General features: G+C 52.8%; 105 protein-coding genes, 1 tRNA gene and 1 riboswitch. Of the genes, 66 read left to right on the top strand and 40 right to left on the bottom strand.

The window, feature by feature from the left end:
* Positions 1 to 37: 37 nt before the first annotated feature.
* The 17 genes from TH19_RS11945 to TH19_RS11860 all read left to right on the top strand — a co-directional run bounded on the left by TH19_RS11945 (position 38) and on the right by TH19_RS11860 (position 21,298).
* Positions 38 to 871 (top strand): 3'-5' exonuclease, encoded by an 834-nt coding sequence (locus tag TH19_RS11945; RefSeq protein WP_114102583.1) that lies wholly within the window; start codon positions 38 to 40, stop codon positions 869 to 871.
* Between the two features lie 177 nt (positions 872 to 1,048).
* Positions 1,049 to 2,065, top strand: coding sequence for a Fe(3+) ABC transporter substrate-binding protein (locus TH19_RS11940; RefSeq protein WP_114102582.1), 1,017 nt, complete (start codon positions 1,049 to 1,051; stop codon positions 2,063 to 2,065).
* Between the two features lie 258 nt (positions 2,066 to 2,323).
* Positions 2,324 to 3,349 carry a Fe(3+) ABC transporter substrate-binding protein gene (locus tag TH19_RS11930; protein ID WP_114102580.1) on the top strand — a complete coding sequence of 342 codons (1,026 nt, stop codon included), beginning with the start codon at positions 2,324 to 2,326 and terminating at the stop codon, positions 3,347 to 3,349.
* Between the two features lie 223 nt (positions 3,350 to 3,572).
* A complete protein-coding gene (locus TH19_RS11925; protein ID WP_114102728.1) occupies positions 3,573 to 5,333 on the top strand; it encodes an ABC transporter permease in 1,761 nt (586 codons plus the stop codon).
* Between the two features lie 38 nt (positions 5,334 to 5,371).
* Positions 5,372 to 6,634, top strand: a complete 1,263-nt coding sequence (locus tag TH19_RS11920) for a molybdopterin molybdotransferase MoeA (RefSeq protein WP_258547934.1) — start codon at positions 5,372 to 5,374, stop codon at positions 6,632 to 6,634.
* 86 nt (positions 6,635 to 6,720) lie between these two features.
* A complete protein-coding gene (locus tag TH19_RS11915; protein WP_114102726.1) occupies positions 6,721 to 8,295 on the top strand; it encodes an MBL fold metallo-hydrolase in 1,575 nt (524 codons plus the stop codon).
* A gap of 130 nt (positions 8,296 to 8,425) precedes the next feature.
* Entirely contained in the window at positions 8,426 to 9,628 is a 1,203-nt protein-coding gene (locus TH19_RS11910; protein WP_114102579.1) for a glycosyltransferase family protein, read from the top strand.
* 21 nt (positions 9,629 to 9,649) lie between these two features.
* Positions 9,650 to 10,936 (top strand): glycosyltransferase family 4 protein, encoded by a 1,287-nt coding sequence (locus TH19_RS11905; protein ID WP_114102578.1) that lies wholly within the window; start codon positions 9,650 to 9,652, stop codon positions 10,934 to 10,936.
* Positions 10,937 to 10,947: 11 nt separating this feature from the next.
* Complete coding sequence (locus TH19_RS11900) at positions 10,948 to 12,087, top strand: glycosyltransferase family 4 protein (protein WP_114102577.1); 1,140 nt, start codon at positions 10,948 to 10,950, stop codon at positions 12,085 to 12,087.
* A complete protein-coding gene (locus TH19_RS11895) occupies positions 12,084 to 12,695 on the top strand; it encodes a histidine phosphatase family protein (protein ID WP_114102576.1) in 612 nt (203 codons plus the stop codon). The genes TH19_RS11900 and TH19_RS11895 overlap by 4 nt, the downstream gene beginning before the upstream one ends.
* Positions 12,695 to 13,825, top strand: coding sequence for a glycosyltransferase family protein (locus TH19_RS11890; RefSeq protein ID WP_114102575.1), 1,131 nt, complete (start codon positions 12,695 to 12,697; stop codon positions 13,823 to 13,825). The genes TH19_RS11895 and TH19_RS11890 overlap by 1 nt, the downstream gene beginning before the upstream one ends.
* Entirely contained in the window at positions 13,822 to 14,580 is a 759-nt protein-coding gene (locus TH19_RS11885) for a polysaccharide deacetylase family protein (RefSeq protein ID WP_114102574.1), read from the top strand. Before TH19_RS11890 ends, TH19_RS11885 begins: the two co-directional genes overlap by 4 nt.
* Positions 14,571 to 15,203, top strand: a complete 633-nt coding sequence (locus TH19_RS11880; RefSeq protein WP_114102573.1) for a hypothetical protein — start codon at positions 14,571 to 14,573, stop codon at positions 15,201 to 15,203. Before TH19_RS11885 ends, TH19_RS11880 begins: the two co-directional genes overlap by 10 nt.
* Positions 15,200 to 17,128, top strand: a complete 1,929-nt coding sequence (locus TH19_RS11875; RefSeq protein WP_114102572.1) for an ABC transporter ATP-binding protein — start codon at positions 15,200 to 15,202, stop codon at positions 17,126 to 17,128. Before TH19_RS11880 ends, TH19_RS11875 begins: the two co-directional genes overlap by 4 nt.
* A complete protein-coding gene (locus tag TH19_RS11870; RefSeq protein ID WP_114102571.1) occupies positions 17,125 to 19,056 on the top strand; it encodes an ABC transporter substrate-binding protein in 1,932 nt (643 codons plus the stop codon). Before TH19_RS11875 ends, TH19_RS11870 begins: the two co-directional genes overlap by 4 nt.
* A gap of 77 nt (positions 19,057 to 19,133) precedes the next feature.
* Positions 19,134 to 20,132 carry an ABC transporter permease gene (locus TH19_RS11865; RefSeq protein ID WP_114102570.1) on the top strand — a complete coding sequence of 333 codons (999 nt, stop codon included), beginning with the start codon at positions 19,134 to 19,136 and terminating at the stop codon, positions 20,130 to 20,132.
* The gene (locus tag TH19_RS11860; RefSeq protein WP_114102569.1) at positions 20,129 to 21,298 is read left to right on the top strand and encodes an ABC transporter permease; all 1,170 of its coding nucleotides are present in this window, start codon (positions 20,129 to 20,131) and stop codon (positions 21,296 to 21,298) included. Before TH19_RS11865 ends, TH19_RS11860 begins: the two co-directional genes overlap by 4 nt.
* Positions 21,299 to 21,369: 71 nt before the next feature.
* Here the strand turns inward: TH19_RS11860 and TH19_RS11855 are convergent, their stop codons facing one another.
* The 4 genes from TH19_RS11855 to dusA form a co-directional block, all read right to left on the bottom strand.
* Positions 21,370 to 22,179 carry a class I SAM-dependent methyltransferase gene (locus TH19_RS11855; protein WP_258547933.1) on the bottom strand — a complete coding sequence of 270 codons (810 nt, stop codon included), beginning with the start codon at positions 22,177 to 22,179 and terminating at the stop codon, positions 21,370 to 21,372.
* A gap of 108 nt (positions 22,180 to 22,287) precedes the next feature.
* Positions 22,288 to 23,484, bottom strand: coding sequence for an MFS transporter (locus TH19_RS11850; protein ID WP_114102568.1), 1,197 nt, complete (start codon positions 23,482 to 23,484; stop codon positions 22,288 to 22,290).
* On the bottom strand, positions 23,481 to 25,529 hold the full coding sequence (gene mnmC, locus TH19_RS11845) for a bifunctional tRNA (5-methylaminomethyl-2-thiouridine)(34)-methyltransferase MnmC2/FAD-dependent 5-carboxymethylaminomethyl-2-thiouridine(34) oxidoreductase MnmC1 (protein WP_114102567.1): 2,049 nt from the start codon (positions 25,527 to 25,529) through the stop codon (positions 23,481 to 23,483). The genes TH19_RS11850 and mnmC overlap by 4 nt, the downstream gene beginning before the upstream one ends.
* Positions 25,526 to 26,521: a tRNA dihydrouridine(20/20a) synthase DusA gene (gene dusA / locus TH19_RS11840; protein ID WP_114102566.1), complete on the bottom strand. Its 996-nt coding sequence runs from the start codon at positions 26,519 to 26,521 to the stop codon at positions 25,526 to 25,528. The genes mnmC and dusA overlap by 4 nt, the downstream gene beginning before the upstream one ends.
* 143 nt (positions 26,522 to 26,664) lie before the next feature.
* Between dusA and TH19_RS11835 the strand changes: the two genes are divergently transcribed.
* On the top strand, positions 26,665 to 27,018 hold the full coding sequence (locus TH19_RS11835) for an ArsC/Spx/MgsR family protein (protein WP_114102565.1): 354 nt from the start codon (positions 26,665 to 26,667) through the stop codon (positions 27,016 to 27,018).
* An 11-nt stretch (positions 27,019 to 27,029) separates the two neighbouring features.
* Positions 27,030 to 27,704 (top strand): HAD family hydrolase, encoded by a 675-nt coding sequence (locus tag TH19_RS11830; protein ID WP_114102564.1) that lies wholly within the window; start codon positions 27,030 to 27,032, stop codon positions 27,702 to 27,704.
* Between the two features lie 67 nt (positions 27,705 to 27,771).
* Here the strand turns inward: TH19_RS11830 and ggt are convergent, their stop codons facing one another.
* On the bottom strand, positions 27,772 to 29,556 hold the full coding sequence (ggt, locus tag TH19_RS11825) for a gamma-glutamyltransferase (RefSeq protein WP_258547932.1): 1,785 nt from the start codon (positions 29,554 to 29,556) through the stop codon (positions 27,772 to 27,774).
* A gap of 96 nt (positions 29,557 to 29,652) precedes the next feature.
* Entirely contained in the window at positions 29,653 to 30,489 is an 837-nt protein-coding gene (locus TH19_RS11820; protein WP_114102563.1) for an alpha/beta hydrolase, read from the bottom strand.
* Between the two features lie 248 nt (positions 30,490 to 30,737).
* Here TH19_RS11820 and TH19_RS11815 point away from each other — a divergent pair, with 248 nt between their 5' ends.
* Both TH19_RS11815 and TH19_RS11810 read left to right on the top strand, forming a co-directional pair.
* Positions 30,738 to 31,418, top strand: a complete 681-nt coding sequence (locus TH19_RS11815) for a Crp/Fnr family transcriptional regulator (protein WP_114102562.1) — start codon at positions 30,738 to 30,740, stop codon at positions 31,416 to 31,418.
* Positions 31,419 to 31,646: 228 nt separating this feature from the next.
* On the top strand, positions 31,647 to 32,021 hold the full coding sequence (locus TH19_RS11810) for a DUF423 domain-containing protein (protein ID WP_114102561.1): 375 nt from the start codon (positions 31,647 to 31,649) through the stop codon (positions 32,019 to 32,021).
* Positions 32,022 to 32,132: 111 nt separating this feature from the next.
* Here TH19_RS11810 and rpmG read toward each other — a convergent pair whose 3' ends face one another.
* From rpmG to TH19_RS11795, 3 genes are all read right to left on the bottom strand, one after another.
* On the bottom strand, positions 32,133 to 32,300 hold the full coding sequence (gene rpmG, locus TH19_RS11805) for a 50S ribosomal protein L33 (RefSeq protein WP_008890790.1): 168 nt from the start codon (positions 32,298 to 32,300) through the stop codon (positions 32,133 to 32,135).
* 94 nt (positions 32,301 to 32,394) lie between these two features.
* Positions 32,395 to 33,987 carry a S41 family peptidase gene (locus tag TH19_RS11800; protein WP_258547931.1) on the bottom strand — a complete coding sequence of 531 codons (1,593 nt, stop codon included), beginning with the start codon at positions 33,985 to 33,987 and terminating at the stop codon, positions 32,395 to 32,397.
* A gap of 107 nt (positions 33,988 to 34,094) precedes the next feature.
* Complete coding sequence (locus TH19_RS11795; protein WP_114102560.1) at positions 34,095 to 34,499, bottom strand: DUF983 domain-containing protein; 405 nt, start codon at positions 34,497 to 34,499, stop codon at positions 34,095 to 34,097.
* A 187-nt stretch (positions 34,500 to 34,686) separates the two neighbouring features.
* Here TH19_RS11795 and TH19_RS11790 point away from each other — a divergent pair, with 187 nt between their 5' ends.
* Complete coding sequence (locus TH19_RS11790; protein WP_114102559.1) at positions 34,687 to 35,469, top strand: Hpt domain-containing protein; 783 nt, start codon at positions 34,687 to 34,689, stop codon at positions 35,467 to 35,469.
* A 94-nt stretch (positions 35,470 to 35,563) separates the two neighbouring features.
* Here TH19_RS11790 and rnr read toward each other — a convergent pair whose 3' ends face one another.
* From rnr to TH19_RS11755, 7 genes are all read right to left on the bottom strand, one after another.
* Positions 35,564 to 37,990, bottom strand: coding sequence for a ribonuclease R (gene rnr / locus TH19_RS11785; protein WP_114102558.1), 2,427 nt, complete (start codon positions 37,988 to 37,990; stop codon positions 35,564 to 35,566).
* Between the two features lie 48 nt (positions 37,991 to 38,038).
* On the bottom strand, positions 38,039 to 40,684 hold the full coding sequence (topA, locus tag TH19_RS11780) for a type I DNA topoisomerase (RefSeq protein ID WP_114102557.1): 2,646 nt from the start codon (positions 40,682 to 40,684) through the stop codon (positions 38,039 to 38,041).
* A 168-nt stretch (positions 40,685 to 40,852) separates the two neighbouring features.
* The gene (gene dprA / locus TH19_RS11775) at positions 40,853 to 42,130 is read right to left on the bottom strand and encodes a DNA-processing protein DprA (protein ID WP_258547930.1); all 1,278 of its coding nucleotides are present in this window, start codon (positions 42,128 to 42,130) and stop codon (positions 40,853 to 40,855) included.
* 57 nt (positions 42,131 to 42,187) lie between these two features.
* Positions 42,188 to 42,844, bottom strand: a complete 657-nt coding sequence (gene plsY / locus TH19_RS11770; RefSeq protein WP_114102556.1) for a glycerol-3-phosphate 1-O-acyltransferase PlsY — start codon at positions 42,842 to 42,844, stop codon at positions 42,188 to 42,190.
* Between the two features lies 1 nt (position 42,845).
* On the bottom strand, positions 42,846 to 44,168 hold the full coding sequence (locus TH19_RS11765) for a dihydroorotase (protein WP_114102555.1): 1,323 nt from the start codon (positions 44,166 to 44,168) through the stop codon (positions 42,846 to 42,848).
* Positions 44,165 to 45,124 (bottom strand): aspartate carbamoyltransferase catalytic subunit, encoded by a 960-nt coding sequence (locus TH19_RS11760; RefSeq protein ID WP_404969483.1) that lies wholly within the window; start codon positions 45,122 to 45,124, stop codon positions 44,165 to 44,167. Before TH19_RS11760 ends, TH19_RS11765 begins: the two co-directional genes overlap by 4 nt.
* Positions 45,125 to 45,297: 173 nt before the next feature.
* Positions 45,298 to 46,221 carry an AEC family transporter gene (locus TH19_RS11755; protein ID WP_114102553.1) on the bottom strand — a complete coding sequence of 308 codons (924 nt, stop codon included), beginning with the start codon at positions 46,219 to 46,221 and terminating at the stop codon, positions 45,298 to 45,300.
* A gap of 266 nt (positions 46,222 to 46,487) precedes the next feature.
* Here TH19_RS11755 and TH19_RS11750 point away from each other — a divergent pair, with 266 nt between their 5' ends.
* Positions 46,488 to 47,303: a VOC family protein gene (locus TH19_RS11750; protein ID WP_114102552.1), complete on the top strand. Its 816-nt coding sequence runs from the start codon at positions 46,488 to 46,490 to the stop codon at positions 47,301 to 47,303.
* Positions 47,304 to 47,365: 62 nt separating this feature from the next.
* Here TH19_RS11750 and ruvX read toward each other — a convergent pair whose 3' ends face one another.
* Positions 47,366 to 47,890, bottom strand: a complete 525-nt coding sequence (ruvX, locus tag TH19_RS11745; protein WP_114102721.1) for a Holliday junction resolvase RuvX — start codon at positions 47,888 to 47,890, stop codon at positions 47,366 to 47,368.
* Positions 47,891 to 48,172: 282 nt separating this feature from the next.
* On the opposite strand from ruvX, the gene gatC reads away from it, so the two are divergent.
* Genes gatC through gatB form a run of 3 tightly spaced genes read left to right on the top strand, consistent with a single transcriptional unit; the run spans position 48,173 to position 51,399 of the window.
* Positions 48,173 to 48,463, top strand: a complete 291-nt coding sequence (gene gatC, locus TH19_RS11740; protein ID WP_114097697.1) for an Asp-tRNA(Asn)/Glu-tRNA(Gln) amidotransferase subunit GatC — start codon at positions 48,173 to 48,175, stop codon at positions 48,461 to 48,463.
* Positions 48,463 to 49,941: an Asp-tRNA(Asn)/Glu-tRNA(Gln) amidotransferase subunit GatA gene (gene gatA, locus TH19_RS11735; protein ID WP_114102551.1), complete on the top strand. Its 1,479-nt coding sequence runs from the start codon at positions 48,463 to 48,465 to the stop codon at positions 49,939 to 49,941. The genes gatC and gatA overlap by 1 nt, the downstream gene beginning before the upstream one ends.
* A 3-nt stretch (positions 49,942 to 49,944) precedes the next feature.
* Positions 49,945 to 51,399 (top strand): Asp-tRNA(Asn)/Glu-tRNA(Gln) amidotransferase subunit GatB, encoded by a 1,455-nt coding sequence (gene gatB, locus TH19_RS11730; RefSeq protein WP_114102550.1) that lies wholly within the window; start codon positions 49,945 to 49,947, stop codon positions 51,397 to 51,399.
* A gap of 101 nt (positions 51,400 to 51,500) precedes the next feature.
* Here the strand turns inward: gatB and TH19_RS11725 are convergent, their stop codons facing one another.
* Entirely contained in the window at positions 51,501 to 51,698 is a 198-nt protein-coding gene (locus TH19_RS11725; RefSeq protein WP_114102549.1) for a heavy-metal-associated domain-containing protein, read from the bottom strand.
* 187 nt (positions 51,699 to 51,885) lie between these two features.
* On the opposite strand from TH19_RS11725, the gene TH19_RS11720 reads away from it, so the two are divergent.
* Complete coding sequence (locus TH19_RS11720; protein ID WP_114102548.1) at positions 51,886 to 52,464, top strand: thymidine kinase; 579 nt, start codon at positions 51,886 to 51,888, stop codon at positions 52,462 to 52,464.
* A 23-nt stretch (positions 52,465 to 52,487) separates the two neighbouring features.
* Here the strand turns inward: TH19_RS11720 and TH19_RS11715 are convergent, their stop codons facing one another.
* Entirely contained in the window at positions 52,488 to 53,114 is a 627-nt protein-coding gene (locus TH19_RS11715; protein WP_114102720.1) for a LysE/ArgO family amino acid transporter, read from the bottom strand.
* Positions 53,115 to 53,217: 103 nt separating this feature from the next.
* Here TH19_RS11715 and TH19_RS11710 point away from each other — a divergent pair, with 103 nt between their 5' ends.
* The 7 genes from TH19_RS11710 (at position 53,218) to TH19_RS11680 (ending at position 62,224) form a co-directional block, all read left to right on the top strand.
* Complete coding sequence (locus TH19_RS11710; RefSeq protein ID WP_114102547.1) at positions 53,218 to 54,117, top strand: LysR family transcriptional regulator ArgP; 900 nt, start codon at positions 53,218 to 53,220, stop codon at positions 54,115 to 54,117.
* 146 nt (positions 54,118 to 54,263) lie between these two features.
* On the top strand, positions 54,264 to 55,595 hold the full coding sequence (locus tag TH19_RS11705) for a paraquat-inducible protein A (RefSeq protein ID WP_114102546.1): 1,332 nt from the start codon (positions 54,264 to 54,266) through the stop codon (positions 55,593 to 55,595).
* On the top strand, positions 55,592 to 57,271 hold the full coding sequence (locus TH19_RS11700) for a PqiB family protein (protein WP_114102545.1): 1,680 nt from the start codon (positions 55,592 to 55,594) through the stop codon (positions 57,269 to 57,271). The genes TH19_RS11705 and TH19_RS11700 overlap by 4 nt, the downstream gene beginning before the upstream one ends.
* Positions 57,268 to 57,864 carry a PqiC family protein gene (locus TH19_RS11695; RefSeq protein WP_114102544.1) on the top strand — a complete coding sequence of 199 codons (597 nt, stop codon included), beginning with the start codon at positions 57,268 to 57,270 and terminating at the stop codon, positions 57,862 to 57,864. The genes TH19_RS11700 and TH19_RS11695 overlap by 4 nt, the downstream gene beginning before the upstream one ends.
* A gap of 265 nt (positions 57,865 to 58,129) precedes the next feature.
* Complete coding sequence (locus TH19_RS11690; protein WP_114102543.1) at positions 58,130 to 59,818, top strand: hypothetical protein; 1,689 nt, start codon at positions 58,130 to 58,132, stop codon at positions 59,816 to 59,818.
* A gap of 132 nt (positions 59,819 to 59,950) precedes the next feature.
* A complete protein-coding gene (locus TH19_RS11685) occupies positions 59,951 to 60,982 on the top strand; it encodes a GlxA family transcriptional regulator (protein WP_114102542.1) in 1,032 nt (343 codons plus the stop codon).
* Positions 60,983 to 61,042: 60 nt separating this feature from the next.
* Positions 61,043 to 62,224 (top strand): MFS transporter, encoded by a 1,182-nt coding sequence (locus TH19_RS11680; protein ID WP_114102541.1) that lies wholly within the window; start codon positions 61,043 to 61,045, stop codon positions 62,222 to 62,224.
* A 153-nt stretch (positions 62,225 to 62,377) separates the two neighbouring features.
* Here the strand turns inward: TH19_RS11680 and TH19_RS11675 are convergent, their stop codons facing one another.
* Positions 62,378 to 62,602, bottom strand: a complete 225-nt coding sequence (locus TH19_RS11675; RefSeq protein WP_114102540.1) for a hypothetical protein — start codon at positions 62,600 to 62,602, stop codon at positions 62,378 to 62,380.
* A 281-nt stretch (positions 62,603 to 62,883) separates the two neighbouring features.
* On the opposite strand from TH19_RS11675, the gene TH19_RS11670 reads away from it, so the two are divergent.
* A tRNA-Ser gene (locus tag TH19_RS11670) sits at positions 62,884 to 62,976 on the top strand.
* A 150-nt stretch (positions 62,977 to 63,126) separates the two neighbouring features.
* A complete protein-coding gene (locus TH19_RS11665) occupies positions 63,127 to 63,633 on the top strand; it encodes a hypothetical protein (RefSeq protein WP_181846398.1) in 507 nt (168 codons plus the stop codon).
* Between the two features lie 77 nt (positions 63,634 to 63,710).
* On the opposite strand, the gene TH19_RS11660 is transcribed toward TH19_RS11665, so the two are convergent.
* The 3 genes from TH19_RS11660 to TH19_RS11650 form a co-directional block, all read right to left on the bottom strand.
* Positions 63,711 to 63,953, bottom strand: coding sequence for an Lrp/AsnC ligand binding domain-containing protein (locus tag TH19_RS11660; protein ID WP_114102539.1), 243 nt, complete (start codon positions 63,951 to 63,953; stop codon positions 63,711 to 63,713).
* Positions 63,954 to 64,063: 110 nt separating this feature from the next.
* The gene (locus TH19_RS11655; RefSeq protein WP_258547929.1) at positions 64,064 to 65,017 is read right to left on the bottom strand and encodes a carbohydrate kinase family protein; all 954 of its coding nucleotides are present in this window, start codon (positions 65,015 to 65,017) and stop codon (positions 64,064 to 64,066) included.
* 192 nt (positions 65,018 to 65,209) lie between these two features.
* Positions 65,210 to 66,805, bottom strand: coding sequence for a bifunctional metallophosphatase/5'-nucleotidase (locus tag TH19_RS11650; RefSeq protein WP_114102538.1), 1,596 nt, complete (start codon positions 66,803 to 66,805; stop codon positions 65,210 to 65,212).
* 624 nt (positions 66,806 to 67,429) lie between these two features.
* Here TH19_RS11650 and TH19_RS11640 point away from each other — a divergent pair.
* The 7 genes from TH19_RS11640 to deoA all read left to right on the top strand — a co-directional run bounded on the left by TH19_RS11640 (position 67,430) and on the right by deoA (position 74,903).
* Positions 67,430 to 68,425 carry a BMP family lipoprotein gene (locus TH19_RS11640; protein WP_114102718.1) on the top strand — a complete coding sequence of 332 codons (996 nt, stop codon included), beginning with the start codon at positions 67,430 to 67,432 and terminating at the stop codon, positions 68,423 to 68,425.
* Positions 68,426 to 68,467: 42 nt separating this feature from the next.
* Entirely contained in the window at positions 68,468 to 70,051 is a 1,584-nt protein-coding gene (locus TH19_RS11635; RefSeq protein WP_114102536.1) for an ABC transporter ATP-binding protein, read from the top strand.
* Complete coding sequence (locus tag TH19_RS11630) at positions 70,048 to 71,166, top strand: ABC transporter permease (protein WP_114102535.1); 1,119 nt, start codon at positions 70,048 to 70,050, stop codon at positions 71,164 to 71,166. Before TH19_RS11635 ends, TH19_RS11630 begins: the two co-directional genes overlap by 4 nt.
* A complete protein-coding gene (locus TH19_RS11625) occupies positions 71,166 to 72,137 on the top strand; it encodes an ABC transporter permease (RefSeq protein ID WP_114102534.1) in 972 nt (323 codons plus the stop codon). Before TH19_RS11630 ends, TH19_RS11625 begins: the two co-directional genes overlap by 1 nt.
* A 148-nt stretch (positions 72,138 to 72,285) precedes the next feature.
* A complete protein-coding gene (locus tag TH19_RS11620; RefSeq protein WP_114102533.1) occupies positions 72,286 to 72,699 on the top strand; it encodes a cytidine deaminase in 414 nt (137 codons plus the stop codon).
* Positions 72,696 to 73,502 (top strand): purine-nucleoside phosphorylase, encoded by an 807-nt coding sequence (locus TH19_RS11615; protein WP_114102532.1) that lies wholly within the window; start codon positions 72,696 to 72,698, stop codon positions 73,500 to 73,502. The genes TH19_RS11620 and TH19_RS11615 overlap by 4 nt, the downstream gene beginning before the upstream one ends.
* Positions 73,503 to 73,562: 60 nt before the next feature.
* Positions 73,563 to 74,903, top strand: coding sequence for a thymidine phosphorylase (gene deoA / locus TH19_RS11610; protein ID WP_114102531.1), 1,341 nt, complete (start codon positions 73,563 to 73,565; stop codon positions 74,901 to 74,903).
* A 54-nt stretch (positions 74,904 to 74,957) separates the two neighbouring features.
* Here deoA and TH19_RS11605 read toward each other — a convergent pair whose 3' ends face one another.
* Positions 74,958 to 76,556 (bottom strand): GMC family oxidoreductase, encoded by a 1,599-nt coding sequence (locus tag TH19_RS11605; protein ID WP_114102530.1) that lies wholly within the window; start codon positions 76,554 to 76,556, stop codon positions 74,958 to 74,960.
* A 301-nt stretch (positions 76,557 to 76,857) separates the two neighbouring features.
* On the opposite strand from TH19_RS11605, the gene TH19_RS11600 reads away from it, so the two are divergent.
* Positions 76,858 to 78,420 carry an SLC13 family permease gene (locus TH19_RS11600; RefSeq protein WP_114102529.1) on the top strand — a complete coding sequence of 521 codons (1,563 nt, stop codon included), beginning with the start codon at positions 76,858 to 76,860 and terminating at the stop codon, positions 78,418 to 78,420.
* A 111-nt stretch (positions 78,421 to 78,531) separates the two neighbouring features.
* Complete coding sequence (locus TH19_RS11595; RefSeq protein WP_114102528.1) at positions 78,532 to 79,296, top strand: DeoR/GlpR family DNA-binding transcription regulator; 765 nt, start codon at positions 78,532 to 78,534, stop codon at positions 79,294 to 79,296.
* 27 nt (positions 79,297 to 79,323) lie between these two features.
* On the opposite strand, the gene TH19_RS11590 is transcribed toward TH19_RS11595, so the two are convergent.
* From TH19_RS11590 to TH19_RS11565, 6 genes are all read right to left on the bottom strand, one after another.
* Complete coding sequence (locus TH19_RS11590) at positions 79,324 to 80,142, bottom strand: ABC transporter ATP-binding protein (protein WP_114102717.1); 819 nt, start codon at positions 80,140 to 80,142, stop codon at positions 79,324 to 79,326.
* Positions 80,143 to 80,277: 135 nt separating this feature from the next.
* Positions 80,278 to 80,988, bottom strand: coding sequence for an amino acid ABC transporter ATP-binding protein (locus TH19_RS11585; RefSeq protein WP_220151732.1), 711 nt, complete (start codon positions 80,986 to 80,988; stop codon positions 80,278 to 80,280).
* 92 nt (positions 80,989 to 81,080) lie between these two features.
* A complete protein-coding gene (locus TH19_RS11580) occupies positions 81,081 to 82,184 on the bottom strand; it encodes an amino acid ABC transporter permease (RefSeq protein WP_114102526.1) in 1,104 nt (367 codons plus the stop codon).
* Position 82,185: 1 nt separating this feature from the next.
* Positions 82,186 to 83,382 (bottom strand): amino acid ABC transporter permease, encoded by a 1,197-nt coding sequence (locus TH19_RS11575; RefSeq protein ID WP_114102525.1) that lies wholly within the window; start codon positions 83,380 to 83,382, stop codon positions 82,186 to 82,188.
* 118 nt (positions 83,383 to 83,500) lie between these two features.
* Entirely contained in the window at positions 83,501 to 84,523 is a 1,023-nt protein-coding gene (locus TH19_RS11570) for an amino acid ABC transporter substrate-binding protein (RefSeq protein WP_114102524.1), read from the bottom strand.
* 496 nt (positions 84,524 to 85,019) lie between these two features.
* Positions 85,020 to 86,972: an acetoacetate--CoA ligase gene (locus tag TH19_RS11565; RefSeq protein ID WP_114102523.1), complete on the bottom strand. Its 1,953-nt coding sequence runs from the start codon at positions 86,970 to 86,972 to the stop codon at positions 85,020 to 85,022.
* Between the two features lie 418 nt (positions 86,973 to 87,390).
* Between TH19_RS11565 and moaB the strand changes: the two genes are divergently transcribed.
* The 5 genes from moaB (at position 87,391) to TH19_RS11540 (ending at position 92,076) form a co-directional block, all read left to right on the top strand.
* Positions 87,391 to 87,921 carry a molybdenum cofactor biosynthesis protein B gene (gene moaB / locus TH19_RS11560; RefSeq protein WP_114102522.1) on the top strand — a complete coding sequence of 177 codons (531 nt, stop codon included), beginning with the start codon at positions 87,391 to 87,393 and terminating at the stop codon, positions 87,919 to 87,921.
* A gap of 45 nt (positions 87,922 to 87,966) precedes the next feature.
* Positions 87,967 to 88,734 (top strand): sulfite exporter TauE/SafE family protein, encoded by a 768-nt coding sequence (locus TH19_RS11555; protein ID WP_114102521.1) that lies wholly within the window; start codon positions 87,967 to 87,969, stop codon positions 88,732 to 88,734.
* Between the two features lie 410 nt (positions 88,735 to 89,144).
* Positions 89,145 to 90,230, top strand: coding sequence for a methyl-accepting chemotaxis protein (locus TH19_RS11550; protein ID WP_114102520.1), 1,086 nt, complete (start codon positions 89,145 to 89,147; stop codon positions 90,228 to 90,230).
* Between the two features lie 262 nt (positions 90,231 to 90,492).
* Complete coding sequence (locus TH19_RS11545) at positions 90,493 to 91,245, top strand: hypothetical protein (protein WP_258547928.1); 753 nt, start codon at positions 90,493 to 90,495, stop codon at positions 91,243 to 91,245.
* 69 nt (positions 91,246 to 91,314) lie between these two features.
* Complete coding sequence (locus tag TH19_RS11540) at positions 91,315 to 92,076, top strand: IclR family transcriptional regulator (RefSeq protein ID WP_114102518.1); 762 nt, start codon at positions 91,315 to 91,317, stop codon at positions 92,074 to 92,076.
* A gap of 17 nt (positions 92,077 to 92,093) precedes the next feature.
* Here TH19_RS11540 and TH19_RS11535 read toward each other — a convergent pair whose 3' ends face one another.
* From TH19_RS11535 to TH19_RS23075, 3 genes are all read right to left on the bottom strand, one after another.
* The gene (locus tag TH19_RS11535) at positions 92,094 to 93,347 is read right to left on the bottom strand and encodes a diguanylate cyclase domain-containing protein (protein ID WP_181846397.1); all 1,254 of its coding nucleotides are present in this window, start codon (positions 93,345 to 93,347) and stop codon (positions 92,094 to 92,096) included.
* A gap of 321 nt (positions 93,348 to 93,668) precedes the next feature.
* A complete protein-coding gene (gene msrA / locus TH19_RS11530; protein ID WP_114102516.1) occupies positions 93,669 to 94,313 on the bottom strand; it encodes a peptide-methionine (S)-S-oxide reductase MsrA in 645 nt (214 codons plus the stop codon).
* Positions 94,314 to 94,326: 13 nt separating this feature from the next.
* Positions 94,327 to 94,638 carry a hypothetical protein gene (locus TH19_RS23075; protein WP_258547927.1) on the bottom strand — a complete coding sequence of 104 codons (312 nt, stop codon included), beginning with the start codon at positions 94,636 to 94,638 and terminating at the stop codon, positions 94,327 to 94,329.
* Between TH19_RS23075 and TH19_RS23250 the strand changes: the two genes are divergently transcribed.
* Positions 94,520 to 94,831 (top strand): hypothetical protein, encoded by a 312-nt coding sequence (locus TH19_RS23250; protein ID WP_367575489.1) that lies wholly within the window; start codon positions 94,520 to 94,522, stop codon positions 94,829 to 94,831. The genes TH19_RS23075 and TH19_RS23250 overlap by 119 nt on opposite strands.
* A 6-nt stretch (positions 94,832 to 94,837) precedes the next feature.
* On the opposite strand, the gene TH19_RS11520 is transcribed toward TH19_RS23250, so the two are convergent.
* From TH19_RS11520 to TH19_RS11510, 3 genes are all read right to left on the bottom strand, one after another.
* The gene (locus tag TH19_RS11520) at positions 94,838 to 95,899 is read right to left on the bottom strand and encodes an SPOR domain-containing protein (RefSeq protein WP_181846396.1); all 1,062 of its coding nucleotides are present in this window, start codon (positions 95,897 to 95,899) and stop codon (positions 94,838 to 94,840) included.
* Positions 95,900 to 96,377: 478 nt separating this feature from the next.
* On the bottom strand, positions 96,378 to 96,770 hold the full coding sequence (locus TH19_RS11515; RefSeq protein WP_114102513.1) for a hypothetical protein: 393 nt from the start codon (positions 96,768 to 96,770) through the stop codon (positions 96,378 to 96,380).
* 130 nt (positions 96,771 to 96,900) lie between these two features.
* On the bottom strand, positions 96,901 to 97,383 hold the full coding sequence (locus TH19_RS11510) for a tetratricopeptide repeat protein (RefSeq protein ID WP_258547926.1): 483 nt from the start codon (positions 97,381 to 97,383) through the stop codon (positions 96,901 to 96,903).
* Positions 97,384 to 97,495: 112 nt separating this feature from the next.
* On the opposite strand from TH19_RS11510, the gene TH19_RS11505 reads away from it, so the two are divergent.
* Positions 97,496 to 98,230, top strand: a complete 735-nt coding sequence (locus tag TH19_RS11505) for a DUF4126 domain-containing protein (protein ID WP_258547925.1) — start codon at positions 97,496 to 97,498, stop codon at positions 98,228 to 98,230.
* Positions 98,231 to 98,313: 83 nt separating this feature from the next.
* On the opposite strand, the gene thrS is transcribed toward TH19_RS11505, so the two are convergent.
* Positions 98,314 to 100,251: a threonine--tRNA ligase gene (thrS, locus tag TH19_RS11500; protein ID WP_114102512.1), complete on the bottom strand. Its 1,938-nt coding sequence runs from the start codon at positions 100,249 to 100,251 to the stop codon at positions 98,314 to 98,316.
* 388 nt (positions 100,252 to 100,639) lie between these two features.
* Between thrS and TH19_RS11495 the strand changes: the two genes are divergently transcribed.
* Positions 100,640 to 101,830: an MFS transporter gene (locus TH19_RS11495; RefSeq protein WP_114102511.1), complete on the top strand. Its 1,191-nt coding sequence runs from the start codon at positions 100,640 to 100,642 to the stop codon at positions 101,828 to 101,830.
* Between the two features lie 80 nt (positions 101,831 to 101,910).
* Here TH19_RS11495 and TH19_RS11490 read toward each other — a convergent pair whose 3' ends face one another.
* Complete coding sequence (locus tag TH19_RS11490; protein ID WP_258547924.1) at positions 101,911 to 102,600, bottom strand: DUF599 domain-containing protein; 690 nt, start codon at positions 102,598 to 102,600, stop codon at positions 101,911 to 101,913.
* 200 nt (positions 102,601 to 102,800) lie between these two features.
* Here TH19_RS11490 and TH19_RS11485 point away from each other — a divergent pair, with 200 nt between their 5' ends.
* From TH19_RS11485 to TH19_RS11475, 3 genes are all read left to right on the top strand, one after another.
* Complete coding sequence (locus TH19_RS11485; protein ID WP_114102510.1) at positions 102,801 to 103,286, top strand: hypothetical protein; 486 nt, start codon at positions 102,801 to 102,803, stop codon at positions 103,284 to 103,286.
* Between the two features lie 81 nt (positions 103,287 to 103,367).
* On the top strand, positions 103,368 to 104,162 hold the full coding sequence (locus tag TH19_RS11480) for a peptidoglycan DD-metalloendopeptidase family protein (RefSeq protein WP_258547923.1): 795 nt from the start codon (positions 103,368 to 103,370) through the stop codon (positions 104,160 to 104,162).
* Positions 104,162 to 104,512, top strand: coding sequence for a DUF1491 family protein (locus TH19_RS11475; RefSeq protein ID WP_114102508.1), 351 nt, complete (start codon positions 104,162 to 104,164; stop codon positions 104,510 to 104,512). The genes TH19_RS11480 and TH19_RS11475 overlap by 1 nt, the downstream gene beginning before the upstream one ends.
* 71 nt (positions 104,513 to 104,583) lie before the next feature.
* Here the strand turns inward: TH19_RS11475 and TH19_RS11470 are convergent, their stop codons facing one another.
* Positions 104,584 to 104,904 carry a peptidylprolyl isomerase gene (locus tag TH19_RS11470; protein WP_114102507.1) on the bottom strand — a complete coding sequence of 107 codons (321 nt, stop codon included), beginning with the start codon at positions 104,902 to 104,904 and terminating at the stop codon, positions 104,584 to 104,586.
* Positions 104,905 to 105,097: 193 nt separating this feature from the next.
* Here TH19_RS11470 and yaaA point away from each other — a divergent pair, with 193 nt between their 5' ends.
* The gene (gene yaaA, locus TH19_RS11465; protein ID WP_114102506.1) at positions 105,098 to 105,874 is read left to right on the top strand and encodes a peroxide stress protein YaaA; all 777 of its coding nucleotides are present in this window, start codon (positions 105,098 to 105,100) and stop codon (positions 105,872 to 105,874) included.
* A gap of 24 nt (positions 105,875 to 105,898) precedes the next feature.
* Complete coding sequence (locus TH19_RS11460) at positions 105,899 to 106,963, top strand: glycosyl transferase family protein (protein ID WP_114102505.1); 1,065 nt, start codon at positions 105,899 to 105,901, stop codon at positions 106,961 to 106,963.
* A 73-nt stretch (positions 106,964 to 107,036) separates the two neighbouring features.
* On the opposite strand, the gene TH19_RS11455 is transcribed toward TH19_RS11460, so the two are convergent.
* Positions 107,037 to 107,579 (bottom strand): DUF924 family protein, encoded by a 543-nt coding sequence (locus TH19_RS11455; protein ID WP_114102713.1) that lies wholly within the window; start codon positions 107,577 to 107,579, stop codon positions 107,037 to 107,039.
* Positions 107,580 to 107,730: 151 nt separating this feature from the next.
* Positions 107,731 to 107,923, top strand: a riboswitch (cobalamin riboswitch).
* 169 nt (positions 107,924 to 108,092) lie between these two features.
* Between TH19_RS11455 and TH19_RS11450 the strand changes: the two genes are divergently transcribed.
* The 8 genes from TH19_RS11450 to TH19_RS11415 all read left to right on the top strand — a co-directional run bounded on the left by TH19_RS11450 (position 108,093) and on the right by TH19_RS11415 (position 115,299).
* Positions 108,093 to 108,887 carry a DUF4198 domain-containing protein gene (locus tag TH19_RS11450; protein ID WP_114102712.1) on the top strand — a complete coding sequence of 265 codons (795 nt, stop codon included), beginning with the start codon at positions 108,093 to 108,095 and terminating at the stop codon, positions 108,885 to 108,887.
* Positions 108,888 to 108,905: 18 nt separating this feature from the next.
* Complete coding sequence (gene cbiM / locus TH19_RS11445; RefSeq protein ID WP_114102504.1) at positions 108,906 to 109,583, top strand: cobalt transporter CbiM; 678 nt, start codon at positions 108,906 to 108,908, stop codon at positions 109,581 to 109,583.
* Complete coding sequence (locus TH19_RS11440) at positions 109,576 to 110,187, top strand: cobalt ABC transporter permease (protein WP_114102503.1); 612 nt, start codon at positions 109,576 to 109,578, stop codon at positions 110,185 to 110,187. The genes cbiM and TH19_RS11440 overlap by 8 nt, the downstream gene beginning before the upstream one ends.
* Positions 110,184 to 110,981, top strand: coding sequence for a cobalt ECF transporter T component CbiQ (gene cbiQ, locus TH19_RS11435; protein ID WP_114102502.1), 798 nt, complete (start codon positions 110,184 to 110,186; stop codon positions 110,979 to 110,981). Before TH19_RS11440 ends, cbiQ begins: the two co-directional genes overlap by 4 nt.
* A complete protein-coding gene (locus TH19_RS11430) occupies positions 110,965 to 111,702 on the top strand; it encodes an energy-coupling factor ABC transporter ATP-binding protein (RefSeq protein WP_114102501.1) in 738 nt (245 codons plus the stop codon). The genes cbiQ and TH19_RS11430 overlap by 17 nt, the downstream gene beginning before the upstream one ends.
* Before the next feature lie 44 nt (positions 111,703 to 111,746).
* Positions 111,747 to 113,210, top strand: coding sequence for an MFS transporter (locus TH19_RS11425; RefSeq protein WP_114102500.1), 1,464 nt, complete (start codon positions 111,747 to 111,749; stop codon positions 113,208 to 113,210).
* A gap of 39 nt (positions 113,211 to 113,249) precedes the next feature.
* Complete coding sequence (locus TH19_RS11420) at positions 113,250 to 114,737, top strand: right-handed parallel beta-helix repeat-containing protein (RefSeq protein WP_114102499.1); 1,488 nt, start codon at positions 113,250 to 113,252, stop codon at positions 114,735 to 114,737.
* A 124-nt stretch (positions 114,738 to 114,861) separates the two neighbouring features.
* Positions 114,862 to 115,299 carry a MerR family transcriptional regulator gene (locus TH19_RS11415; protein ID WP_114102711.1) on the top strand — a complete coding sequence of 146 codons (438 nt, stop codon included), beginning with the start codon at positions 114,862 to 114,864 and terminating at the stop codon, positions 115,297 to 115,299.
* The last annotated feature ends 44 nt before the right edge of the window (positions 115,300 to 115,343 follow it).

Here is a 115,343-nt window from a genome sequence, read left to right as displayed (position 1 = left end):
TCGTTAAGTTGGGCAAAACAAATCCGTGGGGCCAGTGATGATGCATTCCAGTCTGTTCGTCTTTGATATCGAAACCGTTCCCGATATCGATGTTTTGCCGCAACTGACCGGCGAAACCGCACCAGGCCCGGAAACGGGCCGCAAGATGCTTGAAGACTATCATCTGGAAATCACCAGTGGCCGCAACGGGTTCCCGCGACAGCCGTTTCACAAGGTGGTCGCCATCAGTTTCCTGCGCGCAACGATCCAGCGTGACGGCGATCTTGAAATGTACGAGATCGAAGAACTGCGATCCGGTGGTGATTTGACATCCGAGGAAAAGGACCTTGTGAACGGGTTCTTTGCCTATTGCGGGAAACTGTATCCCCGATTGGTCAGTTTCAACGGGCGCGGATTTGATTTGCCGGTTTTAAAATACCGCGCGATGAAGCACGGGGTCACGGCCCGGTGGCTGCATCAGGCAACAAATAAATGGGAAAACTACACGTCGCGTTATGCCCCGAACTGGCATTGTGACCTTGCCGAAGTCCTTTCCGATTACGGTGCATCTGCACGTACCAAAATGAACGAGGTTTGTGCAGCCCTTGATTTGCCTGGCAAAACCGGGGTCGATGGCAGCAAGGTTTCGGACATGTATGACAATGGCGAGATTGATGGCATCCGGCGTTATTGCGAAACCGACGTCCTGAATACCTATTTGTTGTATCTGCGTCACGCGCTGCATACCGGTTTGACCGATCATGACGGCTATAATCACGCCATCAACCTGACGGTCGGGTGGCTTGAAGAACGGGCAGGGGATATTCCTGCCTATCAGGAATTCCTGGATGCCTGGCGCGCATCAAGTGGTGGATCATTTAACGTTCTCTGAGGCTCCAAGCGGTTTTATATCCCTGAGTTCGCATAAGTGATGCGCTTCACAGTCGTGGTGTGTTGGCGGCGAACCTTTATTGAAATGAAGACGGATACCCCTTAATTGCAAATGCAGTTGCAAGTGAGTTGCAACTAAGGGGTTGAAACGTCGTTACGTTCAATAGGGATCGTTCAAATGGAATTCAGAAAAGTTATCGGTGGTGCCGTATTTGGCATGACCGCGTTTGCGGCAACTCTTGCCAGCGCACAGGAAGTCAATGTCTACTCCCTGCGCCAGGAGTTTCTGGTTGCACCATTGTTTGAAAAATTCACCGAACAGACCGGTGTTAAGGTCAATGTGATCTTTGCTGAAAAAGGTTTGGTCGAGCGTATCAAACAGGAAGGCGCAAACAGCCCGGCAGATATTCTGATGACCGTTGATATCAGCCGTATTCAGCAGGCTGTTGATGCCGGCGTAACGGATTCTGTTTCCAATGGCGTCATTGATGCGAACATTCCTGCGCATCTGCGTGATCCGGAAGGTCACTGGTTCGCGCTGACCCAGCGTGGTCGCGCCATTTATGCGTCCAAAGATCGCGTGGCAGAAGGTGAGATCGCCTCCTACGAAGATTTGGCGGATCCGAAATGGGAAGGCAAGATTTGCACCCGTTCCGGCACCCACGACTATAACATTGCGCTGTTTGCTTCGATGATTGCCGTTCACGGCGAAGAGAAAGCCAAAACCTGGCTTGAAGGCCTGAAAAACAACCTTGCGCGCAAGCCGCAGGGCAATGACCGTGGCCAGGTAAAGGCGATCAAGGAAGGCGAATGCGATCTTGCCATCGGTAACACCTATTACTTCGGCAAGATGCTTGATGATGAAGAACAGCGTACCTGGGCTGAGTCAGTAAACATCGTCTTCCCGAACCAGAATGATCGTGGCATGTCGATGAATATTTCCGGCATGAGCCTGATCAAAAGTGCGCCGAACCGAGACAACGCCGTCAAATTGATGGAATTCCTGACCGGTGATGTTGCCCAGCAGATTTACGCCGAAGTGAACTATGAATACCCGGTGAAGCCGGGTGTTGAATGGGCGGAAAACGTCAAGTCCTGGGGAACCTTCAAGGCAGACGAGCTCCCGCTGGCCGAGATTGCCCGTCTGAGCCCGGATGCGATCAAGATGGTCGATCAGATCGGCTATAATGAATAATCTGTCGGTAATCCGATTGCAGATTTTCAAAGGGATGGTGTTTGCCATCCCTTTTTTTGTTCGGCTTTACGTTCTTCACGAAAGTGACAAACCAAAGGGGATAGGGGCCCTTTGGGCGGAAACCCGTTTCATTTACATTGCACCCATGTGGTTTTCGGACTTGCAAAATCATGGACCGAACCTTTAATTTCCCGGACGGCGAATACAAATCATTCCTAATTGCTGTGTGATCACACAGCGCATCCACACGAGGCATTCATGATTTTTCTGCGCAAAACGGTCTATGGTCTGGTCGCAGCGGCTATGGGGTTGTCCATGATCCAATCCGCCCAAGCAGCAGAAGAAGTCAATGTCTATTCCTTGCGGCAGCCGTTTCTGATTGAGCCTATGTTCAAACGGTTTACCGAGGAAACCGGCATTCGTGTGAATACCCTGTTCTCGCAAAGCGGCCTTGTGGAACGTATCAAGCATGAAGGCCGTAATAGTCCGGCTGACCTGCTTTTGACGGTTGATATCGGCCGTATTCAGGATGCGGTTGATGCCGACATTGCCCAGCCGCTGACAAGTGACGTACTCAGCAAAAATATTCCAGGTCAGTTCCGTGACGAAAACAATCTCTGGATCGGTCTGACCACGCGCGCGCGCGTGATTTACACGTCAATTGACCGTGTTGCTCCGGATGCAATCGCGAGTTACGAAGACCTTGCCGATCCAAAATGGAAGGGACGCATTTGTGTCCGTTCCGGGATGCATGTTTATAACATCGCCCTGATTGCCTCGATGATTGCCCATCATGGCGAAGAATATACCAAAACCTGGCTGACCGCGCTTAAGGACAACCTTGCGCGCAAGCCGCAAGGTGCGGACATCGACCAGATCGAAGCCGTATCCCAGGGCGTTTGCGATGTGGCGATTGGCAATTCCTATTATTACGGCAAGATGCTTGACGATCCGAACAAGGCACCGGCCGCAAAGCAGGCGCGTATTGTCTTCCCCAATCAGGGGGATCGCGGCACACACGTCAATATTTCCGGTGTTGCCTTGATGAAACATGCCCCGAACAAGGAAAATGCGATCAAACTGGTCGAATTCCTGTCGGGGGATGAAGCCCAGCACATGTATGCAGACATCAATTTCGAATATCCGGTCAAGCCGGGGGTGGCTTGGTCGGAAATGGTGCGTTCATGGGGCACCTTTAACCATGATGCACTGGCATTGAACGTTGTTGCGGAAAATCGCGGTGCGGCGATCCGTTTGATCGACGAAGTCGGGTTCAACGAATAAGCGTTGGAGGCAAAAATCGATTTTGCGGTTTCGGCTGATATGAACCGGAAAATTGATTGAGCTCATGGCGGGTGGAAAATCGGCGACTAATGTGCCTGAAAGCATTGTCTTTATAGGGTGATGGAGCCGGAACATTTGCCTTTGACAGTCATTGCAGGCTATCACGACATAGCAAACCGGCTTCTTGCATAATTTGCCTTCGACGATTGAGACGGAAACCGCCTTGAACAACGCATGTCACACGCAAAAGGATGACGACGGTCGTCCTGCCGCCGTTACCGAAACGCTTGATCCAATGCGCACACCGGGCGGTAATGTTGCCATGCGCTGGTTGCCGCGTGGCCAATCGTCGGTTTGGTTAATCGGTGCATTCATCATTGCGATGATGGTGGCTGCACCGATCATTGCTGTTGCCTATCTGGCATTTTTCCCGACCGAGAATATCTGGCCACATCTGGCATCGACCATGTTGCCGCGTTACGTCAAAAACACCGCGGTACTGATGTTGGGCGTCGGGATTGGTGTGACATTGCTGGGCGTTTCGGCGGCATGGGTTGTGACCATGTGCAAGCTGCCGGGCAAGCGGTTCTTTGAATGGGCGATGCTTTTGCCGATGGCGGTTCCGGCCTATATCGTTGCCTATGTTTATACCGACCTTCTGGAATATGCCGGACCGGTTCAACGTTTGTTGCGCGGTATCTTTGGCTGGTCATCGGCGGCTGATTACTGGTTCCCCGATATCCGTACCAAGGGCGGGGCGATCATGGTCCTTAGCCTGACGCTTTACCCTTATGTTTATATGCTGGCGCGCGCAGCATTTCTGGCGCAATCGATCTGTGTGATCGAGGCGGCCCGCGTTCTGGGTCGCAGTGCATGGAGTTCATTTGTCACTGTGGCACTGCCCTTGGCGCGTCCGGCAATTGTTGTTGGGGTTGTCATCGCCCTGATGGAAACGCTCAATGATTTCGGCACGATTGATTTCTTTGCGGTTCATACCCTGACGGCTGGTGTTTTCAATGTCTGGCTTGGCATGGGTAATGCCGGCGGGGCTGCTCAGATTGCGCTTACCATGCTGGCCGTTGTCATCGCACTTCTGCTGATTGAGCGTTATTCTCGCCGTCGCCAGCGCTTCCACGATACGACGAACCGCTATCAGGAACTTCCGGGGTATGATCTTGGTCCGATGGCCAAGGTCGGGGCGCTTGCGATTTGCATTCTGCCGATCGTGTTGGGCTTTGTTATTCCGTCACTTGTGCTGATTTATTATTCGGTCGGCTATTTTGATCAAAGCTGGACGGCGGATTTCTTTGAATTTGCCGGTAACAGTCTTCTGGTCTCGGGGCTTGCAACTGCACTTGCTGTCGGGTGTGCCTTGTTTATGGCCTATGCGCTGCGTTTGTTCCCGCAGCCATTCCTGAAATTCTTTGTGCGTTTGTCATCGGTTGGCTATGCGGTGCCCGGTGCTGTTCTTGCCATCGGGGTGCTGATCCCGTTTGCACGGTTTGATAACGCCCTTGATGCGGTCATGCGTGATACGTTTGGTATCTCGACCGGCCTGTTACTGAGCGGGACGGTGTTCGCACTGGTGTTTGCCTATGCCGTGCGTTTCATGGCGGTATCATATGGCTCCATCGAGGCGGCTCTTGGCAAAGTACGACCCAGCATGGATGATGCAGCCCGAACCCTTGGTGAAAGCCCTTGGGGAACGTTAAAGCGCATTCATTTCCCGATGATCCGCGGGGGCATTCTGGCAGCATCGGTCTTGGTGTTTGTTGATGGCATGAAGGAACTTCCGGCAACACTGATCCTGCGTCCCTTTAATTTTGATACACTTGCGACCCATGTTTATCAGTTCGCCAAGGACGAGATGATAGAACAGGCGGCCCTTGGGGCGCTGACAATTGTTCTGGTTGGTGTCGTGCCGGTGATTATGCTGAGCCGGGCCATTTCACGATCCCGCCCTGGCCACAGCAACGAGTCCTGAACCCATTATCCATAACATCGGGCCCATAACATCGGGCAATGACCAAGATGCAAGATATCAAACCCGGACTGACCCCGCTTTCTGAGGCACTTGAAATCGCATTTGCCGAAGTCGCCATGCGCGACGACGTTGAAGAACGCCCTTTGACCGCATGCTATGGCGCGGTGTTGCGCGAAGATGTCATTGCCAGCGTTTCGGTTCCATCTGTTGATAATTCGGCAATGGATGGATATGCGCTTCGTTTTGCCGATCTGGCGAAACTTGACGGTGCTGTGAAGGTCGCAGGCGTATCACTTGCCGGGCATCCATATGCCGAAACAATCCCGGAAGGGACCGCCATCCGCATTGCCACCGGTGCGGCCATTCCCGATGGGGCAGATTGCGTCATCATTCAGGAAAATGTCATTGCCAATGACGATGAAACCGTCATCGAAATCGCCCAAGATGTGATTGCCCGGACCAAGCTGCATCAAAACATCCGTTGGACCGGGGAAGATATCAAATCCGGTGATGTGGTTCTGAAAGCAGGCATGGTTCTGCGCCCGCAAGATATTGCCATTGCCGCCGGGCAGGGATGTGGTTTCCTGAAGGTGGCCAAGCCGCTTAAGGTTGCGGTGTTTTCGACCGGGGATGAACTGGCCAAGCCGGGTGATCCGTTGCCACCGGGTGGTATCTATGATTCCAACCGTTTTGCGATGATCGGTATGTTGCGCGATATCGGTTGCGACGTGACCGATCTTGGTTTGCTGGCCGATGATTTTGATGTGCTGCGCGATGCCATCGGGGATGCAGCGAAAAGGCATGATGTGGTAATGACATCGGGCGGGGTATCGGTCGGCAAGGCCGATCTTTTAAAACCGGTTGTTGATCATCTGGGTGAAATCACGGCGTGGAAATTGGCGATCAAACCCGGAAAACCATTGATGCGTGGCAAGATTGGCGACTGTCTGGTGATCGGTCTGCCGGGCAATCCGGTGTCGGTACTGGTGTCCGGGTTGCTCTATGTGATGCCGCTTTTGCGCCATGTGATGGGGGCAGAAAAATCACAAACGGCCCCGGTGCGCATGCCGGTGCGTGCGGGCTTTGATTTCCGTCGCGGGACCGGACGGCGAGAATGGTTGCGGGCGCGTCTAGTGCAAAATGACGATGGTGCATTTGAGGCCGTGGCTTTTTCGTCTACCAGTTCCGGCATGCTGTCATCGATGGTTTGGGCCGACGGATTGATCGAAATACCCGAAAATTGCGGCGCTGTATCAAGGGGTGATACGGTCTTGTACTTGCCGCTTCGCGGTTTGCAATAAGCCTTTTGAAAAGTGATCCATATCATTGCAATGACAGGGGAATTCCCTGATCCTTGTCGCCTTGTTTATGCATGGGAGAACCGGCAATGACCGTATCGGTGACGTTTTGTGGTGCAGCAGGTGGTGTGACCGGTTCATGCTATTGGCTGCAAACAGATCATGGAAGTTTTCTGGTCGATTGCGGCATGTTTCAGGGCAGCAAGACCGTCCGTGAATTGAACTATGGTCCGTTTCCGTTCAAGGCCGAGGAAATTTCGGCCGTTCTGTTGACCCATGCACATATCGATCATTCGGGCTTGTTGCCCAAGCTTGTCAAAGCCGGTTTTGCAAATTCGATCATGGCGACCGAGCCGACCTGCGATCTGTTGACCTATATGTTGCCCGATTCCGGCTATATCCAGGAAAGCGAAGTCGAACGGTTAAACCGCCGCAATGCGCGTCGCGGGCGCCCCGAAGTGACCCCGATCTATACCCGTAAGGATGCTGAACAAACGCTTTTGCAGCTGACACCGGTTGAATATCACAAATGGCAGGATGTGATCGAAGGTGTTCGGGCAAGGTTCTGGGATGCGGGGCATTTGTTGGGATCAGCCTCCATCGAGGTAGAGGTGGCTTCTGGCAGCAAGGATGAAAAGCCGACCCGTTTGCTGTTTTCCGGCGATATCGGAACCGGGGAGGCGGTGTTTAACGAGGCCCCCGAAGGCCCGTCCGATCTTGATTATCTGTTTGTCGAGACGACTTATGGTGATCGCAACCGCCCGGAAGTCACCGATGATGAACGCCGTGCGATGTTGGGCAAGGAAGTCCGCGAGGCATTGTTGGCGGGCGGAAACCTGGTGATCCCGAGTTTTGCTGTGGCCCGAACACAGGAACTGATGGTCGATCTGGCGCATTTGTTTAATCGCGGGCAATTGCCCGAGGCGAATGTCTTTGTCGACAGTCCGCTTGCCCGGCACGCGACCGATGTCTTTGCCCGGCACCTTAAGCCCGAAGATGCGCGTGCATTGGAACATCCGAAGTTCCATATGGTTCCCGATGTGGATGCCAGTAAACAACTGGCCCGGATCACCAGCGGCGCGATCATTATTTCAGCAAGTGGCATGTGTGATGCTGGTCGAATTCGATATCATCTGAAAAATAATCTGTGGCGGTCGAATTGCACGGTTCTGCTGGTTGGTTTTCAGGCTGCCGGATCGTTTGGCCGCGTCTTGCAGCAAGGCGCCAAACATGTCCGCATTCACGGCGAAGAAATCGAAGTTCATGCCCGCATTCGAACCCTTGATGTGTATTCCGGCCATGCGGATCAGGATATGCTCTTGCGCTGGACGCGTGACAGACTACCTGTGGCCAAGCGCGTTTTCCTGACCCATGGCGAGGAAGGGGCGCGTACAGCATTCCAGCAAGTTCTCAAGGCCACTGACATCCCGGAAGAAAAAATATCCCTGCCGATGCTTGATGACACAGTGATCCTGAAAAAAGGAACGCTGCACATCGCGCAAAACAAACCGCGACTCTCTGGCGAAGAGCTGTCGCGTGATGACTGGCACAATATGTACGCAGGCACCATTACGGCACTTTCGGACAAGTTACGGTCGATGTCGACGCCAGCAGAAAGACAGAAGCTGCTCGAAAAAGTCTTGCGCGATATCGGGTCAGTGTGAGAGCAATTAGCTTGGAAAACAATGAGCAAACCGGATCATCAGATTACGGTAATGCTTGCTAATAAAAGATATCCTGTCACCCTGTGCACGGGATGGGACAGTTTGAATAACTACGCAGACGGGCGGATATATGTCGATCGTGGGGAACTCTGGTTATCGGGTTCTAATTTATAGTCATGATACGTTTGGGCTCGGCCATCTGCGCCGTTGCCGTACGATTGCGCATGCGCTCGTTTCACGTCGTGATGATGTTTCTGTTCTGATTTTGTCGGGATCGCCAATTATTGGCAGCTTTGAATTCCGGTCACGAGTCGACTTCGTGCGTATTCCCGGCGTTATCAAGCTGTCGAATGGCGAATATACGTCGCTTAATCTCAATATTGATGTCGACCAGATTTTGGCGATGCGTGAATCGATCATTCAGCACACTGCCGATGTCTTTAACCCCGACATCTTTATCGTGGATAAAGAACCGCTTGGCCTGCGTGGCGAAGTGGAATCCACGCTTAAGATGTTGCGCCATCGCCGTACCCGTCTTGTGATGGGCTTGCGCGATGTGATGGATGATCCGGTCAATCTGCGCGAAGAATGGGACCGCAAACAGTGCGTGCCTGCTCTTGCAGATCTGTACGACGAAATCTGGGTCTATGGATTGCAGGAAATTTGCAATCCGCTTGAAGGGATTGATCTGCCGCCCGGCGTTGAAAACAAAATGGCCTATACCGGCTATTTGCCGCGGACAGCAACACGTCGCCCGACGCCGGAACATGGTGCGCTTGGTCTTGAAGAACCCTATTACCTTGTCACCACCGGCGGCGGTGGGGATGGTGTCAATCTGGTAGATTGGGTGATCAGTGCCTATGAAACCGATCCAACCATTGCCGTACCGTCGCTTGTGGTTCTTGGCCCGTTTATGGCGCCGACAGAACAAAAGGCCTTCATGGATCGCGCCGAGAAAATCGACAAGCTGTCGGTGATCACCTTTGACGCCAATGTCGAAATGCTGATGGATAAATCGGCCGGTGTGATTGCCATGGGCGGATATAATACGTTCTGTGAAATCCTGTCCTTTGACAAGCCGGCGGTGATTGTGCCGCGCACGGTGCCGCGCCTTGAACAATATGTTCGGGCTTCGGCGGCCGAAAAGCTTGGGCTGGTCAAAATGCTGACCGAAGAAGGCGGGCGCGATCCGCGTGAAATGGCCGATGCCCTGCATGGCCTGATCAATCAACCAAAACCGTCACATGTGACAGTTCCCAACCTTATGGGCGGACTTGAACGTGTGGGGGATCTTGTTGATCGCTGGCTTCCGCCGCAAATGGCTGCTGAATAACTATCACCGGGAACAGAATTGATGACACGCGACAGTCTTGCAATCGTGGTGAAGGGATATCCGCGATTGTCGGAAACCTTTATTGCGCAGGAAATTCTGGGAATTCAGCAGGCCGGTATTCCATACCGCATTGTTTCGTTGCGTCATCCGACCGATAAGAAGCGCCATCCGATCAATGACCGGATTACTGGTGATGTCGATTATCTTCCTGAATATGTTTATCAGGAACCGATGCGGGTTTTGCGGGCTTGGCTTAAGGCGCGCAAGCTTCCGGGATATCGCCGCGCAGTTAATATCTGGTGGCAGGATTATCATCGCGACCGCACGTCAAACCGTGCAAGACGCTTTGCCCAAGCATTGGTGATGGCGGCAGAACTGCCCGATGATATCACCCGGATTTATGCCCATTTCCTGCATACACCGGCATCTGTTGCGCGTTATTGCGCGATCATGCGCGGATTGCCTTGGGCCTGTTCGGCACATGCCAAGGATATCTACACCAGCGAAGATTGGGACATGCGCGAAAAGCTGCGTGATATGGATTGGCTGGTCACCTGCACCAAGGCCAATGTCGAATATCTGCGCCAACTCGCCGAGACCCCCGACAAGGTTAATCTGCTTTATCACGGGCTGGATTTTTCCCGCTTTCCCGAAGACCTTCCGCAACGCGAAATGTGCGACGGGCGTGACGGAACAAAGCCTGTGACGATCCTTTCGGTTGGTCGCCTGGTTGGCAAAAAGGGCTATGACGATTTGCTGCGCGCACTGGCAAAGCTTCCTGCTGATCTGCATTGGCGGTTTGTTCATATCGGCGGCAGCAATGATGGCAAATACAAACAATTGGCCTCAGAACTCGGTATTGCGGACAAATGCGACTGGCGTGGTCCGCGTGATCAGAAAGAAGTGATTGCTGCCTGCCAGACATCGGATTTGTTTGTTCTGGCCAGCCGCATCGAACAGGACGGGGACCGCGATGGTCTGCCGAATGTTTTGATGGAAGCCCAGCTTTGCGGGCTTGCCGCGGTATCAACATCGATTTCGGCAATCCCGGAACTGCTGGTGGACGGGGTCAATGGCAAACTGGTTCCGGAACGCAATCCTGATGAATTGGCCAAGGCGCTGGAACTTGTCATTTCCGATCCGGCATTGCGTGTCGAAATGGGTCGAAAGGGTAATGAAATCGTCCGTCGTGATTTTTCATTCTATCGCGGGATGAAGGAACTTGCCCACCGTTTTGGCGTCGAAGATCAACCCGATCAAGTCCGCGGTCGCCAGGATGGCATAATCACGCAACCCGCCGCGCAGTAGGAGCCACGCGATTGCAGGTCGCCTTTTACGCACCGCTTAAACCTGTTGATCATCCGGTGCCATCCGGTGACAGGCTAATTGCGCAGTTATTGTGTGATGCGTTGCGGTTGGCGGAAATGAATGTCGATATTGCATCACGTTTCAGAAGCCGGGTTGCCGATGGCAACGGCATGCGACAGGCACGGCTTGCCGAACTGGGTACCAAACTGGCCGGGCGTCTGATACGGCAATTTCAAGACGGGTCACGTCCGCGTCCGGATATCTGGTTTACCTATCACCTGTATTACAAGGCACCGGACTGGATTGGTCCGATTGTCGCCCATACGCTTGATATCCCATATGTCGTGGCCGAGGCATCCTTTGCCCCAAAACGGGCAGGTGGCCCTTGGCATCAAAGCCATATGGCGGTTGAAACAGCACTGCGTCACTGTGACGGGGTGTTTTCGCTGAACCGGTCGGATATGGAATGTCTTCGTGATATCTGTCCTAATGAAGTCCTGCATTTCATTCCGCCCTTTACACGAATTGATCAATGGAGTGCGCCGGCACGTCCGCAACCGGATGCAAATGCAATAAAGCTGGTGACAACCGCCATGATGCGCGACGGGGATAAGTTTGCGTCATTCAAGGCACTGGCAGATGCATTGGGCCAGCTGATCAAAAAGGGTATCACCAACTGGCATCTGACGATTATCGGGGATGGCCCGGCCCGCAACAGGGTCGAAACCCTGTTTGACGATCAGGGTATTGCAGCCAATCAGGTTTCGTTTGCAGGCCTGTGTGTGCCAACCGAAACGCGCGAAATTCTCGCGAAGTCGGATTTGTTTGTCTGGCCAGCCATCAACGAGGCATTCGGTATGGCGATGCTTGAAGCACAGGCGTCCGGACTGCCGGTTCTTGCCGGTGATGCCGGTGGGGTTTCCGGGATTGTATCAAACGGCTTGACGGGGTGGCTGGTTCCGGAAAGTGATGCTGTTGCCTTTGCTGATCGGCTTGAAAGTTGCCTGACAACGGATGTTTCAGCCCTTCGATCATTTGGGCAGGCCGGGGCATCCAAGGCATCACAGCATCATACATTGTCTGCTGCCGCAAACATTCTGGGTACGTCCCTTCGCAAAATTGCCGCCAGTTACGGAAAGGACGGATCATGAAGACCGTCCGTTTTGCGTTGCTGCGTCATGGGGTGACGGACTGGAATGCCGAGAAACGTATTCAGGGGCATTCCGATATTTCGCTACGACCCGAAAGCATTGCGTTTTACCAGAACCGTCGTTTGCCAAAGGATTGGCGGGATGTTGTTTGGTATTGCACGCCGTTGGTGCGCACCCGGGAAACGGCCGATGCCCTTTCCGTTTCGCCGATAACGCCAAATCCGGCGCTGATCGAAATGAATTGGGGCACATGGGAAGGCAGGCGGCTTCCTGAGTTGCGCGACGAGCTTGGGGACGCCATGCGGGTTAACGAAGATCGCGGATGGGATTTCCGCCCCGAAGGCGGCGAAAGCCCGCGTGATGTTCTTGCAAGGGTAGAAGGGTTCTTGCGACAATCGACTGAACCGCAATTTGGCGCGATTACCCACAAAGGCGTCATTCGTGCGGTATATGCCGCAGCAAGGCCCTGGAACATGATGGGCAAGATTCCCGACAAACTCGATTGGGAATGCCTTCATGTGTTTGAGTGGTCAGAACAGGACGGTTTGAAGGTGTCTGAGCTTAATGTGCCGCTGGTGTCTGTTGTTTCTGGGACGGAGTGCAACTGATGTCAGATGTCTTTGTCTATGTTCAACATCTTTTGGGAATAGGCCATGTCCGGCGTATGGCTTTGATCAATCAGGCCATTCGCGAGCAGGGGTTGTCGGTAACCGTGGCAAGTGGTGGTGTGCCCGACGACGGGCTGGATTTTGCCGCCGATACGGTTATTCAGCTTTCACCGTGTAAAACAGCAGACAGCAATTTCTCAAACCTTGTTGATCCCGATGGCAATTCGCTCGGCGATGACTGGAAGGAAAAACGCAAGGAAGAATTGCTTGCCGCCTTTAATGTCTCATCACCACGGCTTGTTCTGATCGAAATGTTCCCGTTCGGGCGACGGGCATTTCGGTTTGAGCTGATCCCGCTATTTGAAGCGGCAAAAGCAGCTGGCATTCCAATTATCTGTTCAGTGCGTGATCTTTTGGTGCGCAAGAACGATCCGGCGAAAACGCAATGGATGGCCGACATTGCACGTAAATATCTTGATGCTGTTCTTGTTCATGGTGACCCGCAGCTTTTCGGGTTTGATCGCAGTTTTGCCTGCGCCGAACAGATTTCTGATCTGATTACGCATACCGGATATGTTGCGCCTGTTATTGGTAAGATGCCTGATCAAACCCGGTCCGGTGTTCTGGTATCGGCAGGCGGTGGGGCGGTTGGTGCAGAGCTGATCGAACTGGCAATTGCCGCGCGGGCCTGTTCGGAAAAGTATGGTCAGGATGATTGGCATATTGTCACCGGGCCGCATTTCCCGACATCACGCTTTGACGCGATTGCCACTTCATTGCCATCGGGGATCATCCTGCACCGGTTTTTACCCGATTTCCGTGATCGAATGGCGGGGGCGGCGGTATCGGTGTCACAGGCGGGTTATAATACCCTGATGGACGTGCTTTCGACCCGGACACCGGCGGTTATGGTGCCCTTTGCCGAGGGGGGCGAAAGCGAACAAACAGAGCGCGCAGAAATTCTTTCAAAAGAAGGGGTTATTTCCCTGCTTGATCTTGATGGCCTGTCTGCGCAATCATTAGCAAAACAAATAGATTGCGTCCGTCCACCCGCAGATATTCCAATCGCGCTGGACGGGGCACAAAGAACTGCGTCAATTATCGCAGGAATGATTAAGGGACAGGTATGAGCAGTTGGGATCATTTGCGCAGCGAACTTGATCTGTGGCAGGCCGAAGGCCGGGTTGCCACGGCATGGTGGCGCGATGACGATGCTGTGACTGTTACCCCGGAACTTGAGGAAATCCTTGCCTTTGAGCAAGATTATGGCGTGCCGCTTGCACTTGCTGTTATCCCGCGTGATCTGCAAGATGACCTGGTTGAACGGTTGGTTGAAACCGTCGATACCCGGGTTTTGCAACATGGCTGGTCGCATCAAAACCATATGCCCGAAGGTCGGAAAAATCAGGAACTGGATGACGTGCGTGATATCGGCGCTGTCATTACCGACTTGCGACAGGGCTTTGCAGTTCTAGAGTCGCGGTTCGGAAGCCGTTTCTTGCCGGTCATTGTGCCGCCATGGAACCGGATTGCCGATGATGTTGCCGCTTCTTTGCAGTCACTTGGATTTAACGGGTTAAGTACCTTTAATCCGCGGGCATCAGAAGAACCCTATAAGGGGCTTCTTCAGGTCAACACCCATGTCGATGTGATTGACTGGCGTGGAACACGCGGGTTCGTTGGCGAAGATGCCGCATTGGGTGTGATGACGGCCCATCTTGCCGCACGTCGTACCGGGCAGGTGGATGGAAAGGAGCCGACAGGCATCCTGACCCATCATCTGGTTCATGACGCGGCGACAACCAAGTTTCTGGACAATCTGTTTTCGATGGAACATTCAGCATTAAGCTGGCTTAGAATTCCTGGAGTATTTCCATGGCACTAAGGCCCAAAGATCATCTTGAACCGGAACATAACGCCGGTGCGGGGACGCCTGTTGATCCGGTCAAACCGTCCGGGGTTGGTGACAGCGACGTTCAGATGATGTCTTACCCACCCAAATTGATGGCCCCCGATCTGGCGAAATCGATTGTCGGTTTGCTGATCTGCGGGGTGATTGCACTGATCCCCGATATGCTGGCAATCATTCAGTGGACGACGGCCGGTTTGGCTTTGTTGTTCGTATTTTACTTTGCCAGAACACTTATTCGGTTCCAGTCAAAGCTGTTTGTGTCCGAATATGGCATCCGTCTTTCGTCAATACGCGGGGGGACGGCTTTTGCCTGGTCTGAGCTTTCCAAGTTCCGGTTGCGCTATTTCAGTACGAAGCGTGACGGGAACAAGGGATGGTTTGAACTGACCTTGCAGGCAGGCGAAGCCAAAATTGTCGCAGAATCAACACTGGACGGATTTGACGATCTGCTTGAAATTTCACGGGATTGGGCGAAAGATAACCAAATTCTGGTAGACGACGTCACAAGAACAAACCTGATGCGTATGGATGAAGCTGAGACACTTGTTCAAGCAGCTGCCGCCGAACGCTCAAATGGTGGTGCGAAACGAACATGACTGACATTCTGCGTATCAAGGATCTGAAAGTTGAATTTGTCTTGCCGCATATGCGGGTCAAGGCGGTCGAAAATGTAAGCTTTCGCATCGGTGCGCAGGAAACCGTCGCCTTGGTCGGGGAATCCGGATCCGGCAAAAGCACCATTTCCCAAGCCATTATGGGATTGCTGCCAAAGTCGGCCCAAATCACCAAGGGATCGATCATTTTTGCCGATCCCAAAACACCGGGCACGCGCGTTGATCTTGCGATGCTTGATCGGTCCGGGACCGAAATGCGGGCCATTCGCGGTGGCCGGATTTCGATGATTTTCCAGGAACCGATGAGTTCCCTGTCACCGCTTCATACCATCGGTGATCAGATTTGCGAGGCGGTGCGCCTTCATCGTAAAGTTGGCCGGGCAGAGGCCAACGAGCTTGCAATTGAAATGCTGACGCTGATAGGTTTTCCGCAACCCAAAAGGTCGCTTAAAACCTATCCGTTCGAGCTTTCCGGTGGCCTGCGTCAACGCGCCATGATTGCCATGGCGATGGTCTGCCGTCCGGCATTGCTTGTTGCCGATGAACCGACCACTGCGCTCGATGTTACGATTCAGGCGCAAATTCTGCGCCTGATCAAGGAAGTACAAAGCGAACTGCAAATGTCGGTTCTGCTGATTACCCATGATCTGGGTGTCGTGGCCAATATGGCAGACCGCATGGTCGTGGTGTATGACGGGCGTGTTGTTGAGTCCGGCAGGACAGATGATGTTTTCATCAATCCCGGTCATGCATATACGCAATCACTTCTGGCTGCTGTTCCGCATTTCAATATGGGCCCGGATGAACGGTTGCGTCCGCTGCGCGAAATCAAACCCAAAACCGGAAGCCTTCTTGCCGAGGAACGCCCAGCCGATCCGGTGCGCGATAGTCAGGAAATCCCGCCATCACTTGCACTGCATCCGGCAATGGCAAGTGAACCGGTTTTGGCGGTCCGTCATCTCAGCAAAAGTTTTACCACCCGCAAAGGGAACTGGCTTAAATCCGAAGAAAGCCTGATCCCGGCGGTTGACGATGTGTCGCTTACGGTTAATCGTGGGGAATGTGTCGGGCTGGTTGGCGAAAGCGGGTGTGGCAAGACAACACTTTCCAAACTGATTATGCGGGCGATGGAGCCCGATGACGGATCGATCCTGTTTCGTGGTGAAAGCGGTCAGATGACCGAATTGACCGGGCTTGATGAAGATCAGCTCAATCCGTATCGCAAACGCATACAATTTGTGTTTCAGGACCCGTTCGGTTCCCTTAATCCGCGGATGACGGTTCAGGATATCATCGCCGAACCCATGATTATTCATGGGGTCGGGGATACGGCGTATCGCAAGAAAATGGTGCTGGAGCTGATGGATCTTGTCGGGCTTGATCCACGTTTTCTAAGCCGTTACCCACACAGTTTTTCGGGCGGACAGCGCCAGCGTATCGGGATTGCGCGTGCGCTTAGTCTTAAGCCGGATCTGTTGATCTTTGACGAGCCGACATCTGCACTTGATGTGTCAGTTCAGGCGCAAATATTGAATTTGTTAAAGGATTTACAGCGCGATCTTAATCTGACGTATCTGTTTATTTCCCACAATCTTGCCGTTGTGGATTACATAGCAGACCGGATTGCGGTGATGTGTGCGGGGCGCATTGTTGAGTCCGCCCCACGTGAACAGCTGTTCAAAAATCCGGTGCATCCCTACACGCAGGCTTTGCTCAATGCTGTGCCGTTTGCCGATCTGGACCATTTGCTGGACTTCGACAAGATTGTCGATGGCAAGGCGTCTGATCCGTCTCGTTGGCCGGCACCCTTTACGATTAACGCCACCAGCGCACCCAAAATGATGCAATTTGCAGAAGACCATTTTGTGCGTGCCGAACGTGCCGATTTCACGGAGATCGCGATATGACTACGCTTTATGCCAGTTCAACCGTTTCCGCGCGCCGCATGTTCGGTGGCCTGGCCTTGGGGATCGGCCTTGTCGCCGGGGCAATGATGCCCGGTTCCGCACAGGCCGAAATCCCGTATTTCGAGGATGCAATTGCCAAGGGCACTTTGCCCCCGATGCTGCAACGCCTTCCGGAACATCCAAAGGTCATTGATTTCGGTGCCGAAGGCAAATCTATCGGCAAGTATGGCGGCGAATTCGTAACCATCATGGGCCGGTCCAAAGATATCCGTATGGCGGTTGTTTACGGTTATGCGCGGTTGATCGGCTATGATCAGGATTTGAATTTGCAGCCCGATATCCTCGAGGCGCTTGATGTGAATGAAGAAGGCAATGTCTTCACATTGCATCTGCGCAAGGGCCACAAATGGTCAGATGGCGCACCATTCACCGCCGAGGATTTCCGCTATTACTGGGAAGACGTCGCCAATAATGATGAACTGTTCCCGGTTGGCCCGCCGCGTTTTCTGTTTGTTGGCGACGAGCCGGCAACGTTTGAAATTCTTGATGAATATACCGTGCGCTATAGCTGGTCGCAGCCAAACCCGTTCTTCCTGACCGAGCTTGCGGCGACCCTGCCGCCATTCATTTATCGCCCGTCGCATTATCTCAAACAGTTTCACGCAAAATACCGTGATCCGGACGAGCTCGAAGCGATGGTGCATGAACGTGGGCTTCGCAGCTGGGCGGTTTTGCATACCGACATGGACCGCCCCTACAAGCTGTCCAACATCAACCGTCCGTCGCTTGATCCTTGGCTGATCACTACAGAAGAGCCGTCTGATCGCTTCGTATTTGTCCGCAACCCGTATTATCATCGCGTTGATCCGGAAGGGAACCAGCTTCCCTATATCGACAGGATGATCTTCAATATTTCGAACTCGAAACTCGTCCCGGCAAAGGTCGGAGCGGGCGAGGTTGATCTGCAAAGCCGTATTCTGTCGCTTAAGGACTACACGTTCCTGAAACAGTCCGAGGCCAAACAGAATTATCAGGTGCGTTTGTGGGATGTCGGGGCCGGGGCATATGCTGCCCTTTATCCGAACCTGACATGCAGTGATCCGGTCTGGCGTTCGGTTCTGCGTGATGTGCGGTTCCGGCGCGCCTTGTCGCTTGCGATTAACCGGACTGAAATCAACCGGGTTCTCTTCTTTGGTCTGGCGCAGCCGACCAATAATACGGTTCTGCCCAAAAGCCCGCTTTTCAAGCCGGAATATCGTGAAAATTACATCAAGTTTGATGTGAAGGCAGCCAATGCTCTGCTTGATGAAATGGGGCTCGAGCAACGCAATGGGGATGGCATTCGATTGCTTCCTGATGGTCGGCCAATGGAAATCATTGTCGAAACCACGGGCGAAAACCCCGAACATGATGACATGCTTGAACTGATTGGTGACAGCTGGCGTCAGGTCGGCGTCAAAATGTTCGTCAAGGGCCTGCAACGCGAAGTGTTGCGCAATCGTGCCTATAGTGGCGAAACCATCATGTCGATCTTTAACGGCGTTGATAATGGTCTTGCCACACCAAACTCGGTACCGTCGGAATATGTGCCGGCCCAACAGGACAGCTTGCAATGGCCGAAATGGGGTCAGTATTACCAGACCGACGGCGAGGCCGGTGAGGCACCCGATATGCCCGCTGCCAAAGAATTGATGGACCAGTACCACAAATGGCAGACCAGCAATGAAAAAGGCCGCAAAGAAGCCTGGCAGGCGATCCTTGATATCAATTCGGAAAACATGTTCTCGATCGGGTTGATCGGGAATGTGCCGCAACCGGTTGTCGTCGATAAAGACATGCGCAACGTGCCTGAAAAAGGCATTCACAGCTGGGAGCCGGGCGCATTCTTTGGCATTTATCGTCCGGATACGTTCTGGTGGGACCGATAATCTATTGAAGTGAAAACAAGACGTTTTGTGATCCTCGAGGGATAGGAAGCAAAACGACAGGGGGAGCGATTTCGCCGATGCTGACCTATTTGGCAAGACGGCTTTTTGTAATGGTGCCGACACTGATTTTGATCAGTGTGCTGGTCTTTGTGATCATTCAGCTCCCGCCGGGAGACTTTCTGAGCACCTATCTCAATGAGCTGCAATCGCAGGGCGAGGCCGTTGACCCAGCCAAGATCGAGTTCCTGAAACAGCAATATGGTCTGGATCAGCCAATCTATATCCAATATGCCGAATGGGCATGGGGGCTATTGCACGGTGATCTTGGTTTCTCCTTTGAATATAATTTGCCGGTTTCCGATGTCGTTGGCGACCGTCTGTGGCTGTCGATGGTGCTGAATTTCAGCACCGTGATTTTCATTTATATCGTCAGTTTCCCGATCGGGATTTATTCGGCGACCCGGCAATATAGCTGGGGCGATTATGGTTTCACGCTTTTGGGATTTCTCGGGCTGGCGATGCCCAACTTCCTGTTTGCGCTGATTTTGCTGTATTACGCCAATGTCATTTTTGGCACGTCGATTGGTGGCCTGATGGACCCGGAATTCATCAATCAGGGCTGGTCATTTGCCAAGATGATGTCGGTTGCGGAACATCTTTGGGCTCCGGTCGTCGTGATTGGGACGTCTGGTACGGCATCCATGATCCGGCGTCTTCGGGCCAATTTGCTTGATGAACTGAGCAAGCAATATGTTGTCACTGCCCACGCCAAGGGGCTTTCCCCGACCAAGGTTCTGTTCAAATATCCGCTGCGCATGGCGTTGAATCCGTTTATTGCCGATATCGGTAATATCCTGCCACAGGTGGTTTCGGGCTCGGTCCTGGTGTCGGTCGTGATGTCCTTGCCGACCACGGGGCCGATGTTGCTGACCGCGCTGCAAAGTCAGGACATGTATCTGGCGGGTTCATTCCTGATGTTCCTGGCGTTGTTGACTGTTGTTGGCATGTTCATTTCCGATGTCTTGCTTGCCTGGCTTGATCCCCGCATTCGCTTGCAGGGAGGTATTTCGAAATGAGTACCGATGATACCAAGCGCAACGAGCATTTTGTCGACAAGACACCGTTTGATCCCTGGGATCGCGAAGCGCTGACACCGGAACAGGAAAAATACTATCTGGCGTCACAGTGGCAACTGATGTGGTGGCGATTGAAACGCCACCGTCTTGCATATTTCTCGCTGATCATTCTGGCGATCATGTATGCGTCGGTCTTTATTGTGGAATTCATTGCGCCCTATGCGCAGGAAACCCGCAATTCCGAATTCATTCATCATCCGCCACAGGGCATTCATCTTTTCGATGATGGTAAATTTGTCGGACCGTTTACCTATGGCACCGATTTCTCGGTTGATATGGAAACGCTTAAGCCGATCTATGTCGTTAATCCGGAACGGATTGAACCGGTGCGCTTCCTGTGTTCCGGGGATGAATATGAATTCTGGGGCATGGTCGAGTTGGATTTCCATTTCGTCTGTCCGTCTGAAAACGGGACCTTGTTCCTGTTTGGCACCGACCGGCTTGGCCGCGACATGTTTTCACGCATGATTTATGGCGCACGCGTGTCGCTTACAATCGGGCTTGTCGGTATATCGGTCAGTTTCCTGTTGGGCATCCTGATTGGTGGGGCTGCGGGCTATTACGGCGGATGGGTTGATGCAACGGCACAGCGGACCATCGAAGTGATCCGTTCCTTGCCGGAAATCCCGCTTTGGATGGCTCTATCCGCAGCCTTGCCGGTAACCTGGAGCCCGATCCTGATCTATTTCGGGATCACGATCATTCTGGGGCTGATTGACTGGACGGGGCTTGCCCGTGCCGTGCGATCAAAGCTGTTGGCGCTTCGCGAAGAAGATTACGCGCTTGCCGCCCGTTTGATGGGGGCGAAACCGAAACGGATTATTGCCCGCCATCTGTTACCGAACTTTGCAAGTCACCTGATTGCGTCTGTCACCCTGTCGATCCCCAATATGATCCTGGGTGAAACAGCACTCAGCTTCTTGGGGCTTGGGCTTAGAGCACCTGTAACCAGTTGGGGTGTGCTTTTGAATGATGCCCAGAACATCAACGCGGTTGCGGTTTATCCGTGGCTGATGATGCCAGTGATCCCGGTCGTGATTGTTGTGTTGGCGTTCAACTTCCTTGGCGACGGCCTGCGTGATGCCGCAGACCCGTACAAGAACTGATCTTGATCATCAGAATAAATGAAAAAGGGCAGCCCGTTGGCTGCCCTTTGTTTTGCTATCGGTAACGCGATTTAGCGTTTGCGCAGCCAAAGGCTCGTTTCGTGCGCGCCTTTGGGCAAGTGGATGTCCTTGGCAATAGAACGATCAACATCATTGCCAAGCCGCGTGGTCGCGTAGGCACTTGACCACAAAATTTCAAATCCGTTTCCTGCCAAAAGCGACGCAACGCCTTGTTGCTCGTTATATCCGCGCCACTGCCAGATTTCCGGATAGTCGTCGGGCAGGGTGATGTCATGGATGTGGATGATCGTGCCGCTGGGGAGGATCGGGATCACGGTGGAAAACAGCAAATCCACGTCCGTTCCGGGCATCAGGATGTGGCTTGAATCAATCGACAGAATGTCGGACGCCGCCAGTGTCGCAAAGATCGCAGGATCGGCTTTTTGCACGATTGTGCGTTCAATCGTGATCGGTAATTTGGCGATATCTGCACGCGGGGCCGGGTCAATGGCATGAAACTGTGTTTCAAGGCCGCCATCCTTGATCGCCCGGTGATAGAACCGGGTGGAATGACCTGACCCGATTTCAATAATCCGGTTTGGCTTGATTTCGCGCGTAAAGGTGTATGCCATCATCCCGTCAAGGCGCGGGAACCAGCTTTGTTGCCAGCGCGGTTCGGGCGGCGTGGCATTGTCAAAACCGGCAAAGGCATCCCGATAACGGTCAGCCTTGGTAAGCCATTCGACCATTGTTGGCGCGGCCTGATCCATCATGGCTTCGATTGCAGGGTATGAAGGGCGTCCGACGGCCTTTTGCGTTTCACTGGCATAGCGGTAAGGGATGAAATAACCCGCAGGATCACTACCAAAAAGTGTCTTCAAACCGAGTTTCCAACGGCGCATTCTGCGGGAGAACGGCATGGAGGTCATTTGGGCAATCCCTTTGGTCAAACGAGGCAAGAATGAAATGAGAATAGAAGTTGTTGGTGGCTAGTCACAAAATGTCTGGTCTTCACCACGCCAGCTTCGCATAAGCCAGAACGCAAACAGAAGCGCAATGCTCGAAAGTCCGGCCATGAAGTAATAGGCGTGCGAACCGAAATAGCCGTAAAGCGGGCCGGATGCCCAGATGCTGCTGCCAAGGAACACACCCATCGATAACGTCGCCATCAGGCTTTGAGCCGAAGTGGCAAGCTGTTGCGGGATGGCACGCGCAATGAAGCTTACAGCGGCAAGATGGGTGATCCCGAATGTCATGGCATGAAGCGGCTGAACAAGGAAGATCATCCAGACATCGTCGCTTGATCCCAATACCGTCCAGCGCAGGATGCCCGCCGTTGCGCCAAGCGCAAAAAGAATGCCCGGATGACGCCCGCGCACGAAACGACCGGCAATCGCAAACAGAACAATCTCGGCGACCACACCGGTCGACCAGAAGATGCCGATCATCTCATGGGAATAGCCAACGGTTTCCCAGTGGACAGAGGCAAAGCTGTAATAGGTGCCGTGCGATCCTTGGGCAAAGCCGATACAGCCGAGATAGATCAGAAATACCGGCTTGCGCAGCAAATAAATCAGCGATGAACCGGAACGCAATGGACGGTCGGTTTGCGGATCGGGCATGAGGGTGGTGATCGCAAAATTGACAATCCCGGCAATGAACAACATCCAGACGATCCATTCCACCGACGTTCCGTCAAGAACCCAGCCCGCGCCATAAGATGCAAGGATGAAGGCAAGAGATCCCCACAGTCGCACACGGCCGTAATCAAGCTGACGCGCCTTGCATTCGTGAACCGTGATCGTCGTGCCAAGCGGCAGAAGCGGCGAGAATGTAAATCCGATAACCACCGAAAGGGCGGCAAGCCACCAGAAGTTGCTTGATACCGGAAAAGCCAGGATCGACAGCGCGTAAATCCCGGCCAGCCACAACATGGGCGTCTTGCGGTTGCCGGTGCGATCCGCACGCTGGGCAATCAAAGGATCGGCAAAGACGCGTACCCAGTTGGGCAGGGACAATAGAATGCCGATCTCGCCCGCGGACAGTCCTTGTGCCTTTAACCAGACCGGCCAATAGGGCAGAAACACTCCCTGAACCAGAAACAGGCCGGAGAAAAACAACGCAAGAACGGTTGCCGTTTTGAAGCGGTCCGGATCTTTATCCTGTGTGGCGGCGGTCTTGATCATGCCGAGATATGCCGACGTTTAAGCCCGCGAATGATAAAGCGTGCCGGGTGCAGGGCATGCATCAGGGCTTTTTCCAAAGGCAGGGGCATGGCGCAAATCTCGCTGGCAAGGATTTCGGCGGCAAGCGGGGCACCGATCAAACCACGCGCCCCAAATCCGGTACAGATATACACGTCTTTGTGGTAGGGCGCATTGATATATCGCGCGCCTTTTTTGCCTTTGTCGATATCGTGATAGGCCGCAAGATAACGATCAAAATCCGGGGCAGGGCCGATCAGGGGTAAATGATCCGCCGTTGTGGTGCGAAGGGCCGCCCGTCCATCCAGTTTGTCCGCAGAAATATGTTCCGATATCGCTGGAAGTATTTTGGTTAACTGGTTGATATTATAGGTATGGTCATCAGTTCTGATGTCTGTCTGATCATCATCGCGGCCAAATGTCGCGCCGATTACATGGATGCCGTTTCGTTCCGGCGTAAGGTAGCCCTTATAGCTCAGAACACAGCGGATGTTAGCGCTATCATAGGCGTTCGAAATCACCTCTTGTGGGCAATAGCTGATCTGACCGCGCACCGGGTTTAACTGATCTGAAAGCCATGCGGTTTGGGCAAGCTGACTTGTTTCAAGCGCACCGGCAATGACGACGCAATCAAACGGACCAAATTCACGCCCATCGGATGCGCGCAGGATTTTCCCATCCGGCCCATCAAGGATGTCGGTAATATGTGTTGCAAGCTGGCAATCAATATCACGGGTCAGGGCATGGACCAGTGACGGCGGATGCACCCATCCCGCGGATGGATAGAAAACTCCGTCCATTGGCACGGAGAGGCCAAAAATCTCGCCTGCCTCATCACTATTCATTGCACGGACAAGGTCCGGCTTGTCATGCAAACGCGCAAGCAACCCATCAAGGCGTTCACGTTTGCGCGGACTGGTCGCAAGTTCAAGCACACCGCAGAAATCGGCTTCGACGTCGCCCCGATCCGCCAGCCGCTTCACCATCCGGTGACTGTATCGGTAACCGGCTTCGTAAAATCGTCCGGTGATCGCATGATCAACCGTCAAATAGGGTTCTAGCATCCCGATCGGGTTGCCCGATGCCATGGATGCAAGCTGATCACGTTTTTCAAATAATGTGACCGCGCAATCACGTTTGCGAAGGGCATCAGCACAGGCTGCACCAGCCATGCCGCCACCAATGACGGCAACGGATTTGTGCGCTTGGGAAGTCGGCAGGTTAAACCATGGATCTTCGGCAATTTCATAAAGACGGCTATCCGCACCATCCTTGTCGGGATGCGCGGGAAGGGCCGCGGTGATCATGTCGCGCTTATAGGCAAAGCCCTTGCGCTTGCTGACCACAAACCCGGCACTTTCCAGACCGTCCCGCGCAATGCGTGCCGCTGTAAAGGTAGCAAGTGTTGCGCCCGCCGGGTTGGATGCATTTGCCAAGGCTGCAAACAGCGACGGGTGCCACATATCGGGGTTGCGCGACGGTGCGAAACCATCCAGGAACCAGCAGTCGATATTGCCGGAATAGGCCGACCAGCAATCAATTGCGTCCCCGATCAACAGTGTAAGGCTGATCTTACCATCGCCAAGGATAAAGCGATGAACACCTGGAAGCATGGTTTCATGCGGCCAAACATCGCCAAGCTGTGTGGAAAATTCGGCAAGTTCCGGCCAGCTTTGATGAGCGCGGATCATGTCATCGCGTGAAAGCGGGTATTTCTCCACCGAGACGAAATGAAGATGTCTTGAACGGTTCGCGTCCTGTGCCCAGCATTGCCAGGCGGCAAGGAAGTTCAGGCCGGTGCCAAATCCGGTCTCGCCAATCGTAAAGCTGTCTTTCGCTTGCCAGGCGGCCGGAAGGTTGTTGCCTTCGAGAAACACATAGCGCGTTTCGGCAAGGCCATCTTTGGGATTGTAATAAACATCGCCAAAATGCGGGGAAAACGGAACATTACCATCGCGCCAGGTAATGAACCCGGCCTCAACGGTTTCCTGATCGGGTGTGCCTATCCCGTCTTCCTTGGCCGTCATGCAGACAGGGCCTCGTCATCACGTTCGGGCACCAGTGCCAGGGCTTCACGGACCACATCGGTTCCGGCCCCTTTGCGATGGGCATTCTCGCTGAGATAACGGCGCCATTGTTTCGCACCGCGCATTTGCTGGAACAGACCAAGCATATGGCGGGTCACATGACCGATCGTTGCGTTTTCTTCGGTCAGATGTTGCTCGATATAGGGCAACATGGCCTCGACCACCTGATGGCGGGTCAGGGGTGTTGTATCATCACCATAAAAACGTCGATCCACATCGGCCAGAACATACGGGTTCTGATAGGCCTCGCGCCCGATCATCACGCCATCAACCTGTTTCAGATGTTCTTCGGTTTCATCAAGTGTCTTGATGCCGCCATTGATCAGGATTTCAAGTTCCGGGAATTCTTGCTTCAGCTGATAAACCAGATCGTATTTAAGCGGCGGAACTTCACGGTTTTCTTTGGGCGACAGGCCCTTAAGCCATGCCTTGCGGGCATGTACGATGAATGTTTTGCATCCGGCATTGGCAACAGTTTCGGTAAAGCGTTTCAGGGAAGGATAATCTTCCTGATCATCAATGCCGATCCGGTTTTTGACCGTAACCGGGGCATCACTTGCCGCGATCATTGATTTAACGCAGTCGGCCACCACATCGGGCGTTCCCATCAAACAGGCCCCGAATGCACCGTTTTGCACCCGGTCAGACGGGCAACCGCAATTCAGATTGATTTCGTCATAGGCATATTGATTGGCAATTTCGCATGCACGTGCCAGATCGTCCGGATCGCTGCCGCCAAGCTGAAGCGCAATCGGATGTTCCGCATCGTGATAGCGCAAATGCCGATCCACGCCGCCATGAATGATCGCGCCGGTGGTGACCATTTCGGTATAGAGCAACGTATGACGACTGATCAGCCGTAAAAAATAGCGATCATGTCGATCCGTCCAATCCATCATCGGGGCGACGGAAATACGTCGATTAACAGTCATGTGCCTACCGTTCGTCATCAAAGCGGGTGAAGGGGGTTGCCGTTGATAATGTGTGGTCTTTATAAATGCTAGCGGATTTAGGGTCAAAACCGATTGCGTGATGCATGGCTGCATCCCGGCAATAAAAATTTACAGGATTAGATATGGTCACGATCTATGGCATCAAGAACTGCGACACTGTGCGCAAGTCCCTTAAATGGTTCGACGCAAAGGGCGTTGACAATAAACTTCATGATTTTCGTGCGGACGGGATTGATGCCAAAACCATCGAAGGATGGCTTGAAGAAGTCGGTGGTGCCGTTCTGATCAATAAACGCGGGCCGAGCTATCGCAATTTGTCCGATGCCGACAAGGCAACGCTGGAGCAGGGCGGTGCCGCCGCGGCATCCATCCTTGCCGCCAATCCGACCGTGATCAAACGTCCGGTCGTGGATTTCGGGGCGACCAGAACAGTTGCCTATGATGAAAAACGCTGGACCGAACTGGCTGGTCTGTAAGGATATCGAACATGACGAAACCGGTTGTTCGGGGCGTGATCTTTGATTGCGATGGTGTTCTGGTGGATACCGAAACACTTGCATGTCGCGTTCTGACTGAGCAGCTATGTGAATATGGCTGCGACATGACGATGAAGAAAACCCATGATCTTTTCATTGGGGGCACACTTGCGATGGTGTCGCCCAAGATGAAGGAACTGTTTGACGTCACACTGCCTGATAACTGGCTTTCGGAATGTTATGCGCGAACCTTTGAGGCGTTTCGCAATGATCTGGAACCATTCCCTGATCTGGCTCCCATTCTGGATTTGCTCGATCACCACGGTATCCCGATGGCGATTGGCAGCAACGGACCGCATGACAAGATGGAAGTCTCGTTGGGGAAAGTCGGCATCAAGGACCGCTTTGGGGACCGGATCTGTTCGGCCCATGACGTTGAAAATGCCAAGCCGCACCCGGATGTCTATCTGCTTGCGGCACAAAAGATGGGTGTACCGATCACGGAATGTATCGTTGTCGATGACAGCCAGAATGGTGTCAGGGCAGGGGTGGCATCCGGCGCAACGACGGTTGGTCTGGTCGATATCACACCAGCAGACTATTTGCGCGAAGCGGGCGCACATTTCGTCGCCAAGGATCACCGCGATCTTCATGATCTGCTGGATGGCTGGCTTTCGGAACGTTAAGTACCACTAAGCAATTAAAAGGGCAGGTCACATTCGCGTTGTGACCTGCCTTTTTTGTTGCGTGAGCTTATTCGCCGATCACGATGCCTTCGCGGCGCGGGTCTGCACCGCCGATCAGACCGTTTTCGGTAATCATGATGGCGTGAATGCCGGAATTAAGGTCCTGCACGCTGGTTTTGAATCCCATCGCTTCGAGTTCCGGTTTCAATGCCTCTGCCTTCGTACCAGCTTCGATATCGAACGTTCCAAACCGGTTGACCAGATGGGGCATGTTGATCGCGTCCTGTGGCGGCATTTTCCAGTCAATCATTGCAATAACCGACTGTGCGACATAGCCAATAATCCGTGATCCCCCGGGCGATCCGACGGCGACAAAAGGTTTGTTATCCTTCATGACGATGGTTGGTGCCATTGATGAACGCGGTCGTTTGCCCGGTTCAAGACGATTGGCAATCGGAACCCCATCCTTGTGTGTGCGGAACGAGAAATCCGTCAATTCGTTATTGAGCATGAAACCATTGACCATCAAACGCGACCCGAACCCGTTTTCGACAGTGGTGGTCATGGAAACGACGTTGCCATAACTATCGACAATCGAAAAATGACTGGTGCTGGGAAGTTCGATCGCTTCGTCATCTACCAGTCGCATCGCATGGCTAAACGACGGAAGACCTGCATCAACACTCCCAAGGGCAGTATTGCCTTTCAAAAGCTCGGCACGTTCCGCCAGATACGCTTTATCCAGCAATCCTGTAAGCGGCATCGGGACAAAATCGATATCGGCCATGTAACGTCCGCGGTCTGCAAAGGCCAGACGCGATGCATCGCCGATCAAGCGCCAGCTTTCAGCCGCATCCGGGCCAAGAGTGGCAATGTCAAAGGGCTCGATCAATCCAAGGATTTGTCCAACGGTAAGTGCCCCGGATGACGGCGGCCCCATACCGCATATTTCGTATCCACGATAGCCGCTACAGACAGGTTTGCGTTCCTTGACCTGATAACTGGCAAAATCGCGCAAGGACAGAACACCGGGATTCCAGGAAGCCCCTTGAACCTTTTCGACGATGTCCTTTGCAATGGTTCCGAAATAGAAACCCTGCGTTCCATTCTGCGCCATATCGCGCAGGGTGGTCGCATAGTCAGGATTGCGAAGAAGCGAACCCTCTGTTCGCGGTTTGCCCGCCGCATCAAAGAAATAGCTTCGCGCAACAGGATCACGCGAAAGTTTTTCCTGATCACTGGCGATCAGGGACGCAAGGCGTTCGGATATTTCAAACCCGTTTTCTGCGCGTGTGATGGCAGGTGTTAGCAATGCGGGCCATTCCAGTTGCCCCCATTTTTCATGCGCGGTCTTTAACAGGGCAGGCGTACCTGGTGTCCCGACAGATCGTCCACCAACAACAGCATCATAGAATTTCAACGGCTCGCCGTTTTCATCCTGGAACAGAGTGGGATTAGCCGCCATTGGCGCGGTTTCGCGACCGTCCATGGTTGTCAGGGACCCGGTTGTCGCATCGAAGTAAACAAGGAACGCACCGCCACCAAGGCCTGATGATTGCGGCTCTACCAGTCCAAGCATGGTTTGGATCGTAACCATGGCATCAATGGCATTGCCACCCTGACGCAAAATATCCGCACCGGCCTTTACGGCCAGCGGATTGGCCGCCGAAATCATCCAGTTTCGGGCATGAACGGACGCATTTGACTGACTGTTGCTGGTCCCGGTTTCCGGGGCAATGGCATCGGTCGCCTGTTGGGCGCTGGCGGGGAGTGCCGCAAGCGCAAGTAAACCCGACACTGCAAATGCCGAAACGATGGAAACCGATATTGAATGTTTTATCATGTGGGGCATGGTCTCAACCCTGGTTTGTGGCAAGGCTGATCATGCTCCCAGAAAAATTGCGCGAAGGGAAGTGGTCGTTATGCTGCTGCGCAGAACCGGATCGTGTCAGGCAGCGGATTTGTTGCCTTTTGTGCGCTGTTGGCTGACCAGTTTGACCTGAAGCCATTCCAGCATGGTATCGGCGACCATTTCCCAGTTTTTATCAAGCATCATCGCATGATGAATGTCGTCAACCAGGGCGTAATCCGCATGATACCGCTTTGCCGTGTGATGGATTAGTTCGCTTTGGATGATTTCGTCATCACGCGCACCGATCACCAGCATGGCGGGCACCTGATCGGCCGACAGGAAGATCGGGTTGGCACCCATCATATCCATCAATGCCCGCTGACTTTCGGTTTCAAGGCGCCCGAAATAGATCATGCCTTCATCTTCGGCGATGTCAGGGGACAGCATCGCACGTCCCAGTCGATCGCGCAGGAACGTATGCGGGCCGATCGCTTGAAGCCAGGCCATCTGGAAATAAAGATCGGGCTGTGCCATTGCCATGATGGCATTACTGGCAAGCAATCCTTCGGGCGGGACGGAGGCCATCAGAATTGCGGCCTCGGCTGTGTGGCGTTCAAGATATTTCTGGATGATATAGCCGCCCATCGAATGGCCAATCAGGACTGGTGTTTGGCCAAGGGTGTCAACGACCTCTTCAAGGTCTTCGACATAATCATCAATCGATGCAAGATTGCGGAGCTGGCGGCCGCCGCTGCCGCCATGCCCGCGCAACGAGAAGGAGACAGTTTCAAACCCCTTGTCGGCAAACCATGTCAGAAAATGTTCATTCCAGCACCAAGCACCGGTAAAGGCACCATGGACGAAAACAATAGGGTGCTTGCTTTTGGCTTTGCCTGACGGACTGCGGCGGAAAATTTCCAGTTCTGGACTCATGCGATGTCTCCTACGGGAAACAGGACCAAATATGTTGATGAAGTCTTGGTGGAAAAATCTGATCGTATGTTCGCACATGCAGCATAACATTGTCCATCACGATGTCGGCTGATCTGATACGATTGCAATAGATTGTAACGAACAATTTGTTTGCTTATGATTACAAGCGGGACAGTGAGTACAAAAGAGGGGCAGCGCAAATGTTGCCGGTTCGATAAAAATAACAGCGCAACAAAAAGCACGGTTAAATGACCAGATTATCAGTTGTCGGCATCTTTGCTGACCTTGACGAAGACGCTCTTGGGGACGTTGAACGTCATATCAATCGCAAGACATTTGCGGCTGGTGCGCAAATAATTGAACCAGAATCTGACAGTTCGGATGTTTATCTGATCCTGTCGGGACGGGTTCGTATTGTGAATTATTCTCTTTCCGGTCGGGAAATCACGCTTGAGGAATTTAGTGCAGGCGGTTGTGTCGGGCAGCTGTCGGCCATTGACGGTGAACCACGGTCTGCTGGCGTTGTTGCCGTAGAAGACACCGACGTCGGTATTTTGAGCCCGGCGAACTTTGAGAAGGTCGTTAAAAGCCATCCCTCGGTTGCCTGGAACGTTATTGGCGAGCTGGCAAGGATTGTTCGTGCCTCGACGCGCCGTATTGTCGATGTCAGTACACTTGGTGCGAACGAGCGTGTGATTGCAGAAATTTTGCGTCGTGCGCTTGAGGTCTGCGATGACGAGGGAGCAGCCACATTGTCGCCTGTGCCAGTCCATTCCGAGGTCGCAAGCCGCGTAAGTACCTCGCGCGAGACGGTTGCGCGTGTCATGGGGATTCTGAGCCGCAATGACCTCGTGATCAAGGTGGATAGTGGTTTGTATGTTCCAGATGTTCACCGACTTGAAGAATTTCTAGGTAAGGCAATCCAGTAACATCTTAAAATTTCTTCGTAATTGTGATGGCTGTCACAGAACCAGACGGGCACGCGGGGCATACTCGCCTTGTGACGGGCACTTCGATGGCCTGGCACATCTCCCCCAAGAGAGTTTACTGGCCGTACTTTTTAGTGCGGCCATTTTTTTTGCGTTATCGCATGGCCGAATTCGGATCGACTGAGTAATCTGTGCGAATTGAACGAGATAACGCAAAGGAAAGAAGACATGCGTTTGTCAGTGGTTATGGCTGGCCTGAATGGTGCGATGGGAGTTGCCATTGGTGCATTCGCAGCCCACGGCATGGCCGGAAGTGAAATGGACTATGCTAGAAGTCTGGTAGAGAAGGGCGCGCATTATCAGCTTGTTCATGCCGTGGCGCTGGCTGCTATTGCCGGGTTGGTTCATCATGTTCCGGACGAGAAGTTCTTGCGGATTGCCGCATATGCCATGCTTGTTGGCATCCTGTTCTTCTGCGGATCACTTTATGCCATCGCCTTTAGTGGAATAGCCGGATTTGGCGCCGTGGCTCCGATTGGCGGCTTTGCGTTTATTGGCGGGTGGTTGTTGCTGGCAGCAGCAGGCTATCGTCGTTTCGGATAACCAGCGGGATCTGTGTGGTTGCCCGATCCGGGGCAGGGAACAAAAAAAGACGTGACCCGAAGGTCACGTCTTTTTTTAAGTCTTCCGATAATCGGATTCCGAAGAACCAGATTACTTCATTTTCGCTTCTTTGAACACGACGTGCTTACGCACGACCGGGTCGTACTTGCGAAACTGGAATTTCTCGGTGGTATTCCGCGGGTTCTTCTTAACAACATAGAAGTAACCGGTGTCTGCGGTGCTTACCAACTTTACGAGGATCGAAGCGGGCTTCGCCATGTCTCTGCATCCTGTTTTCAGGTGTATCTCAGGCGGCGGAACATAAAGGTTATCGCCAGAGTGTCAAGCCATTTTGGTAAAAAATAATGCATTTTTAGTGCGCATCAAAAGTATCGGCGATTTCCTGTTGTCCCACAAAGGCGAGATTCTTGTAATCAGGGCTGTTTTTCAGCAATTCCAATGCTACTTCGACGTCAAATGCGTCGCTGTTGCTATGCGCCGGACAGACATCTCGCAGTTCCCGACGGCTTTTCTCATCGAGGTAGTCAAGATTGCGCCACTTGGCCATCGTTGAAGCTGTTTGTTCGCGCTTGGAAAGGGCGTTGGAAACCTTGTGAGCCGCACTGTCATCGTCATTGGACTGCGTGCAAATCGCAGGAAACAGGCCGATTCTGTCAAATGTATAACCAGACGGGGCGGTCATGCGCGACCAGGTAAAAGTCAATGTACCGTGATTGGGCAAATCATTGATGGCCTGGACCGATCCCTTGCCAAAACTGGTTGAACCAACCAGAACCGCACGATTGCGGTCCTGCAGGGCCGCTGCCACCAGTTCGGCCGAGGATGCTGTGCGTCCATCAATCAAAATGATCAGCGGTGCACCATCGGTCATATCCCCGGTCTCGGCACGGAAAACATGCCGCGCCGCTGTTACCCGTGAAAATGTATTGCCGATGGAACCGTTCGGTAAAAACAGATCGGCAACCGCCACACCCTGTTGAAGCAAGCCACCCCGGTTGCCGCGCAAATCAAGGATCACACCGCGAAGGCCGCCTTTGTAAAGCTGCGCTTTCAGGATGTTATCACTAAGCGTACTGGCCGTGGCGCTGTTGAAGCTGGTCAGTTTGGCAATCAGGATATTGTCACGAATTTCAGCGAACACTGTCCGGTCAATCACACGTTCACGCATGATTTCCATCGGAATGATAACATCGCTATCGGCGGCGTTGACCTCGATGCGGACACTGCTGCCTTCTTCGCCGTGAAGAAGTTCGGCGGTATGGGTGCTGTTCTTACCATACATATTAGCACCATTGACCGAAATTACCTGATCACCGGGATGCAGGCCTGCCTTGGCTGCGGGACTATCGGGATGGACCAGTTTGACCACAGGATAGCCATCACCGCCGATCAGACGGACGCCAATGCCGATATAGCCATCACGACGGTTGCGTGCGGTTTCGGCTTGTGCTGGGCCTTCGTAGCGGCTGTAACGATCAAGGTTGCGAATTGCGCCACTGACCAGTGCTGCCTGCACATCAAGGGTCTTGCTGGCGCGCAGCACCGGGGAATAAGCCCGGTAGGTTCCAAGGCCCTGTAAGGTTATGTCCGACCAAAGCTGACCATTTTCGGGGCCGGATTGCTCATAGCTGGTTGGGGGCAGGGCGATTGTCTGAATTGTACGCCCGTCATATTGCAAGACCAGACTATCCGGCGTGATGCCCACCCGGATATTTTCATCAAGTTCCGAAAGCCCATCAAGGGTATTGACCAGAATCTGGTCACGGCTGATCGGATCAATATAGCGCGTGGCAACAAGTTCAATCGTCTGGGAGACAAGATCGCGTGTCTGCGGGTCATCTGGTGCGGTAATGACCGAGACCTGTGACGTGCTGCATGCTGCCTGCAAAAGGCATAGACCAAGCATTGCCCCGATACGGCGCCACCGGCGGGCGCTGTGTTTCAAGGGAGGGTAACCAATCCGGTACGGGTCAAAAGAGACCAATCGCAACATCCGATAATTCTGAAAGCCTGGGTCCTATTCTAAGGGGAAATGCATGCGATAGCCAATGACTATCCTTTGATGCGCATTGCCCACTGAGTGCCAAGGACTGCACCCTTGATAAAGGGCAGGAAGCCGAGGCAAAGCAACACCGTGGTTGGCAGCCAGATTGACATCTGCATCAACAGGGACGGCTTGATCGACTGTTCCATCATCAAAACGCCCGGCACCACGATATGTCCGACGATGAAGATCGTGAAATAGGGGGGCGCGTCATCGCAACGATATTCACCGATCGGGTGGTGGCAGACATCGCATTCGGAACGCAATTTAAGATAACCGCCAAAAGCAAACCCGTGCCCGCAATTGGGGCATTTGCGACGAAAACCGCGACGCAAGCCAAGCATAAGGCGTTTTCCGCTGTCGGTCGGCCCGGAAAGGGTGTCGTCACTGTGAGGATCATGGGGTTTTGTCATGGGGCGCTTAACTCCTGTTTCTTTTTTGCCTGCACTTGATCCGCGCGGCAAAAAGGGGCATTGAAACGGTACGCCATCATCATGATGTTCAATAGCGCAAGCAAGTAAAATCGTCCCGAATTATTCACCTTATGGGCGACTTTGTGGTTGTTGGGCATAATTGAATACCTGCCATAGGAGTGACCCAGTGGGAAATGCGGATGCCATCGTTGCCAGTCTGAAACAGGACTTCATCGAGGACACAATCGAACGGATTGACCGGATTGAGACAACCATTGATCGTGTCGCTGGCGGTATGGACGCAGCACCAGCCGGAATTGCAGAATTGCGCCGTGAAGCGCACACCGTCAAAGGACTGGCTGGTTCATTCGGATTTCCGCTTGTCGGGGCCATTGCCCATCGTCTTGAAGATTACATTGCGGATCTGACCGAGATTAACGATCTTGAGGCCGCATCACTGGTCGATTTTACCAGCTGGATTCGCGAAATCATCGAAAGCGGTACAAATCCGCCTGCCGAAGAAGAAACCCGTATTTTGCGCTCCTTGCCGACGCGCAGTGCAAAGGCGGACGATGCCGATGAAAAATCCCCGGTATCCGCAGCCCAGGACAAGGAAATCCTTCTTGTCACTGCAACCGCCGTTCAGGCCCATTTTTTGCAGCGCGAATTGCGTGAAAAGGGGTTCCGGACCATTACTGCACGCACCGCAGTCGAGGCCTTCGAGACGGTTGTGCAATCCCATCCCGATGCAGTCATCACAGCCGCAGTTCTTGACGGGCTAAGCGGCATCGAATTGATCCGTGCCCTTGCTGCGATGAAAACGCTTTCGGACAGAAAGCTTGGTCTTCTGACCAGTTTTGATGCCAGCCATCCTGATCTGGAAGGATTGCCGGGCAATGTTTCAATCATCAATAACCGCGGTAAACAAACCGCAGAACATCTGGCAAAGTTCATTGAAACCATGATGTGATCTGGTCGGTGATCGGTCTTTGAAAGTTCCGAATATGTGAAAAAGGGCGGCCCGCAATCAGGCCGCCCTTTCTGTATTCAAGTTTTCACAAACCTTATTGCGGTTTGTCACCGCGTTTTGCCGCAGAACGTGCCACCCGGCTGGAGGCAACCAGTTTGCGCTGCTTCTTGGGCGTGGTCTTTTTCTTTGCGCCACCCTTTGACTTTGTCGCCGATGATCCGCCGGGGCCGTTGCCATCGCGTGGTTGCGAACGGAAACCGGGCTTGCTGCCATGACGATGGCTACGCTCGCCGGGGCTTCCGCCACGCCGTTTGCTTTGACCTTTGCGTCCACGCGGACGTTCAACCAGATCACGTGCGGTGATGTCGGCATGTTCGGCCAGACGAAGGGCCAGTGACCCGGTTGCCGCATCGGCATCCGCGATCCGCACGACCACGGTATCTCCAAGCTGGAACTTCTTGCCGCGGTTCTGCCCAACCAGCGCATGGCTGGCGGCATCGTGGATGTAATAATCATCGGGCAGGGTCGAAATTGGCACCAGCCCGTCCGCGCCGGTTTCATTTAGCGAAATGAACAGGCCAAAATGCGTCACCCCGGAAATCTTTCCTGGGAATTCCGCGCCGACCTTATCGGACATATAGGCCGCAACATACCGGTCAACCGCATCACGTTCGGCCATGGCGGCCCGGCGTTCGGTTCCGGAAATGTCTTCGCCGATCTGTTCGAACCGTTCGCCATCTTCGGGCGGCAAACCGCCTTCGCCCAGTTTCAGTCCGGCGATAAGCGCACGATGGACCAAAAGATCGGCATAACGGCGGATCGGTGATGTGAAATGCGCATATTTCTTAAGGGCAAGGCCGAAGTGCCCGATATTATCCGGGCTATACATGGCCTGTGACTGGCTTCGCAGAACGACCGTGTTGATCAGTTCTGACTCTGGCGTGTCCTTTGCCATCTCAAGAATGCGGTTAAAGTCACGCGGACGCAGAACCGATGCCTTGTTCAGCTGATAGCCAGCTCCTTCAAGGAATTCACGTAGCGCTTCAAGCTTTTCCTCGCTCGGTGCATCGTGAATACGATACATACAGGGCTGCTTGATCCGTTCCAGTTCCTCGGCTGCGCAAACGTTGGCCGCGATCATGAATTCTTCGATCAGCTTGTGACTGTCAAAGCGCGCCCGCGGGGCAATCGCAACGATCTGGCCCTTGTCATTAAGTTCAATCTTGCGTTCCGGAACATCGAGTTCCAGAACACCGCGATGTTTACGTGCCTCAAGGAACGCATGGAAGGCGCCATAAAGCGGCTTGATGATGGTATCGACCAGCGGACCGGTCGTGTCATCGGGCTGACCGTCCATGGCACGCTGAACCTGATCATAGGTCAGGCGGGCTGCGGATTTCATCATTCCGCGACAGAATTTATGGCGCAGTTTGTGACCATGCTTATCAAGCCACATTTCAACCGCCATACAGCCGCGATCTTCATGGGGGACAAGCGAACACCACCCGTTCGAAAGCTCAAAGGGCAACATTGGCACAACGCGATCCGGGAAATAGCAGCTGTTGCCGCGCTTTACCGCTTCGCGATCAAGGGCGTCTCCCGGACGCACATACCAGGACACATCGGCAATCGCGACCATGATGTGCCAGCCGCCTTCGTTGGCCGGATCCGGGTCGGCCTCGGCCCAAACAGCATCATCAAAGTCACGCGCATCAGCACCATCAATGGTGACCAGCGGAATGTCGCGAAGGTCGGTGCGTTTGCCAAGCGGTGTGGCCTTTGATTCACGTGCCTGAAGTTCGACTTCGGGCGGGAATTCAAACGGAATGCCGCGTGCATGGATCGACACAAGACTGATCGATTTCGGTTCGTTGATATTGCCAAGAACCTCGGTGATGCGCCCCTTGCGAAGACCAAAATGTTTGCCCGGTAGAATTTCGGTCAGAACCAGCGCGCCGGTTTCAAGATCGGGATGATCATCAAGCGGAACGGCGATCTCGCCGCTATCCTTGCGATCTGTGGGCACAACACGGCCTTCGCGCTCATTGGGGCGATAAAGGCCCAAGACGCGCTGTGGGCCGCTTCCAAGCACCCGCATAATGCTGGCTTCATAGGTTTGCTTGCCGGTATAGCGCAGCTTGGCCAGAATCTTGTCACCGATCCCCGGCGCACTCGGTCCGCCACGGCGGATCGATTTCACAACGATTTGCGGCGGCTCGTAATCGTTCTTCCAAACGTTGGGCTTGGCAAGAACCTCGCCATCATCGTCGATGCCGGTAATTTCAAGAACTTCGACCGGGGGCAGGCGGTCCGGTTTGTCGAACCGGCGGCGTCCCTTGACGACATCGCCGCCAATTTTAAGGTCTTTGAGGATTTTTTTGAGTTCGATCTTCGCTGCGCCCTTGATGTTGAAGGCGCGCGCAATCTCGCGCTTGCCGACCGGGGTCGGGCTCATATCGATGAATTCGATAATTTCTTCCCGCGTCGGGAAGTGCTTTTTGTCTTCTGTATCGTTCGCCAACTTTGCGGCGTCCTTTCAATCATTTACCCCTGAAAAGGAAGGCGGCGATTAATTCGCCGCCGCCTTTTTCGAGGTTGTCTTCTTTGCTGCAGGTTTCTTTGCAGCTGTTTTCTTTTTCGCGGGGGCTTTTTTCGCCGCCGCTGTCTTGGTTGCCGTTTTCTTGGTCGCGGCTTTGGTTGTTTTGCCCGACTTGGCTTCCTTTTCCTTGATGGCCTTTATCGCCATCTCAAGGGTGATATCGTCGCGTTCCACGTCGCGAATATTGGCAATGGTCTTTTTGTGCTTCACAAATGGACCCCAGCGGCCAACGGCGACAAAGATCGGTTCGTTGTCATCTGGGTGCTTGCCAATTTCCTGACCCGATTTTTCGCGTTTATCGGCAATCAGGGCAATCGCACGGTTTTCCCCGATGGTCAGAACATCATCATCGGCCTTAAGGGACGCAAAGATGCTGCCTGCCTGAACATAGGGGCCAAAGCGACCGACATTGGCTTTCATTTCCTCGCCGGTATCGGGGTAAATCCCGACAACACGCGGCAGGGTCAGCAATTCTTCGGCTTTGGTCAGGTCGACCACAGACGGTTCCAGCCCCTTGGGCAGGGAGGTCCGTTTCGGTTTGACCTTTTTCGGCTTGCCGTTCTTGCCTTCGATTTCTTCTTCTTCACCAAGCTGCACATAAACGCCATAGGGGCCTTTGCGCAGGGTGATTTCCTTGCCGGTTTCCTTGTCGATGCCCAGAACCTTGGGGCCGGCATCAAGTTCGGAATCGCCGCCATTTTCATTGGCGACCAGCGGACGGGTGAAGTTACATTCCGGATAATTCGAACATCCAAGGAATGCACCAAATTTGCCAAGCTTCAGGCTAAGGGTGCCATCCGCACATTTCGGGCATTTATGCGGATCGGTGCCGTCATCACGGGCCGGGAACAGATAGTTTTCCAGCATCACCTGAAGCGCATCAAGCACGTCGGTGATTTTCAGTTCCTTTGCCTCGTCGACATTACCTTTGAACGATTTCCAGAAATCACGCAGCACATCTTTCCAGGCCATATTGCCCATCGAGATTTCATCAAGCTGGTTTTCAAGATCAGCCGTGAAGTTGTACTGCACATAGCGTTCAAAGAACTTCGACAGGAAGGCGGTTACAAGGCGGCCGCGGTCCTGGGCGACAAAGCGACGACGTTCAAGCAACACATAGTTGCGATCCTGAAGAACCGAAATGATCGATGCATAAGTCGACGGGCGACCGATGCCGAGTTCTTCCATCTTCTTGACCAGGCTCGCCTCGGTATAGCGGGGCGGGGGCTGGGTGAAGTGCTGATCGATGCTGACTTTGCCAAGGTCGGGTTTCTGGCCTTCCTTAAGCGGCGGCAGACGACGATCATTTTCGTCCTCGGCCTCGTCATCCTTGCCTTCCTGATACAGTTTCAGGAAGCCGTCAAATTTAACGACCGAACCATTGGCACGCAGAACAACGTGATTGTCATTGGATGACAAATCAACTGCGACCTGATCGAACCGGGCATCTTCCATCTGACAGGCAACGGTACGTTTCCAGATCAGGGTGTAAAGAGCCAGCTGGTCCTTATCAAGATGGCGCGCCACCTGATCGGGGCGGCGGAACAGATCGGTCGGGCGGACAGCTTCGTGGGCTTCCTGCGCGTTCTTTGCCTTGTTTGCAAAGCTGCGCGCGCTTGGCGGAAGGTAGGCCTCGCCATAATCCTTGGAAATAAGACGACGTGCAGCTGCCAGTGCTTCCTGCGATAGGACCACGGCGTCGGTACGCATATAGGTAATCAGACCAACGGTTTCACCGCCAATATCAACACCTTCATAAAGGCGCTGGGCCAGCTGCATGGTACGCTTCGCACCAAAGCCAAGTTTGCGCGATGCTTCCTGTTGCAGGGTCGATGTGGTGAAAGGCGGCTGCGGACGGCGTTTGACGTCCTTACGCTCGACCTTGGATACCGTATAGCTTCGGCTTTCAACCTTGTCCTTGGCGATCTTGGCCGCATCTTCATTGCCAAGGGCCAGCTTATCAAGCTTCTCGCCATTAAGATGCGTCAGGCGTGCAGTGAAGTTGCCTTCAGGAACGGTAAAACCAGCTTCGAGCGACCAGTACTCATCGGGCCTGAACGCCTCGATTTCAATTTCACGTTCACAAATCAGGCGAAGTGCGACCGATTGGACACGACCGGCCGAACGCGAACCGGGAAGTTTGCGCCACAGAACCGGGGACAGGTTAAAGCCCACCAGATAATCAAGGGCACGGCGCGCCAGATAGGCGTCGACCAGTTCCTGATTAAGGGCACGCGGATTGGCAATGGCGTCGGTGACGGCCTTCTTGGTGATCTCGTGGAACACGACGCGATGAACATCGCGACCGCGGAGCAGCTTTTTCTGCTCGAGAACTTCAAGAATGTGCCAAGAAATAGCTTCTCCTTCGCGATCCGGGTCAGTCGCGAGATAGATGGTGTCAGAGTCACGGGCAGCGGATGCGATTTCGCGAATCTGCTTTTCCGAACGTCCATCCGTTTCCCAGACCATCGAAAAATCGTTGTCGGTATCAACCGAACCGTCTTTGGACGGCAGATCGCGGATATGACCGAACGAGGCCAATACCTTATAATCATCACCGAGGTATTTGTTGATCGTCTTGGCTTTGGCCGGGGATTCGACGATGACAAGATTCATTACGTTTTTCGTGTCCGGTTCTTGCGCCCGAGGGCGGTATTTATGTTGTGCTTCAATTAACCCGAATGTGAGACGCACATATATATAGTGTGTCTGTATTTCAAATCAGATTGCGCAAATTGCGGCAAATCACAACAATATTTGTCACGCCTTGGTGTGACGCGACTCTCATTTGGCGATACGCGATACCCTATTTCCGGGGTGACGTTCAACCCTTCCTGCAAGTTCAAGTTCAATCAAAATTGTTGAAACCCGGTTTGCTGACATGTTTGACGTCCTGATCAACTCGTCAATCAGAAGGGGCGATGATGACAGCAAATCAAAGATTTTGGCAGCGTCATCGACGTCGGTTTCACTGCCCCTTGAAGTTGATATTTTTACCGGTTTTTCAATGGATTGACCTTGGTCTTTGCCGCCTGAAAATTCGGCGTCGCGATCCAGTGACGAAATGATGTCGTCATAGCCCGATTGGGATACGTTCACATTGTCGGCGCGCCCATCCGTGTTGAACTGATGAAAACTTTCAAAAAGCTGCGTGTTTTTCTCAGCCTGCCTTAATGCGTCCAAAATAACGTCGACAGAGTCGCATAAAATTGCGCCATCACGGATCAGACTGTTTGGACCAGCCGCGCGCGGATCGGTTGGTGATCCCGGAACCGCAAAAACATCGCGTCCCTGATCGGCGGCAAACCGTGCGGTTATTAACGATCCCGAATTGCGTCCGGCCTCGATCACGACGGTGCCGGCAGATAATCCCGATATGATGCGGTTGCGTCTTGGAAAATGGCGTGCCTGTGGCGTCAAGCCCGGTGGCATTTCCGAAATAACAAGACCATGTTCACAAAGTTGATCGTAAAGTTCCTGATGTTCGCGGGGATAGACGATATCAACGCCGCCACCCAGCACGGCGATCGTGCCACCGCCGCGTTCATGTGCTGCATTAAGTGCGGCACTATGGGCGGCACCATCAATCCCGCGTGCCATGCCTGATGCCACAACATAACCGGCGGAAACCAGTTCGTGACTGATCTTGCGGGCAAAGCCACATCCGTTGGCCGAGGCGTTGCGCGCACCAACGATCCCGATTGCCGTTCCGGCCAAAAGTTCCAACCGACCGATGGCGTAAAAATAGGGCGGGGCATCTTCGATACGTGTCAGAAGTGACGGATATTCGGGATCACCAATGATGATCGGTTTGGCGTTGCAATCCTTGGCTCGTTCAATCTCGGCGACTGTCTCATCACGGCTTGCCAATGTGATCTTTCGGCTGATACCGGAATGGCGAGTGATATCAGGCAGAATTTCAATGGCTTCGCGCGCCGAGCCAAACCGTTCAAGGAGTTTGCGAAACGTCACTGGCCCAATATTGGTGCTTCGCGCAAGCCGCATTCGGGCAAGGCGTTCGGACTGTGCCAATCGGTTCGGTTGTTGATCGTTAAAATGCATAACGCCCGGATTGTGATCATCCGGGCGTTATGTCGTCAAGCTATTCGAAAGGACGGCTCAGTTTTCTGTGGCCGGGCTATCTTCTTCCGGTTGCTTCTTTTTCTGGCCGATCTTGGGTTCTTCACCGCGTAAAAGACGACCGATATTGGCGTGATGGGCCGCCCAGACAATGACGGCCAAAAATACGCCAAGCCACCCGGCACCCGGATCATTTGCGATAAAGAATGCGGCAAGCGGGGCGGCAATCATCGCAATCAGTGCCGACAGGGACGAGATGCGGAAAATCAGCGCCATCACAAGCCATGTCAAAGCCGCACACAGGCCCATAACCCAGTTAACAGCAGCAAGGGTGCCAAGCGTTGTTGCAACGCCCTTGCCACCCTTGAACCGCAGCCAGACCGGGAACATATGACCAATCACCGCTGCGCCACCGGCAAAGATACCCTGTTCAACACCCGAAAGATGGGTAAAGAGCAGGGCTGCAAACGCGCCTTTGCCCGCATCCCCGATCAGGGTCAGAAATGCAAGGCCCTTGCGCCCGGTGCGCAATACGTTGGTTGCACCGATATTGCCCGATCCGATTTTGCGGATGTCGCCAAGTCCTGCCATTCGGGTCAAAACCAGACCAAACGGGATGGATCCAAGCAAATAGCCGCACACGGTGGCAATTTGCAGGGACATCAGCATGGCTTTGTAGCCTTCATCAAGTTCCATGTCAGTTGCCTTCCGTGAAAACTTCGCGGCCATCAATCAGGGTACGCAGCACGCGCCCCTGGGTCATACGCCCGTCAAAGGGCGAGTTTTTGGACTTTGACGTGAACTGGTAGGGATCGATTTTCCACGGACGATCAGGATCAAAGATCACAATATCGGCCGGGGTGCCTTCGGCAATGGTTCCAGCCCCCTTGATGCGGACCAGTTCAGCCGGCACACGGGTCAGCTTGGTGATGACGTCAAGCAGCGACATGTGGCCATTATGGTAGAGTTCAAGCGAGATCGGCAAAAGCGTCTCGAACCCGACGCCGCCGGCAGCAGCCTGTGCAAAGGGCAGGCGTTTGGAATCGACGTCTTGCGGATTGTGGTCGGATGCGATGGCATCAATGGTGCCATCTGCAAGCCCGGCAACAATCGCCTGACGGTCATCCTCGGATCGCAAGGGCGGTGAAAGTTTGGCGAATGTGCGGTAATCGGAAACCGAATTTTCATTCAGCGCAAAGTAGAACGGTGCAGTGTCGCAGGTGACTTTAAGGCCGCGTTTCTTGGCCTTGCGAATGACCTCGACAGACTCGCCGGTTGAAATATGCGCGAAATGAAGGCGCCCGCCGGTCATTTCCACCAGACGCAAATCACGTTCGATCTGCATGACTTCGGCAAGCGGCGAAACCCCGGTCAGGCCAAGACGGGTGGCAAGTTCGCCACTATTCATCGAGGCACCCTTGGAAAGTTCCGGTTCTTCGGGATGCTGAACAATCATGCCGTCAAAGAAGGTCGAATAGGACAGGGCCTGACGCAGCAAGCGTGCGCTTGCAATCGTGTTTATCCCGTCACAGAAAGCCACGGCACCGGCCTGATGAAGCAGGCCCATTTCCGTGATTTCCTTGCCTTCAATGCCCTTTGATACGGCACCATAGGCAAAGACCTTGGCCAGACCAACCTTACGCGCACGTCGTGCGATGAACTCGACGCCGGCGACGTCATCAATCACCGGATCGGTGTTGGGAAGGGCGATGATGGTCGTTATGCCGCCAATGGCTGCGGATTTACCCGCGGTTTCGATGGTTTCTTGATGCTCGAAACCCGGTTCGCGAAGCTGTGCGCGCATATCAACCAGACCCGGTGCAAGGCAGGCGCCGCCAAGGTCGATGATCTCAAAACCGCCCGGAACACTTTCGCGGGTTACGGTGCTACCGGATTTTACGATGGTGGCGTCTTCGATCAGAATCCCGCCCATTTCGTCGGTTTGTGCAACCGGATCAAGCAGACGGGCATTGATGAAGGCTTTTTTGCCTGTGCCTTTGGCGCGGATGGCGGGGGTCATGCCATGCCTCCCATCTTTCTGTGGTTCTGCACAAGCAGTTCAAGTGCCGCCATACGTACCGCGACACCCATTTCGACCTGTTCGCGAATGACGGAACGTTCAACGTCATCTGCGACTTCGCTGTCGATTTCCACGCCACGGTTCATCGGGCCGGGATGCATGATCAGGGCATCGGGCTTGGCATTGGCAAGTTTGGCGCGGTCCAGTCCGTGGAAATGGAAATATTCACGGACAGAGGGGATGAAGCTTCCCTCCATGCGTTCAAGCTGAAGACGCAGCATCATGACGATGTCACAATCTTTCAGGCCTTCTTCCATGTCATGGAAAATCTCGACACCCATGCGTTCGATCTTTGACGGGATCAGGGTCGGCGGAGCGACAAGACGCACACGCGATCCCATGGTATTCAAAAGCAGGATGTTGGATCGTGCAACACGCGAATGGGCAATATCCCCACAGATCGCAACATTGAGACGATGCAGGCGTCCCTTGTGACGGCGGATGGTCAATGCATCAAGCAGCGCCTGTGTCGGGTGCTCATGCCGGCCATCACCGGCATTCAGAACCGCGCAATTGACTTTTTCGCTCAGCAACTTGACCGCGCCGCTATCGGCATGGCGCACGACAAGGGCGTCCGGGTTCATGGCATTGAGCGTCATTGCCGTATCAATCAGGGTTTCACCCTTTTTGACCGAACTGGTTCCGACTGTCATGTTGATGACAGCAGCCCCAAGGCGCTTTGCCGCAAGCTCGAACGATGTCAGCGTGCGCGTGGAGTTTTCATAGAACAGATTAACGACCGTGGCACCGGCCAGAATATTGCTGGTCTTGTCAGCAGAACGGTTCTTTTCCGCGTAATGCTGTGCCCGATCAAGAATAAGGGTGATTTCCCCGGGGGTGAGACCCTCGATACCGAGGAGGTGTGGGTGCGGATAGTCATCCGCCGCTGGTCCCATGACGCTCATGGCGTTGCACATTTCCCTTGGATGGTCTGGAAAAAATTTCGCGCGGAGCATAGCGAATTGCCGGTGTGACGAAAAGGTAAATATTCCAAAGACTGCTGTGAAATCATGCGGAACTCCTGACTGTACGGTCAGGTTTTCGGTGTGGTTGAGGACGGGACTTCGCCCTAAACCACATGCATCAGAACGGCAATGATCGGCATCGTGATGATGGCAACAAGGGTATGAACCGTAATGATACTTGCCATCATCTGCGCATCACCGCCCATCAGGCGTGCCAGAACATATGCACTGGCAGAACAGGGCAGGGCTGCATAAAACACGACTGCCGCACTTTCGATGCTTGGCAGGCCAAGCAAAAGGCATAGCCCCGCTGCGATGGCAGGGCTTATGATCAGCTTGCCAAGTGTCGAAACACCAACAGGCAGTCCCGCGTTGCGTGCCGCAGTCAAATCAAGTCCCGCGCCAACGGCCAGAAGGCCGATGGGAAGGGCCGAACGTCCAAGAACTTCCAGAAATGGACCGATGACCGGTGGTAACCCAATCCCTGCAACGTTAAACAGGCTGCCAAGAACACAGGCCATCAAAAGCGGATTTTTAGAAACATCACGGAGCAGGGAAAGCAGACCCGGGGTCCGGTCATTATCGCCCCAATGTGCGCAGGCCAGAACGGAGATAACGTTCACTGTCGGAACGACCAGGGCAACGCAAAGGGCTGTAACCGTCAGACCAGATGCCCCAAGAAGGGCTGCGGCAACCGCGAGACCGATATAGGTGTTGGGTCGAATAGCGCCTTGCACAAGCGACGAAAATGCGGCTGGTGACACCTTAAGGACCGGCTTCAAGACCATAATCAGAACGGTGCAGATTGCCACTGTGCCCAGCATGGCACTCGTGATGCCAAGCAATGGCAGACTGCCAAGGTCTGCTTTGGCTGTGTTGGAAAACAGCAAGGCCGGAAAGGTCACAAAGTAAGTCAGTTTTTCTGCGCCCGGCCAGAATGCATCAGGCAGGAATTTTTTCTGGCGCAGCACATAGCCCAAAACAATCAGAGCAAATGTCGGAAGCAGGGCTGAAAGAATTGCGATCATTTACGGGCCTTGTGGCTGGGATCGATCAGGACCATCCGCAACATGCGGTCAATCGAGCATTTCCCTATGTTTTCCGACAAAAATGTAATCACTGCAAGCGATTGGATAAGATGACTGTAATTCATCTGCTGTGCGTGCGGTTGGTGGATCTGCTTTGTAAGAGGCGGCAAATTGTGATAGTCAGCACATCTATAAGAGTTCGGTTGCGATAAACTGATGTCAAATCAATGCTGTCCGAACCGCCACCAATTCCATAAGGGGATGCCATGTCGCGTAAGATTGATCATCTTGTTTTGTGTGTGAATGATCTTAATGCGGCGATTACCGCTTATCGGCAGCTCGGCTTTACCGTGACGCCGCGCGCCAACCATCCGTTTGGAACAGGCAATGCTCTGATACAGCTCAAGGGGATGTATCTGGAACTTCTGGCTGTGGTTGATCCGGAAAAGATTGCGGAAACCGATCTGGCGGCACCATTTTCGTTCCCGATTTATAACCGTGACTATTTGCGTCATCGTCAGGGTATGTCGATGCTTGCGCTGCAATCAAATGATGCAGAACAGGATCGGGAAGAGTTTATTGCCGCCGGTGCCGCGGTGCCGCCGGTATTTCATTTTGAACGGGATGCCAAAACGCCAGATGGTGAAACGGTTGGTGTTGCCTTTTCACTGGCCTTTGCCAATCACCCGTTATTGCGTCATGCGGTGAACTTTGTTTGCCAGCATCGCCATCCGCCGCAGAATTTCTATTTTCCGCAATATCAGGATCATGCCAATGGCGCGCAGGCGCTTGGCAAAGTCATCCTGGGTCATTGGGCGGCGGATGCTGTGCGCGATTTCTACGAAGCAATTTGCGTCAATGAGTTGATTGACGCCCTGCATAGTGACGAGCTGATTGCGAAATACGGTTTTGATGATGCCGAATTCCCGACGGATGGGTTTGCCGGGTTCGAATTGATTGTTGATGACCTTGCAAAGATTTCCGATGCGGCAATTTCGCTGGGTGCCATTCAAAGCAAAGGTCATCTGATCCTGCCACCATCCAAATTCTTTGGCATCATGGTCGTGATCAAATCGGCATAAAAAAAGCTGCCTGAACAAAAACAGGCAGCTTTTAAATTCTTTGCGCGATCAGATCGCACAAATCAGTCTTCGTCACCGTCGAAATCATCTTCGTCCGGTTCGGCATTTTCGCCCGGATCGGTGTGACGGTTAAGATGGTCAAGCGCGCCCTGAAGAATATAGGCAGCAGCCGTCTTATCGACCACTTCCGCACGACGTTTACGTGTCATGTCGACTTCTTCGATCAGGATACGTTCAACCGCGTTGGTCGAAAGGCGTTCGTCCCACATCAGAACCGGAAGATCGATGTATTTTTCCATCTCGTCGACAAAGGCATAAACACGGTGGCAGGCTTTGCCGATGGAACCGTCAAGTTCACGCGGGAAGCCGATAATGATGCCACCGACATTCTGCTTGTCGACGATCGATGAAAGCTGCGCGATATCGCGGGTAAATTTCTTCCGCGAGATCAGCTCATAAGGTGAAGCGATCTGCAGCCCGACATCTGAAAGGGCCACGCCAATGGTTTTGGTGCCAAGGTCCAGCCCCAAAACGCGCGCTGCTGGTGGTAAGAACCGCAGCAATTCCTGAGTATCATTACAAATCATGGCGACCTTATAGGCGTGTTGATTGGAAAACACCAGTCGAATTGCCGGTTGAAGCACGCAATTCAGACATGCCCGATTGTAACGTCATTTCATGTTGCTTGCGGGCATTTTTATGCATGTGAAGGGGGCAAGATCGCCCTGATGACACAGGTCGCGCATTTAGGCCGTTTGCAGCCCTTGCGATAGGGGCGGCAGGGTGCTAGTTTCCGCGCTGTAATTCAAGTTCTGGCAGATGAAATGTCTGCCGGGTTTTTTGTCATTCCTTAAGAGAGACTTTCATCCATGTCGTCTTTGGATAAGGAAACAGTTCGCCGTATTGCCTATCTGTCACGTATCAACGTGTCAGAAGAAGGTCTTTCCGAACTGGCGGGGGATTTGACCCGTATCCTCGATTTCGTCGAGGAACTGCAAGAAGTTGATGTCGAGGGTTGCGACCCGCTGACCTCGGTTGCTGATTTGACCCTGCCGCTGCGCAAGGACGAAGTCACCGATGGCAACATCCAGCAAAAAGTGCTTTCGAACGCACCGATGACCGATGCTGGCTGTTTTGTTGTGCCGAAGGTGGTTGAATAATGACTGATCTGACAAATCTGACACTTGCAGAAGCCCGTGACGGGCTTGCAAAAGGTGAATATAGCTCGGTCGAACTGACCGAAGCACACCTGAAATCGATGGAAGCGCATCGCAACCTGAACGCTTACATCACCGAAACCCCGGAAAAGGCCATCGAGATGGCCAAGGCATCCGATGCCAAGCGCGCAAAGGGCGAAGCTGGCAAAATGGAAGGCCTGCCGATTGCGGTCAAGGACCTGTTCTGTACCGAAGGTGTCCAAACGACTGCGGCTTCGCACATCCTCGAAGGTTTCAAACCGGAATATGAATCCACCGTTACCCGTAATCTTTTTGATAACGGTGCAGTCATGCTCGGCAAGGCCAACCTTGACGAATTTGCCATGGGTTCTTCGAACACGTCGTCCTATTACGGCAACGTGATCAACCCTTGGAAAGACAAATCGGGCAAGGATCTGGTTCCTGGTGGTTCTTCGGGTGGTTCGGCGGCAGCAGTTGCTGCCAATATGGCGCTTGCGGCAACCGGTACCGATACCGGTGGTTCGATCCGCCAGCCGGCATCCTATTGCGGTATCGTTGGCCTGAAGCCGACCTATGGTCGTTGCTCGCGCTGGGGTATTGTTGCCTTTGCAAGCTCGCTTGATCAGGCGGGCCCGATGACCAAAACCGTTCGCGACGCGGCAATCATGCTGGGTTCGATGGCTGGTCACGACGCAAAGGACAGCACCTCGGCACCGATGGCAGTTCCTGATTTCGAAGCAGCCCTGACGGGTGACATTCGCGGCATGAAGATCGGTATTCCGAAAGAATACCGCGTTGACGGCATGCCCGAAGAAATCAGCAAGCTGTGGGACGATGGCGTTGCGATGCTGCGCGATGCGGGTGCCGAAGTGGTCGATGTATCGCTGCCGCACACCAAATACGCGCTTGGCACCTATTATATCGTTGCCCCGGCAGAAGCATCGTCGAACCTTGCACGTTACGACGGCCTGCGTTACGGCCAGCGTGTCATGGATGATGGCGACAGCCTTGATGACATGTATATGAAGTCGCGTGCTGCCGGTTTTGGCAAGGAAGTTCAGCGCCGTATCATGATCGGCACCTATGTGCTTTCGGCTGGCTATTACGATGCCTATTACAACAAGGCTCTTAAAGTCCGTCGTCGCATTTACGAAGACTTCGCCAATGCCTTTGGCACGGTTGACACCATTCTGGCACCGACGGCACCGTCGGCGGCCTTTGCAATCGGTGAGAACGAAGGCGATCCGGTCAAGATGTATCTGAACGACGTCTTTACTGTTCCGGCAAGTCTTGCGGGCCTTCCGGGCCTGTCGCTTCCGACCGGTTTGTCGTCCGAAGGACTTCCGCTTGGTTTGCAGTTGATTGGCAAGCCGTTTGATGAAGAAACCGTTCTGCGTGTTGGTGGCGTACTTGAAGGTGCAGCCAACTTCACCGCAAAACCGTCCGGGCTGGAGGGTTAATCCATGAGTTATGTGATTGAAGGCTCGACCGGCCCGTGGGAAATCGTTGTTGGTCTGGAAGTTCACTGTCAGGTGGTTTCGCAGTCCAAGCTGTTTTCCGGTGCATCGACCAAGTTCGGTAACGATCCTAACACGAATGTTAGCCTCGTTGACGCGGCAATGCCGGGCATGCTTCCGGTTGTGAACGCGGAATGTGTGCGTCAGGCGGTTAAAACCGGTCTGGGCCTTAAGGCGAAGATCAACAAGGAAAGCGTTTTTGCCCGCAAAAACTATTTCTATGCCGATCTGCCGCAGGGTTATCAGATTTCGCAGTTCGACAAGCCGATTGTTGGCGAAGGCACGATCATTCTTGATATGCCTGATGGCTCGACCAAGGCGGTTGGCATCGAACGTCTGCATCTTGAACAGGATGCAGGCAAGTCGATGCATGATCAGGACCCGAAATATTCGCATATCGACCTGAACCGTTCGGGCGTGGCGCTGATGGAAATCGTTTCCATGCCAGACATCCGCACCCCGGAAGAGGCGGGCGCATACCTGACCAAGCTGCGTGCGATTGTGCGTTACCTTGGCACGTGCGATGGCAACATGAACGAAGGTTCCATGCGTTGCGATGCCAACGTTTCGGTCCGTCGTCCGGGCGAGCCGTTCGGCACCCGTTGCGAGATCAAGAACGTCAACTCCATCCGTTTCGTGATGCAGGCGATCGAGATCGAGGCAAAACGCCAGGTCGAAGTGATCGAGGGTGGCGGCGAAATCGTTCAGGAAACCCGCCTGTATGATCAGCGTCTGGGTGAAACCCGTTCGATGCGTTCCAAGGAAATGGCCCACGATTACCGCTATTTCCCGGACCCGGATTTGCTGCCGCTTGTTTTCGATGATGCGTTCGTCTCTGAAATCGAAAAAGAGCTGCCGGAACTGCCGGACGAGAAAAAAGCCCGCTTCATGCGTGAAAACGGCCTGTCGGCATATGATGCCGGTGTTCTCGTTGCCGAAAAGGAAAAGGCTGATTACTACGAAGTCGTTGCCAATGGCCGTGATGGCAAACTGGCTGCGAACTGGGTGATCACCAACCTGTTTGGTGCGCTGAACAAGGCAGAAGTCGGTATCGCAGACAGCCCGGTTTCGGCTGAAAACCTTGGCAAGCTGATCGATCTTATTTCGGACGACACCATTTCTGGCCGTATCGCCAAGGATGTCTTTGAAATCATGATCGAAACCGGCGGTGATCCTGAAAAGATCGTCGAGGAAAAAGGTCTGAAACAGATCACCGATACCGGTGCAATCGAAACCGCCATTGACGAAGTGATTGCCGCGAACCCTGATAAGGTTCAGGAAATCCGCGATGGCAAGGATCGTATGCTGGGCTGGTTCGTTGGTCAGGTCATGAAATCCACGGGTGGTAAAGCCAACCCGGGCATGGTCAACCAGATGCTGCGCGATAAAATCCTCGGCTGATGTAATCATCAGACCAAAGAAAAAGCCGCCCGATTGGGCGGCTTTTTTTGTATGAGGATTGGTCTGCTAGGCCAAAAGACCTAGTCTCTTGCGGAAAAATCTCAGGAGATTTGAACCGCTTGATAACCGACATCGGCAATGGCCGCGATCACAGCGGCCGTATCCGTGGTTCCGGTGACGGTTACTTCACCTTTTGCCAGGTCGATATCGGCCTTGGCGCCATTTGCAGCACCTTCGACTGCTTTGGTAACCGCAGCCGCACAGTGCCCGCAGCTCATTTCGTCGACTTTAAGTTTCATAATGCCATGTACTCCGTTTGCTGGACACGATGGGGTAACTATGGGGCTTCCAGTGGCTGGAAGGTCAAGCCGTTATTTTTGTCGTCTGTTTTCAATTCGTTCGGTTCGGGGCCGTAACCGGAGCAAAGCGATATTGATCAATGCCGGTTGATCGGCTATTCCCCAATAACGATTTTCGGGGGGATCCATGGCCAATCTGTTTTTCTATTACTCGTCGATGAATGCGGGCAAGTCGACCACCTTACTTCAGGCGAGTTTCAACTATCGTGAACGCGGTATGGAAACGCTGTTGCTGACGGTGGCGTTTGACAACCGTTTTGGCGAAGGCAAGATTGCGTCGCGTATTGGTCTTGAAGCCCCGGCTTTGCTGTTTGATGCACAAACCGACATGTGTGAGTTGATCCTTGCACAGATGGAAAAGGGCAAGGTCGATTGCGTTCTGATCGACGAAGCCCAGTTCCTGAGCAAGGATCAGGTCTGGCAGCTTTCCGATATCGCGGACAAACACAATGTACCGGTTCTCTGTTACGGCATTCGCACCGATTTTCAGGGCGAATTGTTCGAAGGATCGAAATGGCTGTTGGCCTGGGCCGATAAGCTCAATGAGCTTAAAACCATCTGCCATTGTGGTCGGAAAGCAGGCATGGTTTTGCGCGTTGATGAAAATGGCAATCCGGTCCGTGAAGGGGCGCAGGTCGAGATCGGGGGCAATGACCGCTATGTTCCGGTGTGCCGCGCCCATTTCAAGGAAGCCATGGGTGACTGACCAGCCATTCAATCCCTGAATTCTCAGGAAGCGAGAAGGGTGGAAATTTCCGGCGCAAGCAGGCTATAGGCCACCAGCCACATCACGATGCAGGTGATGCCATCAACGATCTTCCATGTGATCGGGCGCGCGACATAGGGTGCAAGCCATGCCGCACCAAGTGCAATGGCAAAGAACCAGACGAAACTTGCACTCATCGCGCCAAGGGCAAAACCAAGTCGTTCGTCCGCCGGGAACTGTCCGCCAATGCCGCCCAGCATCACAACTGTATCAAGATAGACATGCGGGTTCAGAAGCGTCACGGCCAAGGTGGCCGAAAGGACGGCTTTCCAACCCTTTTGGGCGTTGCTGCTGTCAGACAGGGATTCGGTTTCAAATAACCGTTTCAGCGCACCAAACCCGTACCAGATCAGGAATGCGCCGCCGCCCCATGCGGCGATTTTGGTCAAAAGCGGATAGGCCGCAATTAGGGTACCCAGTCCGGCAACACCCGCTGCAATCAGGATTGCATCGCATAGTGCACATACCAATGCGACCATCATGGGATGATTGCGACGCAATCCTTGTCCAAGCACAAAGGCATTCTGTGCGCCAATTGCGATGATCAATCCACCGCCAAGGCCAAATCCGGTCGCGTAAGTCAGGAGCATTTCAGGCATTCCATAATTGGTTGATGCCCGATTGATAGCAATTTAATTCAATAAGAAAATCGAATTATGATAAAGTATCATTAGAAAAAATTATGGTGATGCGATGCTGGATTACAAATTTCTTCAGGCCAGTGCCGAGGTTATTCGCCACGGCAGCTTTGAAAAGGCGGCACGGGAACTGGGATTAACCCAGTCTGCTGTGTCCCAGCGCGTAAAATTGCTCGAAGAACGACTAGGGCAGCCATTGATCATCCGGGCAAAGCCGATTGCTGCGACAATGGCCGGCCAAAGGTTGCTGCAACATTATCAAAGTGTTCGCCTGTTGGAGCAGGAACTGCTTGATGAAATGCCCGATATCCAGAGTGACGGTGGATACGGGCAGGTGGCCTTGGCGGTCAATGCCGACAGTCTGGCGACATGGTTTGTTGATGTCCCCAAGCATCTGTTTGACGAACTTGGTTTGCTGGTACATCTGGCGGTCGGGGATGAATCTCTTAATCATATGGCCCTTCAGGATGGCACAGTACTTGGTGCTGTCAGTTTGCGTTCAACACCCATCCAAGGGTGCAAGGTCCGGCCATTGGGTGTGATGCGCTATGTGATGGTTGTCTCGCCGGAATTTAAGGATCGCTATTTTGCGAACGGCGTAACGGCGGATGCCTTGCGGGCCTGTCCGGCAGTGAACTTTTCCGAACATGACGAGTTGCAAAATCAGTATCTGAAACAGTATTTCGGACTTAATCCGGGCGAGTTTCCCGCCCACACAATTCCAAGTTCGCAGGGGTTTGTTACCGTGGCGGAGCAGGGCATTGCCTATGCGGTTGTGGAACAACACCAGGCCGAAGACGCCTTGCGGGCAGGGCGGTTGATCAAACCATGCGACTTTGAGATCAATCGGCCGCTTTATTGGCATCACAAAACCATCCAAAGCAAACTGCTTGATCAGGTAAATGAAATAGTGCTGACGCAAGCGCGCCGTTTTTTGCCCAAAATTACTTTGTAACAACCGATTAACCGGCATTTTCAAGGGCGATCAAACAAGTTGGTTCCGACCGTTCCGACGGTGATGCGATTTGACTTAAAGTCAAAAGTATCGCTTACTTCGAAGAGTGAGCCGGTTCTGATAACGGTTTGTTTCAAAAGGAAACCATGGCGCATCGATTGATCGCATGTGAGCATTGCGACTATCTCCATGTCGAGGAAGATATCCCGACGGGCAGTGTTGCCTGTTGTGTCCGATGTGGATTGCCGCTTTATTCATCGGAACAGAACCGCTTTGACAAGCCGTTGGCGTTTGCAATTACGGCACTTTTGCTGTTTGCGATTGCCAATATCTATCCGGTGCTGACCTTTGGCATGGAAGGCCGGGTTGAAACCAATACATTGGGCAGTGGTGTTTTAACCTTCTGGCAGGAAGGTTTTCCGTTTCTGGCCTTTATGGTCGCTGTGACATCCATTGTTGCGCCACTGCTTTTGATCGTTGCGCATATCTATGTACTGATGCCGATCTGGATGGGGGCGAAGTGGCCGGGTATGCAACAAATCTGGCGAGTGCTGTCGGTGGTTCGTCCCTGGTCGATGCTTGATGTGTTTCTGATCGGGTTGCTGGTGGCGTTGACCAAGCTGACGGATTTTGCGCAAGTAATCGCCGGGCCAGCTTTTTTTGCGATATGCTGTTTGATCCCGACAATCCTTTTGATGAATGTGACCCTTGATGCGCGTGCTGTGTGGCGTCGAATTGCGCCTTCATCCCTAAAATACCCGGATCAGGATGATTTGAAGGTGCTGTCGGACGATGTTGACGGGGCGGAAGCACGAAAACACGGCTTTCTAAGCTGCCATACCTGCGCAATGGTAGTGACGGAAAATCCGTCTGGGCATACAAGATGTCCGCGCTGCGGGGATGCCGTGCACCAACGCAAGGCGCGCAGTTTATCGCGGGCTTGGGCGTTGCTGGTTGCTGCGGTCATTCTTTATGTTCCGGCAAATGTGTTTCCGATTATGACAGTGACCTATCTTGGGCGGTCGGAGGCCGATACGATCCTTTCGGGGGTCGCAACACTTGCCGCCGCCGGGGAATGGCCCATTGCAATAGTTGTGTTTACGGCGAGTATTCTGGTGCCGATCATCAAGATTGTGCTGTTGGGGTGGGTGTATCTTGCAACCTATCTCGGGCTTCCCGGACCACTTCGGGAACGGACCTTTATTTACCGCGTTACAGAGCTTGTCGGACGTTGGTCGATGGTTGATGTGTTTATGGTGTCGATCCTCGCTGCTCTTGTGAAACTGGGAAATATTGCATCGGTCCATCCGGGGTTCGGGGCTGTTGCGTTTTGTGGTGTGGTGATTTTGACAATGTTGTCGGCCATGGCGTTTGATCCACGACTGATCTGGGATCGTGCCGGAATGAGATCGTCCGAACCTAAACCCGATACCGGTTTTGCCCGGGACCAAATGGATAGACAGGGGACACCGTCATGAGTGACGAAAATTCATCTTCATCGGATCAGCGTCCCGGTTCACCCGAGGTCCGGAAAGGATGGGGACGTTTTTCCATTGTGTGGCTTGTGCCGCTGGTGGCGCTGATTATTGGTGGATGGTTGCTGTGGCGCGATATCATGTCAAAGGGGCCGGAAATCACAGTAACCTTTGAAGCTGCCGAAGGGATCGCAGCTGGTAAAACGGCTGTTCGATATCGTGATGTCGATGTCGGGCAGGTGGTTTCCATTAATCTTGCCGAGGATCTCGATCATGTGCGTCTGACCATCCGGATGGATGCGGATCTGGCTGACTACCTAACCGACAAGACAAGGTTCTGGGTTGTGCGCCCGCGAGTAACGGTCCGCGGGATCACGGGCCTCGATACAATTGTTTCCGGGGCCTATATCGAAATCGTTCCCGACAAGTCTGGCGAAGGATTGCGCGATTTTGTCGGCGAAGAGGAACCACAGGTCATTCATGACGAAGGGGACGGCACGCGTTTTGTTCTGAATGCGGATGAACTTGGCTCTCTCGGGACAGGGACGCCGGTTTTGTTGCGCGGGATCGAGGTGGGCGAAGTTCTTGAAACCGATTTGAACGAAGATGCCAGCGGCGTAACCATTCCGATCTTTGTGCGCAAACCTTTTGATGCATTGGTCAAACGCAACACCAGGTTCTGGGATTCCAGTGGCATTGCCCTTGATCTCAACGCAGATGGTCTGTCGGTCCGCGCGCAGTCGGTACGCTCGGTGTTGGCGGGCGGGATTAACTTCTATACCCCGGACGGCAGTTTGGCGGATGAGCCCGCATCGGCCGATACAATGTATCGACTGCATCCAAGTTTGGAAAAGGCTGAGCTGCTGGCAATGGGATATAGCCAGAAATACATCCTTTATTTTGATTCCTCGGTACGCGGATTATCACGCGGCGCACCGGTCGAGTTCAATGGTATTAGGGTTGGTACGGTCGAAAGTGTTGATCTTGAATATGTTGTAGATCAGGGAACGTTCCGGGTGCCTGTCGTTGTCTCGATCGAACCGGAACGCGTGGAAATGGTCGGTGGCGCAGTTGATGAAATTGATCCCAAAGCGACGATTGAAACCCTGATCGCCAATGGTTTAAGGGCGCGCCTTAAGACCGGAAGTTTCATCACGGGGCAACTGTTTGTCGATCTGGCGATGAACCCGGTTTCACCGGCGCGTTATCTTGGTAACGGGCAGGATAAATATCCGGAATTACCGACCTTGCCGCAAAAAATTGATGAAATCGCAAACTCGCTGAGCAGTCTGCTTGAAAAGGTCGAAACCTTCCCGATTGAAGAAATTGGCATCAGGCTTCTTGGAACGGTTGAGGGTATGGAAAATATTGTCACGTCGCCGGCACTTGGTGATGCAATGACCAACCTTAGCCAGGCGACCGCCGGCATCAGCAGTCTGGTCAATAATCTTGATACGACCGTCCTTCCAGCAACGCAGACAGCACTTGATGCTGCGCGTGAGGCACTTGGTAGTGTGCGCGACGTAACATCGCCGACGTCACCGGTTCGCTACAATCTTGAACAGGCCCTTAAGGAACTGAGCGCTACGGCGCGATCCTTGCGTGATCTGACGGAATTCCTTGAACAGAACCCGAGTGCCCTGATCCTTGGGAAAAGCGGCCCGAAGGAGGATGAATGATGGAACAGGTAATGAAAATGCAGTTTCGGAAATATGCGTTGCTGTTGCTGGCGCCGATCCTTGTGGCCTGTTCGTCGCAATCCGCACCGGATCGGTACTATCTGCTGTCTTCCCAGAACCAATCGGCAGCCATTGTTTCAACCACCGCACCGGTTGTCGGTATTGGACCGGTTACCATTCCCAGTCATCTTGATCGGTCTGTTATCGTGACACGCAGCAGTGCTAACAGGCTTGAAGTCAATACTGGTCATCGCTGGGCAGAGCCGCTTGAAGAAAACGTCAATCGCGTTTTGATGGATAATCTCGACAGGGCTGGCAAGGTATCGCGCCTTGAAACCTTCCCCTGGACGTCACGTGATGGCGTCGATTTTCAGATCGTTGTCGATATCGACCGTTTCGAACGCCAGGCAGACGGAAATGCCGTTCTGGTTGCACGCTGGAAACTTGTCGATTTCCAAAGCGGGGCAATCATTCATTCTGCAAAATACAGCAAAAACAGCAAACCGGTTGATAGCACAATCGAAAATACGGTGGTCGCGATGAGCACGCTGCTGTCTGATATGAGTTCCGAAATTGCCGGCTACATTCCGTGAAACTGGTGAAATGAGATATGCACGTAAAAGATGTAATGTGGCGTAAATCTGATGGGCGAGTTTGGTCAGAAAACGCGTGCTGTTAAAGTCTTGAAGCATAAAGAAATAGGGCTTTATTACAAAAGTTATTGATCAACCTATTGTTTTCATATCCGGAATAGCCTTATAAAGGAGAGATAAATATAAAAACTTGGGACACGCGCCTGACTGTAGCACCGGCAAGCATATGCCGCCCAAACAGGAAGTTAGGGAGCCAGAGCGCGTCATGTCGGATACGACATTTGAAGTATTGGTTCAGCGGGGGGATCGCTGGATCATCCATTCGACATTTGATGTCGAAAAAGAAGCGGTTTCGGAAGCTGAAAAGGTTCTGAAAACCAAAGTGTCTGCCGTACGCGTTGTCCGGAACTGGGAACGCGGCGATGGTCGTCATATAGAAAAGGTTCTTCTGGAAAGAGAAGGGGCTGGTGACAGCGAGGAAGAAGACGTTCGCGTTTCCTCGATTGATGAAGCACCTCTGTGTGAAACCGATAACGACCTTTTGCAGAAAGAAAGCCGCGCGACCATCAACCGGTTGCTGCGCAAGTATTTCGAACAGGAAATTCTGACTCCTTGCGAGGTAATGTATAATTACCAGAACCTTCGCAAGTTGATGTTCCATGACACCTTGATGCCAACCGCCGTCGATAAGGTCGCGGGGCTGCATGCCAAGGCGACTGATGGCGACCATATCGCAGCAATGAACAATCTTCATGGCGCGATTGAACAGCTGTCTGCGCGTGCGCGGGAAGTTGAAAAAGTTGATCTTCCGGCATTCGAAGATGCCACCATCTCTGAAGTTCGAGACGAAATTCGTCGCCTTAACCTTGCCGAAGATACTGATTTCCTTACGATGGTAGCGCTAACACGCGTTTTGTCATCGACCCGGAACTGGGTCGGGAAGCTTGATCTTGCACTTAAGGTCAAGGGCGATGAAAAGGACGAAGCCGCGCGCAAGATGCTTGACGATGTGATCGCCGATATTCTCGGATCACCCGTCGCACTCAAGGAACTGCTTGGCAGTTCGCGCAGCTTTGGCGAAGCCGTGATCCTCCATATCGATCTTGCACTTGGTCGTGCGAAAGGCAACCGCGGGGCGGCTGACGATATTCTTGAGCTTCTGAACCCGCTGTTCGGCTCCGGGCTGCTGACAACCAGCCAGGAAGCGATGTTTGATTACATCGTACGCGAACTGCGCAGTGCCAATAATCTGACCCGCCATGAAAGCGATCCGGATCCACTGGTTGATATTCTGGATCGGCTGATTACCGAACGGGGTGTGGTATATGGCACCCCGATGGTTGCGGCGATTGCCGAACGTGGTGCGCGCCTGCGCAATGTCGGTGGTCCGCGCGCCTTGATCGAAGGTGTGGCGGAAATCAGTGGTCGTCTTATTCCCAACTATCGCAAGCTGACCTGGCTGATTGCCGTTGCCAATAGCGGTATCGTCGAAGACTTTGCCGACGAGCTGTTTGTAATGATGCAGGACGCGGTGAAAGATATGCGGGCCTTGCGCGCATTCTGTGATCCCGAAGCCAAGCCGCGCGACAAGATGGCAACCGTCAAGCAGATGAACGATATGCTAAGTTCCAGTCTGTTGCCGGAAGAGTATAAAACCCAGATTGGCGACAAGCTTGATGATGGTCTGGCGGAATATCTTGTGCGTGAAAAGGTGATCGAGCGCATCGATAATCCATCCCTGCATCTGCGCAAACGCGCTTACATGCTTGTTCAGTTCTGTTCGAGTGGCGTGCTGATCGAAGGTAAGTCTGCTGCGATGGCCCGAAAAAGGGTCGTCGGGTATCTGAAACAGCCAAACTTTACCGACAAGCTGGTCGATGACATCAAGGACATGACAGCCAAGGAAGGCACAATTCGCGACTTTTACGCGTTGCTGCAACGAAGCGGTTTCTGATCGTCGCTGTTTGCCTGAACTGAGGAATATTCAAAACACCCCGCGAAGCCATTTGGCAAGATTCGTGGGGTGTTTGTCATTGTTGCCAAATTTCTTTTGCGGCATGCTTGGAATGTTCCAAGGAGATGCCCAATGTCAAAGACCGAAATCCAGCAAAAACTGATTGTTTGTCATGCCTATGACCGGGTGATGAGCCTTGATGTCGTAGGTCCGCTTCAGGTTTTCGGTTCTGCCAACGACGAGCTGGTTCGCACAGGACGCAGCATTGCCTACTCCGTCATGGTCGTTGCCGATCAGGCAGGGCCGGTCAAAACATCGTGCGGTGTGCAGCTTTATGCAGATCATGGCTGGCAGGAACTTGATCTGTCACTGGTCGATACATTGCTGATCCCCGGCGGGGATGGTGTCGCCAGATTCTTTGACAATGCCGAATTTCTCAAATGGCTGCGCACTGCGGAGAAAACGGTTCCGCGTCTTGGGTCGGTGTGTTCGGGGGCAATGATCCTGGCCGAGGCCGGATTGCTTGATGGTCGTATGGCAACGACCCACTGGTCACGGTGTGATCAGATGACCCGTGATTATCCGTCCATCCATATGATGGGTGACCGGTTGCACAGTTATGACCCGACAGGCTTGGACGGTGACCCGCATGTTTTTACTTCGGCAGGTGTGACAGCAGGAATTGATCTGGCATTGGCGATTGTCGAAGCCGATCACGGGCGGGCGCTTGCCCTGTCTGTTGCGCGGCGTCTTGTGATGTTCCTGAAACGCCCTGGCGGGCAGGCGCAGTTCAGCGCCTATTTAACCCCGGACGGAACGGCAACAACGCGTCTTGCAGGGCTTTTGGAATGGTTGCCGGTAAACCTTACGGCGGATTTGTCACTTGACGTTTTGGCTGAACGGGCAGGGATGACGCCACGGACATTTTCGCGGGCCTTTTCCCGTGATCTGGGGATGAGTCCGGCACGCTATGTTGAACGGGTCAGGGTAGAGGCCGCCCGTGCACTTCTTCAAGACGAAGCCATCAGCATTTCACGTGTCGCGGATCTATGTGGATTTAAGCATCCCGAAACGCTGCGCCGGGCGTTTCAGCGTCATCTGTCGGTAAGTCCGCAGGAATATGCCGAACGGTTCGCCAGAATGTCACCGGTGGCGGCAATCTGACCGCCCTTTGGGCACCATAAGTCAGCATTTCTTTTCAGTTCAAGTTTTGGAGTTGGCAACATGTTGTTACTGACCAATGGACCATTGCGTCTGCTTTTTATGGCCCAAGCCCTTTATTGGTCCTGTTCGCTGATCGGGATTACCCTGACATCGCTTGTTGGTGCATCGATGGCACCGGCCATTGAATTGGCGACATTGCCCTTGGGGCTTTTGATGTTGGGTAACCTGGTTTCTGTCCATCCACTTGCCATGGTGATGCAGCGTCGCGGTCGTCGGTTTGGTTTGTGCCTTGGTGCAGTGTGCGGCGTTGCTGGTGGATTGCTGCTTGCATGGGGAATCTATACCGGCGTGTTTTGGCTGGTTGCTGTTGCACCGATGCTGATCGGTGCTTATCAGGCGTCCGCAATGTATTATCGCTATGCCGCGTTGGAAGCGGTTGATAGCGCCCAAAGCGGTCGTGCTGCTGCACTTGTTGTCGGTGGCGGCGTTCTGGCTGCACTCATTGCCCCCGAAATTGCCGGTGCCAGCCGGGATATGTTGCCCGTGCCGTTTGCCGGGGCATATGTTGCATTGGCTGGTTTGGCGGCCCTTGGTGCTATTTTGATGGCACTATTGCCAGATGGCGGCGTTCCGGCACGCCGCGGGTCGAGCTGGACGGTAATGGCGGAACTGCTTCGGCGCCCGGCAATCCGGGGGGCGATTGCCGTCAGTGCCGCTGGTCACGGCATCATGATTCTTGTCATGACAGCAACACCCCTTGCGATGAAATTTTGCGGGTTTGATATTGATGTGTCTGCCAATGTCATCCGTTGGCATCTGATCGGCATGTTTTTACCGGCATTCGTTGCGGGGCCGATGATTGATCGGTTTGGCGCGCGCAGGGTTGCGGCGCTCGGTGCTGCGATTCTTGTGGTCAGTGTTGCGTTCGCGGTAACCGATATTTCGGTCACGGCGTTTTTGATCAGTTCCTTCCTGCTTGGAATCGGGTGGAACATGTTGTTGCTGGCCGGAACAACGTTGCTGGGCGAGGGGCATGATAGTTCGGAGCGCGGGCACGCCCAAAGCCTGATGGAATTGGGCAACAGCATTACCGGAACACTTGCATCGGTTACGAGCGGGGCATTGATTGCCGGTGCAGGCTGGAGCCTTGTGAATTATGGCGTTGTTCCGGTACTGGGCGTGGCGATGTTCCTGATGTGGCGTGGAATGGTCGTTCGCCAAGCTGCGCTGAATGCAAAGTAACATCACCTAGATAAAAGGAACCGCCGGTCATGATGGAGACCGGCGGTGAAGTTGCGGGGCAAACGGGGAGTTTCGCCCCGGCGCGACTGAGAAATTCAATCTAACTCGGGTCTGCCTGCCAGCGGTTAATCGCAGGCAATAAAAAACCGGCCATCAGGCCGGTTGGGCTTCAAAGGATGTTGCGGCATTGCCTGCAACGAATGCCTTGATCTTTTCGAGAACAAATTCGCGAGAGCTGTTTTCACGGGTGCGGAAAAGCACTTCGCGATCCTGAATGACCAGTCCCATATAGACCGGATCGTTATGACCTTCCTTGGTCAGTTTCAGGGCGCGAAGGGTGTGACCGAAATCGTCGGTGCTTTGATAGATGGTACGCATCTTTCTCCAACCAGCTTTATGTCGGGTGACAGTGATAAACCAATCGACCAAGGCTTTATGACAGCTGTTTTTTTCCAACCGATGACAGTCCTGTGATGGTTTGAAGACAGTTTTGCCGTTCAACCAGAAAACTTCATGGTGAGCAGGGGCAAAAAGCTGCTGGTTTAATTTGCCAAGCCTGTTAAAAAGAAAACGTCATTGAGGCCGGTTTCGGGCATTGACATGCGCCATGACGGTGTTTAAGAAAGGCGTCGTTCCGCAGGGAACACCAAAGACATAAAGGGCAAATGGCCGAGTGGCTGAAGGCGCTCCCCTGCTAAGGGAGTATAGGGTGACAAGCCCTATCGAGGGTTCGAATCCCTCTTTGCCCGCCATTGATTAAAGCACCCCAAAAGGGTGCTTTTTTCTTTGTCTGGATGGCAGAAAACCTGTTTTAAAATCGTTGTCTTGTTGTGCGGGCCTCGCATTTTGGCTCGCAGTTCATATCTTTTAACAGATGAAGCGTCACAACGATTGAGGACAAGATGCCCGAAAAGCTGAACTTTTCCAGAATTGCCATGACTGCATCGATTGCCGCGAGCGCAATCATCCTGCCGGTTTCACTGGCGCAGGCGCACCCGTCAAATACTCGGCATCAGCATGAACTTGTCGAAGTGGCGCAGGGGGGCGGCATTTTTTCCGATGAAGAACGCCGAATCATCCGCGATGTGCTTGATATTGCGACCGGAAATACTAGCGGTGACAGTGATCGCGACCATGGTTCAAAAGGCGGCAAGGGCGATAAAGGTGATAAGGGCAACAAAGGGAAGGGTAACAAGGGCCTTCCGCCGGGTATTGCAATGAAGCTTGAGCGTGGTGGCACGTTGCCGCCCGGTATTGCAAAGCGTGATTTGCCGGCAAACCTGAAATCAAAGCTGCCGAACCGTACGGATGGCGCAATTCGCCAGATTATCGGCGATGATGTGGTTCTGATCGAACGGGGCACCAACCTTATTCTTGATATTATCCGTGACGTGGCACGCAACCAGTAAGTCGGCCAAGTCAGGACAAACAGAAAACGCGGCGAATGATATCGCCGCGTTTTTTCATTGAACCTTGAAAATGCCAATCAGGTAAAGGCATTGAAGGTGATGATTGTCTGGGTGTCCTTGATGTTGGGCAGCTTGTGGATTTGTTCGTTAACATAGCGCCCGATATCCTGTTCATCTTCGACATAGACTTTGACGAGAAGTTCGAACGGGCCCGAGATCGAATAGACTTCCGATACACCTTCGACTTCTTCGATCAGGTCGGCGGCCACGTCATAGGCTTTGCCAAGTTCACATTTTACAAAAATGAAGAACGGATGCATCGGAACGGCTCCAGTTTCAGTTTGAATTTCAGACAAGCTACCCGGCTTGGCCCCGGCTTGCAATCATCAAGGAAGACGATCAACAGGCCATCTTATGCGGGCGGGCAGAGTTAAAGAGACGACTTTTCAGCCAATTTCGCACGGTTATTGACGGCATCCTGCGTCAGGTTCCAGACGGTCGTGCCATCGGTTTCCGCCGTTAGGCTGGCCATGGCAAGACCGGACGCGATTGCCTGGTCAAAACTGCTGTCGGGTTTGGCATAGGCCGACAGGAAACCGGAATAGAACGCATCGCCAGCACCATTCACATCGCGCAATTTGGTCGGCAAGGGCGGCCAGAATGCGGTTCCGGTACTTGTCGAAGATGAAACAACCCCGGTTGCGCCAAGGGTGACGATCACGTCAGGGATTCCTTTGCCACGCAGCAGTTCAATCGCAATTTTTGCCTGACTTTTGTCATTGATCTCTATCCCGGTCAGGATCTGGGCTTCGGCGCGGTTGGTAATCAAAAGATCAAGTTTGCCAAGAACGTCTTTGAACCGAACAGCCTTACTTGGCGATACTGTGGCGGCACACATCTTGGTCTCGCCCTTGTTTTCGGCAAGCCAGGCTATGGTCGTTGCCGGCAAATTGGCATCAACCAGCCACCATGGCCAGGCCTTGAGATTGGCGAGCTGATCTTCAAGACGGTCAATGGTCAGAAGGTCATAAACCTCCGCATCCATCATTCCCATCGCAAGTTCGCCGGTTTCATCAAGAATGGCGGTATAGCCCGCTGTATGCTTGCCTTCGATCTTCATCATGCGACGTGTGTCGATGCCGATATCGGCAAGAGCCGAGATCACATGTTCCCCGTCACCATCATCGCCAACCGCACCCAGCATCGCGACATTATTGCCCAGCAAACGCAAATGCACCGCAATGTTGCGGGCAACGCCACCGGGTTTGCGGTGAAGTGTCCGAACCGGGTTCGATGCAGCGGGAATGTAATGTCCGGTGCATTGCAGGGTGCGGTCAAAATGTGCAGCGCCAAAGCAAAGGATATTGGCAGAAGGAGTGATCACGGTATGTCGCTCTTTGTCGTGGAAAGCCGTCACGCGGACCGGCCATGTTCATTTAGCGACTGTCATAAGCCGCGACGCCGCGCAAAGGCAAGAAAAACAAAAAAAGGCAGAAGGGGCTATTACACCTTCTGCCTCTTGGATTTCAGGACGGCTTGTACAAGCCATCCTGTGATAGGTGGTCTGAAGTACAGGTTACTTCATGATGATGCGGCCGTTGGCCATCGGGGTCATCGGCGAGTTGGCTCCGATATAGTCGGCAACGGCCTGTTCAAGGTTCGGGCCGAAGTCATAAACATCGGTGGCATTGTCGCGGAACAGGGTATATCCATCGCCGCCATTACGCATGAAGTCGTTGGAAACGACGCCATACATCTTGCCCATGTCAATCGGAGCAAAACCGTCACCCTCGGCAACCATGACGTTGGAGACGCGCGATCCAACCGTTTTTGCCAGATCAAGATCGAAGGTCAGGCCGGAAACCTGCGGGAACTGGCCTTTGTCTTCATCGACTTTGGATACGCCATGTTCAAGCGAGGCGACAATATCCGCACCCGACAGCTTGAAGGTGGCAAGTGCGTTCTGGAACGGAAGAACCGTCAGAACTTCGCCCATGGTCACAGTGCCTTCATCGATGCTGGCACGAACGCCACCACCGTTCTGAATAGCAATCTGATAGCCTTCGCCTGCTTTCCAAAGCATGGCATCCGCAATCAGCGATCCCATCGAGCATTCCATATGACGGCAGGTTTCGCGTGATCCGTCTGCGGCATCGGTAAAGCTGCCGACTTCGATATTGCGGACCGCGTCAACAGCACCGCTTGCCTCTGCGATAAATGCAAGGACGTCCTCTGCCGGTTTGACACTGGCATCAAGCGTGATTGGCTCACCCGACCATGCCTTGGCAACGCCTTCATCATCAAAGGTAACGTTCAGTTCGCCGAGATAGCGGCTATAGGCATATGCCTGAACGACAAGAACCGGCTTGCCATCCGGGGCCTTTTCAACAACCGGGTAGGGGTAATTGGCTTTTTCATTGGTGTTGGAGAACAACTGGTTGTCATGGCCGCCGACAATGACGTCGATGCCGCTTACGGTGCGGGCCAATTCAAAATCCTTGTAGGAGCCCGAATGGCTCATCACGATGATTTTGTTAACGCCTTTAAGGCGAAGGCGCGCAACAGAATAGCGCAGTGCCATTTCGGAATCAGTAATCGCGACCTTGTCACCCGGGCTTGAAATATCGGGGGTTTCTTCGGTGGTGATGCCGATCAGACCGATTTTCTCGCCACCAAGTTCGACAATCGTGTCTGGCTTGATTTTGCCCTTAAGGTTCGATGCCGCATTCGGATGGACGTTCGCGGAAAGAACCGGGATTTTGCTTGCCTTGATGAATGCTTCAAGCACTTCCGGGCCGTCATCGAATTCGTGGTTGCCGATGGTCATGGCATCGTAACCGGCCATCGCCATCAGATCGGCAGTCATTTTGCCTTTGTAGGTGGAATAGTACAGAGAGCCCTGGAACTGGTCACCACCATCAAGTGCCAGAACGTTGCCGCCCTCGGCCTTGGCATCGCGGATTGCAGTTGCAAGACGGGCATAACCACCAAAGCATTTGCCTTCGGCATCGTCTTCGGCCTTGCAGGTGTTGTTATATTTTGTAACCGATTCAACGCGATCATGGACATCGTTCGTGTGAAGGATGCGCAAGTCATAATCGGCCAACGCACTTCCGGCACCGAGGGGCAGCATGGTACAAGCTGACAGCAACCCTGCAATTTTATGTTTCATTACTATTCTCCAACAAAAACAAAAAGGCACTTGCCTGTCCCTCACAGGGTCAAGGGCCTATACCAGTCAAAGATTTCGGGAGTTAAGTATTCCCCAACACGGCATGGTAGCATCAAATTTATGCAGACGGTATGCGTGGTTGATGACCGGGCTGTGAAAATTTGATTTTCGTATGATGACAAAACCCGGATGGAAACCTGCGATTAGAATCGGATTCAGGCAGAAGACAGATTTTTCACCCCGCATTTGCGAACAAAATGGCGGCTGGATTATTAAGTCCGGCAAGAAAATATTTTTTACCAATCGTCATCAATGAACGGATCGGGGAGAACGCAAAACTAAGGGAAACCCCGCAGAAAAAGGGTGTCGCGCCGGTTTTGCCAAGGGGGGTCTTTGACCAAACGGACAGGTTTTGTCTTCCCCTTGCATGGTCTGCTATTTACAGGGCACTATATTTTGTAGTTACCATAAGCATTCACACCACGAATAAGCGGAGAGCCAAGGTTGAGGGACCGTAGCCCCGCGAGAATGGTAGTGGATCATATGTTTTCGATGAGGGAGTTCCCCCGGTTAAGGGCACTGGCGGGAAGAATAAACAGAATTCAAGCAATGAAGGGCATCGGAATGAAAAAGCTTCTGACCTCCGTGGTCGCGGCTGTTGCCTGCTATGCAGGTGTTGCGTCGGCCGCAGAAATCAAACCGGCAGTGGTCTATGACCTTGGTGGCCGTTTTGACCGTTCGTTTAACCAGGGCGCATATAACGGCGCGGAAAAATACAAGGCAGACACCGGTACCGAGTATCGCGACTTCGAGATCCAGAACGATTCTCAGCGCGAACAGGCTATGCGTAACTTTGCCCGTCGCGGCATGAACCCGATCGTTGCAATCGGCTTCTCGCAGGCATCTGCACTTGAAAAAGTCGCAAAAGAATTCCCGGAGACCAAGTTTACCATCGTTGACATGGTTGTTGATCTTCCGAACGTTCAGTCGGTTGTTTTCAAAGAACACGAAGGTTCGTTCCTGGTTGGTGTTCTTGCCGCAATGGCGTCCAAAACCGAGAAAGTCGGTTTTGTCGGCGGTATGGACATTCCGCTGATCCGCAAATTCGCATGTGGCTACGTTCAGGGCGTTAAATACGCCGATCCGAATGCCGAAGTATTCCAGAACATGACCGGCACCACCGGTGCTGCCTGGAACGACCCGGTGAAGGGTGGTGAACTTGCCAAGTCGCAGTTTGACCGTGGTGCAGACGTTGTCTATCACGCAGCGGGTGGTACTGGCGTTGGTGTTCTGCAGGCAGCTGCCGATGCGGGCAAGCTCGGCATTGGTGTTGACTCCAACCAGAACGCACTGCATCCGGGCTCTGTCCTGACCTCGATGCTCAAGCGTGTTGATGTTGCTGTTTACGAAGCATTCGGCGCAGCAGCTGGTGACAGCTGGAAACCTGGCCTGACCATTCTGGGTCTGGCTGAAGGTGGTGTTGACTGGGCTCTTGATGAAAACAACGAGAAGCTCATCACCCCTGAAATGAAAGATGCCGTTGCAAAGGCCAAGGAAGCAATCACTTCCGGCAGCCTCGCAGTTCATGATTACATGAGCGACAGCGCCTGCCCGATGTAAGGCAGTCTTGAAGCAAACCGGGGATTTGTAGTGTCGGATACGATGCATCAAATGCACGGCACCGGGGAAACCGGTGCCGTGCAACCCGCTATTGAACTGCGTGGCATTGACAAGCGGTTCGGGGCGGTACACGCGAACAAGGAAATCGATCTTAAGGTCGATAAGGGAACTATCCACGGTATCGTGGGTGAAAATGGTGCAGGGAAGTCAACCCTGATGAGCATCCTGTACGGCTTTTATCAAGCCGATGCCGGAACCATCCATGTTGACGGAAAACTGTGCGAAATCAAAGGTTCCGAAGATGCCATTTCAGCCGGTATCGGCATGGTTCATCAGCATTTCATGCTGGTGGAAACATTTTCGGTTCTTGAAAACGTCATTCTCGGAGTTGAAGGTGGTGCAGTTCTGCGCGACGGTGTTGACCGGGCACGCGAAGAACTTCGACGTCTTGAGCGGGAATATTCGCTCGACATTGACCCGGATGCCATCGTTGGTGATCTGTCGGTCGGTCTTCAGCAACGTGTCGAAATTCTTAAGGCACTTTTCCGTGGTGCCGAGATCCTGATTCTGGATGAACCAACCGGTGTTCTGACCCCGCAAGAGGCAGACCATCTATTCCGTATTCTTGAAACCCTGAAAGAGCAGGGCAAGACGGTGGTTCTGATTACGCACAAATTGCGTGAAATCATGGCTGCTACCGACAATGTTTCGGTGATGCGCCAAGGCGCAATGGTCGCCCATCGCAAGACGGCGGAAACCAGCCCGGAAGAACTTTCTGAATTAATGGTCGGCCGTAAGGTGTTGTTACGCCTCGAAAAGGGTGATGCCAATCCGGCCGCCACCGTATTGAACGTTGAAAACCTTTGTGTCGATAACGCGCAGGGTGTTCGCAAGGTTAAGAACGCGACATTCAATGTCCGTGCAGGCGAGATTGTTGGCATTGCCGGCGTGTCGGGCAATGGTCAAAGTGAACTGCTTGAAGTTCTTGGCGGTATTCGTTCCGCGACCGAGGGTTCTGTTGAACTGAACGGTCAGGATATCACGCCGGGCAAGGGCATTGATGCGGCCGAATTACGCCGTCGTGGCGTCGCCCATGTGCCCGAAGACCGCCATCGCATGGCGATGGTTACGGCGTTTTCTGCCAAGGAAGCAGCCATTCTGGGGTATCAGGATGATCCGGCCTATCAAAAGAGTGTGTTCCTTGATTGGCCAGCTATTTCAAAGGCGACAGCCAATATGATGGCAGAGTTTGATGTTCGCCCGGACAATCCCGATTTGAAGGCTGCCAATTTCTCGGGCGGGAACCAGCAGAAACTGGTACTGGCACGCGAGATCATGCGTGACCCGGAATTGCTTTTGGTCGGGCAGCCGACCCGTGGTGTCGATATCGGGGCCATCGAGTTTATTCACAAACGAATTGTCGCCATGCGGGACGCTGGCAAAGCCGTTCTGTTGGTGTCCGTGGAGCTTGACGAAATCATGTCGCTTGCCGACCGAATTCTGGTGATGTGCGATGGTGCGATCATTGGTGAAGTAGCTGCGTCAGAAGCAAATGAGCGCGTTCTGGGCCTGATGATGGCCGGTGTCGATCCGAATGAAGCCAAGGCAGTGGAGGGGCAGGCATGAGTACGACTGTCCAGTTGCCGCGTTGGATTGACGTCGGAGCATTGCCACTTTTGAATCTGTTGCTTGCGCTTGCCGTATCGGGGCTTGTTGTTCTTGCGATTGGTGAAAATCCGGTCGAAGTGGTTGAAATCCTTCTTTATGGCGCATTCGGTTATGAAGAAGCTTGGGGGTATACCCTTTATTACACGACGAACTTTGTCTTCACCGGTTTGGCCTTTGCCGTCGCGTTCCATTGCGGTTTGTTTAACATCGGGGCCGAGGGGCAGGCATATGTTGGCGGTCTTGGTGTAACACTTGCCGCCCTTTATCTCGATTTCTTGCCGTTCCCGATCATGCTTGTAATCGGCATGCTTGCGGCAATGGTTTTTGGGGCGGCCTGGGCCTATATCCCGGCTTATCTTCAGGCGCGCCGTGGTTCGCATGTCGTTATCACGACCATCATGTTCAACTTTATTGCGTCATCACTAATGGTTTATCTGTTGGTGAATGTGTTGCGGCCAGATGGCTCCATGACACCGGAAAGTGAACAGATCGCCGAAAATCTGCGTTTGCCGTTCATTCACGATATGGCCGCGGCATTGGGCATCGAGATGGCATCAAGCCCGCTTAACCTGTCCTTTGTGTATGCGATTGTTGCCAGTGTTATGGTGTGGCTGTTTATCTGGCATACGCGTTGGGGCTATGCGATCAGGACGGTTGGTTCGAACGCAGTTGCCGCGACCTATGCCGGGCTGGAACCGGGACGCTATATCATTATCGCAATGATGATTTCGGGCGCACTTGCATCCTTTATGGCGCTGAACGAGGTCATGGGGGTTCAACACCGCCTGTTGATCGATTTCACGGCCGGTTATGGTTTCGTCGGGATTGCGGTTGCGCTGATGGGGCGTAACCATCCGTTCGGCATCTTCCTTGCCGCGTTGCTGTTCGGGATGCTCTATCAGGGCGGGGCAGAGCTTTCATTTGAAATTCCGACCATTTCCAATGACATGGTGGTGGTAATTCAGGGGCTTGTGATCCTGTTTACCGGTGCAATGGAACATATGTTCCGTCCGCGTGTAACCAAGATTTATACGGCATGGCGTTTGCGCCGCGATGCGCAGGAGGCAGCGTGATGGAAAATTTTGAACTCGTCATTCTGTTGCTTGATGCGACCCTTCGGACGTCAACACCACTGATCCTTGCTGCTCTTGCCGGGATGTTTTCCGAACGATCCGGGACCATCAACCTTGCCCTTGAAGGCATGATGCTGGGTGGAGCGTTTTCGGCGGCTGCCGTTGCCTTTTATATGGATGATCCTTGGATTGGACTTCTGGCGGCAATTGCAACGACCATTGCCTTGTCTTTGTTGCACGGCTTTGCCTGCATCACCCACAAGGGCAATCAGGTTGTGTCGGGTATGGCCATCAATATTCTGATGTCTGGACTGACGGCACTTGTTGGGATTGCCCTGTTTGCGCAAGGTGGCAAAACGCCGGCCCTTGATAAGGCTGCCCGTTTTCAGCCGATCACATTGCCCGGTGCCGAGGCCGTCAAGGATGTGCCGATTATCGGTCCGATCTATTTCGAGCTTCTGAGCGGCCATAATATCCTTGTCTATATCGCGTTCCTTGCCGTCCCTGCCGCTTGGTGGGTGATGTATCGCACCCGGTTTGGATTGCGTTTGCGCGCAGTTGGTGAAAACCCGGGGGCGGTTGATACTGCCGGTATCGGTGTGGTTGCCATGCGCTATCGTGCGGTAATTTGCAGTGGTGTGCTTGTCGGGATGTCCGGGGCATACCTTTCGACTGCACAGGGCGCGTCATTCTTGCAGGATATGACCGCGGGCAAGGGCTATATCGCCTTGGCCGCGATGGTGTTTGGGAAATGGCGCCCGTTCCCGGCTCTGGCCGCATGCCTGTTGTTTGGCTTCCTTGATGCCGCTGCAACCCGTTTGCAGGGTGTGATCCTGCCCGGTATTGGCGAAGTGCCGGTCCAACTGGTTCAGGCGTTGCCCTATGTCCTGACGGTTATTCTGCTGGCCGGATTTATCGGGCGTGCCATTCCGCCAAAGGCCCTTGGCCGTCCATATGTAAAAGAACGCTAAGTCATATCACGTCCGGCCAGATTGGCCTTGCCTTGGCCGGACGTTTTTTCTTGCTATGCATGACGGCAAAGTTCCGTCGCATTACCACATGTCAAAAGACGAACCCGCCCGAGAAAGGGCAGGTGCTTTATCAAACAGGATTTCCCAGATGGCCGATATCAGACAGGCTCCGCGCGATTTGATTGATGCAGCACTGGCTGCGCGCGACAAGGCCTATGCGCCATATTCCAAATTCCATGTCGGTGCGGCACTGCGTACGGAGCAGGGCAATGTGATTGCCGGCTGTAACGTCGAGAATGCGGCATATCCCGAAGGCGTTTGCGCCGAGGCAGGGGCGATTTCCGCGATGGTGTTGTCGGGCGAAACCAAATTCGATGAAATCGTCGTGGTTGGCCTTGGTGATGTCGCCTGCACGCCGTGCGGAGGGTGTCGTCAGAAAATCCGGGAGTTCACCGGCTCGGATGCGACCATTTTCATCATCAATGATGCAGGTGAAACGCTTTTGACCCTGTCACGTGAACAGCTTATTCCGCATTCCTTTGGCCCGGAGAACCTGAAATGAGCAATGTAAAATCCGCTTTGGACGTCATTGCGGCGAAGGCCCCCGGTTTCAAGGCCGATGTTGCCCTTGTTCTTGGAAGCGGACTTGGCGGTGTTGTCGATGCCGTAAGTGAAGCCATTGCCATATCTTATGAAGACTTGCCGGGCTTCCCGCGTCCGACCGTTGTCGGGCATGGCGGGCAGCTGGTGCTTGGTCGTATTGGCGGTGTTTCTGTTGCCGTGATGCAGGGGCGGGCGCATTATTATGAGCATGGCCGTTCCAATCTAATGGCAGAGCCGCTGGAAACCTTGCGAGCGTTGGGGGCGGATCGCCTTATTCTGACCAATGCTGCCGGTTCGTTGCTGCCAGAAGCAGTACCGGGCAGTCTGATGCTGATTACCGATCATATCAGCCTGTTTGGTCCAAACCCGTTGATCGGTTATCACGGGGATGATCGCTTTGTCGGGATGGATATTCCTTATGACCCGGCAATTGGGTCCGGGCTTCATGATGCAGCAGCCAAACTTGGCATCAAACTGTTTGAGGGCACCTATTGCTGGTGTACCGGGCCAAGCTTTGAAACACCGGCGGAAATACGGGCGCTTAAGGTTCTTGGGGCAGATGCCGTTGGCATGTCAACCGTCCCGGAAAATATTCTGGCCCGTCGCCTTGGTTTCAAGGTCGCAGCAGTTTCAAACATCACAAACCTTGCAGCGGGCATGAGCGCAACACCGCTTAGCCACGAGCAGACCCTTGAGATGTCGAAAACCGGATCATCCAATCTTATCAAAATCTTACTTCAGTATTTTTCAGGTTCTGCATAAGGCAGAGCGTGACCGAAATCTGACGTGAATTCACTCTGACAAGCGCGCAGGAGACAGCAAATGCTGCCGCAGGAAATCATTCGCCGCAAACGTGAAGGCGAAGTTCTGACAGACGCCGAAATCGCCTTTTTTGTTAAAGGCATCACAGATGACAGCATCAGCGAGGGCCAGGTTGCTGCCCTTGCCATGGCCGTATTCTTCAACGGCATGACCATGGACGAACGTGCCGCACTGACGCGCAACATGCGTGACAGTGGTACGGTCCTTGACTGGAAGGCGCTTGGTCTGGACGGACCGGTGGTCGATAAACATTCGACCGGTGGTGTCGGGGACAAAGTCAGTTTGATGCTGGGGCCGATTGTCGGTGCATGTGGTGCATTCGTTCCGATGATTTCGGGGCGCGGACTTGGCCATACCGGCGGAACCCTTGATAAATTCGATTCCATTCCGGGGTATCGCACGACCCCGACGCTGGAAGAATTTGCCAAGGTCACCCGCGAAGTGGGCTGCGCGATTATCGGACAAACATCTGATCTGGCACCGGCGGACAAGCGGTTTTACGGGATCCGCGACGTGACCGCTACGGTCGAAAGCATTCCGCTGATCACGGCATCAATCCTTTCGAAAAAGCTGGCCGCTGGGCTTGATTCACTGGTCATGGACGTCAAGTTCGGTTCCGGTGCCTTCATGAATGAATATGATCGTGCCCGTGAACTTGCCCAAAGCATTACCGAAGTCGCAACCCGCAACGGCGTTCCAACAGTCGCCCTTCTGACCGATATGGAGCAGGTTCTGGGCGATACGGTCGGCAACGCCCTTGAAATGCAGGAAGCGATTGATTTCCTGACCGGCAAGCATCAGGAACAGCGCGTTTATGATGTGACCATGGCGCTGGCGGCAGAAATGCTGGCGGTAAGTGGTGTCGCAAGCGACGTTGCCGACGGATTGCGACAGGCAACCTATGCGCTTGAAAGTGGCAAGGCAGCCGAGGTATTCGGTAAAATGGTGGCAAGCCTTGGTGGACCGTCCGACTTCGTTGAAAAGAATGCGAACTATCTGGAAGCTGCGCCCATGATCAATGCGGTCACGGCGGCCAAAACCGGTCGTGTTCTTTCGATGGATGCACGAAAGGTCGGCTTGGCGCTTGTCGCGTTGAAAGGCGGCAGAACACGCGCAGATCAAAAGATCGACTTCGCAGTTGGCTTTACCGACTTCATCAAGGTTGGGCAGGCGGTTTCGGCAGAAACGCCGCTTTGTATTGCCCATACCCGCGATCAGGCCCAGCTTGACCAGGCGACCGAACTTCTGCGTGAGGCCATCGTAATCGGTGATGGTGACATTGCAGAAACCGGAAGTGCACCAGCCGTTCGGGAACGGATTGTTGCCGGTGTAAAGGGCTAGTCAGTCCGTAAACGTTTGAAATGACAAAGGCCGGGAATTTCCCGGCCTTTGTTCTTAGGCATTGGCAGATGCCTTGATCATGGCCGCAGCCTTTTCGGCAATCATGATTGTTGGCGAGTTGGTGTTTCCCGATACGATGGTGGGCATTATCGACGCATCGGCTATGCGCAATCCTGAAAGCCCGCGCAGACGCAGTTCAGGATCGACTACAGAAGCAGGGTCTGCCCCCATTCGGCACGTGCCGACCGGATGGAAAATGGTTGTTCCGATATCACCAGCCGCACGGACCAAATCCTCTTCGCTGTCATAGGACGGGCCGGGTTTGAATTCTGTCGGTGCATAGGCCGCCAAGGCCGGTTGGCTAGCGATTTTGCGGGTCAGCCGAATGGAATCGGCTGCAACCTTTTTATCGGCATCTGCCGACAGATAATTGGGTGCGATGGCCGGTTGCTGTCTGTAATCCGGGCTTGTGATATGGATACTGCCCCGGCTTTGTGGGCGAAGGTTACAGACACTTGCCGTGAAAGCCGGGAAAGGATGGACAGGTTCCCCGAACTTTTCAAGCGACAGCGGTTGAACATGATATTGCAGGTTGGGCGTTTCAAACGATGCGTCTGAACGGGTGAAAATACCCAACTGGCTTGGTGCCATCGACATCGGGCCGGATTGGTTAAACAGATATTCAAGTGCGATGCTGGCTTTGCCAAACAGGCTGCTGGCTTTTTCATTGAGGGTACGAATACCCTGAACCTTGAAGGCGCAGCGAAGTTGCAGGTGATCTTGAAGGTTTTCACCGACTTGCGGGCTATCAAGGGTCTGTTCGATGCCATATTGCTGCAAAATATCGCCGCGACCAATCCCGGAAAGTTCCAGGATTTGCGGCGATCCAACCGATCCGGCTGAAAGCACCGTTTCACGGTTGGCATAAACGGTTTCAATATTGCCTGCGCGTTCATATTCAACGCCGGTTACGCGGCCTTCGGAAATGATCAGGCGGCGGACATGGGCATTGGTACGGACTTCAAGATTTTTGCGGTCAAGGGCAGGGCGAAGGAATGCCTTTGACGTGTTCCAGCGAATGCCGCGTTTCTGGTTCACATCAAAATAGGATGATCCTTCGTTGGTGCCGCGGTTAAAATCAGCTACCTTCGGGATGCCTGCCTGTTCGGCTGCGTCCTGAAATGCTTCAAGTATTTCCCAGCGCACGCGCGCCTGTTCGACACGCCATTCACCGCCCGAACCATGAAGGTCGTCGGAGCCGCGATAATAATCTTCGGACTTCTTGAAAAAGGGCAGGACATCATCCCATCCCCAATTCACGCACCCCGACTGGCGCCATTGATCATAATCATTGGCCTGGCCCCGCATATAGATCATGCCATTTATCGATGAACAGCCGCCCAGAACCTTGCCACGCGGATAGCCCAGTGATCGGCCATTCAAGCCCGGTTCGCGAACCGTGTTGAAACACCAGTCAACATTGGGGTTGCCGATGCAGTAAAGATATCCGACCGGGATATGAATCCAGGGATTGCGATCCTTGCCACCGGCTTCAAGCAGAAGAATTTTGGCATCTTCCATTTCGGAAAGACGGTTTGCCAGTGTGCAACCGGCCGATCCTGCGCCGATGATGATGTAATCAAAGCGGTCCATATGCATTCCCCTGAACAAGGTGGCGACAGGACCGACTTTCCGGGAGGCGAATGGTTTTCACAGATGTTTCCTCTCTGATTGGCAGTCCTGAAATCTTTTTAGGTTTTTATGGTGTGACGCTACCATTGAATTACCGGTCTGCAAACATCGACAAAGGGTGTTGATGTTCCGCGATGCGGAAAAGCAAGAATGAAGTTAAGGATTGGAATAATTTCAGTAAAATCAATTTAATAGCGTCTATTTAAAAGGTGAGAATTCGATTATTTTTACCTCCTCCGTCTATTGCCAGCGAGATAAAGTGATGATCCGTTTTCGATTGCTTGAACGTTTGCCTATATCCGCAACCGGGGCAAATCCGGCATCACCACGTCGTCCCGGTGCGCTTCGTCGTCAAATCGGATTCTGGTGCGGGATTATTCTTGCCGCTGTGATGATATTGGGCAGCCCGCCTGACGGCATGTCACATGCAGCATGGCATGCGGCCGCGATTGCAGCCCTGATGGCGATCTGGTGGCTTAGTGAAGCCATTCCCATCGCCGCAACCGCATTGATCCCGATTGCAGTGGCACCCATTCTATCGGTGACGACCATCAATGACGTCACAGTGCATTACTCGAACCCGTTGCTGTTTCTGTTTTTGGGCGGGTTTGTGATCGCAATTGCGATGGAACGGTGGAATTTGCATCGGCGCGTGGCGCTTTTGATCCTGAAACAGGTTGGCTTTAAGCCATCATCACTGGTCGGCGGGGTTATTGCAGCAACGGCGTTGCTATCAATGTGGGTTAGCAATACGGCAACCGCGACGATGATGTTGCCGATTGCATTGTCTCTGGTGAACTTGCTGCGTGAACATGAAGGCAACCCGGATGGTACAACCGCGGCAACGTCAGAAACAGGGGATGACCCGGTTCAACTGACGCCATCTGTGCGTAATTTCGCCCTTTCGATGCTTTTTGGAATTGCATTTGGCGCAAGTATTGGCGGAATTGGTACGCTGATTGGGACGCCACCAAACGCATTGCTTGCCGCCTATCTTGGCAGCAATTTTGATGTTTCGATCGGGTTCGGACAATGGATGCTGGTTGGGGTGCCATTCGCAGGGATTATGTTGCTTTTGTGCTGGTTGGTGCTGACCCGGTACGTTTATCGGTTGAACGCAACTTTGCCGGAACCTGTTTGTCAGGCGCTTCAACGGGATATGGACGCACTTGGGCCCATGTCACGCGGCGAGAAATACGTTGCCATTGTCTTTGTGATCACCGCGATGCTTTGGCTGTTACGTCCCGTGATCACGGGACTGTTCCCGTCTTTGTTGATCAGTGACGCGTCTATTGCGGTGCTGGCGGCGATTGCATTGTTCGCAATCCCGATAAATGCACGCGAAAATCAATATGTCCTGAATTGGAAGGCAGCACTTGCATTACCATGGGGTGTTTTGCTTTTGGTCGGTGGCGGATTGGCACTTGGTGCCCTGATCAATGATACCGGTCTGGCGGCCTGGGTTGCAGGTAGGGCCGGGGCGTTGCCGCATTTACCGGTTGTTGTTCAAATTGGTCTGATTTCCCTGATTGTGATTCTTATCAGCCACCTGACGTCAAATACTGCAACTGTTGCAACCTTCCTTCCACTGGTTGCTACATACGCCTTGTCCGAAGGGATGGACCCGGTTCTTTTGTCTGTTCCTGTCGCATTGGCCGCAAGCTGCGCCTTTATGTCACCGGTGGCAACCCCGCCAAATGCAATCGTGTTTGCAAGCGGCTATCTGACCATCGGCGATATGGTGCGTGCCGGTGCCGTCATGAATATAATTGCACTTTTGATGATTGTGCTTTTTGCCGTGATTGTGGTGCCGTTTGCCTTCTAATTATCGGAAATTACGGACAACTCTTGCCAAATCGTTCAATAAAACGCATTTTGATCGGTAACGAAAATTTACCGTTGAATATGAAAATTAGAAAAGTCAGGAGAGAACGGCATGGGCAAACTGGATCGGCGTCGTCGCGAAATACTTGAACTTGTGGCGTCCAACAGCTTTATGACCATTGATTCCCTTGCCGATCATTTCTCTGTGACCCCGCAAACCATCCGGCGCGATATCAACGAGATGGCCGAAGAAGGCCTGATTGCCCGCTATCACGGCGGCGCGGCCAGTGTTTCAACTACCGAAAACACCGCTTATCAGGACCGTCAGGTCCTTAACCTTGGCAGCAAGCGCGAAATCGCCAAACTGGTTGCTGAACATATTCCTGAAGGCGCATCGTTATTCATCAATATCGGGACAACCAACGAGGAAGTGGCTCACGCGCTTTTGGGGCATAAAAGCCTTAAGATCATCACGAACAACCTTCATGTTGCCGAGATTTGCGCAGCCAATCAGGGGTTTGAGGTGATCATTGCCGGTGGTGTCGTCCGTCAGCGGGACTTTGGTGTGATTGGTGAAGCAACCATCGATTTCATCAACCAGTTCAAGGTTGATTACGCCATTATCGGTATTTCGGGCGTTGATGAAGATGGCAGTTTGATGGACTTTGATTACCGTGAAGTCCGGGTGGCGCGTGCAATCATATCAAATGCCCGCCAGACCTTTCTGTGTACCGATGCGTCCAAGTTCGGACGTCGTGCGATGGTAAGGCTTGGACATCTTTCTGAAATTGATGCCCTGTTTACAGACCGTCATCCCGGACCGGTTTGGTCAGATGTTATCCGCGAGGCGGACGTTTCGGTTTATACGGCAAACTAGGGCTAAAAATAGCAGGGGTGCGGGCGGTCAGGCGTATACACCGTCTTCGCGCTTGCCCGTGCGCATCGTGATAGGCCCTTGCGATGAACCATCAAGCATCTGGGTCAGATGTGCGTTATGGGCGTCGTCAATCTCGCTGGTTTTGCCGGACCAATATACTTTACCGTCATACATCATCGTCAGGTTCTGATAACGGGTGCGTGCAATATGCATGTCATTTGTGATCGAAATGACAGTGGTTCCGCGCTTTTCGGCAATCTTGGCGATCATCAGTTCGATATGGTTTGATAATACCGGGTCGAGACCAGCTGTCGGGTTATCAAGCAGCAGGATCTCCGGATCACTTGAAATAGCACGTGCGATGCCAACGCGTTTCTGCATGCCGCCGGAAAGATCACTGGGTTTAAGGTCCGCACTTTCAGGAGCCAGTCCAACAAGACCAAGCAGCTCAATCGCGCGATCCCTGGCGTCCTTACGATTTAATGTGCCGAGCTCAATCTGGCGGAAGCAGATATTTTCCCAAACCGAAAGGCTGTCAAACAGGGCATTTTGCTGAAACAGCATCCCGATTTTTTCTGCCCAGTCAGGGCGTGTGGGGGCGTTGCTGTTGGTGACATCATCGCCATTTAGATGAATGGTCCCCTTATCTGCACCGTAAATCCCGACCAGACATTTCATCAGAACGCTTTTCCCGGCCGCAGACGGACCGATGATTGCCATGGTTTCACCTTTGGCAAGCATCAGATCAACCTCGTTGACTGCAACTTTTTGACCGAACTTTTTGGTCAGTTTGTTGATGGCAACGAAGGCGGAAGCGTCAGGTGAAGAAGATGCGGGCTGGGTCATTTTTGTTCCGGTATCGGTCAGGTTCGGGCAGAGTTTCGGCAATTGGCGGGCAGGGGGCAAGTCCCAATTTCACAAAAATGAAAACGGCCCCCGAAGGGGCCGTTTTGCAGAAGATAATGAATTTTCGAAATCTGCTTAGTGCGAAAGAATCTGGCTGAGGAACAGCTTGGTACGATCGCTTTTTGGATTGTCGAAGAATTCCTGCGGTCCCGCCATTTCAACGATCTGGCCGGCATCCATGAAGATCACACGGTCGGCGACTTCCTTGGCGAAGCCCATTTCGTGGGTTACGCAGAGCATGGTCATGCCTTCTTTGGCCAGTTCGACCATGACGTCTAGAACTTCCTTGACCATTTCCGGGTCAAGTGCCGATGTCGGTTCATCGAACAGCATGATTTTCGGCTGCATGCAAAGCGAACGGGCAATTGCCACACGCTGTTGCTGACCGCCCGAAAGCTGGCCCGGATATTTATGGGCCTGTTCGGCAATCCGGACACGCTGCAGATAGTGCATGGCCAGATCGTTGGCTTCTTTCTTGGGCATCTTGCGAACCCAGATCGGTGCCAGTGTCAGGTTTTCAAGCACAGTCATGTGCGGGAACAGATTGAAGTGCTGGAACACCATGCAGACTTCACGACGCACGGCTTCGATATTTTTGACATCGTCGCCGAGAAGGATGCCGTCCACATGAATTTCACCGCTTTGATAGGTTTCAAGGCGGTTCATTGTGCGGATCAGCGTCGATTTACCCGAGCCCGACGGGCCGCAGATAACGATGCGCTCTCCCTTGCGAACAGACAGGTCAATGTCCTTGAGAACATGGAAATTGCCATACCATTTGTTCATCTTGGAGACGGTGATGACATCCTCCTTGGACGGAGAAGGCACAGCGCCGGTAGTGGTTTCAGTTGCTACAGTCATTGTTTTCTCCTCAGTCCTTACCTGCGCTCGCCTTTGCGAAGCTCTTTTTCAAGATAGGCCGAATATTTGGCCATCGAGAAGCAGATCAGGAAGAATATTGCCGCGGCAAAGGCATAGCCTTCGACATAGTATTTGGTCCATGCAGGATCGCTGCGCAGGGCAAGCTTCACCGTGCCAAGGAAATCAAACAGGCCGATAATCACGACCAGCGTGGTGTCCTTGAACATCGAGATAAAGCTGTTCACGGTTGGCGGAATCACCAAACGCAATGCCTGTGGCAAAATGATCAGGCGCATGGACTGCCAGTATGACAGAGACAGACTGTCGGCAGCTTCGAACTGGCCACGCGGTACAGCCTGAAGACCACCACGGAATACCTCGGCAAGATAGGCTGCGGTGAACAGAATGATACCAATCTGTGCGCGCAGCAACTTGTCGATGGTAACCCCGGCCGGCAAGAACAGCGGGAACATCACCGATGCCATGAACAAGACCGTAATCAGCGGAACACCGCGAATAACTTCGATATAGACGACTGATACGGTTTTGATTGCTGGCATGTTGGACTGGCGGCCAAGTGCAAGCAGCAGGCCCAAAGGAAAGGCGAAGATCACGCCAATTGCTGACAGGATCATGGTCAGTGGCAGGCCACCCCAGAAGCTGTTCTGAACATAGGTGAGACCGAATACGCCCCCCCACATCAGGATGCCAATCACCGGAACGCCGATGACCCACATCGGGATGATCCATTTGCGCAGGCCCGGGAATTTAACGGCTGCCAAGCTGCCGCAAATGATCCCGACAAGGACGATCATAGCAAGAACAGGTCGCCATTGTTCGTCATACGGATAGGTGCCAAACAGGATCAGTCGCAAATTTGCATTCACGAAGCCCCAGCACGCTCCGGTAACTTCGGCGCAGCCTTCAATAGTCGGGGTCAGTGTCGCATTGACGACTGCCCAGTTGAAGATTGGCGGAATCAACCAGATGATGAAGGCGATGGCACCGAGCGTAAGCAGGGTGTTGAACCAGCCATCAAACAGGTTCTTTCTAGACCATGTAACCGCACGTTCCCCAAAAGTCCCGGTTGGCAGAGGAGGCATTTTTGCGTTTTCTGACATATTACCTCTCCACCAGTGCCATTTTCTTGTTGAACCAGTTCATAAAGAGCGAGGTCAACAAGGACAAACCGAGATAGATCAGCATGAAGATCGAGATCGCTTCAATCGCCTGACCGGTCTGGTTCATGGTTGTGTTGGAAACTGACACCAGATCCGGATATCCGACCGCAACAGCAAGCGAGCTGTTTTTGGTCAGGTTGAGATACTGGTTGGTGAGCGGCGGAATGGCGACGCGCATGGATTGCGGCAGAATGACCTTACGCAATGCAACGGAACGTTTGATGCCAAGACTGTCTGCAGCTTCCCACTGACCGTTCGGAACCGCCTGGATACCAGAACGTACGACTTCGGCAACATAGGTTGACGTATAAACGGTCAAGCCGATGAGCAGGGCAAGAAATTCTGGCGAGATGTTATATCCGCCGCGAATGTTGAAGCCTTTGAGTGTCGGCATATCAATTTCGGTTGGTGCACCACCCAGAAGATAGGCAATGAATACCAGTCCAAAGAAAATGCCAAATCCGGCTGCTGTCATCGGGAATGGTTCGCCTGTCGCATCCTGACGCTTTTTGGCCCACTTCTTGACAAAGTAGATGGCAACCAGCGCAAGAATTGCGGCAATACCCATCAGCGTATAGGCCGTATCGGCAATTGGCACGGGCAAGTACAGCCCGCGCGATGTCAACAAGACACCGGGCAGGGGTTCAAGCGCGTCACGCGGATGCGGGAACGAGTTTGGAATCAGCGCGTACCAGAAAAACAGCTGAAGCAGTACCGGGATGTTCCGGAACGTTTCGACATAGACCGTTGCAAGTTTGCGAACGATCCAGTTCGAAGAAAGCCGGGCAACACCGAAGATGATACCGATGATGGTACAGAGAATGATGCCCAGAAAGGCAACCTTGATTGTATTGAGGAGACCGACAAGCAGAGCCGTTGCATAGGTGCTTTTGGCGCTGTAATCGATCATGCTCTCACTGATCTCGAAGGATGCTTCAAGATCAAGGAAACTGTAACCGGTAGAGATGTTTTGTTGTTCCAAGTTGTCCAGGGTGTTGGACACCAGATACCAGCTGGTCAGAATGATGAGGCCGATGGCGACAACCTGATACAGGACTGCGCGGACATTCTCGTCATTCAGATAGTCGGTCAGGCTTTTGGAACGGACATCTCCCGGGGCATGGTGAGGCTTACTCATATGACCCTCAGGTGTAGATTTTATCCAATGGACGATAAACCTAACGAAAAGCTCCGCCCATGCGTTCAGGCAGTGGGGCGGAGCTTCTTAGGTTTTAGTGAGCGGTAAAGCTAACGAATTAGCGAACCGGCCATGCGTACATCAGACCGCCATCGGTCCACAGTGCGTTCAGACCACGCTCAAGGCCAAGCATCTTCTTGATGGTGGCATCATAGCTTTCGCCATAGTTACCAACCTGTTTGATGATGTTGTAAGCCCATGCTTCATCAAGACCAAGAGCTTCGCCCATGCCCGGCGATACGCCCAGAAGACGCTGTACACCCGGGTTGGTGGAGTTGGCTTTCATGTCGTCAACATTGGCCATGGTGACGCCCAGCTCTTCGGCTTCGATCATCGCGTTGAGAACCCAGCGACCAATATCAGCAAGCTGATCGTCACCCTGGGCAACAAGCGGGCCCAGCGGTTCTTTGGAGATGATTTCCGGCAGGATCATGTAATCGTCCGGGTTCGGAGCCATGGTGTTACGGATCGAAGCAAGACCCGAAGCATCGGTGGTGTAAACGTCACAACGGCCTGCGAAGAATGCAGCAGTTGTTTCGTTGATGTTTTCGATAACAACCGGCTCGAAGCTCATGCCTTTGGCGCGGAAGTAATCAGCAAGGTTGAGCTCGGTGGTCGTGCCCGGCTCTACGCAGACGGTTGCGCCGTCAAGTTCGGTCGCGCTGGACACACCCAGTGCGGTCGGAACAAGGAAGCCCTGGCCGTCATAGTAGTTGATACCAAGGAACGTCAGGCCCAGCTTGGCGTCACGGGTCAGAGTTGCGGTCGTATTACGAGCCAAAACGTCGATTTCACCCGACTGCAGCGCGGTGAAACGTGCGGCTGCGGTCAGAGGGGTATACTGGACTTTGTTTGAATCGCCGAGAATTGCAGCAGCAAGACCACGGCAGAAATCAACGTCCTGACCTTCCCATTTGCCTTCTGCGTTTGCAGCAGCAACGCCCGGAAGACCAGTGTTCACCCCACACTGAACGAAACCTTTGGCCTTGATGCCGTCAAGAACCGCACCAGCCTGCGCATTGTGCGCGGCAACGGCTGCAACAGTCATTGCACCCGCGGCAAGGATCGTTTTGATTTTCATAAATTAGCTCCCTTATTAGCAAAGCATTGTTTTTAGCTTTTGTGCCACCCTGGATACGCAATACAGCATATCCATCTATCCAATTTGATTGGACAGCCAAATTAAGAAATTTTAGGCCGCTATGTGTCAAGTGTGAAAAATTTTCGACTGGTCGGGCCAAGCTGAAAATGGCGGAAAAATCGATGGTTTCGTTTGGCTGAGCAGGGAGAGGTTCCGTTTTGTTCTGTGACGGAACGATTAGATAATTTGGTGTTATATCAGTATTTTAACTGACCTGATGGTTGGGTGTTCTGCGTGTTTTGAAGAATGCACGAACTTTTTTCGCCCAATGTGAACAACTGTTCAAAAAAAGTTCAATATTTTTGCCTGTTCAAAATATGCGCACTTCGCAGTGCGGAATCGACTTCACGGTGACTCCGTCTTGCGCAGGAAGGAAAATGTCAGCCCGCAGATACAAAAACACCCCCTGAGGCAAGCTGCAGGGGGTGTGATGTTGTTACTTCTTGAGATCACTCAAATTTGAAAAAAGCTCCAGGGCTGTTGGATTTGCAAGGGCTTCCTGGTTTTTGACAGGCCTTCCGTGAACGACGTCGCGCACAGCAAGTTCGGTGATTTTACCAGACTTGGTCCGCGGAATATCGGCAACGGCAATCACTTTTGCCGGGACGTGACGCGGGGTGCAATTGTTGCGAATTTGCTTTTTGATCTTGTCGATCAGCGCGGTATCCAGCTCGTAATTTTCGCGCAGCACAACAAACAGGATGACCCTGACATCGTTGTCCCAGTCCTGTCCTATGACAATCGATTCCTGAATCTCGGGAAGTTTTTCAACCTGGCGATAGATTTCAGCCGTGCCGATACGCACGCCGCCGGGATTAAGGGTCGCATCCGAGCGGCCATAAATAACCATGCCGCCCTCGTCATCGAGTTCGACATAGTCGCCGTGGCACCAGATGTTATCGAACCGGTCAAAATAGGCCGCGTGGTAGCGCGATCCGTCCGGGTCGTTCCAGAAGCCGACCGGCATGGACGGGAAGGGCTTGGTGCAGACCAGTTCGCCTTTCTCGTTTCGGACCGGCTTTCCATCATCATTAAAAACGTCGACAGCAACGCCAAGTGCACGTGTCTGGATCACGCCACGCTTGACCGGCAGTACCGGAGAGGCAAGGACGAAACAGCCAAGAATATCTGTGCCGCCTGAAATCGATGCCAGATGGATATCTTCCTTGATGTCGCGATAGACGTAATCAAAGCTTTCCGGGGCCAATGGTGACCCGGTCGACGTCATCGCGCGGACTGTCGAAAGGTCATGGGTTTCACGTGGTTTAAGCTCGGCCTTTGCCAGGGCATCGATATATTTGGCTGACGTGCCAAACAGCGTCATGCCTTCGGCGTCTGCATAATCAAACAGAATGTTGCCACTCGGATAGAACGGGGAACCATCATAAAGCAGCAAGGTTGCCCCGGCGGCCAAGCCTGCCATCAACCAGTTCCACATCATCCAGCCGCAAGTCGTGAAATAAAATACGCGGTCACCCGGTGCCACATCGCAATGCAGAACATGTTCTGACACCTGCTTTAACAGCGTGCCACCGGTTCCATGGACAATGCATTTGGGCTTTCCGGTCGTGCCTGAAGAAAACATTACATATAGAGGATGGTTAAACTCCACCTGCTCGAACGTAATCTTTTCGCCTTCAAACGGTGAGAGAAATGCCTCATAGCCGATTGCATTGCGAATGCCGGTGGTGTCTGAGCCATCAAAGGCATAGGCAACAATGACCACTTTCCTGAGGCTGTCGATGCGCTCAACAACATCACGAACCTTTTCACGAATGTCGTGCTGTTTACCATTATAATGATAGCCATCAACCGTGATCATAACGGTTGGCTCAATCTGGCCAAATCGGTCGACAACACCCTGAACGCCAAAGTCAGGGGAGGCCGAAGACCAGGTGGCGCCGATTGCAGCCGTCGCCAACATCGCGATGACCGTTTCCGACATGTTGGGCATATAGCCGCAAACACGGTCACCTTTTTTCACGCCCTCAGCACGAAGTGCCTGTGAAAAGCGTGATACTGCGATGTTCAGTTCTGCCCAGGACAGGCGTGATTTCACCTTGTCTTCACCCCAGAAAACAAGAGCATCGGTATTGTCATCGCGAACCAGAAGGTTCTGCGCAAAGTTAAGGCGGGCATCGGGGAAGAACTGTGCGCCGGGCATTTTGTCGCCGTCAATCAGAACACGTTCGCCCCATGTCTCGGCCTTAAGATTGCAGAACTCGATAATAGCAGGCCAAAATTGCTCGATTTCGGCGACCGACCAGTCGTACAGCGCTGTAAAATCCAAAAGATTCAGACTGTATTTATCGTTCACCCAGCGACGGAAGCTGGTGACGTTTGCATTCTCAACACGTTCTTTTGCCGGTTGCCAAAGCAAGTCGCTCATGATGGGTCCTCTGTTTCCTGCCGGTTCGTATCTCTGCGTCCGAGCGCCGTGGTGGAGGCGCTAATTTGGTATCCCTATACCGCTTTCTACGGGGAAAAATGTTGGTCGGCAAGCAAAGTAACAGAGATGTCTCTTATTGGTAATACCAATTATGGGTTATTTGTTAGCGTTATGGTAGAATAGTGATGGTCAGTGAATTGAATTAATTGAAAAATTTACTTAGATGTTCATTCGTAAAATTCTTTCAAGAGCAGTCATTGAAGACGATCGTTTGATAATAAAATGACAAAAATCGCATCAAAATTATTTGATCATGATTCGGGAGGTATCCTGAATGGATCAAATTCAATGAAAAGGCTTGCACCTGAAATGCGCCGTACTAGTTTGATCTGGCAATAGAAAAGGCGGGAGGTCCAACTTGGCCGGAATTGACGAGAGCAAACCGTTCGTGTCCATTAATATCGCTGTATTGACGGTGAGTGACACGCGTACAGCAGAGAATGACACGTCGGGAGATGTGCTGGTTGGCCGTATCGAAGCCAATGGGCATCATGTACATAGCCGACTGATTCTGCGAGATGATCAAGAGCAGTTGCGCTCACAACTTGCGAAATGGTGCGACGATCCGGAAATTGACGTGATCATTACGACCGGCGGAACCGGTGTAACCGGACGCGACGTTACGGTTGAAGCCCATCGCGCCTTGTATGAAAAGGAAATCCCCGGGTTCGGCGAACTGTTCCGCTGGATATCATTCCAGAAAATCGGAACTTCGACCGTACAGTCGCGAGCAACGGCAGGTGTATGTAACGGCACTTACATGTTTGCACTGCCCGGATCGACAGGGGCATGCAAGGATGCGTGGGATGAAATCCTGACATATCAACTTGATATCCGCCATCGGCCTTGTAATTTCGTCGAATTGATGCCGCGTCTTCTGGAACGCTGAACTGGTGCCGGGGCAGGCACGGTATGATTATTCAAGGGAAGTTTTATGGAATTTATCACTGACCCGTTCTTTTTTGCGGTCGCAATTCCGGCTGTTTTGATCGCTGGCGTTTCGAAAAGCGGATTTGGGGGCGGGCTTGGGGTAATTGCCGTTCCTTTGATGGCGCTTGCTGTGTCGCCACAAGCCGCGGCTGCTATCATGCTTCCGATCCTGTGTCTTATGGATCTTGCAAATGTGTGGGCCTATCGCAAGCGATGGGATCGCCGCAATATGCTTATCCTGGTGCCAGCGGCCCTTATCGGGATTTTAATCGGGGTACTGACATTCAGCTATCTTAGCGTGGCAGTCGTTAAACTGATTATCGCGACAATTGCCATCGTCTTCACCCTTGACCACTGGTTGCGTGGCAAGAAGGCGGGGGACAGTCCGAAATCGGCAACTTGGGGAAAAGGATCGGTGCTTGGAAGTCTTGCGGGCTTCACAAGTTTCGTCGCCCATGCAGGTGGCCCGCCGGTTTCGGTGTTCTTGCTTCCTCAAAGACTGGATAAATCAATTTTCGTCGGCACGACCGTGATGTTTTTCATCGTCGTGAACTACGTAAAGCTGGTCCCGTATTGGTTTCTGGGACAGTTCAGCAGCGCAAATTTGGGTACGTCGGCCGTTCTCGTGCCGGTTGCTTTGTTTGGAACCTGGCTTGGTCTTTGGGCTCATGACAAAGTGAATGTCATCCTTTTTTACCGGGTTTGCTATTGCCTGCTTTTCTTTACCGGCCTGAAGTTGCTTTGGGACGCAGTTGTATTGATGTCTGCATGAGATCAGGTTGTGCAGATCTGGGATTGTGAAATTTCCTTCGTTAAAGGCGGGTGAAAACAGGATATTCGAGAGCGCAGGGCGCATCTGAATAATCCGAATCGAATTTTATGCTGTTTTGCGGCGATATAGCCCGAGAAAATATAAGAAACCCGGTTCGCCCCTTTATGCCTTCAGACTGAAATCGACCGATCAAGTTTAATGTGAACTATATGGTTGTATTGGGTGGTTTTGGGTATCTGATTTGTTCCTATGTGTCACAAAACCTTCATTGATAAGGAATGTTGATCTAGAAGTCTGAAAGTAAAGGATATTTAATCCACAACGCGATTTGTGTGATTTAGAAAAACCTGATGATCAAAAGCGGTTAGACCCGCAGGATTGGTGAAACCACAAAAATAAGGGGAAGCCATATGCCTGAGAGAATTCTGAACGCCGCGACGAATATGTCGGAACTAACGACTGCCAAAGTGAACGAAATTCAGAATGTAACCAAGACTGCCAAGATGCTTGCGATGAATGCTTTGATCGAAGCTTCTCGCGCCGGGGACGCCGGAAGAGGATTTGCCGTCGTTGCCAACGAAGTCAGCGCAATTTCCCAAAAAATCACATCCATTGCCAATGAGTTGCAGGAACTGTTCGTCGAAGAGGCGGCAGAGCTGCGTAAAACCGCCCAGATCGTCCGCGGATCGCGGCTTTCTGATTTGGCGCTTTATGTTATCGAATTAATTGACCGCAACCTTTATGAGCGCAGCTGTGACGTCCGCTGGTGGGCAACCGATAGCGCGGTCGTGCAGGGTTGTGATGCCAATGCCGACGAGGCAACCCGCAAATTTGCCTGCAAGCGCCTTGGTGTGATCCTTGATTCCTATACCGTCTATCTTGATTTGTGGGTGGGAGACAAGAACGGGCGGGTGATCGCAAACGGTCGTCCGGATCGCTATAATGTTATTGGTACAGACGTCAGTGACAAAGCATGGTTCCGCCAGGCAATGGCAACACAGAATGGCGGCGAATATGCTGTTGCCGATATCGAGAATGTTGATGTTCTTGGTGGAAAATCAGTGGCAACCTATGCAACCGCAGTTCGGGCCGGTGGTGAAGAGGATGGTCAGATTGTCGGCGCGATGGGCATCTTTTTCGACTGGGAGGTGCAGGCGGAATCTGTGGTCAACTCGATCAACCTTCCTGATGAAGAACGCGAACGGACAACAATCATGATCGTGGATCGTGATTGTAAAATTATTGCGTCTTCCGATCCGATGATGCGACTTGGCGAATATATGGCGCTGCGCCATAACAAGGAAGACAAGGGAGCTTATCTGATTGAAGATCAGACGATTGTCGCCCAGGCATTGACGCCCGGATACGAAACCTATGTCGGTCTGGGGTGGCGCGGGGTGATTGTTCAGAAACCGGCGTCGAAAAGCCAGTATGTTGCTTATTCAAATGTAAAACGGGCAGAGGATCTTGTTCAGCGTCAGAAAATGGCGGTGTAGATATCAGGCGTTTATCCTGCCGGTACAGGATGAGTCAGCAAATGTAAATCAAAGGCGGGCACCCTAGGCGGTCCCGCCTTTTTGCATTGTGGACCATTGCAAAGTGGTTCGGGCTTGCCCGTCCGACACAAACCATATAGCGATAAAGTCAATTTGTTGATAAATTGTCATTGATTGACCTGTGCGTGCGAGGTGACGGGACGTGGAACTTATATTGGCCAAGCTAAGTGTTTCAGTCGGAATGGTTCTTGGACTGTCATTTTTGGCCGAGCGTGCCGGGCCACGTGTAGCGGGTATCCTTTCGGGTTATCCGTTGGGAACCGCAATCCTGCTGTATTTCATAGCAGTAGAGCAGGGTATTACATTTGCCAGTGAAAGTGCCGTCTATGCGATGCCCGGACTTATTGCGACGCTGGCGTTTCTGTATGGATATTTTCATGCATCGCGACGTTTGGTGAGCTTGCCGGTTATTCCCCAGATTGTGCTGAGTTCACTTTCGGCATTCATTGTGTATTTTGCAGTTTCGTGGCTGTTCCAACTGACATCTATGACCTTGACGCAGGCCGCAATTATTCTGCTGGGGGCTATTTTTGTCGCTTTGGTTCTGTTTAGAAAGATCGAGAACGTCAAAATCCTGAACCGTGTCCGTGTGACCAAACGGGTGGTCTTTTTCCGTGCTGGTCTTGCGTCGATTATTGTCCTGATCATCAGTGGGCTTGCTGCTTTGATCGGGCCGCGATGGTCGGGGATTTTGTCAGGTTTTCCGGTCGCGTTGTATCCAACAATGATCATATTGCATTTCAGCTATGGTGCAGCGCCCGTACATACGCTTGTTCGGAACTTCCCGCGAGGGATGGGCGCGCTTTGGACATACATCCTTGCAGTATCACTTACCTATCCTGTTCTGGGGCTGAATATCGGGACGTTGATTTCGTTTGCCGCAGCGACAGTTTATCTGGTTGTCTATTCCACTTTCGTTTGGATGAAGCAAAAGTCCGTGCGTACAGCAGAATGATCCCATAATATTCACGTAATAGTGAAATTGCGGCCCGCATAACGGGCCAATTCAGGGAGACGTATCTGCATGCAGCAGGTTCAATCACTGGTCAGGGCGTTAAGCATTCTCAATGCGCTTGCAGAAAGCGATGATGGCATGACGCTGACCGAAATTGCCCAACAGGTAAAACTGCCGCCATCGACGGCACATCGATTGCTGACCACAATGCAGCATGAACGCTATGTTTCGTTTGATGGCGAGCGGACACTTTGGTTTGTCGGCGTGCAGGCCTTCAGTGTTGGCAATGCATTTACCAAGAACCGCAATCTGAGCCAGATTGCGCGTCCTTACATGCGGGCTTTGATGGAAGACAGTGGGGAAACGGTAAACCTTGCTGTGGCGGATGGGGGCGAGGTCATTTTCCTGTCCCAGGTCGAATGTCGCAAGATGATGCGCGCCCTCGTGACGCCGGGCCGTCGGGCCCTGATGCATTGTTCCGGTGTAGGCAAGGCCCTGTTGGCATTCCTTCCGGAAGCAGAGCTGAAGTCCGTTGTTGCCAAACATGGCTTGCCCAAGATCACGGAACGGACCTTGGTGTCTGAAGGGGCGCTGGAGAAGGATCTGGAGCGTTCCCGCAAGCGCGGCTACGCCCTTGATGACGAAGAACACGCCGTTGGATTGCGGTGTGTTGCCGGTGTTGTGCGTGACGAGACAGGAAGCCCGATAGCAGCACTTTCGCTTTCTGGTCCGGCAGCGCGCATTCCAAATGATCATATTGAGCAACTGGGCCTGAAGGTCCGGCGCGTTTGTGCCGATCTCAGCCGTGAATATGGTGGAATGCCGGTCTAGGAGAGGAAGGTGCTCCGTCAGCGCGTTCGCGAGCAGTTAGCCGAAGCAAAGCGGAAGGTGTTCCTTCCGCTTTTTTTTGCAGCGTACATTGCGTCATCTGCTGCGGATAGCAGTTCATCCTCTGTTTCACCGTGATCCGGATAAAGTGCAATCCCGATGGATGCCGAGATGTAGAATGGTGACAGGTCGCCACCGAGGTTGATCGGTGTGTCGGAAAGTGCTGAATGAAGTTTGCGGGCAACCTGTTCTGCATCTTCTGGTGTTTCGGTGCCTGGCAAAATGACCGTAAACTCGTCGCCCCCAATACGTGCAACGGTATCTACGGTGCGTAATGTTCCGGTCAAACGCCGGGCTATTTCGCTCAGAACCTTGTCCCCGGTCGAATGACCGCCACTGTCATTCAAGGATTTGAATTCATCAATATCGATGAACATTAGTGCAAAGCATTCCCGCCGGCGCTGAGACAGTTTTATGGCAAAGCTGAGACGGTCCATGAACAGATAGCGGTTAGGCAGGGATGTCAGCGCATCGTGGTTGGCTTGGAACCGTATTTGTTCCTCTGTCAGCTTTCTGTCGGAAATGTTGGTAAAGCTGGTAAGGCGCAGCACCTTGCCGTCAATTGAAACATTCCGACCGTTTATTTCGCATGGGAACTCGCTACCATCCTTGCGTTTGGCGATGGCTTCGTATGGCTTGTCATATCCGGATCGGATATTTGCCATGACCATTGGCAAGGTCTCACTGGCGATGATATCGACAGCGCTCAGGTCGAGAAGTTCATTGCGGGAATAGCCAAACATCCGTTCCGAAGCATTGTTTGTATCAATGCATTTTCCACCATCGTGCAGGAACAGAGCTTCATTGCTGAGTGCTTCGAGAATTTTCAGTCGTTCTTCGCTTTCGCGGCGACGGTCGCGTTCCTCAAGCAATTCGGTGATATCCCAGATGATACAGTCAATTTGGCAATCACTGGTGAATGGCGGCAAAGCACGCATCTGAATGCGAACGCCGCGTTGCTCTCCGTGATTGGTTTTCACAGACATTTCAATGGTCTGTATTTCGCCTTTGGCTTCAATGGCCTTGTGCCGGAGGGGCAGGAGGGTTTCCGGGTCAAAAATCTGATTGTGCAGATTGTCCGAATCTGTTGCTCCAAACCATTCAAGACCGTGTTTGGAGGCGAAACCTATTTTACCAGCCTCATCAATCCGGAAAACAAGTCCCGGAAGACGGGCGAAAAAGCGTTCGCGTGAACGCGCATTGCGCCGAACCATGATGTGGAGCAACACCAACGCGATGGCAACGGAGCAAAAGAAAACAAATGAAGTTGAAAGAGACGGATGGTTTACGTCGTTGTTGGTCAAGGCAAGGGCATATTCAACGCCGCCACACAGCCACATCCCGAGCAACAGCCAAGAGATGTGAAGTGCTATAAAATATCGGTCATTCAGAAACGGGCCCGGCATATCTTTTGGTATGTCCTTTGCCATATGTATAGATCAGAGAATATACCTATGGCAAAATATGACAAGCATCTGATTTGTATCAGTTTGATGTCATTCGGACCGTTTCTGACAACCTGTCAAACCTGTTGATTACATTCCGGGGCAGGAAACGCCCGTGCCGCCCAGCCCGCAATATCCGTCAGGGTTCTTGTGCAAATACTGCTGATGGAAATCTTCGGCGTAATAGAAGGTCGGTGCTTCAGCCACATCGGTCGTAATATTGCCTTGGCCCGCGGAATTCAACGCGCCGTGATAGGCATCACGTAACGCCGTTGCTGCCAAATTCTGCTCAGGGCTGGTGACATAGATAACCGAGCGATATTGCGTACCGATGTCATTTCCCTGACGCATCCCCTGGGTCGGATCGTGGTTTTCCCAGAACAGCTTTAAAAGCTGCTGATAGGAAATGACGGCCGGATCAAATACCACCAGAACGACTTCGGCGTGACCTGTCATGCCGCTGCAAACTTCGCGGTATGTCGGATTGTGTGTATATCCGCCCGCGTAACCGACGGCGGTACTCCAGACGCCTTGCGCCTTCCAGAAAAGACGTTCAGCACCCCAGAAACATCCCATACCAAACACGGCGACTTCCAGATTGTCAGGGAAGGGGCCAACCATCGGGTTTCCGGTGATAACGTTGCGTTCAGCAACAGCAATGGCTTCGTCGCGCCCGGGCAAGGCGTTATCAGCAGTGGGCATTTGTGCTTTGTCGGATTTTAGGGCGGAAAGCATGTCTTTCACCTGATCAAATTGGATGTTTGTGATGCAATGTAACCCAGCGCACGACAATAGCAATTCCCCTGTTGATCAAATGTCTTTGAACATTCTTTTTGTGTGCCCAAATGCCCGGTTGATAATGCGCGCGCGGGATACCGGCGATAAAATCACAAGGTTTTGTTTTGGGAAAAAGACCACGTTTGAAATCAATGGCTTTGATGGTGACTGGGGCGCTAAGTTTGCTAGTCGGCCTGATATTTCTGCCTTTGCCGCCACCGTTTTTTGGGATGGTATTTATTGCTATTGGTTTACCAATGTTGGCCGCGGGATCAAAACGCACGCGACGTTTGATCCAGTATCTTCGATGGCGATACTATCGACATAATGAAAAGGTGGAGTATCTGCTTGAAAGGCTGCCCGGATTCTTGCGTCGTCACGGGGATAAGACGAGGCCGGATGTTCTCGTTCGAATGCGTAAGCACTCTGCCTTATCCAAAGACGCGGTTGTTGAAGTCGTGAAACGTGAAAATTAATAATAATCAGGGTGTTACGCGACGAATTAAACAGTCGACACCAACCGACTTCAGCTGCCCACATGCGGTTGTTGCCTCGGACTTTGCGGCATACTGCCCGGTCAGCAGACGGAAGAACAATCCTTTGCCTTCAATCGCGATGCTAATGACTTCGTGCGGGGCATTGTTCAGAACCCCGCGTGAAGATGCCCGGAATGTCGTCCATGCTGTTTCCGCGCGCTCGCGCGAACGATATGCCGCCAACTGCACCGCATAGTAGGGACCATTCACAGCACTGGGTTGTTTTGGTGCAATATTGGCAGATTTTACTGGCGTGGTCGGGGGCTGAGTACGCTGTGCAACCGATTGTGTGGAAGATTTTGACGCCATTGGCAACTCTATCATCGAAGCGGCTGGCGCTTCTTCCCGATCTGCGATTTCCAGTTGGCCTTGTTCTGTCGGGCGCGAATTGCTTGCGACGACCGCGCCTTCATGTTCAACAGTCGCGCTTGCGCCGGAAATTGTCGGTGCGCTTACAACTGGTGCAGAAACAGGTGTCATGGATGGTTGTTCTGCAGGCGCAGCAGTGCTTGCAATAACAACGGGCGTCATTTGCTGTTGTGGTGTTGCGGGCTGCATTGCAACAGTCGATACCGTCGACGCAGCGGGAACCGGTTCTACCGGATTGCGGCGTTCAACCATGGTGAGTTTGGCCGTGTTGTCACTGACCTCCATCTCCATACGTTCGATTGGTTTTGTGCTGTCTTCGGGTTCAGCTACGACAACGCCACCGGTTTCATAAAAACGACGATCACGTTCAACATGCGGAGGGTCCGGAAGATCAGGGCCGGGGGCAACCGTGGCCGCAGCAACGACCGTTTCGATTTCAGAGGAACGGGCAAATTGCGGCGCCGTTGTATCCAGCGCGACAAGCCGACGCTGCGCAAGTGCGTTAACGTTGCCAGACAATTTAACGCCCTGACCGCAATCGAGATTGATTTTGTTCTCGGGCGGTGAGGCGGTCAGCCAAACATAGAGCTTCCGGGCACTTTCATATTGGCCATCAATATCAAACGCAATGGCCTGCATCAGGTTTTCCTGAGGCGTGCGATCAAGAGAAATTTCTGTATTGGTGGCCTGTTTAATTTCTGTCGTGTTTGCCTGCCCGAAAAACACTCCGCATGCCGCATGATTGAATGCGGCGTCCATTTTTACAGTGCTATTGCTGCCGGACACCTTTGGGGCGGCCATACTTGCAGTTTGTTCGGTAGATGTTCCGAACAAAGACGAGCCGAAATCATCGGTGCTACAAGCTGACAGAAGCGGCAAGAGTGCTGCGGCTGTAAAACATACCCTGCGGAGCGGGAAGTCTTTATTTGTTATCGCAGCTTTTGTTTTCACGCTTCACCTGATGATCTCGTTTACGGCCATGGTTATAGCCAGCAAAACAGCACGGAGCAACTGTTGCAAGCGGCACCATTCCTGTCAAGCATCGTGAAAAATCAGGTGGATAATGGAAATTGCCAAGATGATTTGATCTTGGCATTCACGTTTGAATTCGGGCGGATCAACGGGTGATCATCGGGATCATGATACCGGCAAGGAGAACAAGCACAGTTATCGCAATGACGATATTGATGATGCCTTTACTTGCGCGATTGGCGGTTTCACGGGAAATTCCCTGATTGGTGCGACCATTACGGGTTGCCCGTGACGCGCCGGTCGAACTGTCAGAGCTTTCTGCGGTCAGGATTTTGATGACCTGCTTCTTGTCTTTGCGGGATGCCTGATCGTATTTGCTTTCTACAATCCGCACTTCGGTATTGTTTTTGTTGGTCAGCGCTTCTTTTGCGGAGTTCAGCGCCGAGGTGTAGTCCGAAAGGGTCGCAAGGTCCATTTGCTGGCCCGTTGAGCGGACACACACCACGGTATAGCTTTTACGCATTATTGCGTCAGACATGTCTTTTCCTGTCCTCAAACGTCAGTATCGCGGCGATATATGACGTTTTTGAAGATGATTAAAAAGATATCCTAACGAATAGGTTGGTGCTGGAAGTCATGCTTTCAATGGCAGTTGGTTTTCCGATGAATTAACTGCCGATTTTTCCAGCCAATTCCTTATATTCAGCACAGCCAGTTCCGCAAACCTGTTCCAGACGTGCCAGATTTTCGCGGGCCATTTCGGCTTTGCCGGTTTGCAGGAACAATTCACCTTGGTATTCAAGCGCACCGACATGTTCCGGGTTGATCATCAGGGCGCGCTCGTAATTCTGCGCGGCACTTTCAAAGTCACCCGTCTTGCGCTGGCTATAGGCAAGATAATTGAACAGGTCCGCATTGTCGGGATCGTCCTTAAGCATCATCTCGATCTTGTCAATCGCCATATCATACATGCCGGTATCAACAAGCTCGGATACTGCGGACAAGTCGGTCCCATCAGATGTCCAGGTGTTGGAGCTTCCCATGGCAAGTGCGCTGGTCGATGTTAGGGGCCCAGCCATAAAAACAGACATCGCAACAGCCGCGACGATTTTCGAAGTTTTACCCTTGCGGTTCATCGTCATACCTTTCATTGATCATCTTATGGCATCAATACGTGTGTCGGGACGCTCTGGATTTGTGATGTATCACAACTGTAAGTTTCTCGTAATCACTTGTTGGTGAAGAATATGTCAAAGAAAGGGCGTGTCGTTGGGAATTGTTGAAACGCTTGCACTCAGTATGGGCGGTGCATGGGCCAGTGGCGTCAATCTGTACGGGACGGTGGTCGTTCTTGGCATGATGGACAATCTCGGTTTCATCGATTTGCCATCCGATTTGCAGATTCTTGCCAGTTGGTGGGTGCTTGCGATTGCGATCTTTTTGTATCTGATTGAATTCGTCGCGGACAAAATCCCCGTGGTCGACAGCCTATGGGATGCGCTGCATACCTTTATCCGTATTCCGGCCGGTGCATTGCTTGCCGCAGGTGCTGTAAGCGGCCTTGATGTCGGGCTTGGCGAAGAAGCGCAAACCATGATCAGCCTGCTGGTTGGCGGGACTATTGCCGCAGGTAGCCATTTTACCAAGGCGGGAAGCCGTGCTGCGATCAATACATCACCGGAACCCGTGACCAACAGTCTCGCATCGGTTACCGAGGACGTCGCGGTGTTCGGGGCGCTTTATACGGTGGTGTTCCACCCGGCCATATTCTTTGTGTTGTTTGCAGTTTTCGTTCTTTTGCTGATTTGGCTGGTGCCGAAAATCTGGCGCTTTATCGGTGAGGTGTTTGGCAATGCGCGCCATCCGGCAGCTGCATACGGGCAGGCAAGTGCGCATTATTCGGGAGCAAGTGGAAACCAGTTAGGGAAGATTGATCTTTCCGGTGCAGGTAAAAACACGCAACTTCCGAAAAGTGATCCGAAATTACCGCCACGATAGGTTTGCAATTCGAGATATGAAAAAAAAGCCCGCAAGCAATTGCCTGCGGGCTTTTTTGATGTCTTTACCGATTATGGCTTAGATCAAAATTCGGCTTCGATCACGCGATCACGAATTTCGGTTGCCATTGCTTCGGCAAGTTCTTCAATGCCAAAGGTCTTCTGGTGCTGGAAACCGATACGACGAACCGACGCGGTTTTTTCCTCGGCTTCACGTTTGCCAAGGGCAAGGATCATTGGAACCTTGGCGTGGCTGTGTTCGCGGACCTTGTAGTTGATCTTTTCGTTACGAAGGTCAAGTTCGACATTCAGGCCTTTTGCCTCAAGCACAGCTTTGACTTCGTGGGCATAATCATCGGCTTCGTTGGTGATCGAACAGATAACTGCATGAACTGGTGACAGCCACAGCGGCAGGCGACCGGCATAGTTTTCAATCAGAATACCGATAAAGCGTTCAAGCGAACCAAGGATCGCACGGTGCAGCATGACCGGACGATGCTTTTCGCCGTCTTCACCCATATAGGATGCGTCCAGACGTTCCGGCAGAACAAAGTCGGCCTGAAGTGTGCCGCACTGCCAGTCACGGCCGATGGCATCACGCAAAACGAACTCAAGCTTCGGCCCGTAGAACGCGCCTTCACCCGGGTTGATTTCAAGGGCAAGACCGGCTTCTTCGGCCGCCTCGCGAAGGGCTGCTTCTGCCTTGTCCCAAATTTCATCGGAACCTGCACGCACTTCCGGGCGGTCCGAGAATTTGACCAGAATGTCGGTAAAGCCGAAATCCTTGTAAACGGACTTCAGAAGGTCACAGAAAATCTTGGTTTCCGAGACAATCTGATCTTCGGTGCAGAAGATATGCGCGTCATCCTGAATGAACTGACGAACACGCATGATGCCGTGAAGACCGCCAGACGGTTCATTTCGGTGACAGCAACCGAACTCAGCCATACGCAGCGGCAAGTCACGATAGGACTTGCTGCCCAGACGGAAAATCTGAACATGGCATGGGCAGTTCATTGGCTTAAGGGCCAGAACCTTTTCGGGATCATCTTCATCCGGGGTGGTGGTGAACATGTTCTCGCGGAACTTTTCCCAGTGGCCGGACTTTTCCCAAAGCACGCGGTCAACAAGCTGCGGCGTACGCACTTCCTGATAACCGGCATGATCCAGACGATCACGGATATAGTTTTCGACCTTGCGATAAAGCTTCAGGCCCTTGTCATGCCAGAAGACTGACCCTTGGGCTTCTTCCTGCATGTGGAAGAGGTCCATTTCGCGGCCAAGGCGACGGTGGTCGCGCTTTTCTGCTTCTGCAAGCATATGCAGGTAGGCATCAAGGTCTTCCTTGCTTTCCCAGCAGGTGCCATAGATACGCTGAAGCATCTCGTTATCCGAGTTGCCACGCCAATAGGCACCGGCAACCTTCATCAGTTTGAAGGCCTTGCCAATTTTGCCGGTCGACGGCGCATGCGGACCGCGGCAAAGATCAATGAAATCACCCTGGCGATAGCAGGTGATCGTCTCGGTTTCCGGAAGATCACGGATGATCTCGGCTTTGTACTTTTCACCCTTGTCGAGGAAGAATTTGATCGCTTTGTTGCGATCCCAGACTTCACGGACAATCGGTTCATTCCGTTCGATGATCTTGTGCATCTGCTTTTCGATCTGGACCAGATCGTCCGGCGTGAACGGCGTTTCACGAGAGAAATCGTAATAGAAACCGTTTTCAATGGACGGGCCAATGGTGACCTGCGTGTCCGGATACAGTTCCTGGACAGCTTCGGCCATCACATGGGCGCAGTCGTGACGGATCAGCGGCAGAACCTCTGCATGGCCCTTGGTCACGATTTCGATAGTCGCGTCAGTGTCAATCTCGCGCGAAAGGTCGCGTACTTTACCGTTGACGATGATGGCAAAGGATTTCTTTGCCAGCGAAGAACTGATGCTTTTTGCGACATCAAAACCCGATACCGGGCCGTCAAACTCGCGTACGGCACCATCGGGAAGGGTCAGGGCAATCATGGTTGGCTCAACTCTGCTTTAGCTGCGGGCATAATTCAGTAATGCACATATACAACCCGCATGTTTACGCGGGGTAAAGGCACAAGAAAAGGAATTTCAGGATGAGGTCAAGTTCGCTCTTTGAAAAAAGCGACTTTCGGGGCAGCACAAGACACCGAGCAGCCGACGTGGCGCGCAGTGATTGTATTGCTGATCAAGTTTTTGTCGGCAAAGCCGTGCATTGATACTATCCCGATAAGTGATGAGCCAATATAACAGGTGATACTTTCAGAGCAAGGCACAAGCACATGACATTTGCCATTTAATGGTCGGTTGGTGTTTGTGTGCGGTTGTTCTGCAACAGTTTTCAAAATAATGGCGCCACCAATGCCATATTAGGGAGCCCCAAATGTCCAGCCCGGAAGTTCGTCGGAATATTATATTCCTAAGTTTATGCGTCGCATTGTCTGCCAGTGCGATGTCACTGATTTTCACCGTTGCTGCGGTGATTGGCTATTCGCTGGCAGAAGACAAATCGCTTTCCACGCTGCCTGTGGCCTGCATGATGATTGCCATGATGGCGATGACGGCACCATCGGCCATGGTAATGGCCAAGTTCGGACGCAAGTTCGGTTTCTGGATGGGGGCCGGTATTGCGATGTGTGGTGCGTTTTCGGGAATGGGGGCTGTTTATTACGGTAATTTCTGGCTGTTGTGCATTGCGTGCGCCTGTATCGGTGCCGGGAATGCCATTGCCATGCAGTACCGGTTTGCAGCAGCTGAAGCAGCGCCGTCGGAATTCCGGGCGCGGGCGATTTCCTATACCATGCTGGGTGGCTTGGCCTCGGCCTTTATTGGACCGAACTTGGCAAGCTTTGCGCGCAATTGGTTTGAGACGGTTCCGTTTTTGGGAACGTTCGTTGCCCTGATCGGTTTGCAGGTGTTGCTGATCATCGTGATCGGCCAGCTCCGTCTGCCGGATATGCGTGGTCACAAGCATGAAGAACCGGCAAGACCGATCAAGACGGTTCTGGGACAGCCTGCGGTGATGGTTGCCATTGTTGCGGGCGCTCTTGGTTACGCCGTGATGAGCTTTGTGATGACTGCAACACCCCTTGCGATCCTTGATTGTGATTATGCGTTCGGGGATGCCGCATTTATCATTCAGTGGCATGTCGTGGGTATGTATGCACCCGGATTCTTTACCGGTAATCTGATCAAGCGGTTCGGGGCCCTTAAAATCATTCAGTTTGGGGCACTGCTTAATTTCATCTGTCTGGCAGTTGGCTTGTCTGGGCAGGATTTGATGGGGAACTTCTGGATCGCGCTGGTGATCCTTGGTGTTGCCTGGAACTTCATGTTCGTAGGTGCGACCACGTTCCTGACAGAAAACTATCGTTCTTCTGAACAGGCCCGTGTTCAGGCGATCAATGAATTTTGTGTATTCGGGACTGTGGCGGTTGCGTCCTTGTCCGCCGGGTCAATCTATTCCTGGTCAGGTTGGGCGACACTGCTTTATAGCGCGGCGCTGCCTGTTGGTTTGGTTCTTGTGATCGTTTCCGGCTATGCCATTCGTCGCAAGAAAGTGCAAACCGCCTGAAATTGGCGCTTGGTAATCTTAAAATAACAAAGGGCCGCGTGTGCGGCCCTTTTGCGTTTCATCTTTGCCATTTGTCTGGATCAATGATGCCCGGTCAGAATCTCCAACGCGTGGGATCGGAATTCACGATTATAAAGCACCAGCGTCACCCAGGTCGCACATATAATGAAGGCAACCGGATGATAGAACCAGGCCAATGCCGACAGCGCAAAGAAGTAGGCACGAATACCGCGGTTGAAATTATGGGCGGACATCATGCTCATCCGCGACGCACGCGCAGCCGCACGGGCCGCATCCGGTTCACTTGGTTCAGGTGCAGCACCAATCAGGATCGAACAATAGTTTGATAGCCGGAACGCCCAAGTGAATTTGAAAAATGCATAGATAAAGATCACGATCAAAAGAACGACTTTGCACTCCCACACGCCCGCGGTTGTTTCAACAGCAAAGGGCAGGGCAGCGACCGTTGCAATGGCCTTTTCCGTGTAGCCAAGCAGGGCGACCAGACCGATCAGCACCAGAATGGTTGTCGAAGAAAAGAAACTGATGCCGGTAATCAGGTTGCCCGCGATTGAGGTATCGACCATGCGCAGATTGCGTTTAAGCATCTGCTCCATCCAGCGATGGCGATTGCGGGCCATGTGGGCCGAAATAGAACTGCGTCGTTTCGGTCCGGTATCGGCAAAAACAGTGTAACCAACCCACCAGGACAATGCCCAGCATATAGCAACGATATCAAGAACGGTAAAAGCAGGCATCGCGTCGTCCATACGTGTTCCGGAATGTAATCCCGATAGATTGTAATTATTTTATATCCTACTGACATTGCGTTATTCTTCGCAATCCTCTTTGCAAGGGCCTATATGGGCGAGATGTAAAACCTGCATAGCTGACCTTCTTGCGAGCAGCGCGGGTTGAGTTTTCCTGTAATCCAGAGTATCAGCAGCGCAAATTTTCATTGGAGACCGACATGAGCGATCTTGAAAACGATCTTGGCGAAGATATCGATTTCGAAGAATTTGAGGCGCATACCGAAAAGCTGCTGGACGAGGGTCGTACCAAAGACGATCTGTTCGAATTCGTTGGCTTTATGAACATCAACGAAGTCGGTACGCACATGATCGCGGCCGAGATGGTTCTTGATGAAGATGCCATCGACCAGATGAGCAAGAACCTCCGCAAGCTGGAAATCGATCTCGGACCGTTGGGCGAGCTTACGGGCGGCCTTAAAGGTGGCGAAGACGTCAAACGTGCCTTGGGTGCATTGTTCCTTGAACTGGTTGAGCTTTGCGAACTTGACGAAGATGACGAAGACGCAGGCGAGCTTTCCGAAGAATCGCTGCTGCTGTTGAATTTCATCAAACGCTTTAACCCGCAAATGCGCCGTTTGACGGTGGCGTTGACTGATACTGACGATGACGACGTATCGTGCGAGTACGAAGTCACCAACTGGTAAGACTTGCCGATCAGGCGATTTATCATGTAGGCAAAAGGCAGGGCTTTGTTCCCTGCCTTTTTTCGTTTCGGAGCTGCCACCGTGACCGCCTGTATGCCAATTCGTGCCGCCAAACGTTTCCAGACTTATCAGGATCGCCTTGCCAATGGACAGGAACCTGTTGCCAAAGCTGAAATGCTTCGGGACTGGTTGCGCCGGAACGGGGAAAAATTCCACTCGGTTCTTGAATGGGACCTGAAGACCAGCGCAAAGGTCGTCTATGAGTTTTCCAGGGACGGTGACGTTGTTCTGGGGGGCACCAGCGATCCGGCCCGTCAGACCGAAATCATGTGGCAGCAACTCGCCGATGCCAGCGCACCGGTAGGTGTCGGCAGATATCGTGAAGATCGCATCTGTTATCAGTCAGAACAGTTCAAGAATGATGGCGAGGCACGCAGCCAGCATCTTGGTATTGATCTGTTTGCACCGGCATATACATCAGTCTTTGCGCCGCTTGACGGTGTGGTCCACAGCTTTGCCGATAACAACCTGCATCTCGATTACGGTCCAACCATCATTTTGCAGCATGAACCGGCCGACGGTATCCTGTTCTATACGCTTTACGGTCATCTGAGCCGTGATTCGCTGGATGGTCTATACAAGGGCAAGGAGTTTGCTGCGGGTGATCTTTTGTGCCGGTTCGGGGATTTCCCGATTAATGGCGACTGGATCCCGCATCTGCATTTCCAGATCATTATCGATATGCTTGGACGGGAAGGGGACTACTTCGGTGCTGCCAAGCCGTCGGAATGGGATATCTGGACAAGCATATGCCCTGATCCCAACCTTATCCTACAGATGCCGGAAAACGTTGTTGCCACGCGGGAAGGTGTTTGATGCAGCCCCGATTGAAGGCCGGTCTTTGGGTGCGCGGGCAAATCGCCATTTGTCAGTCAAACCTGATCACGGCAATGGTTGCACACAAGGGCAACGAGGAAGCCGGTGCGGTATTGTTAAAGCTGAACCGTTTTGAGTCCGGATGTTTTGTCTATTCGCGTGTGACGACACTTGATGGCGATTTGGGCTGGATGCTGGTCGCAGGTGGGCCGGATGGTGGGCGAGAGACCGAATTTAATTGCGACGAATATTGGCGCAAACAGATCAGCTTTGATCGGGATGTCTGGGTGCTGGAGATCGAAGATCACAAGGGGCAGTATGAACTTGATGCGCCGATTGTTGATTTCTGATTGCTGACGATAAAACGAAAAGGCTGGCAACATCTGCCAGCCTTTAAGTGCTTTCGCGATGCGCCTTGTAATCAGGCGGTACGCTGCAACAGGTGGTAACCGAAATCGGTCTCAACCACGTCGGAAGTCGAACCGACTTCCATGCTGAATGCAGCAGCGTCGAATTCCGGAACCATCATACCACGGCCAAAGAAGCCAAGGTCGCCACCCTGCTGACCGGACGGGCAATCAGAGTTGGCTTTTGCCAGTTCTGCGAAATCGGAACCGTTTGCGATCTGGTCTTTAAGAGCATTGATTTCTTTCAATGCTTCATCTTTGGTGCGGGTGGCCGACGAACGTGCCGAACCGGCATACATCAGAAGAATGTGCGACGCGCGAACTTGTTCACTCATAACTGGTCCTTTCTTCCGTCAGGGCTTGCACCAGACGGATTTTCTGCAAGATTGGAAGTTTATGGCAACGCCAAGGGTCCAAATTCATGCATGGCTGTATACTCCCGTACATGAGCTTGGACCCTAGACATTGTCCATGCCTTGTGGCTTGTTACGACAAATTGATCCGAGATGAAAGAGAAGAGGCAGATTGATGCTTGCTGTTGTGTCCCCGGCCAAGAAGCTGGATTTCGAAACGGACGTGCCGGAAATGACCGTTTCCCACCCCGCATTTCTGGACGATACCGAGGAACTGATTGAAGTTGCGCTGGAAAAAAGCCGCAGCGATTTGATGAAGCTGATGGGCATCAGCGAAAACCTTGCAGATTTGAACTATCAGCGCTTCCAGCATTTTTCACGGCCGTTTGATCGTACCAACGCAAAACCGGCGATTTATGCCTTTCGCGGAGACACCTATGTCGGACTTGATGCCGACACCATGAAGGCCGCGGACATCGATTGGGCGGAAAATCACTTTCGGATGCTTTCGGGTCTTTATGGCCTGTTGAAGCCGCGCGATTTGATGCAGCCGTATCGTCTTGAAATGGGAACGCGTCTTGCAAACCCGCGTGGTAAGGATCTGTATGCCTTTTGGGGTGACAAGATCGCGACCGAGATCAACAAGCTGACCGAAGGACACAAGGATCGCAGCCTGATTAACCTTGCATCGACCGAATATTTCAAATCGGTCAAGACCAAGCTGCTTGATGGCCCGGTCATTACGCCGGTCTTTAAGGAAGTTAAAGGTGGCGCGGCAAAGGTTGTCGGCTTCTCAGCGAAACGGGCGCGTGGCATGATGGCGCGTTACATGATCGACAATCGACTGGAAAATCCGCAAGACCTTAAAAAATTCAGCGTTGATGGTTACTGCTACCAGGATGACCAGTCAAATGAGACCGAGTGGGTCTTTACCCGCGTTCATGATCAATAACGACAACTTTTGCGGTGATAACTGATGACCGACGAGCATCTTGAACAGCTCGAGGAAGATAATCCTCTACCTGAATCCCATCCGTTTTCAGGCTATCTGAGGACTTTCTTCAGGGGGCCGGGGCGTTCACGCAGTCTGACCCGCGAGGAAGCTTTTGAAGCGTTCTCGATGATCCTGCGTGACGAGGTCGAGCCGATCCAGCTTGGGGCATTCTTGTTGATGCTGCGCTATCGGGCGGAAACCCCGGAAGAGTTGGCTGGCATGATTGAAGCCGTTCGCAAGGCCGCACGCCTTGATCCTGACGATGGGCAGGATGCCGATCCGGCGGGGCAGCCGATGCTTGACTGGCCGTCCTATGCCGCCGGGCGCACCCGCGGATTGCCCTGGTTCGTGCTTTCGGCTCTTTTGCTGTCGCAAAATGGCGTGCCGGTTCTGATGCATGGTTATAACTCGCATCTTGTGAACGGCTTTGGGACCGAGGCGGCGATCAAGGCACTCAAACTGCCAATTGCCATGTCGGCCGAAGAAGCGCGCTCAGACATCGCGTCGAAAGGTTTTGCATATCTTCCGCTGCGTCACATGCATCCGAAGTTGCAGGAACTGATCGGATTACGCTCACTGTTGGGGTTAAGAAGCCCTGTTAATACGTTGTTGCGTCTTCTTAATCCGCTGCACGCGCGTGCGGCGTTCCTGGGTGTGTTTCATCCGGCATTTCTGGATGTGCATCGGGAAACCGGCAAGCTGCTTGAACTGCCCCGGATCGGTGTAATCAAGGGCGGTGGTGGCGAAGCAGAACGCACACCGTTCAAGCATGTTGATCTTCGGATGCTTGATAACGGTGAACTCTGTGACGTCCGCTGGCCTGCCTTGTTGTCTAAAACCGAAAAGGAAGTAGACGAACAAAGCCCCGTGACCTTGAAGCATTTTCTTGCCGTATGGCGCGGTGATGTCGAAGATGCCGCAGCCGAGGCCCGGATCAAGGGAAGTGCGGCGATGGGGGTATTCCTTGCCGGGAAAGCCGACTTTATCGACGAGGCAGAAACTTTGATCCAGCAATGGTGGGATAACCGTAATCGTAAAGTCGGTTAGTTATCCTTTTGCCTCGGATATAGTTTTGAAAAGATAAGAAAAAAGGGACGAGATTTCGTCCCTTTTTTCCGTTTTAGAACGATGAATTCGGTTCCTTAAGGAACGCCAGTTCGTCCGGGGTTGATGTTCGCCCGAGAATTTCATTGCGGTGCGGGTAGCGGCCAAACCGATCAATGATTTTTTTGTGTTTGATTTCAAAATCGTAATTGTTTTCAAGGCCGGGCTGATCAAACAGTCCCATGGCGACTTCGTGAATCTGTTCTGATTCCGAGTGCATATAGGGCATGTATAGAAACGCCCGTTCAGCCGGATTGGTCAGCTTTTTGTCAGCACCAAGGGCGACGGCTTCTTGTGCCAGAACCAGTGCGACGGGATCAGACCCGAAGGCACGGGGGGCGTCACGGAACATGTTTCGTGAAAACTGATCCAGCACGATGATCTCGGCCAAACGACCGTGGGCGGTTTTACGCCAATGGAAAAGTTCGCCGGCATGCGCGGCAGCATGGAAATCTGAAAACCGTTCTGTGATGTGGTTGTCAAGCGAGGTGTCTTTGACAAACCACTGTTTTTGTTCGAGTTCCTTGAACCAGAAAACCAATACTGTTTCAGGTTTCATGACGTCCATCCAAGATGAATTAAACAGGTCGCGCAGTATGAAAATGCAATTGCCAATCTTCGCGACAGGTATCGATCTGGTCAAGTCATGCCAGTGAAAAGATAATCCTTGATCAATTGGGCTAAGAGTTGACAGAGGCAGGTCGCCCATGGAATATGGCGTCGTCTTTGGTGTTGATCCGTTTGGATCAGCTTAAAAGGGAACGTGGTGCGTTAACGCAATGCCACGGCTGCCCCCGCAACTGTAAGCGGTCAGAGCATTACACATGCCACTGGTGAAAACCGGGAAGGCGTAATGTTTTTAAAACCGCGAGCCAGGAGACCTGCCTTTGACTGCCAGACGCGAATTGTCTGGTGCTGAACTGTTGGACGCCGGGGTGAGCGTCAGGTTGCAGGGAAAAGGCGGTGTCGTCATGAAACCGGTATCTTGCTTCCAGCCATCCTATCGTTCTTGAACCTAACTTTGCGCGTTGGGCAGGGCGCCTGCGCGCGTGTTCAAGGAATGGACGATATTATGTTTAAGTCACGTATTGCTTTCGCGCTTACCGCCTGCTCGATGCTGGTGTCAGTCGGTGCGCAGGCCCACTTTCAACTCGTTTACACGCCGGATGTGAATACAGGCAAGGCTGGCGATCAGGATGTGAAGCTGATCTTCTGGCATCCGTTCGAAAACGGACATGTCATGGATATGGGCGAGCCGCAGGAATTTTACGTCGTCAATCGAGGCGAAAAAATTGACCTGAAACCATCGCTGAACCCGATTACTTTCCACGGAAGTGAAAACGAAGCCAAGGCCTATGACGCAAAGCTGCCCCTAAAGCGCAGCGGTGATTACGTTATGGTGATCGTGCCAGAGCCGTATTACGAGGAAAGCGAGGACATCTATATCCAGCAAATCACCAAGTCATACGTCAATCGCAACGAAATTCCGACAGACTGGATGGAAGCACAGGGACTTAAAACCGAAATTCTTCCGCTTAATCGTCCGACCAATATCGTCGCCGGTTCGACCTTTACCGGTCGGGTTCTGAGCGAAGGCAAGCCAGCAGCCGGTGTCGAAATCGAAATTGAGTATATGGCTGCCGAACCGGATATGACAGCGAACAAGCCAAAGGAACCAACCGCATCACCAATGCCGGGAGGCGCTATTGTCGCAATATCGGACAATAACGGGTATTTCACCTTCGGCGTGCCAAAAGCTGGTTTTTGGGGATTTGCAGCACTTGGCAGCGGTCCGGACACCGAATTTCAGGGAAAAGAGCTTTCACAGGATGCAGTTCTGTGGGTTCGCGCCTATGATGTGAAATAGGCTTGGGGACATAGACACATGCATATTGTTGACGGGGCACTGGCTCCTGAAGTTCTGATCGGCGGCGGGGTGCTTGCCGTGGCGGGCCTTGGCCTGGGTTTGCGCAAGCTGCCGATCGACAAAATTCCGGCAACCGGTGTTCTGTCAGCGACGTTCTTTGTCGCATCGCTTATCCATGTTCCGGTCGGTCCTTCGAGTGTTCACCTGATCATGAGCGGCCTTGCCGGGCTTGTCTTGGGGTGGACCGCTTTTCCGGCACTTTTCGTCGGATTGTTGTTGCAGGCGATATTCTTTGGGTTTGGCGGATTGACCGTTCTTGGCGTCAATACCGTCAATATTGCATTACCCGCAGTGATCGCCGGCTTCCTGTTCAGGGGACTGGTTTCAAACACTAATCCCAAAGTCGCTGCGATCTGGGGCGGGTGCGCCGGGGCACTATCAATTGCCCTGACGACCTTGTTTGTTGCCATCTCCCTGACCCTGAGCGGACAGGCCTTTGTACCAGCAGCCAAGCTTGTGTTCTTTGCCCATATTCCAATTATGGTGGTCGAAGGACTTGTATCTGCGGCGGCGGTTTTCCTGATCTCGAAAGTCAAACCGGCCTTGTTGAATGCAAACGGGCAGGCGGGTGAATACGTATCGCAAAACAGTGCGATGGTAACGACGAGACAAGCCAATGAGGCAAATAATGGCTAAACTCGCAACAGCGTTCTTGTTGGCCGGGCTTGTTGTTTCATCCGGCGCCGCGCATGCCCACAAGGTTATCGCCTCGGTTTTTCCAAGTGGTTCAAATGTCGAAGGCGAAATCGGTTTTTCCAACGGTGATATGGCGGCCGATACCCTGGTCGAGGTTTTCGGCCCAGCGGGAAACAAGATCGACGAAGTCAAAACCGACAGTGATGGCTTCTTTGTTTATACACCTTCCCAAAAAGTCGATTTGCTGTTCCGCGCCGATCTTGGGGCTGGACACATTGCCGAAGCACGTTTTGCGATCGCTGATCTAAGCGATATCGCCGACATTGCAGTACAGTCGGGCGTAACCGGAAATGCTCAGCAGAAGACTGAGGCGAATTCCGATCCGGCAAAGGGCAATAGATCTGAAATCACGGCTGAGCAAGAAGCGGTCATTGCGGCCATCATTCGTGATGAATTGCGCCCTCTGCGCCGCGAAATCACGGCCTATAAGGAAAAGAACGATCTTCAATCGATTCTGGGCGGTATCGGCTATATATTCGGGTTCTTCGGAATTGCCTATTACCTTGCAGCAAGACGTTTGAGAGCCAAAGCAACCAAACCATGAGCCATTTGTTCGGGCATGACCAACCGCTTAGCGTGAAGGATAACGGGTTTAACCCGCGATCCTTTGTCGGGTCGTTTGATCCGCGCGTGCGGGTAGTTGCTGCCGGTTTGTTTGCCGTCATGGTGGTCGCGTTACAGCAGATCGAATTTGCCCTTATTGCGTTCGCCATTGCATTGGGGACGATGTTCCTGACCGACTTGCCGTTGCGTTTGACCTTAAAGCGTATGGCGGCCATGGATGGCTTTATTATTGTCATGCTGGTGATGTTGCCGTTCACCACGCCGGGTACACCGATGTTTTCCATGTTCGGGGCCGACGCCAGCAAAGAGGGGCTTTTGCATGCGGTCCTGATCGGCATCCGTGCAAATGCGGTTGTCCTGATGATGCTGAGCCTGCTTTCGGGCCTGACGCCGGTGACACTGGGTCATACGCTTTATCGGCTGCGTTGTCCGGCGGCATTGGTGCATCTTATGATGTTTACGGTGCGCTATATTTCAGTGCTTCATGATGAATATCACCGACTGCGGATGGCCATGAAATTGCGCGGCTTCAAGGCCCGGAACACCATTCATACCTATCGATCATTTGGCTATCTATTTGGCATGTTGCTCGTCCGGTCGCTTGAACGTGCAGAACGTGTTCTTGAAGCGATGAAATTGCGCGGCTTTAGCGGCCATTTTCCGATGATTGATCATCTGGTTTTCCGTCGGCGCGATGCCGCTCTTGGCGCGGGCTTCGTTGTTCTGATTGTTCTGCTTGTCCTGATGGATCGTGTTTATGTCTTCACTTATTGAACTAACCGATATTTCCTATGGCTATCGGGCTGGGCAGAATGTTCTGGACCGTGTGAAACTGTCGCTTTCCGAAAACGAGCGCCTGTTTATCACTGGTCCAAATGGCGCTGGCAAAAGCACGTTGTTGCGCATCCTTGTTGGCCTGATCAAGCCATTCGGGGGCGAAATCAGCGCCTTTGGTCAACGCCGCATATCCGAGGCTGATTTTCACGATTTGCGGTGCCGGGTCGGGTTTATTGTTCAGGACCCCGATGATCAGCTGTTTTGCCCAACGGTGGTCGAAGATATTGCATTCGGACCGCTCAATCTTGGCGCTAGCCGGGACGAGGCCCTGGCCATTGTGGATGAAGTTCTTGATCAGCTTCATCTTAAACACCTGCGCGAACGCATCACCCACGAACTGTCGGGTGGGGAGAAACGGCTGGTTTCAGTTGCCGCGGTTTTGGCCATGAAGCCGGATGTGTTGTTGCTCGATGAACCGACCAATGCGCTTGATGAAGAAAACCTGCATCGGCTCGAAGAAATCCTGATGGAATTGCCACAAGCAATGATCCTTGTGTCCCACGATCCGCATTTCCGACGGAAACTTGCAACCCGGACATTAGAGTTGCGGGCCGGAAATCTGACGCCGGCAAAGCAATTGGCACCCAAAAAGTGCACGGCATCTGATCGTGCACGCCAGCAGGACGAAGTTTCTGATCAATCAGCCGAAACCGTTTGATCGGGTAACCCTATTACTTGAACGTAGCCGGGATAACGCCAACCATGTCACCGTTTTCCATTGCTGCTTTTCGCCATCTGTTTTCCGCCCAGATTACATCCCTTGTCGGAACGGGATTGACGACTGTTGCGCTGTCACTTCTGGCTTTTGATCTGGCCGGGGCCGATGCCGGACGGGTTCTTGGTTCCATCCTTGTTTTGAAAATGGTGGCATATCTGGTCATTGCGCCAATTGCCGGGGGGATGGCGCATTTGTTGCCGCGGCGCGTCTGGCTGGTTGGCCTTGATGTCTTGCGGGCACTGGTGGTTTTGTGTCTGACTTTCGTTGATCAGATATGGCAGATTTTCGTTCTGGTGTTTGTTGTGAATGCCGCATCGGCCGCTTTTACGCCGGTGTTTCAGGCCATCATCCCCGAAATACTCGAGGACGAGAAAACCTACACCAAGGGGCTTTCCTATGCCCGGTTGGCCTATGATCTTGAAAACCTGATCAGTCCGGCACTTGCCGCTGCTTTGTTGTTTATCTGGTCGTTTGACAGTCTGTTTTTGGCAAACAGTCTGACATTTGCAGTGTCAGCAGTCCTGATTGTCACGGCAACTGTCCCCAAAGCCGCGCCAACCGATCGGGAAGGCGGTATCTATGCCAATACCCGTTTTGGCATTGTTGCATATCTTAAAACACCGCGTTTACGGGGCCTTTTAGCTGTTCATTTTGCGGTATCCTGCGTCGGGGCGATGATCATCGTCAATACAGTGGTTTTGACCCGTGCAGTGCTGGGCGGCAGTGAAATTCTGACAACCGTCTTTCTTGGTTGTGCAGGTGGCGGGTCAATGATCGCGGCCTTTGTCATTCCCCGCATGATTGATGTTATCGGCGAGCGCCGCCTGATGATGTCTGGCATCTTCTTGGCAGCTATGGCGATGATTGTCGGGGCTTTCGCGGCGGGTGCATCGGTGACAGTTGTTTGGATTTATGCTGCGCTTTGGATAGTTGCAGGCGCTGGAATGACATTTGCGCAAACGCCGGGTGGCCGGTTGATACAACGTTCCGCAAGTGCAGGGGACCGATCCGCGTTCTTTGCTGCCAACTTTGCGCTGTCCCATGGCGGATGGTTGATTGCCTATGGTGTGGTGGGTTGGCTTGGCAGTCTTGTTGATCTGACTACGGCGTTTTATGCATCCGGTGGCTTGGCCTTGGCCGGGGCGATTACCGCCTTGGTACTTTGGCCGAGGCAGGATCCGCTTGAAATCCATCACAGCCATCCGGGGTTCTGGCATGAACATCCCCACAATCATAACGATCCGCATCATGGGCATGGTCATGTACAAGCGTCGGAAGTTGTTGGGGAACGGGCCATGGATGATCATGGCAGCCACCCTCATGAACATTCACACGAAAGTGAATCACACCGCCATCGGCATTATCATCCACCGATGACACACAAACATCGGTTTGTGATTGATAGCCATCATACAAGGTGGCCTGTTGAAACCGGCGAAATGGTCTAGGTTTTGATTGATCACCATAAGTAAAAAAGGGGGCTTAAGGTGGAAGTTGTCTATGTTTCGAATGACGGTCAGGATCACTGGATTGATGCAAAATTGCGGTCAACCAAAACACTGGGCGAAGCCATTTGCGCAAGCAGGCCCGGACAGCTTATTCGCCTGATTGCCGGTACCTATGAAATTGATCAGCCCCTTGTATTCCCAAGAAGTGGCACACCGTGCCAGCCAATCATTTTGCGTGGCGAAACCGGGGTTATCATCAACGCAGGCAAACAACCCGATCCAAGTGTTTCTGCAAGCAATCCGGGACGTGATCGATTTGCTGTGTTTCAATTGATTGATATCGAACATATCAGGGTCGAACATCTGCGGATCATGCGCGCCTGGCCAAGTGCCGTTTATATCGAGAACAGTCGGGACCTGTGTTTCAAGGATATTGATATCTTTGAGGGAACCTATGCCTTCTACGCCAACGGAGTGCGTACTGAGGGCATCAAAGTCATGGAATGTCGCTGGGTTCAGGATACATCGATGTGGCGATCCATCCGATGGGATGAAATCCATGACGGCAAGGATGACGAAGGCAATGTGATCGAAGTTGCGTTCCGCTATTTGAACGGGGCGTTTTTCGGTTCTGATGATATTGCCGGCGATGTCGAGATTACGCACAACGATATTCGCGATTGCTACAATGGCATTCGGATGGATGTATCGAACGATAATCTTTCGGCACCGATCGGAACATATAACCGTGACGTTAGCATATTTGATAACCGCTTCAGCTATATCCGGGACAATCCCGTCGAGCCGGAGGCGACTGCACTTGGCTGGTGGATCGGACGGAACCGGTTCTACAATTGTCACAAGCTGTTCTCGCAGGACGGGGTTCGTGGCGGGTTCTGGTATTATTTTGCCAATATCTGCCGGTTCGACAGTCGTCCGGGTCCGGATGGTGATGAGAACAATGGCGGGGCGGTCTTCAAGCTTGGCAATGGCGGGGATATTCCGCAGCCGGATTATGTGTCAGCCTGTTTCCACAACAGTTTTTATCTGAGACAGAAATACATCAAAAAAGGCACAACACGCGGCCTGACCAATGCCCGCAACGCCATCGAACATGCGGATCCAACAGTATTGCCGCCAGAACTGATGCCGGTTGATCAGACCTTTTTCGGGGATGCTGCAAAGCTGCACCTGTCATCGGCATCGCCGTTGCCGGTGTCCTTTACGGGTGATCTTGCCAATCATCCGACCTATCCCGACGTTTTTGCCCCATACAAGGGTGTGCTAAGCGATCCGCGGCCGGCAACCGGGCCGCTATTTGTCGATGGGCTGGCAGGGGATTTCGATTTGCGTGAAACCTATCAAGTCCCCTATGACACGTCCCTTGATGTGTTGCTGCCCGACGGGAGTATCTGGTCGACCACCAAGGATCATTGGCCGGGCGCGATTACCGATGGCACTGTGATATCCGGACCGGAATATGTGCCGGTTGATCTTGATTACGTGCGCTCGTTGCCAATACCCTGATCGTGGCTACGTCATCGTAATCTGTGTGATGATGTGTTTTGTGTTTACGTTTGCGTAAATAGGTTGACTGGGGTGTCGGATTGTTGCGATGTTGACCTATTGCAGTCATCAAACAAGAAAAAACATGAACGACAAGCTTTACAGTATCACCGAGCTGGCTGAAGAATTCGATATTACGCCGCGCGCAATCCGGTTTTATGAAACCAAGAACTTGCTGGCGCCGCAGCGTGCAGGGGCAACCCGTGTTTATAACTATCGTGACCGGGCGCGCCTGATGCTTGTGTTGCGTGGCAAGCGTCTTGGCTTTTCACTGGAAGACATCAAGGAATATATCGATCTTTACGATGCCGATCGCACCAGGACAGAGCAACTTGCCCATCTGATGCTGGTCGGACGCCGCCGCATTGACGAGCTGGAACAGCAGCTTGAAGACGTGCAAACCACTCTGGCGGAGCTCCGCAAGATCGAGAGCGAGGCGGCTGACAGTCTGCGCGAAAAGGGCATCGATCCTGAAAAGGCACTGGCTGATATCAAGTCAAAACTGATTGCCGAAGGCGCCTGATGTTTTGGTGACAGTGTGCCGTCCTAAAATAGGTTGACGGTTTT

This window comes from Thalassospira profundimaris, from assembly GCF_003326675.1.
GTDB classification, from domain to species: Bacteria; Pseudomonadota; Alphaproteobacteria; order Rhodospirillales; family Thalassospiraceae; genus Thalassospira; species Thalassospira aquimaris.
Note: the sequence above shows the minus strand (reverse complement) of the source record. Positions and strands in the feature narration are given on the sequence as shown.

Coding starts and splice junctions, on each gene's coding strand:
- TH19_RS11660 (WP_114102539.1), bottom strand. CDS start 63,953: ATGCATCCGTTCTTCATTTTTGTAAAATGTGAACTTGGCAAAGCCTAT.
- ggt (WP_258547932.1), bottom strand. CDS start 29,556: ATGCCCCACATGATAAAACATTCAATATCGGTTTCCATCGTTTCGGCA.
- thrS (WP_114102512.1), bottom strand. CDS start 100,251: ATGATTGCCCTGACCCTTCCCGATGGTGCCGTACGCGAGTTTGACGGC.
- TH19_RS11585 (WP_220151732.1), bottom strand. CDS start 80,988: ATGAACAAATGGTATGGCAATTTCCATGTTCTCAAGGACATTGACCTG.
- TH19_RS11865 (WP_114102570.1), top strand. CDS start 19,134: ATGCTGACCTATTTGGCAAGACGGCTTTTTGTAATGGTGCCGACACTG.
- gatB (WP_114102550.1), top strand. CDS start 49,945: ATGAGTTATGTGATTGAAGGCTCGACCGGCCCGTGGGAAATCGTTGTT.
- TH19_RS11510 (WP_258547926.1), bottom strand. CDS start 97,383: ATGAAAGGTATGACGATGAACCGCAAGGGTAAAACTTCGAAAATCGTC.
- gatC (WP_114097697.1), top strand. CDS start 48,173: ATGTCGTCTTTGGATAAGGAAACAGTTCGCCGTATTGCCTATCTGTCA.
- TH19_RS11625 (WP_114102534.1), top strand. CDS start 71,166: ATGGAAAATTTTGAACTCGTCATTCTGTTGCTTGATGCGACCCTTCGG.
- TH19_RS11470 (WP_114102507.1), bottom strand. CDS start 104,904: ATGAGTGAACAAGTTCGCGCGTCGCACATTCTTCTGATGTATGCCGGT.
- TH19_RS11490 (WP_258547924.1), bottom strand. CDS start 102,600: ATGGACGACGCGATGCCTGCTTTTACCGTTCTTGATATCGTTGCTATA.
- TH19_RS11905 (WP_114102578.1), top strand. CDS start 9,650: ATGACACGCGACAGTCTTGCAATCGTGGTGAAGGGATATCCGCGATTG.
- TH19_RS11870 (WP_114102571.1), top strand. CDS start 17,125: ATGACTACGCTTTATGCCAGTTCAACCGTTTCCGCGCGCCGCATGTTC.
- TH19_RS11520 (WP_181846396.1), bottom strand. CDS start 95,899: ATGCAGGCCATTGCGTTTGATATTGATGGCCAATATGAAAGTGCCCGG.
- TH19_RS11685 (WP_114102542.1), top strand. CDS start 59,951: ATGTCAAAGACCGAAATCCAGCAAAAACTGATTGTTTGTCATGCCTAT.
- TH19_RS11650 (WP_114102538.1), bottom strand. CDS start 66,805: ATGAAACATAAAATTGCAGGGTTGCTGTCAGCTTGTACCATGCTGCCC.
- TH19_RS11425 (WP_114102500.1), top strand. CDS start 111,747: ATGTCACCGTTTTCCATTGCTGCTTTTCGCCATCTGTTTTCCGCCCAG.
- TH19_RS11760 (WP_404969483.1), bottom strand. CDS start 45,124: ATGGGACCAGCGGCGGATGACTATCCGCACCCACACCTCCTCGGTATC.
- deoA (WP_114102531.1), top strand. CDS start 73,563: ATGCTGCCGCAGGAAATCATTCGCCGCAAACGTGAAGGCGAAGTTCTG.
- TH19_RS11595 (WP_114102528.1), top strand. CDS start 78,532: ATGGGCAAACTGGATCGGCGTCGTCGCGAAATACTTGAACTTGTGGCG.
- msrA (WP_114102516.1), bottom strand. CDS start 94,313: ATGCTTTCCGCCCTAAAATCCGACAAAGCACAAATGCCCACTGCTGAT.
- topA (WP_114102557.1), bottom strand. CDS start 40,684: ATGAATCTTGTCATCGTCGAATCCCCGGCCAAAGCCAAGACGATCAAC.
- TH19_RS11485 (WP_114102510.1), top strand. CDS start 102,801: ATGAGCGATCTTGAAAACGATCTTGGCGAAGATATCGATTTCGAAGAA.
- TH19_RS11550 (WP_114102520.1), top strand. CDS start 89,145: ATGCCTGAGAGAATTCTGAACGCCGCGACGAATATGTCGGAACTAACG.
- TH19_RS11555 (WP_114102521.1), top strand. CDS start 87,967: ATGGAATTTATCACTGACCCGTTCTTTTTTGCGGTCGCAATTCCGGCT.
- TH19_RS11875 (WP_114102572.1), top strand. CDS start 15,200: ATGACTGACATTCTGCGTATCAAGGATCTGAAAGTTGAATTTGTCTTG.
- TH19_RS11615 (WP_114102532.1), top strand. CDS start 72,696: ATGAGCAATGTAAAATCCGCTTTGGACGTCATTGCGGCGAAGGCCCCC.
- yaaA (WP_114102506.1), top strand. CDS start 105,098: ATGCTTGCTGTTGTGTCCCCGGCCAAGAAGCTGGATTTCGAAACGGAC.
- TH19_RS11810 (WP_114102561.1), top strand. CDS start 31,647: ATGCGTTTGTCAGTGGTTATGGCTGGCCTGAATGGTGCGATGGGAGTT.
- TH19_RS11590 (WP_114102717.1), bottom strand. CDS start 80,142: ATGACCCAGCCCGCATCTTCTTCACCTGACGCTTCCGCCTTCGTTGCC.
- TH19_RS11635 (WP_114102536.1), top strand. CDS start 68,468: ATGCATCAAATGCACGGCACCGGGGAAACCGGTGCCGTGCAACCCGCT.
- plsY (WP_114102556.1), bottom strand. CDS start 42,844: ATGGAACTTGATGAAGGCTACAAAGCCATGCTGATGTCCCTGCAAATT.
- TH19_RS11630 (WP_114102535.1), top strand. CDS start 70,048: ATGAGTACGACTGTCCAGTTGCCGCGTTGGATTGACGTCGGAGCATTG.
- TH19_RS11890 (WP_114102575.1), top strand. CDS start 12,695: ATGTCAGATGTCTTTGTCTATGTTCAACATCTTTTGGGAATAGGCCAT.
- TH19_RS11440 (WP_114102503.1), top strand. CDS start 109,576: ATGGCTAAACTCGCAACAGCGTTCTTGTTGGCCGGGCTTGTTGTTTCA.
- TH19_RS11690 (WP_114102543.1), top strand. CDS start 58,130: ATGTCGGATACGACATTTGAAGTATTGGTTCAGCGGGGGGATCGCTGG.
- gatA (WP_114102551.1), top strand. CDS start 48,463: ATGACTGATCTGACAAATCTGACACTTGCAGAAGCCCGTGACGGGCTT.
- TH19_RS11795 (WP_114102560.1), bottom strand. CDS start 34,499: ATGACAAAACCCCATGATCCTCACAGTGACGACACCCTTTCCGGGCCG.
- cbiQ (WP_114102502.1), top strand. CDS start 110,184: ATGAGCCATTTGTTCGGGCATGACCAACCGCTTAGCGTGAAGGATAAC.
- TH19_RS11885 (WP_114102574.1), top strand. CDS start 13,822: ATGAGCAGTTGGGATCATTTGCGCAGCGAACTTGATCTGTGGCAGGCC.
- TH19_RS11710 (WP_114102547.1), top strand. CDS start 53,218: ATGCTGGATTACAAATTTCTTCAGGCCAGTGCCGAGGTTATTCGCCAC.
- TH19_RS11680 (WP_114102541.1), top strand. CDS start 61,043: ATGTTGTTACTGACCAATGGACCATTGCGTCTGCTTTTTATGGCCCAA.
- TH19_RS11830 (WP_114102564.1), top strand. CDS start 27,030: ATGACGAAACCGGTTGTTCGGGGCGTGATCTTTGATTGCGATGGTGTT.
- TH19_RS11580 (WP_114102526.1), bottom strand. CDS start 82,184: ATGTCAGAAAACGCAAAAATGCCTCCTCTGCCAACCGGGACTTTTGGG.
- TH19_RS11945 (WP_114102583.1), top strand. CDS start 38: ATGATGCATTCCAGTCTGTTCGTCTTTGATATCGAAACCGTTCCCGAT.
- TH19_RS11910 (WP_114102579.1), top strand. CDS start 8,426: ATGTCGATCGTGGGGAACTCTGGTTATCGGGTTCTAATTTATAGTCAT.
- TH19_RS11600 (WP_114102529.1), top strand. CDS start 76,858: ATGATCCGTTTTCGATTGCTTGAACGTTTGCCTATATCCGCAACCGGG.
- ruvX (WP_114102721.1), bottom strand. CDS start 47,890: ATGATTTGTAATGATACTCAGGAATTGCTGCGGTTCTTACCACCAGCA.
- dusA (WP_114102566.1), bottom strand. CDS start 26,521: ATGACTGTTAATCGACGTATTTCCGTCGCCCCGATGATGGATTGGACG.
- TH19_RS11860 (WP_114102569.1), top strand. CDS start 20,129: ATGAGTACCGATGATACCAAGCGCAACGAGCATTTTGTCGACAAGACA.
- TH19_RS11565 (WP_114102523.1), bottom strand. CDS start 86,972: ATGAGCGACTTGCTTTGGCAACCGGCAAAAGAACGTGTTGAGAATGCA.
- TH19_RS11535 (WP_181846397.1), bottom strand. CDS start 93,347: ATGGTTCGGCGCAATGCGCGTTCACGCGAACGCTTTTTCGCCCGTCTT.
- TH19_RS11880 (WP_114102573.1), top strand. CDS start 14,571: ATGGCACTAAGGCCCAAAGATCATCTTGAACCGGAACATAACGCCGGT.
- TH19_RS11620 (WP_114102533.1), top strand. CDS start 72,286: ATGGCCGATATCAGACAGGCTCCGCGCGATTTGATTGATGCAGCACTG.
- TH19_RS11450 (WP_114102712.1), top strand. CDS start 108,093: ATGTTTAAGTCACGTATTGCTTTCGCGCTTACCGCCTGCTCGATGCTG.
- TH19_RS11605 (WP_114102530.1), bottom strand. CDS start 76,556: ATGGACCGCTTTGATTACATCATCATCGGCGCAGGATCGGCCGGTTGC.
- TH19_RS11720 (WP_114102548.1), top strand. CDS start 51,886: ATGGCCAATCTGTTTTTCTATTACTCGTCGATGAATGCGGGCAAGTCG.
- TH19_RS11695 (WP_114102544.1), top strand. CDS start 57,268: ATGATGGAACAGGTAATGAAAATGCAGTTTCGGAAATATGCGTTGCTG.
- TH19_RS11540 (WP_114102518.1), top strand. CDS start 91,315: ATGCAGCAGGTTCAATCACTGGTCAGGGCGTTAAGCATTCTCAATGCG.
- TH19_RS11940 (WP_114102582.1), top strand. CDS start 1,049: ATGGAATTCAGAAAAGTTATCGGTGGTGCCGTATTTGGCATGACCGCG.
- TH19_RS11755 (WP_114102553.1), bottom strand. CDS start 46,221: ATGATCGCAATTCTTTCAGCCCTGCTTCCGACATTTGCTCTGATTGTT.
- TH19_RS11715 (WP_114102720.1), bottom strand. CDS start 53,114: ATGCTCCTGACTTACGCGACCGGATTTGGCCTTGGCGGTGGATTGATC.
- TH19_RS11915 (WP_114102726.1), top strand. CDS start 6,721: ATGACCGTATCGGTGACGTTTTGTGGTGCAGCAGGTGGTGTGACCGGT.
- TH19_RS11495 (WP_114102511.1), top strand. CDS start 100,640: ATGTCCAGCCCGGAAGTTCGTCGGAATATTATATTCCTAAGTTTATGC.
- TH19_RS11515 (WP_114102513.1), bottom strand. CDS start 96,770: ATGTCTGACGCAATAATGCGTAAAAGCTATACCGTGGTGTGTGTCCGC.
- TH19_RS11895 (WP_114102576.1), top strand. CDS start 12,084: ATGAAGACCGTCCGTTTTGCGTTGCTGCGTCATGGGGTGACGGACTGG.
- TH19_RS11415 (WP_114102711.1), top strand. CDS start 114,862: ATGAACGACAAGCTTTACAGTATCACCGAGCTGGCTGAAGAATTCGAT.
- TH19_RS11570 (WP_114102524.1), bottom strand. CDS start 84,523: ATGAAAATCAAAACGATCCTTGCCGCGGGTGCAATGACTGTTGCAGCC.
- rpmG (WP_008890790.1), bottom strand. CDS start 32,300: ATGGCGAAGCCCGCTTCGATCCTCGTAAAGTTGGTAAGCACCGCAGAC.
- TH19_RS11820 (WP_114102563.1), bottom strand. CDS start 30,489: ATGAGTCCAGAACTGGAAATTTTCCGCCGCAGTCCGTCAGGCAAAGCC.
- TH19_RS11725 (WP_114102549.1), bottom strand. CDS start 51,698: ATGAAACTTAAAGTCGACGAAATGAGCTGCGGGCACTGTGCGGCTGCG.
- TH19_RS11850 (WP_114102568.1), bottom strand. CDS start 23,484: ATGATCAAGACCGCCGCCACACAGGATAAAGATCCGGACCGCTTCAAA.
- TH19_RS11455 (WP_114102713.1), bottom strand. CDS start 107,579: ATGAAACCTGAAACAGTATTGGTTTTCTGGTTCAAGGAACTCGAACAA.
- TH19_RS11750 (WP_114102552.1), top strand. CDS start 46,488: ATGTCGCGTAAGATTGATCATCTTGTTTTGTGTGTGAATGATCTTAAT.
- TH19_RS11430 (WP_114102501.1), top strand. CDS start 110,965: ATGTCTTCACTTATTGAACTAACCGATATTTCCTATGGCTATCGGGCT.
- TH19_RS11665 (WP_181846398.1), top strand. CDS start 63,127: ATGCCCGAAAAGCTGAACTTTTCCAGAATTGCCATGACTGCATCGATT.
- TH19_RS11930 (WP_114102580.1), top strand. CDS start 2,324: ATGATTTTTCTGCGCAAAACGGTCTATGGTCTGGTCGCAGCGGCTATG.
- mnmC (WP_114102567.1), bottom strand. CDS start 25,529: ATGACGGCCAAGGAAGACGGGATAGGCACACCCGATCAGGAAACCGTT.
- TH19_RS11460 (WP_114102505.1), top strand. CDS start 105,899: ATGACCGACGAGCATCTTGAACAGCTCGAGGAAGATAATCCTCTACCT.
- TH19_RS11920 (WP_258547934.1), top strand. CDS start 5,372: ATGACCAAGATGCAAGATATCAAACCCGGACTGACCCCGCTTTCTGAG.
- dprA (WP_258547930.1), bottom strand. CDS start 42,130: ATGCATTTTAACGATCAACAACCGAACCGATTGGCACAGTCCGAACGC.
- TH19_RS11700 (WP_114102545.1), top strand. CDS start 55,592: ATGAGTGACGAAAATTCATCTTCATCGGATCAGCGTCCCGGTTCACCC.
- TH19_RS11675 (WP_114102540.1), bottom strand. CDS start 62,602: ATGCGTACCATCTATCAAAGCACCGACGATTTCGGTCACACCCTTCGC.
- TH19_RS11765 (WP_114102555.1), bottom strand. CDS start 44,168: ATGACCCCCGCCATCCGCGCCAAAGGCACAGGCAAAAAAGCCTTCATC.
- cbiM (WP_114102504.1), top strand. CDS start 108,906: ATGCATATTGTTGACGGGGCACTGGCTCCTGAAGTTCTGATCGGCGGC.
- TH19_RS11640 (WP_114102718.1), top strand. CDS start 67,430: ATGAAAAAGCTTCTGACCTCCGTGGTCGCGGCTGTTGCCTGCTATGCA.
- TH19_RS11835 (WP_114102565.1), top strand. CDS start 26,665: ATGGTCACGATCTATGGCATCAAGAACTGCGACACTGTGCGCAAGTCC.
- TH19_RS11475 (WP_114102508.1), top strand. CDS start 104,162: ATGCAGCCCCGATTGAAGGCCGGTCTTTGGGTGCGCGGGCAAATCGCC.
- TH19_RS11575 (WP_114102525.1), bottom strand. CDS start 83,382: ATGAGTAAGCCTCACCATGCCCCGGGAGATGTCCGTTCCAAAAGCCTG.
- TH19_RS11815 (WP_114102562.1), top strand. CDS start 30,738: ATGACCAGATTATCAGTTGTCGGCATCTTTGCTGACCTTGACGAAGAC.
- TH19_RS11705 (WP_114102546.1), top strand. CDS start 54,264: ATGGCGCATCGATTGATCGCATGTGAGCATTGCGACTATCTCCATGTC.